The organism is Streptomyces sp. bgisy159 (genome assembly GCF_965341775.1).
Taxonomy (GTDB): Bacteria; Actinomycetota; Actinomycetes; order Streptomycetales; family Streptomycetaceae; genus Streptomyces.
This window is the reverse complement of the sequence record NZ_CBDQZH010000003.1, coordinates 1-114,632: the sequence shown is the minus strand read 5'-3', so window position 1 is coordinate 114,632 and position 114,632 is coordinate 1. Positions and strand designations below refer to the sequence as shown.

Genomic DNA, 114,632 nt, shown 5'->3' with positions numbered 1-114,632 from the left:
TGGAGTTCTGGGCGAACCAGGACCACTCGTTGACGCCGACGAACGAGTCGGACTGGATGTCGGCGGTGCCGAACCACCTGGTGTAGTCGTACACGTAGCCGGGCACGTGCTTCCAGCCGCCCGCCTTGAGGGACTGGCTGACGAAGTTGGTGCAGTCGCCACCGGCCCCGTGACCGTTGAAGTCCGGGTAGGCGGTGTTGTAGTTGCTCCAGTACTTCTCGGCGTACGCGGCCATCGCCTTGTAGTCGTAGGCGCCGGCGGCAAGGTCCTTCGGGTTCTTGGTCGCCGTCCACCGGTTGGTCGACGCCCGGGGGGCGTCCGGCATGGTGTTGCTCGTGGTGGTCGCCGTTTTGGTGCTGACCGACGGCTTCGCGGTGGGCTGGTTGACCGCGATCTCGCCGTCGTCGGTCTCGCGGATGGACGTCAGCCGCCAGTTGCCGCGCTTGTCGGCCTTGAACGTCAGCTCGTGGTGGGCCTGGAAGCCGGTGGTCCGCGGCTCGTCGCCGCGCACCTTGGCGTAGGTCAGGGTCGTGGTCTCGGTGACCGCGACCGTGGCCCGGCGGCCCTGCACGTTGGTGGCGTCCAGGGTGACCTTGGTGTCGGCGGCGGAGTACTTCTCGCCGACCGCGGCCAGGCGGTTCTTGCGCTGGCCGAGCGAGTCGCGGGCGGTGTCCTCCTGGTGCGACAGCCCGGAGGACAGGGCGACCCGGCCGGAGAAGCCGCCGGTCCGCGGCTTGTGCCCGTGCTTGGACCCCCCGGTGACCAGGGCCTCGGTGCGGTCGGTGAAGACCGCGTCCGCCAGCCGCTGGAAGGTGGCCTTGTCCTTGGCGTTCACGGTCGGGTCGTCGACGACGGCCGCGCCCGCGCTCCAGTTGGGCAGCAGCGCCACTCCGGCGACCACCGAGGCGGCGGCTGCCGTGAGTATGGTCGCGCGGCGCCGGGTACGGCTCAATTTCCTTGACTTCACTGATGTTTCCCCTCTTGCCCCGGCGGAGGGATGCCGGGGTAGCGGAATACTCGCATGCCATGTGTGACATCTGTGAAGGGGGATGCGCTGATAACTGCCGGGGAGTTATGTGACCGTCATCGCACGACCGTGGACCAGTCCGGGGACTGCGCCGGATCGAGGGTGCGCAACCGCTGCAGGGTGGCCGGGGTCTGAACGTCCATCCAGTCGGCGAGCTCCTTGAACGAGACGCACTTGACGTCCTTCTTGGTGCACACCGTCTCGACCATCTCGTCGACGGCCTTCATGTAGATGCCCCCGTTCCACTGCTCGAAGTGGTTGCCGATGAACAGCGGCGCCCGGCTGCCGTAGTACACGCGGTTGAAGCCGGCCGTGTAGGAGTCGATGGTCTGCTGCTGCCACTCGGGGTACTTGGCGGGGTCGCCCTCGGTCTTGCCGTCGGACTGGTTGTAGAGGAAGTTGAAGTCCATCGACAGGCCCTGGAAGTCGCCGCCGTCGTACGGGAGCATCTGCAGCGGGAAGTCCCACATGCCGTTCTTCTTCGTCGGCCAGATCTGGAAGTCGCCGGCGGAGGAGGCGTCGTAGCGCCAGCCGTAGCTCTTGGCCGCCTTGAGCAGGTTGGCCTGGCCCTCCAGGCAGGGCGCGCGGCCGCCGGTGACCTCCTTGCGGAAGTCGAACGGCAGCGGGTCCATGTCGGTGTAGCCGGTGTTCGTCTTCCACTTCTCGGCGAACTCGAAGAACTGGTCGATCTCGCTCTTCCACTCCTGCACGCTCCAGTCGCCGCCGCCCTTGGCGCCGCAGAAGTGGCCGTTGAAGTGGGTGCCGATCTCGTTGCCCTCCTCCCACGCCTTGCCGAGTTCGACCAGCGTGGTGCGGATATGCTCGTCGGTGGGGAAGCTGATCGCCGCGGAGCCGGGCGAGTGCTGCGGCGGCTCGTAGAGTTCCTTCTTGCTCCTGGGCAGCAGGTAGATGCCCGTGAGGAAGAAGGTCATGTGGGCGTTGTACTCCTTGGCGAGCTCCCGGTAGTGCGTGAACAGCTCGTCGTCGCCGGCCAGGGCGCCGTCCCAGGAGAAGACCACGAACTGGGGCGGCTTCTCACCGGGCTTGAGGCGTTCGGGCTTGAGCCTGCCCTGCTGGGGCCCGGTGTAGGAGGTCGAGCCGTCGCCGAGCACCTTGGTCCTGCCGTCCCACTCGGCTTCGGCCCCTCCGCTCTGCCCGGCCGACGGGCTGCCCGTGGTGCCGTCCTGCGCGGAGGCGGTCGGGGTGGTCTTGTCGGAGCGGGACAGCACCAGGTACCCGGCGATCAGGGAGGCGACGACGAGGAACGCCGCCAGGCCGAGGAACCCGGGGCGTACCGGGGGGCGCGGACGGGGGACGGGGGCCTTGCGGCGGCGACCCGACGGCTGTTTCATGGGCGGCTCATTCTGCTGGGGGACAGGGGTGGGGTGCCGGTCGCACGGGTCAGTCGAGCGGTCTCACGGCGCTCGACCAGATGTCGTAGGGGACGCTGTCGGTGATCGTGCCGGCGAGGCCTTCGAGCGGCAGCGGTTCCAGGCTCTCGGCGAGGTCGATGCGGTAGACGACCACCGCCGTGGAGACGGACTCGGCCGTGCCGACGTACCAGGCGGCGGTGTCCTTCTCCGTGGTGCCCCGCTTGCCGGCGACCTCCGCGGACGCGGACGCGGCGCCGGGGTGGGCGGTGCGGAAGGCGTCGCCGAGCGCCGAGGTGACCTCCTGGGCGACCTCGGCGCTCATCGCGCGGCGCTGGGCGGGGGCTTTGAGAGGGACGTTGCTGCCGTTGCGGGTGATCCGGCGCACCGAGTACGGCTCGGTGTGCTTGCCGTCGGCGGCGAAGGTGCTGTAGCCGCTGGCCATCCGGATGGCGCTCGGGGTGGAGCTGCCCGTCGACAGGGTGGGCACCTGGGCGCCGATACTGGACGGCAGCAGGCCGGACGCCACGGCGGTGGCGCGCACCTTGTCCAGGCCGGTGTCCATGCCGAGCTGCATGAAGGGCGTGTTCACCGACCGCGCGAGGGCGTCGTGCAGGGTGATCCGGCCGTAGGACCGGCCGCCGTCGTTCTTCGCGGCGACCTTCCTGCCGCTGCGGTCCCAGTACGGCCCCTCGGGCGTGGTCACCGGCACGCCGTCGTCGCCGTCGTAGACCGACTGCCCGCTGACGGGGGTGGGTTCCCCGTCGCGGGTCTTGCGCGCGCCGTGCTCCAGTCCCGCCGCGTACACGAACGGCATGAAGGCGGAACCGGCAGGGACGGTGGTGGCGTTGGACTCGTTGTAGCCCTGCTTGCGGTGGTCGGGGCCGCCGTAGACGGCGAGGATCCGTCCGTCGGCGGCCACCGAGGCCGCGCCGTAGTGCCCGTTCTCCGCGGCCTTCGGGTCGTCCTTGACCGCCTGCTCGCGGGCCTTGGTGACGGCGTCGGTGAGCTGTTTCTCGCGCTTCTCGTCGAAGGTCGTGTAGATCTGGTAGCCGCCGAGGTCGAAGTCCTTCTCGGAGATGCCGGCGGACTTCCTGGCGTACTGGGCGGCCAGTTCGACGAGGTAGTCGCTCTGCTCACCGGTGTTGTAGAGCGGGTTGCTGGCGAGCGGCTCGGGGAACTTCTTGTAGCCCGCGCGCTCCTCCTTGGTGAGCTTGCCGATCTCCACCATGCGGTCCAGCGTCCACGACCAGCGTTCCGTCGCGCGGGCCCGGTTGGCCTGGCTGATGGTGGGGTCGTAGAGGCTGGCGCCCTTGAGGAGGGAGGCGAGGAAGGCGGCCTCGCTGGCGTTGAGCTTGCTGACGTCCTTGCCGTAGTAGGCCTGGGCGGCGCGCTGGATGCCGTAGGTGCCGCGGCCGAACCAGCTGGTGTTGAGGTAGCCCTCCAGGATGTCGTCCTTGCTCATCTGGTTGTCGAGCTTGAGGGCGATCATCGCCTCGTGGAACTTGCGGCCGATCGAGCGGTCCTGGTTGAGGTAGACGTTCTTGACGTACTGCTGGGTGATCGTGGAGCCGCCCTGGGTCTCACCCTGGCCGACCGTGCGCCACAGGGCGCGGGTGACGCCGGAGAAGGAGATGCCGGGGTCGCTGTAGAAGCTGGCGTTCTCGGCGGCCAGGACGGCCCAGCGGACGTCCTCCGGGATGTCCTGAAGGGGCATGTCCTGCCGCTGCACCCAGCCGGTGCGGGCCATGGGCGTGCCGTCGGCCCAGAAGTACACGTTGTCCTGCTGGGTGGCGTACGTGTTGAGGTTGTCCGGTATGTCGGTGGCGGCGTAGGCGACGACCAGGAGCATGCCGGAGAGCCCTGTCGACGCCAGGAAGCCGCCGAGGACCTGCCGCCAGGACGGTATCCAGCGCCGCCACCCGGCGCGCCCGGGGCGGGGGTACCGGGGCCGCAGCCGCCGCAGGTAGGGCGTCAGGACGGCGAGGGCCGCTAGGACCGGGGCGAGCCTGGCCCGCAGGGAACCCGGGGCCGCCTCGGCACGACCGGGCGAATCGGCCGATTCGCCCGGATCAGCCGAGTCGGATGCACTCCGCCCGGGTATTCGCCCCCCAGGTATGCCCTGGTCCGGTATGCGCAGCTGCATGGTCTCGTCGGCCTTGGGGACGGCGGGGACCTTGAGTTGCATGGTCTCGTCCGGCCGAAGGGCCGGCGGGACCTTCAACTGCATGGTTTCGTCGGGCTTCTGGGGCTCCTCCCCCTGCCCCGGCTGAGTCACGACGCGTCTCCCTCCGCACTTTCTGTTGCTCGCGCAGGCAGACGTACAGACGTACGAGGGCCGCGGTTCGGTTGCCGAGTCACCTTGGCAACTGCCGACCCCCCTGAATCCCCCGACCACGCTGGTCCTTCGCGGCGCCCTCAAGTTACCAGCGCTCTTCGCAAAGTCTCCACATCGGATTCGGGCGGAACAGGTCACATCCGGGGCGGCTAGCCTGACCCCATGCCTCGCTACGAATACCGTTGCCGCCCCTGCGGCACCACCTTCGAACTCACCCGCCCCATGGCCGAGTCCTCCGCCCCCGCCGCCTGCCCCGAGGGCCACACGGACACGGTGAAGCTGCTGTCGACGGTGGCGGTCGGCGGCACGGCCGCCCAGGCCCCGGCCCCCGCCGCCGGAGGGGGCGGGGGCGGCTGCTGCGGCGGCGGCTGCTGCGGCTAGGTGTGCTGTCCCGACAGCACACCTAGGGCGGGACGAAGCCGCGGGGCCGGCACCGCCCCGCCCTACACGGCCGCGAGGAACTCCCTGAGGATGCGCTCGCCGGCCAGCACGCCCCGCTCGGGCAGCGCGACCACGCCGGGCGCCGACCACGCCGTGTCCGCCAGCTCGCCGTGCCCGGGCCGCCACCCCCGGTCCGCGGCGAGCAGCAGGTCGGCGTCCAGCAGGGAGTCGCCCGCCGCCAGTGTCAGCTCCGCGCCCGTGCGGCGCACCACCTCGCGCAGGGCCGCGCTCTTGGTGAGCGGCTTGGGCACGGCGTACAGCTTGCGGCCCTGGAGGGACACCGTCCACCCCAGCCCTTCCGCCCAGGCGGCCAGTTCCTTCACCCATTCCTCGGGCAGCAGCTCACGTTCCACCACGAGGTAGGCGAACAGGTCCTCCGCGACGCGGTGCTTGCGCAGCCACGCCGGGTCGGCGGCCTCGGCGAGATGCGCGCGGACCTCCGCCAGCGGCGCGCACTCGTCCGCGAGCCGGGCCGTCACCCTCGCGTGCCAGTCGGGGTCGGGCACCCCGTCCACCAGCAGATGGCCCCCGTTGGCGCAGATCGCGTACGTGGGCGCCGGGCCCGGCAGATTGATCCGCAGGTACTGCTTGCGGGTCCGGGTGGTCGTCGGCACGAACACCGCCGCGTCCCCGAGGGCGGTCAGCAGGCCCGCGGCCGTCTCCGTCAGGTAGGACAGCGGCCGGCTCTCGTGCACCTCGACGCAGAGCAGCCGGGGAGCGCGGGCGTCCGGCATGGTCAGCGCGAGGGCCGCCGCGGAGTAGATGAGCGTACGGTCGAGATCGCTCGCCACCAGGACCGGCATCAGACGGCCACCGCCTTTCCGTCGGCGCCCGTGGCGCCCCGTGTGTACTGGGGGTGAATCAGCCCGACACAGGTGTACGGCAGATCGCCGACCTCCTCCACCGGCACGCCGCGCTGTTCGGCCAGCAGGCGGACATGGTCGAGGTCGGCGCCCGCCCCGGCCTTGGCGAGGATCTTCCACGGCACCCGGCGCAGCAGCACCCGGGTGGTCTCGCCGACACCCGGCTTGACGAGGTTGACGTCGTGGATGCCGTACTCCTCGCTGATCCGCTCGACGGCCGCCCAGCCCTCCCAGGTCGGGGTCCGGTCGGCGGCCAGCAGTTCCTTCACCGCCGGGTCCACCGCGTCGGCGACGTCCGGGAAGCGGGCGGAGACGGCGTCGAGGAAGACGCCGGAGACGTCGGCCCCGGCCAGCTCGCGGTAGAACTTCGCGCCGTGGAAGTCGTCCGGCCCCACGAGGTCGGCCCGCAGGACGGTCCGGGACACCAGCCCCGAGACGGTGGAGTTCAGGCACGCCGACGGGATCAGGAAGTCCTCTCGGGTGCCGTACGTCCGCACGCAGGAGCCCGGGTCGGCGAGCACGGCGATCTCCGGGTCGAAGCCGGTGGCCCCGCCGTCCGCCTCGTACTCCCGGATCGCGGCGGCCAGTTCCCGGGTGATCGCGCCCTTGCCGGTCCAGCCGTCGACGAAGACGACGTCGGCGGGGTCGTGGTGCTCGGCCAGCCAGCGCAGCGCGTTGGCGTCGATGCCGCGGCCGCGCACGATGGAGACGGCGTAGTGGGGCAGGTCGAGGCCGTGCCGCCACCGGGCCCAGCGGCGCATGAGCACCCCGACGGGTGTGCCCGCGCGGGCCAGTGACGCCAGGACCGGGCGCGGCGCGGGGGTCCCCCCGCGCGGGCGGAGCCGGGCGTGGGGGCGCTCGGCGAGGACGGTCTCGGTGACCACGCCGACGGCGTGCGCGATCCGCTCGGCCGACGTCTCCAGGGCCGCGTGGAACAGTGCCTGGTACCGCTCGCTCGGCTGGTACTCCACCGGCAGCGACTCCGCGTAGTGGGCGCCGCCGCTCTGGATGGCCTCCTCGCGCTCCTCGGTGGGCGCCTCCAGGGTCACGTCCGAGAGGTCCCGCAGCAGCCAGCCCACCTCCTCGGGCGCGTACGAGGAGAAGGCGGGGCCGCGGAGGGGCTCGGGCAGCATCGGGGGCCTTTCGGACACGCCGGGGCCGGACGTGTCGGGTCTGTAGGAGGGGACGACCGCGAGCAGCACGTGCGGCACATGGGCGGCCAGCTGGTCCAGCAGGCCGCCGGGGGCATGCAGGGCGGGTGTGTCGCCGACGGAGTCGACGACGGCGGCGACGGTGTCGAAGCCGGCGCCCGCCACGTTGTAGGCGTAGCGGTCGCCGGGGCCGTCGGCGGGGTCGTCGTGGGCGGGGAAGACGAGGCGGCTGCGGATGGCGTAGCCGGGGTCGTCGACCGCCAGGACCGGCGAACGGGTGGTGGTGGAGTAGCGGACCTCGGCGTCCACGGCCCGCTCCAGCTCGCGGGCGAGTCTGAGCGGGGCGTACATCAGTTCCTCGGAGCCGAGGACGAGGATCCGGCGGGCGTCGCCGGGTATCGCGTCGGCGAGGCGCGCTCCCATGGCCGGCAGCGTGGTCTCCAGGCGTATTCGGTGGGCCGCGGTGAAGCCGTGGCGGGCGCCGTCGGGGAGGCCGGCCGGCCAGTTCAGTTCCACTCGGCGGTGGGTCCGGTGCGGGCGGGCGGGGGCCGGGCGGTCGTGCGCGGTCACGTCGCCCGGATCGCCGGCGCGCGCCCCCGGCTGGGCGGCCTCGTGCCCCGCCACCAGCTCCCGGCCCTTCTCCAGGACCCCCTCCGGGAGCCGTACGGTTCCCGAGGCGGCCGCGACCAGGTCGACCCGGGCGCCGATCCCACCGGCGAACTCCGTCAGCCGCCGCGCGTCGGCCGCGGAGCGCATGTCGACGAGGGCGACCACGACGTACCGCCGGCGGGGGTGGCGGGCGTGCAGGGCGCGGATGGTGTTCAGGACCGTGTTCCCGGTGGAGAACTCGTCGTCGACCAGGACGAGGGGCCCGCCACCCGCCAGCAGGGCCGGGTCCTCCGGGAGCAGCAGGTGTGAGGTGGCGTGGGAGTGGGACTCCTCGAAGCCGCCCGCCGGGGTCACGCCGGGCACCGGGCGGCGGGTGGAGTGCAGGCAGGGAGCGGTGCCGAGGCCGTCGGCGACGCTGTGGCCGAGTCCGGTGGCGGTCTCCGCGTAGCCGAGGACGACCGCGCGGGCCGCCTCGTCGGCGCCGAGCAGCTCACGCACCCGGCGGCCCAGGGCGACCCCGGCGCCGTGGACGACGGACGGGGACTGCGGGACGTGCTTGCCGAGCACGTGGGAGACGAGCAGGTGGGCCCGTTTGGGGTTGCGGCGCAGTGCCAGGCCCAGCATGCCCCGAAGGCTGTCGTCGCCCACCAGTTCGACCCCGAGCCGCTCGGCGACCCAGGTGCCGGACCAGATGCCGTTGTTCTCTGCGTTGTTCATACGTCCCTTGTGACGATTCTCCGTGCGGAAACGGTTCAGCGGGGTATCCCGGCGGCCAGCAGATCCACGAAGCTGACGTCCTCGTGGGCCACGCCGAAGACCTCCGCGCGCAGCATCGTCCGCTCGGCCCAGGCGCGGTGCGGCTTCACCTCGTTCATCTTGTTCGTGTACTGCGAGCGCAGCACTCCCCCGCCACCGCGCTCGGGGCGCAGGATGTCCGCCGCGTCGCTGTACTCCTCGTGGCTGACGACGGACAGCGCGTGCACCGCCGGCACGTGGGAGGGGTGGATGCAGGTCTTGCCCAGCAGGCCGTTGGCCTGGTCGAGGGTGATCTCCCGCAGCAGCCCGTCCATGGCGTGCTCGATCAGTCTCTCGCGCAGTTCCACGGCCTGGCCCTCCAGGAAGGGGCTCTGCCGCAGCATCGGCTTGAACATGCGCTCGGGCACCCGGAAGTACTCCCACACCGGACCGGTCACGGTGAAGCCGGTGCCGTCGGCCCGCCCCAGCATGTTCACCACGTCGGCGATCACGGAGGCGACGATCTGGACGTCGTACGCCGTCATGTCGGGTGCCCGGCGCAGGCCGTAGGAGGAGCAGAAGTCGGTCACGCCGAGGCGCAGGGCCAGCACCCGGTCGCGGTACTTGTCGACGGCCCGGAAGATGCCCTCCAGGGTCTCCACGCGTGACTCGCGGTAGAGCAGCTCGGGCGACTCCAGCACGGGCATGGCGAACAGCCGCCGCCCGCCGGCGGCCTCGGCGGCGGCCAGCGCCTCCAGGAACGGCACCCCGCGCTCCCCGGTGAACTTGGGGAACACGAACCCGGTCAGCAGCCGCACGGCCGGGCCGAGGCGTCCGACCAGGTCGGGGATCTGCTCGGGGGTGCGCACCCGGACGAACAGCAGCGGGGGCTCGGCGTCCGGGCGGGCGGCGAGCTCGGTGAACTGGCGGACCAGGTTCTCCTCTCCGGCCGGCACGTCCTCGTCGCCGATGGAGTCCTCCAGGCACAGCACCATGGACACCACGCCCCGCGCCGCCTGCTTGGTGACGTCCTCGGCGATCCGGGGGCGGGTGGCCGGGCTGTACAGGGTGGCGCCCAGGGCCGCGGAGAGCAGCCGGGCCGGGGAGTCCGCGGCGAACTCGCACGGCTCCTGGTGGAAGAGACGCCGCCGCTCCGCCGGGGCGACGTGCCCGAAATGACGCATGGAACTCCCCCGTGACACACGGAACGACTGTGGACTTTGAGAACAGGTGGCCGGTAATAGTACGTACCCACCCATGGCCGGGGTTCCCATCGGGCATGAATTTCCGGTAACTCCACTGTGTCGGTGGTGTCGGCAGCCCCCACACCCCGCGTTGTCGTGGCCAGGACCGAGAGGGCAGGATGACCGCATGACGCACGCGATGTTGAAGGGGTCGAACGTCCCTCTGGAAGCCACCACCGTACGGGCCGTGCTGCGCTGGACGCCCGGGCAGGGGGTACCGGACGTCGACGCCTCCGCGCTGCTCCTCGGTCCCGGCGGTCGGGTGCGCTCCGACGAGGACTTCGTCTTCTACAACCAGCCCCGGCACCCGTCCAGGACGGTGTGGCGGCTCGGCCAGAAGCGGGTCACCGAGGGCCTCACCGACACCATCCAGACGGATCTGGCGGGCGTCGAGTCCGATATCGGCCGGATTCTGCTGGTCGCCTCGGCGGACGGCGTCACCTTCGACCGCGTACCGGACCTGTGCATCACGCTGTACGACGCGTCGGCGGCGGCCGGGGAACCCCTGGCCCACTTCGACATCCGGCCGGAGACCGGCGAGGAGACGGCCCTCATCTGCGGTGAGCTGTACCGCCGGGGCGAGGGCTGGAAGTTCCGGGCGCTGGGCGAGGGTTATTCGAACGGACTGAAGGGCCTGGCCACGGACTTCGGCATCTCGGTGGACGAGGGCGAGGAGGGCGAGCAGCCCGCCGCGGACCCCGCCCCCGAGACGACCGCCCCCGGCGTGTCCCAGCCGCTGCCCCCGGAGCAGCCCACGCAGACGGTGCCCAGGCCGCCGGCCCAGTCCCAGCAGCCGGCGGCGTACGGCTATCCGTCCTCGCTGGCCACCCACGGCTACGGCTACCCGGAGAACTTCCAGCTCCCGCCGATGGGGCCGCAGTTCATCGGGCGGTGACCGCGGTTCTCCGGGCGGTGACCGCGGGTCACCGGTCGGCGGCCTTGTAGCCCCGGCCCCACTGCAGTCCCCACCCGTAGAGCCGGTCCAGCTCCGCCTGGAAGCCGTAGACGAACCGGACCTCGCGGCGAACCAGGATCTCGCCCTTCACGTTCTCCACCAGCACCACCGCGCAGGACCGGGCCTGAGGGTGCCGCTCGTCGAGGCCGATCTCGATCCGGGGCCCGTTGCTGGGGTAGAGGGTGACGGTGGCGTGCGTACGGTCGAACGCCGGTGTCTGGTCGTAGATGTAGACGAACACCAGCAGCCGCTTGATGTCGTCGCGGTGGTCCAGGTTGACGTACAGGGTCTCGCCGGAGCCCGAGCCGAACCGGTCGTCGCCGGTGATCTTCACGTACGGCGGTGCGTTGACGTCGCCGAGGTAGCCGCCGAGCGGCTGGACGACGCCCTTGGTGCCGTCGGCCAGCTCGTACAGGCACCCCAGGTCGAGGTCGACGTTCACCATGCTCTGGCTGTGGCCCATCACCTCCGGCGGTTTCAGGGCCCGCAGCGGATGCCGGAAGAGGCTCTCGCGCTGGGGCCCGCCGAAGTCGGACGTGCGCATCGACCAGGTCAGGTTGACGCGCAGGTGCCCGGTGGCCGCGTCCTGCTTGGTGAGGGAGACCTGGTGGTGCCGTTTGGTCAGCTCGATCGCGTTGCTGGCCGCGCTCCCCGAGTCGAACTCGGCGGCCCGGCCGCTCCAGAAACCGTCGAACAAGCCCATGCCCGCCCCCATGCTCGCTGACAAACCGGCGGGGCGGCCGGCAGGACCCGTCCTGCCGGCCGCCCCGCTCAGAGCGTTCCTCACACGGGAGGTGGTCACACCCCCGGTTCACACCCCGGACGAGACCTCAGCCTTCTCGTCCGAGCCCGCCGCTTTTCCCTCGGCCTGAGCGAGGGCGCGGTTGCGGCGGACCGAGGACCAGAAGGACCAGGCGATCAGGACGACGCCGACGAGGCCGGTGATGACCTCGTTGATCTGGTACTGGATGGTGACCATGAGGATCACGGCGAGCGCGCCGATCGCGTAGTGGGCGCCGTGCTCCAGGTAGACGTAGTCGTCGAGGGTGCCCTGGCGGACCAGGTACACGGTCAGCGACCGGACGTACATCGCGCCGATGCCGAGGCCGAGGGCCATCAGGACGATGTCGTTGGTGATGGCGAAGGCGCCGATCACGCCGTCGAAGGAGAAGGAGGCGTCCAGGACCTCCAGGTAGAGGAACATGAAGAACGCGGCCTGCCCGGCCAGGACGACGGCCGGTTTCTTCTTGCCGGTGCGCTCGGCCTCTTCCTCCTCCTCGTGCTCGCGCTCCTCCTCTTCCTCCAGCTTGTCCTCGAAGTAGCCGGAGAGGCCGCCGACGACCATGTAGGTGATCAGACCGGCGATGCCGGAGATCAGCACCGTCTGCGCCTTGTCGACGTGTGAGCCGCCGTGCTGGTGGGCGTGGGTGGCGAAGGTGAAGGCGGTGATCAGCAGGACGATCAGGGCGATGCAGACCGACAGCATGTCGACCTTGCCGAGCTTGGCGAGGGGGCGCTCGATCCAGCGCAGCCACTGGATGTCCCGGTCCTCGAAGATGAAGTCCAGGAAGATCATCAGCAGGAACATCCCGCCGAAGGCGGCGATCGCCGGGTGGGCGTCGGTGACGAGCTCCTGGTACCGGTCCTTGTTGTTCACGGCGAGGTCGACGGCCTCGATCGGGCCCATCTTGGCGCTGATCGCGACGATGACGACGGGAAAGACCAGCCGCATGCCGAAGACCGCGATGAGCACGCCGACCGTGAGGAAGATCTTCTGCCAGAAGGCGTTCATCTTCTTCAGGATTCCGGCGTTGACGACCGCGTTGTCGAAGGACAGCGAGATCTCCAGGATGGAGAGGATCGCCACGATACCGAAGGCCTCCCACCCCCCGAAGAAGGCCGCAGCGGCGAGGCCGATCGCGGTCACCGCGAACGACCAGCCGAAGGTTCTCAGAAGCACTGGCTACCCAATCCTGTATGGGGGTCCCCCCACCGGGGCCACGTCCGGAGGAGGGTCACCCCCGTCGCCGTACCCGGCTTTACGAAACGTTGACCCCGAAGTCTAGAGCGATGCCCCGCAGCCCCGACGCGTACCCCTGTCCCACGGCCCGGAACTTCCATTCGCCCTGGTAGCGGTAGAGCTCCCCGAAGATCATGGCGGTTTCGGTGGACGCGTCCTCGCTGAGGTCGTAGCGGGCCAGTTCCTGGCCGTCGGCCTGGTTGACGACACGGATGAAGGCGTTGCTGACCTGGCCGAAGGCCTGGCCCCGCTCGTCGGCCAGGTGGATCGAGACCGGGAAGACGATCTTGTCGCACTGGGGCGGCACCTTGGCGAGGTCGACCAGCAGCGACTCGTCGTCGCCCTCGCCCTCACCGGTGAGGTTGTCGCCGGTGTGCTCCACCGAGCCGTCCGGGCTCTTGAGCTGGTTGTAGAACACGAACCACTCGTCCCCCAGGACGCGGTTGCCGGCGTCGCACAGCAGCGCGCTGGCGTCGAGGTCGAAGGGGGCTCCGGTGGTGGAGCGCGCGTCCCAGCCGAGCCCGACCATCACCTGTGTGAGGTTCGGCGCGGCTTTGGACAGGGAGACGTTTCCTCCCTTGGCGAGCGTGACGCCCATGATGCTGGTCCTCCCCTTGGTGGTGCCATGGTGCTTCTTCGGTTGTCCTGCGCGTCCGGCGCCGCCCGTAAACGGTGCGGCGCCGGACGGTGCGGGCGGCAGAACGCCGCCCGGATCGGACGTTGACGTGTCGGACACGCCGCCCGGGTCGGACGGGGACGCGTCAGACGTTGACGCCGAAGTCCTGGGCGATGCCGCGCAGGCCCGAGGCGTAGCCCTGGCCGATGGCACGGAACTTCCACTCCGCGCCGTGGCGGTAGAGCTCACCGAAGACCATGGCGGTCTCGGTGGAGGCGTCCTCCGAGAGGTCGTAGCGGGCGATCTCGGCGCCGCCGGCCTGGTTGACGACGCGGATGAAGGCGTTGCGCACCTGGCCGAAGGACTGCTGACGGTTCTCGGCGTCGTAGATCGAGACCGGGAAGACGATCTTCTCGACGTCGGCCGGGACGTTCGCGAGGTCGACCTTGACCTGCTCGTCGTCGCCCTCGCCCTCACCGGTGAGGTTGTCACCGGTGTGCTCGACGGAGCCGTCCGGGCTCTTGAGGTTGTTGAAGAAGACGAAGTGCTGGTCGCTGGCGACCTTGCCGGTGTTGTTCAGCAGCAGCGCGCTGGCGTCCAGGTCGAAGTCGGTGCCGGTCGTGGTGCGCACGTCCCACCCCAGACCGACGATGACCGCGGTGAGGCCGGGGGCCTCCTTGGTCAGCGATACGTTGCCGCCCTTGCTGAGGCTGACTCCCACGAGTCCTCCATTGGTGTCCGGGGGCGGGAGCCCCGTCGTGCTTCGGATATCGGATCAACGATCCGATCCTAGTGACGGGTTCCCGCCCCACACAGGGCATGGCCCCGATGAATCACAGGGTGTCGAGCGCCTTGACGTAGTCGTTGAGGTCGCGGGCGTCCGGCAGGGCGTTGACGACGGTCCAGCGGACCACGCCCTCCTTGTCGATGACGAAGGTCCCGCGCACCGCGCAGCCCTTGTCCTCGGCGAAGACGCCGTAGGCCCGGGAGACCTCGCCGTGCGGCCAGAAATCGCTGAGCAGCGGGTAGTCGAGGCCCTCCTGCTCGGCGAAGACCCGCAGGGTGTGGATGGAGTCGTTGGAGACGGCGAGGACCTGGGTGTCGCGGTCGGAGAACTGCGGCAGGTTGTCGCGCACCTCGCACAGCTCGCCGGTGCACACACCGGTGAAGGCGAAGGGGTAGAAGAGCAGGACGACGTTCTTGCTGCCGCGGAAGTCGGACAGCTTCACGGTGGCGCCGTGGTTGTCCTTGAGCTCGAAGTCGGGGGCCTTCTCGCCGACCTGGATGGCCATCGTGGGTGAACCCTTTCGGTGGAGGCTGCTCGGGTGACGGTCGCGTCCACCCTACGCAGTGACCACCGCACGCCCTCGGACGGGCCGGTGGGTACCGGCCCGTCCGGCGCGGGTCACTTCTTGGACTTGGCCGCCTTCGGCGTGGCCAGCCGGCTGCCGCTCCAGTCCTTGCCCACACTGACGCTCTTGGACGCCGTCAGGCCGGCCGTGGTCGCGGCCTCCGAGATGTCGCTCGGCTCCACGTAGCCGGAACGGCCCGTCTTCGGTGTGAGGAGCAGGATCGCGCCGCCTTCTTCGATGTACGTGGTGGCATCCACCAGCGCATCCGTCAGGTCGCCGTCGTCGTCCCGGAACCACAGCACAACGGCGTCGGCCACGTCGTCGTAGTCCTCGTCCATCAGGTCTCCCTCGATGGCCCCCTCAATGGCCTCGCGGAGTTCCTGATCGACGTCGTCGTCGTAGCCGATCTCCTGGACCACCTGCCCGGGCTGGAACCCCAGCCTGGCGGCAGGGTTCGTCCGCTCCTCCGCGTGGTCCGCGGTCGCGCTCACGGGTTGCCTCCTGATCATGTCTTGGATGGGGGTGCCCCCGAACCCGTCCAGGGTTTGGGGGAATCTCAGCCACGCGCGTGCGCGAAGCATTGGCCGTAGTCCACACGGGCGGGGCGGATCGCGCAAGTACCCGGCGGTTCAGACCGCCGAAACGGTGACGATTCCGGCCGTCTCGCCCCAACCGTCAGGGTGATGCGAGTACCAGAGGTGACGCGCACCACACCTATCTGCCCCGTTTGCGTGTTTGGGAACCGCCCGCGGGTAGGAGGTCCTGGTTACCCCAGAGTAGAGATGCCGTTCGGCCTCGCCGGGGTACACGATGGGGGACGGTGCAGGCATACCGGAAAGTGGCCCCCGCGGGTGCCCTCTGACAGGTAAGGAACAGCGTGGCTTCCGGATCCGATCGCAATCCGATCATCATTGGCGGCCTTCCGAGTCAGGTACCTGACTTCGATCCCGAAGAGACCCAGGAGTGGCTCGACTCCCTCGACGCCGCCGTCGACGAACGCGGCCGGGAGCGGGCGCGCTACCTGATGCTGAGACTGATCGAGCGGGCCCGCGAGAAGCGCGTGGCCGTGCCCGAGATGCGCAGCACCGACTACGTCAACACGATCCCCACCAAGAGCGAGCCGTTCTTCCCCGGCAACGAGGAGATCGAGCGCCGGATCCTCAACGCGACCCGCTGGAACGCCGCCGTGATGGTCTCGCGCGCCCAGCGGCCCGGCATCGGCGTGGGCGGCCACATCGCCACCTTCGCCTCCTCGGCGTCCCTCTACGACGTGGGCTTCAACCACTTCTTCCGGGGCAAGGACGAGGGCGACGGCGGGGACCAGGTCTTCTTCCAGGGGCACGCCTCGCCGGGCATCTACGCGCGCGCGTACCTGCTCGACCGGCTGGACGGGAAGCAGCTCGACGGCTTCCGCCAGGAGCACTCCAAGGCGCCGGACGGGCTGTCGTCGTACCCCCACCCGCGCTCGATGCCCAACTTCTGGGAGTTCCCGACGGTGTCGATGGGGCTCGGCCCGATCGGCGCGATCTACCAGGCGCGGATGAACCGCTACATGCACGCGCGCGGGATCGCCGACACCAGCAGGTCGCACGTGTGGGCCTTCCTCGGCGACGGCGAGATGGACGAGCCGGAGTCGCTGGGCCAGCTGTCCATCGCCGCCCGCGAGGGCCTGGACAACCTGACCTTCGTCGTCAACTGCAACCTCCAGCGGCTCGACGGCCCGGTGCGCGGCAACGGAAAGATCATCCAGGAGCTGGAGTCGGTGTTCCGCGGCGCCGGCTGGAACGTGATCAAGCTGATCTGGGACCGCAGCTGGGACCCGCTGCTCGCCCAGGACCGCGACGGCGTGCTGGTCAACCGGATGAACACCACGCCGGACGGCCAGTTCCAGACGTACGCCACCGAGACCGGCGCCTACATCCGCGAGCACTTCTTCGGTGACGACCACCGGCTGCGGGCGATGGTCGAGAACATGTCCGACCACCAGATCCTGATGCTGGGCCGCGGCGGCCACGACCACCGCAAGATCTACGCGGCGTTCAAGGCGGCGGTCGAGCACAAGGGCCAGCCCACGGTGATCCTCGCCAAGACGGTCAAGGGCTGGACGCTGGGCCCGAACTTCGAGGGCCGCAACGCCACCCACCAGATGAAGAAGCTGACGGTCGACGACCTCAAGCGCTTCCGGGACCGGCTGCACCTGCCGATCGCCGACAAGGAGCTGGAGTCCGGCCTGCCGCCGTACTACCACCCGGGCCGGGACTCGGAGGAGATCCAGTACATGCACGACCGGCGCCGGTCGTGCGGCGGGTACGTCCCGACGCGCGTCGTCCGGTCGAAGCCGTTGGCCCTGCCGGACGACAAGACGTACGCGACTGTGAAGAAGGGCTCCGGTCAGCAGTCCATCGCCACCACCATGGCGTTCGTCCGGCTGCTCAAGGACCTCATGCGGGACAAGGAGCTGGGCAAGCGGTTCGTACTGATCGCGCCGGACGAGTACCGCACCTTCGGCATGGACTCGTTCTTCCCGAGTGCGAAGATCTACAACCCGCTGGGCCAGCAGTACGAGGCGGTGGACCGCGAGCTGCTGCTCGCCTACAAGGAGTCCCCGACCGGTCAGATGCTGCACGACGGCATCTCGGAGGCCGGCTGCACGGCCTCGCTGATCGCGGCCGGTTCGGCGTACGCCACCCACGGCGAGCCGCTCATCCCGGTCTACGTCTTCTACTCGATGTTCGGGTTCCAGCGCACCGGCGACCAGTTCTGGCAGATGGCCGACCAGCTGGCACGCGGTTTCGTCCTGGGCGCGACCGCGGGGCGGACGACCCTGACCGGTGAGGGTCTGCAGCACGCGGACGGCCACTCGCAGCTGCTGGCGTCGACGAACCCGGCCTGCGTCGCCTACGACCCGGCGTTCGGCTTCGAGATCGCGTACATCGTGCAGGACGGCCTGCGCCGGATGTACGGCGGCTCCCCCGAGCACCCGCACGGCGAGGACGTCTTCTACTACCTCACCGTCTACAACGAGCCGATCCAGCACCCGGCCGAGCCCGCGAACGTGGACGTCGAGGGCATCCTCAAGGGCGTCTACCGCTTCAGCGAGGGCACCGGCGGCGCGATCCCGGCGCAGATCATGGCCTCCGGTGTGGCACTGCCCTGGGCGATCGAGGCGCAGCGGATCCTCGCCGAGGAGTGGAACGTGCGGGCCGACGTCTGGTCGGCGACCTCGTGGAACGAGCTGCGGCGCGAGGCGGTGGAGGTCGAGCGGCACAACCTGCTGCACCCGGAGGAGGAGCAGCGGGTGCCGTACGTGACGCGGAAGCTGTCGGGTGCGCAGGGTCCGTTCGTGGCCGTGTCCGACTGGATGCGTTCGGTTCCGGACCAGATCGCGCGGTGGGTGCCCGGGCCGTACCAGTCGCTCGGCGCGGACGGTTTCGGCTTCGCGGACACCCGGGGTGCCGCCCGGCGGTTCTTCCACATCGACGCGCAGTCGGTCGTGGTGGCGGTGCTGACCGAGCTGGCCAAGGAGGGCAAGGTCGACCGGTCCGTACTGAAGCAGGCCATCGACCGCTACCAGCTGCTGGACGTGGCGGCCGCCGACCCGGGGGCGGCGGGCGGCGACGCCTAGAGCCCGACGGCGCGCGTGCGGGCGGCGGGGGCGGGCCACCGGTCCTCCCCCGCCGCCCGCACGCGTTCCTTACGATGCGGGGCATGAAGGAACAGTCACCGCAGGTCCGATGGGAACACTTCACCCAACGCCCCCTGTTCGTCCTGTCCGGTCTGTTCGCCGTCGCCTACGCCGTGCCCATCGTGGACACCTCGGCCGGTCACACGCTGACGCGCGTCTGCACGGCGGTCGAGTGGCTGGTGTGGGCGGCCTTCGCGCTCGACTACCTGATGCGCCTGGCGCTGAGCCGCCACCCGTGGACGTTCGTCCGCACCCACTGGCTGGACCTGTGCGCCGTGGCGCTGCCGCTGCTGCAGCCGCTGCGGCTGCTCCGGCTGGTCTCGACCCTGCTGCTGGTGGGACGGCGGGCGCGGATGGCGTCGCAGATACAGCTGACGACGTATGTCGCGGGGGCGGTCGTGGGTCTGATGATGTTCGGCTCGCTGGCCGTGCTGTCGGTGGAGCGGGACGCACCCCACGGGAACATCCACACGCTGGGTGACGCGCTGTGGTGGTCGTTCACGACGATGACGACGGTGGGGTACGGCGACCACTCGCCGACGACCGGGCTGGGACGGCTGCTGGCGGTCGGTCTGATGCTGTCCGGGATCGCGCTGCTCGGTGTGGTGACCGCGAACATCGCGGCCTGGTTCATCGCCCGCTTCGACAAGGACGACGTGGAGGAGCGGCTGCACCGGGAGGCGATCGAGGCGCTCACCGAGGAGGTGCGGGCGCTGCGCGCGGAGGTGGCGGCGCTGTCCGGCAGCCGTGTCGAGGCGGTCGAGTCGTGAGGGCGGTGGCGTCCCCGGGCCCGCGGCGCGCTGTCCCCCTCCGGCAGCGCGCCGCAGGCCGTGGCATGACCCACTGTGACCCGGGGCGTGTGCCGGAGGCGAGGGGCCTTTAGCCTTGTCACCCTGATAGGGGAATTCGCCGCGCGACGCCCGGGCCGAACCCGTTTCCGCGCGAACCGAAACGTGATCCCTGTCACTCGGTTCTCCCGAGACCCTCCCGTTCTCCTAGTGTGTCGTCCCAGTGATTTCCTTCGAGACCCCCCACCCCCGTGCCACACGAACGCTGCTGGCGCTGGCCGTGGTGTTCGTGATGCTCGCGACCACCGGCTGGACCGCGCTGCGTCACCACCGCGACCCCACCGCGCTGCAGGCGTCCCGCTCCGCCTGGGCGGACGGCCGGATCGACGGGCGTGACCTGCCCGACCCGGACGCGGCACCCGCCCTGATCGCCCGCTTCTTCGCCACGCTCACCAAGCAGCAGCGCGCCTCGCTCGCCGCCCGCTACCCGCTCGCCGTCGGCAACATGAACGGCGCCCCCGTCGAGCTGCGCTACCGCGCCAACCGCACCGCGCTCGTCCGGGCGGTACGGGCGGAGCGGGTCCGGACGCACGACGGCCGGCTCACACCCGCCGGGCAGCACGAGGCGGTCCGCCGGATGCACCGCTTCGAGGCGCTCGGCGACGCCGGGCGGCAGATCCTCGCCTTCGACCCGGAGGGCGCCGGCCGGGTCGCCGAGGTCTTCGGCAACCTCTCCGCGGCCCAGCGGATCTCCGTGGTCGTCCCCGGCGTCGACACCGACCTGCTCACCTTCCAGCGCACCGACCGCCGGTACTCCGCCCCCGTCGGCATGGCCCAGGCGCTGTACGCGGCCGAGCGCGAGGCGAGCCCCACGACCCGCACGGCCGTGATCGCGTGGGCCGACTACACCGCACCCGCCGGGCTGGGCATCGAATCGGCCACCGCGATGCGCGCCGAGAGCGGGGCCGTGCGGCTGAACGCACTGCTGCACGCCCTGCCCGGCAGCGCGCCCGTCTCGGTGTTCTGCCACAGCTACGGCTCGGTGGTGTGCGGTGTGGCCGCGCGCTCGATGCCGGGCCGGGTGGCCGACATAGCCGTCGCGGGCAGTCCCGGGATGCGGGCGGGCAAGGCCGCCGACCTCGGCACCTCCGCCCGGGTGTGGGCGATGCGGGACGCGGACGACTGGATCCAGGACGTGCCGTACATGGAGTTCGGCGGGCTCGGACACGGCGAGGACCCGGTGTCGGAGGTGTTCGGCGCGCGGGTGCTGTCGGCGCACGAGGCCAGGGGCCACGCGGGGTACTTCGTGCCGGGCACGGACAGTCTGCGCAACCTCGCCGACATCGGCACTGGCGCATACCGTTCGGTGCGGTGCGCGAGCGGAGCCGGCGCCTGCCGGGAGGGTTTGTCCGCCACCACTGCGGTCGGACGCGCGTAGAGACCGCAGGAACCGCGGCGTGCGCGAGGAGGGGACGAACGTGCCGGTCCCGCATACGATGAGCCGCATGGGTGACGTACTGGCCGGATTTCACGCAGCCTGGGAGTTCGAGTCCGACTCCGTCCTCATCCGTTACGAACGGGGCTTGCGCACGCCCAGGTTGTTCTCCGCGCTGGGGGAGCGGCGGATTCCGCTGAGCGCGCTGGAGTCGGTGGCGCTGGAGCCGGGCAAGCGGGGGACGGTCGTACTGCGGGCCCAGCCGCGGCCCGGGGCGGATCCGCTGATGGAGGCGGCGGCGGGTCAGCTGAAGGAGGCCGGCGATCCCTACCGGCTGGTGCTGCCCGCGGAGCGCGAGTTGCTCGCGGAGTACTACGCGGACGAGCTGAAGGGGCTGCTCACCGAGTCCGGTCCGGTGGACCGGTTCCTGGTGGCGGCGCCCGAGGTGCCGGTGTCGTTCAAGGCGTACGACGGGAAGGCGTCGTTCGACGGGCGGACCATACGGTTCCGGTGGTTCTGGACGGGAGCCTCGTCCGCCAAGTGGAAGGCGGGCGACCAGAGCTTCCCGGTGGCCGAGGTCGCGGACGTGGAATGGCGGTCGCCGGAGCTGCTGGAGGGGTATCTGCGGCTGCGGCTGCGCGGCGCGGACGTCGCGCAGCGGCCGGGTCCCGCCGATCAGGACCCGGCCGCCGTGGTGTTCGGGCTGGGGTACGGGGTGGTGCACGAGTCGCTGCCGTTCGCGGCGGCGGTGCTCGCCGCCGTCCGGGGACGGTGAACACCCCGGCGGGTCAGGTCACTCGCGGCCGGCCGAGGTGAACGCCATGTCCGCGTACCGGTCGCCGGCCACCTTCGAGGCGATCGGCTCCAGGAGGGCCAGCTCCTCGTCGGTCAGCCGCAGGGTCGCGGCCCGCGCGTTCTCCTCCACCCTGCTCGGCTTGCGGGTGCCCGGGATCGGGACGACGGGCAGGTCGTGGACGCCCGCCTGCTGCTGGACCCAGGCCAGGGCGATCTGGGCCGGCGTCGCGTCATGGGCCTCGGCGACGGCCTTCACCGGCTCCAGGAGCGCCGCGTTGGCCGCCGCGTTCTCGCCGGTGAAGCGGGGCTGCTGACGCCGGAAGTCGTCGGCGGTCAGCTCGGTCTCGGCGTTGGTGAAGGCGCCGGTGAGGAAGCCCCGGCCGAGCGGGGAGTAGGGCACGAGGGTCACGCCGAGTTCGCGGACCGCCGGCACCACCTTCGCCTCGATGTCACGGCTGAACAGGGACCACTCCGACTGGACGGCGGCGACGGGGTGCACGGCGTGCGCCGCGCGCAGCTCGTCGGCCGTGACCTCGCTCAGGCCCAGCTGCTTGACCTTGCCCTCGCGCACCAGCTCGGCCATGACGCCGACGGTCTCCTCGATCGGGACGTTCACGTCGCGCCGGTGCATGTAGTACAGGTCGATGACGTCGACGTCGAGGCGTCGCAGGCTGGCTTCGACGGCCTGGCGGATGTAGGGGGCGTCGTTGCGTATGACGCGCTTGGACGGGTCGTCCCGCGGGATGGAGAGCGCGAACTTGGTCGCGATGACGACCTCGTCGCGGTGGGCCCTGACGAAGGGGGCGAGGAAGCGCTCGTTCTCCCCGGCGCCGTAGGCGTCGGCGGTGTCGTACAGGGTGATCCCGAGTTCGAGGGCGCGCTCCAGGGTGGCCCGGGACGCGTCGGCGTCGGCGGGGCCGTAGGCGAAGCTCATGCCCATGCAGCCCAGGCCCTGGACCCCGACCTCGGGGCCGCCGGCGCCGAGGCGTGTGGTGGGGATCCTGGTGTCGGTCATCGGGCGGTCCTTTCCGTTTCGTACGCGCGCGTGGCGTCCGAATAGAACATGATCTTGCGGTCGAGGACGGCGAGCGTGTCCTGCAGTTCGGCGATCCGCGACCGGACGTCCCGCCGGGTCTGCTCCAGCAGGGCGCAGCGCTCGGCGTAGGTGCCGTCGCCCTCGCGGACGAGTTCGGCGTAGCGGACCATGTCGGCGACCGGCATACCGGTCAGCCGCAGCTTGCCGACCAGGTCCAGCCAGTCCAGGTCGCGGTTGCTGTAGCGGCGCTGGCCGGTGTGCGAGCGGTCGACGTGGGCCATGAGGCCGATGCGCTCGTACCAGCGCAGGGTGTGCGCCGTCAGGCCGGTGAAGGCGACGACCTCGCTGATGGTGTAGCTGTCCTGCCCGTCGGGGCGGGGGTGGCGGGGCGGTGGGCCGGAACAGATGTCGACGCGGCTGGGGCTGCTCTGCTCGGCTGTCACGGGGGTGCTCTGCATCACCGTCATGCCCTCCACGCTATTTCCTTGGAGTGCGCTCCAAGCAAGTGGATTGCCGTCGCCGTGCCCCCGTTAAGCTCGACCGCATGTCGCTCAAGAGCCTCGCGTTGATCGAGAACTGGCCGGTTCCCTCCGCTGCCGCGGGTGTCGTGCGGGCCGACGGGACCGTCCTCGGCACCCACGGGCCCGTCGGGCAGCGGTTCGCGCTGGCCTCGGTGACCAAACCGCTCGTCGCGTACGCCGTGCTGGTGGCGTACGAGGAGGGGGCGGTCGAGCTGGACGAGGCGGCCGGGCCGGCGGGGGCGACCGTGCGGCATCTGCTCGCGCACACCTCGGGGCTGGCGTTCGACGAGCACAGGGCGACCTCGGCGCCCGGAGAGCGGCGGCTGTACTCCAACGCCGGCTTCGAGCAGCTCGGGGACCATGTCGCGAAGGCGACCGACATCCCCTTCGCGGAGTACCTGCGGCAGGCGGTGCTGGAGCCGCTGGGGATGTCGTCGACGTCGCTGGAGGGATCGCCGGCCAAGGACGCGGTGTCGACGGTGGACGATCTGCTGCGGTTCGCGGCGGAGGTGCAGGCGCCCCGGCTGCTGGACCCGCGGACCGTGGCCGAGGCGATGACCGTTCAGTTCCCTGGCACCAAGGGCGTGTTGCCGGGCTACGGACACCAGAACCCCAACGACTGGGGGCTGGGGTTCGAGATCCGGGACTCCAAGTCGCCGCACTGGACGGGAAGTTCGTCCTCGCCGCGCACGTTCGGGCACTTCGGGCAGTCCGGCACGTTCCTGTGGGTCGACCCCGACGCCTCGCTGGCCTGTGTCGCCCTGACGGACCGGGCGTTCGGGCCGTGGGCGACCGAGGCGTGGCCGCCGTTCACGGACGCGGTGCTCACGGAGAGCGGGGCTGCCGCCACCGGCCGCTGACCGCCTCGGCTAACCTCCCTCTGCACAGCGGCACCCAGGGACTTCGGGGGAGCAATGGCAGGGGTAGAACCGGGCGGACAGTTCCGCCCGTTGGAGGCCGGCGACCCGGCCTCCGTGGCGGCGTACCGGCTCGCCGCGCGGCTCGGTTCCGGCGGCATGGGCACGGTGTACCTGTCGTACACGCCGGGCGGTCACCCGATCGCCCTCAAGACGATCCGGCCCGAGCTGAGCGAGGACCCGCAGTTCCGGCGCCGCTTCCGGCAGGAGGTCGAGGCCGCGCAGCGGGTGCAGGGGCTGTACACCGCCCCCGTCATCGACTACGACACCGAGGGCGACCTGCCCTGGCTCGCCACCGCCTATGTGGCCGGACCCTCGCTGGCGTCGGCCGTCGGCGAGCACGGCCCGCTGCCGGTCCCGTCCGTCCTGCTGCTGCTCGCCGGGATGGCGGAGGCGCTGTCGGTGATCCACGGCGCGGGCATCGTGCACCGCGACCTGAAGCCGTCCAACGTGCTGCTGGCCGGCGACGGCCCCCGCGTCATCGACTTCGGCATCGCCCGCGCCGCCGACGCGACCGCGCTGACCGGTACCGGCGTCTCCATCGGCACCCCGGCCTTCATGTCGCCGGAGCAGGCCGCCGGCGCGGAGATCAAGCCCGCCTCGGACCTCTTCGCCCTCGGCCAGGTCGCCGCCTTCGCGGCACGGGGGCAGGGGGCGTACGGCGACGGCCCCTCGCACGCCGTGCTGTACCGGATCGTCCACGAGGAGCCCGATCTCAGCGGGCTGCCCGGGCAGCTCGGCTTCATCGCGCGCTGCCTGGCGAAGAACCCCGCCGACCGGCCCTCCCCCGCCGAGATCATCTCCCTGTGCCAGGAGGCGTCGCCAACCCCGTTGCGCCAGTCCGGTTCCTGGCTGCCGGCGGCGATCACCGAGCAGATCACCCAGCGGGTGTCGGCGTCCGCCGCCCTCGCGGCGGCCCCCACGGTCGCCCCGCAGGCGTCCGCGCCCACCGCCCCCGTCACCCGGCCCGACACGCCCCCGGCGCCGGCGACGCCGCCCACGCCGACCGCGCCCCCGGTCCACGTGGTCCCGACGGCGCCCGCCGCGCACGTACCGCCCGGGCCCGCGTACCCGCCCCCGGCGGCTCAGCCGCAGTTCCGGCCCGCGTTCGGTCCGCCGACCGCGCCGCAGCCGCCGTTCGGTCCGCAGCCGGGGTGGCGGCCGCAGCCGCTGCCGCCGCCGAAGAAGAGGAGCAGGTGGATCGGCTACACCATCGCGGTGGTGGCGGGGCTGGTGTGGATCGGCGGCTGCGCGTCGTTCATCGGCACTCTCGACGACACCGCCGACTCCGCGAGTTCCTCGACGGACGGCAGCGGCGACAGCACCACGAACACCGGAACGGGAGCGGATCCCAAGCCCGTGCCGGATCCGAAGCCGGTAACGTTCAAGGCGATCAACATCCCCATGGACTACTACGTCCGCTTCGCGGACTCACCGCCGAAACCGCTCGAGGACGGGACTCCCTACAACAACGATGATGCCGACCTCTACTACGACTCGCTCTACGGCAAGGAGCTCGGCAGCCAGGGCGAGAAAGTGGTCCTGCTGAACAACGCTCAACCAGGCTCTCTGAAGACCTGCCGCGAGGAGACCCGGTACGCCGAGCGGATCTCGCTGTCACAGCTGTCCCAAGGCAGTCAGTTCTGCGTGCATACCGGCTCGGGACACATCGCCCTGGTCACCTACCAGGGCACGGCTCCCGCGAGCGACCCGAGCAACTACGTGACGGTGGACCTCACGATCTGGCGCAACGCCGAGGAACCCACCGACAGCTGACCGCGCTCAGCCCCGCATCTCCCACACCAGCACCTCGGCCGGGCCGCCGACGGCGGCGAGCTCCAACTCCTTCTCGTCGGCGGCCCGCGCCGCGTCCCCCGGCCCCAGCCGGTGCGGGCCGAGCCCGACGGTGCCGCGTACGACGTGGACGTAGACGCGGGGCGCGTCCGGCAGCGCGGTGCGCTCGCCGGTGCCCAGCCGCCGCACGTGCAGCAGCGCGCCGGCGGCGGGCAGGGCGTACGGCGTGGCGTCGGCGATGCCGGGCACCAGCTCGTACGACGGCTCGCCGCCGGGGCTGAGCGGGGCCAGCCACATCTGCACGAACGTCAGCGGCTCCGGTCCGGCGTTGCGCTCGGTGTGGCGTACTCCCGACGCGGCGCTCAGCCGCTGGACGTCGCCGGGGCGGACCCGGGTCTCGTGGCCGGTGGAGTCACGGTGCGTCAGCTCCCCCTCGACGACCCAGGTGACGATCTCGGTATGGCTGTGCGGGTGCTCCTCGAAGCCGGCGCCGGGGGCGAGCCGCTCCTCGTTGCAGGCGATCAGCGCGCCGAAGCGGAGGTTGTCCGGGTCGTAGTGGGGCCCGAAGGAGAAGGCGTGACGGGTGTCGATCCCGGCCGCCGGGTCCCCGCCCCTGTAGCGCTCGTCGGCGCGCCGTACGTCCATCACGTGCCCCACGGTAGCCGGGGCCCGGGTGTCGTGGAGCTCTCACCTGCGACCCGGCTCCACACAGGGTCGGCCCGATAAGGCAGTCTTGTCCCGTGCCCGAACCCGAAGCCAGCAAGACCGAACCCCCGATGCCCGGTGTGCATGCGCACGCCGCGACCCTGAAACGGCTGGAGAAGTCCTCCGGAGCGCTCGCCGCCCAGGCCATCGCGCGCATGGACGAGACCCTCCCGTGGTACCGGGCGATGCCCCCGGAGAACCGTTCCTGGATCGGTCTGGTGGCGCAGGCCGGCATCGCGGCGTTCACCGAGTGGTTCCGGCACCCCGACGCCCCGCAGGCCATCTCCACCGATGTGTTCGGCACCGCCCCGCGCGAGCTGACCCGGGCCATCACCCTGCGCCAGACCGTGGAGATGGTGCGCACCACCATCGAGGTCATGGAGAGCGCGATCGACGAGGTCGCGGCCCCGGGCGACGAGAGCGTGCTGCGCGAGGCGCTGCTGGTGTACGCCCGGGAGATCGCCTTCGCCACCGCGCAGGTGTACGCCCAGGCCGCCGAGGCACGCGGTGCCTGGGACGCGCGGCTGGAGTCGCTGGTGGTCAACGCGGTGCTCAGCGGGGAGGCGGACGAGGGGGCCGTGTCCCGGGCCGCGGCGCTCGGCTGGAACGCGCCGGAGCACGTGTGCGTGGTGCTGGGCAACGCCCCCGACGGTGACTCCGAACTGACCGTGGAGGCCATCCGGCGGGCCGCCCGGCACGCCAAGCTCCAGGTGCTCACGGGCGTGCTGGGTGCGCGGCTGGTGGTCATCGCGGGCGGCAGCGACAACCCGCTGGCCGTGGCGAAGTCCCTGATCGGGCCGTTCGCCGTGGGGCCGGTGGTGGCCGGGCCGGTGGTCCCCGACCTGCTGACCGCGACCCGGTCCGCGCAGGCCGCCGCGGCCGGTCTGAAGGCCTGTTCCGCCTGGCAGGACGCGCCCCGTCCGGTCCTGGCGGACGATCTGCTGCCGGAGCGCGCGATCGCCGGTGATCCCAGCGCGCGCGAGCAGTTGGTGGAGGAGATCTACAGACCGCTGGAGGAGGCGGGGTCGGCGCTGCTGGAGACCCTCTCCGTCTACCTCGAACAGGCGTCCAGTCTGGAGGGTGCGGCGCGGATGCTGTTCGTGCATCCCAACACCGTGCGCTACCGGCTCCGACGTGTGACTGACGTCACCGGCTGGTCGCCGTCCGATGTACGCTCGGCGTTCACGCTGCGGATCGCACTGATCCTGGGGCGTCTTGCCGACGGGGATCCCCAGGCGTAGGTATTTGTCGGGGCTCCACAAAACCCCCTGCTGTTCTTCGTCCCTGTCCCCACGGGCGGCCGTGGCCGTCCCCAAGAGAGAGTGTGAGAGTGCTCGTACTCGTCGCTCCCGGCCAGGGCGCCCAGACGCCCGGCTTCCTGACTCCCTGGCTCGAACTGCCCGGTGCCGCCGACCGCGTCGCCGCCTGGTCGGACGCCATCGGCCTCGACCTCGCCCACTACGGCACCAAGGCCGACGCGGACGAGATCCGGGACACGGCCGTCGCCCAGCCGCTGCTGGTCGCCGCCGGGCTCCTGTCCGCCTCGGCACTCGGCACCGCGACCTCAGCCGCTGACGCGGCGGGCGCGCCGGGCGCCGTGGCGGGACACAGCGTCGGTGAGATCACCGCGGCCGCCTTCGCGGGCGTCCTCGACGACACCGCCGCCCTGACGCTCGTGCGCAAGCGAGGTCTGGCGATGGCCGAGGCCGCCGCGATCACCGAGACCGGCATGTCGGCGCTGCTCGGCGGCGACCCCGAGACGTCGATCGCCCACCTGGAGAAGCTGGGCCTGACCCCGGCGAACATCAACGGGGCCGGGCAGATCGTCGCCGCGGGCACCCTGGAGCAGCTGGCCGCGCTGGAGGAGGACAAGCCCGAGGGCGTCCGCAAGGTCGTCGCGCTCAAGGTCGCCGGCGCCTTCCACACGCACCACATGGGCCCGGCCGTCGAGGCGCTGGCCGAGGCCGCCGGGGCCCTGACGCCCGCCGACCCGAACTTCACCTACGTCTCCAACAAGGACGGGCGGACCGTCGCCACCGGCGCCGAGGTGCTGGAGCGGCTGGTCGGCCAGGTCGCCAACCCGGTCCGCTGGGACCTGTGCATGGAGACCTTCAAGGAGCTCGGCGCGACCGCGATCGTCGAGGTCTGCCCCGGTGGCACCCTGGTCGGCCTGGCCAAGCGCGCCCTGCCCGGGGTGAAGACCCTGGCGCTGAAGACCCCCGACGATCTGGACGCCGCTCGCGAGCTCATCGCCGAGCACGCCTGACAAGGAGCCCCGATGGCGAAGATCACACCCAGCAAGGGCGCCCCGTACGCGCGCATCCTCGGCGTCGGCGGCTACCGGCCCACCCGGGTGGTGCCCAACGAGGTCATCCTGGAGAACATCGACTCCTCGGACGAGTGGATCCGCTCCCGCTCCGGCATCGAGACCCGGCACTGGGCGAACGACGAGGAGACCGTCGGCGCCATGTCCGTGGAGGCGGCCGGCAAGGCGATCGCGGACGCGGGGATCACCGCCGAGCAGATCGGCGCCGTGGTCGTCTCGACGGTCTCGCACTTCAAGCAGACCCCGGCCGTCGCCACCGAGATCGCCGACAAGCTGGGCACCGACAAGGCCGCCGCCTTCGACATCTCGGCCGGCTGCGCGGGCTTCGGCTACGGCCTGACCCTCGCCAAGGGCATGATCGTGGAGGGCTCCGCGGAGTACGTCCTGGTCATCGGCGTGGAACGGCTGTCCGACCTGACCGACCTGGAGGACCGCGCGACGGCCTTCCTGTTCGGCGACGGCGCGGGCGCCGTCGTGGTCGGCCCGGCCACCGAGCCGGCGATCGGCCCGACGGTGTGGGGTTCCGAGGGCGACAAGTCGGAGACCATCAAGCAGACCGTGCCGTGGACGGACTACCGCGACGGCGCGGTGGAGCGGTTCCCCGCCATCACCCAGGAGGGCCAGGCGGTGTTCCGCTGGGCCGTCTTCGAGATGGCGAAGGTCGCCCAGCAGGCCCTCGACGCGGCCGGCATCAGCCCCGCCGACCTGGACGTCTTCATCCCGCACCAGGCCAACGAGCGGATCATCGACTCGATGGTGAAGACTCTCAAGCTGCCGGAGCACGTCACGGTCGCCCGCGACGTGCGCACCACCGGCAACACCTCGGCCGCCTCGATCCCGCTCGCGATGGAGCGGCTCCTGGCGACCGGCGAGGCGAAGAGCGGCGACACGGCGCTCGTCATCGGATTCGGGGCGGGTCTCGTGTACGCCGCGACGGTCGTTACCCTCCCCTAGGCACTCCGTGCCGGATCATGCGGTCTGGCACGGTGTACACCGCCACACCCTCTGGAACATCTACGAAGGAGCGCCGACATGGCCGCCACTCAGGAAGAGATCGTCGCCGGTCTCGCCGAGATCGTGAACGAGATCGCCGGGATCCCGGTTGAGGACGTCCAGCTGGACAAGTCCTTCACCGACGACCTGGACGTCGACTCGCTGTCCATGGTCGAGGTCGTCGTCGCCGCCGAAGAGCGCTTCGACGTGAAGATCCCGGACGAGGACGTGAAGAACCTCAAGACGGTCGGCGACGCGACCGAATACATCCTCAAGCACCAGGGCTGATCCAGCCGCTGGCTGCCTGCCCCGCCACCCGGCGGTGGCGCCGCTGATCCTCGTAACGTTGGAGAAAGATTTCCCGTGAGCCCGACCAATCGCACCGTGGTCGTCACCGGTATCGGCGCAACCACACCGCTGGGTGGCGACGCAGCCTCTACCTGGGAGGGCCTCGTCGCCGGCAAGTCCGGCGTCAAGCCCCTGGAGCAGGACTGGGCGGCCGAACAGGCCGTCAAGATCGCGGCCCCGGTCGCCGTGGAGCCCACCGAGGTCATCCCGCGGCCGCAGGCCCGCAAGCTGGACCGCTCGGCGCAGTTCGCGCTGGTCGCGGCCCAGGAAGCCTGGAAGGACGCCGGGTTCACCGGCAAGGCGGGCGAGGACGGCTCCGTCGACCCCGACCGCCTGGGTGCGGTCATCGCCTCCGGCATCGGCGGCGTGACCACCCTCCTCGACCAGTACGACGTGCTGAAGGACAAGGGCGTCCGCCGCGTCTCCCCGCACACCGTGCCGATGCTGATGCCCAACAGCCCCTCCGCGAACGTGGGTCTGCTGGTGGGCGCCCGCGCGGGCGTGCACACGCCGGTCTCCGCCTGCGCGTCCGGCGCCGAGGCCATCGGCTACGCCATCGAGATGATCCGTACCGGCCGCGCCGACGTCGTCGTCGCCGGGGGTACGGAGGCCGCCATCCACCCGCTGCCGATCGCCGCGTTCGGCAACATGATGGCGATGTCCAAGAACAACGAGGACCCGCAGGGCGCCTCGCGCCCCTACGACGTCGACCGGGACGGCTTCGTCCTCGGCGAGGGCGCGGGTGTGATCGTCCTGGAGTCCGCCGAGCACGCGGCCCGGCGCGGCGCGCGGGTGTACGCGGAGGCGGTCGGCCAGGGCATCTCGGCCGACGCGCACGACATCGTGCAGCCGGAGCCGGAGGGGCGGGGCATCTCGCACGCCCTGCAGAACCTGCTGGACCGCACCGACCTGGACCCGGCGGAGATCGTGCACGTCAACGCGCACGCGACGTCGACGCCGGCCGGTGACGTGGCCGAGCTGAAGGCGCTGCGCAAGGTGTTCGGCGACGACACCGACCACATCGCGGTGTCGGCGACCAAGTCGATGACGGGTCATCTGCTCGGCGGTGCCGGTGGCGTCGAGTCGGTCGCGACCGTGCTCGCCCTGTACCACCGGGTGGCTCCGCCGACCATCAACGTCGACCGTCTCGACCCCGAGGCGGAGGCGAACGCGGACATCGTGCGCGGGGAGGCCCGGAAGCTGCCCGTTCAGGGCCGTATCGCCGCGCTCAACGACTCGTTCGGGTTCGGCGGGCACAACGTGGTGCTGGCGTTCCGTACGGTCTGACGGCGCCGCTCCGACGGTTTGTGGCCCGGCTCCTCGGTGAGGCCGGGCCACTCGTCGTTGTCTCGCCCGTCGGATGCCGGGTGCGGGTCCTGGTGGGTTGCTCGCGCGGTTCCCCGCGCCCCTGAGCCGCGCTGCCCCTCAGGGTCTTTCAGACCACCTGGTGAAGCCAGCGCACGGGCGCGCCCTCGCCCGCGTACCGGAACGGTTCCAGTTCGTCGTCCCAGGGCTTGCCGAGCAGCTTGGACAACTCGCCCTCAAGGTCGGTCTCGCCGCGTTGGCTGCGGAGCAGGGCCGCGCGCAGGCGGTCCTCGGGGATGAGGATGTCGCCGTGGATGCCGGTGACGGCGTGGAAGATGCCGAGGTCGGGGGTGCAGCTGTAGCGCTCGCCCTCGGCGGCGGCGCAGGGCTCGGCGGTGACCTCGAAGCGGAGCAGCTGCCAACCGCGCAGCGCGGAGGCCAGCTTGGAGGCGGTGCCCGCCTCGCCCAGCCAGGAGAACTCCGAGCGCCAGGTGCCGGGGGCGGCGGGCTGGCGGATCCAGTCGAGGCTGACGCGGGTGCCGAGCACCCCGGCGACGGCCCACTCGACGTGCGGGCACAGCGCGCGCGGCGCGGAGTGCACGTACAGAACTCCACGTGTCGTCACCGGGACCTCCGGGCAGGCGGGTCGTCTTGCGGGCCGGGGTGGCTGCGGTCATGGCAGCAGCCGCGTTGATGGCGAGGCTACCCTGCGGCGGCTCAAGGAGTGTGACGTACCGTCGGTCCCGGTGCCGCGAAACGCCCGCCATTCACCCGGGGGGACGCGTGTACGGGTGTGCCGCGTTGCATCTTGTGGGCTCTGGGGCCGGGGCGGGAACCCTCGGACGTTGTCATGGGTGGGGCCGGTCGACCGCCCGGCCCGGTGGTGCGGAGAGGCGAGGCGAGGGAGAGGCGAGGGATGCTCAAGCGGAACCCGCGGGTGCGGGCGGTGGCCGTCGTCACGGCGGCGGTGGTCGGGCTGGCCGGCTGCGACGCGGTGGGCGGGGACTCCCCCGGCCCCACGGGCACCCCGGCCCGGCAGGCGAAGCCGTCCGCGTCGCCGTCCTCGCTGTGGGACGCCAGCCCCGCCTCCGTGGCGGCCGTCGGGGACTCCATCACCCGCGGATTCGACGCCTGCGGCATTCTCACGGACTGCCCGGAGGTGTCCTGGGCGACGGGCGCCAGCAGCGAGGTGAACAGTCTCGCGGTGCGGCTGCTGGGCAAGGCGCGGGCGGCCACGCACAGCTGGAACTACGCGGCGACCGGCGCCCGGATGGCGGACCTGCCGGGCCAGATGGCGCGGGCGGCGGCGCGCAGGCCGGGGCTGGTCACGGTGATGGCGGGGGCCAACGACGCGTGTCGCGCCTCGCCGGAGGCGATGACCCCGGTGGCGGACTTCCGGGCGGACTTCGAGCGCGCGATGAGCACGCTGCGGCGCACGGCGCCCAGCGCACAGGTGTACGTGGCCAGCGTGCCGAACCTGAAGCGGCTGTGGTCCCAGGGGCGCACCAATCCGCTGGGCAAACAGGTGTGGAAGCTGGGTGTGTGTCCCTCGATGCTGGGCGACGCGGACGCGCTGGACTCGGCGGCGACGCTGCGGCGGGCGACCGTGCAGCGGCGGGTGGAGGACTACAACCGGGTGCTGTCGCAGGTGTGCGCGAAGGACCGCCGGTGCCGGTTCGACGACGGCGCCGTGTACGAGTACCGGTTCGGCACCGACCAGCTGAGCCACTGGGACTGGTTCCACCCCAGCAAGAACGGCCAGGCGCGGCTGGCGGAGATCGCTTACCGTCATGTCACGGCCAAGGCGGACTGACCTAGAGTTCCGCCCATGAGCGAACACTTCGGAACACTTTCCGACGGCACGCCGGTGCACCGCTGGACGCTGGAGCGGGCGGGCACCCGGGTGCGGATCCTGTCGTACGGCGGAATCGTGCAGTCCGTGGAGGTCCCGGACCGCGACGGGCGGACGGCGGACGTGGTGCTGGGGTTCGCGGACCTGGACGGCTACCTCGCCACCCCCGAACCCTTCCTGGGCGCCCTGATCGGCCGGTACGCCAACCGGATCGCGCACGCCCGGTTCCGGCTGGACGGCGTGGCGTACGCCCTGGAGCCCGTCGACGGTCCCCACTCGCTGCACGGCGGCGCGCGGGGTTTCGACAAGCGGGTGTGGGACGTGGAGCCGGTCGAGCACGGGGTGCGGCTGAGCCGGGTCGCCGAGGACGGTGAGGAGGGCTTCCCCGGGCGGCTGGAGGTGGCGGTGACCTGCACACTGGACGCGGCGGGCGCGCTGCGGTTCGCGTACGAGGCGGTCACGGACGCGCCGACCGTGGTGAACCTCACCCACCACGGCTACTTCGACCTGTCCGGCTCGGGGAACGCCGCCGGGCACGAGCTGCGGCTGGCGGCCTCCCGTCACACGCCGGTCGACGCGGACCTGATCCCGACGGGTGCGCTCGCGGAGGTGACCGGGACCCGCTTCGACTTCCGCACGGCCCGCAAGCTCGGCACCGGCTACGACCACAACTTCGTGCTGGACAAAGGCGTCACGGCCGCGGCGGTGGAGGTCGCGGAGCTGTGCGACCCGGCGTCCGGGCGGGTGCTGACGGTGGCGACGACCGAGCCGGGCCTGCAGGTCTACACCGGGGACCATCTGCCGGAGCCGCTGGTTCCCGGGGCGGGTGTGGCGCTGGAGGCCCAGCACTTCCCGGACTCCCCCAACCGCCCGGAGTTCCCGAGCACCGTGCTGCGGCCGGGTCAGGTCTACCGCTCGGAGACGGTGTACGGCTTCGGGGTGCGCTGACTCACGGCCGTGGACGCCACGAGCCCCGGCCAGGGGTCAGGTCCCCGGCCGGGGCTGCCCTCGACGGTAGCCGCCGCCGGACGGCTGCATGGCCGTTCCGGCCGAGTTTCGTACGACTCCCTCACACATGAGGAGGGTTGCCGCCGGGGTCGGTCACTGCCCCCAGCGGACGGCCAGCGCCTTGCTCGCCCCGCACGTGAGCGCGAGGGCCAGGGCCCAGCCGGGAGCGCCGGCGGCCACCAGGGCGGCCACTCCCGCCCCGAACCACAGCACCTCGAAGCCGGCCCGGCCCGCGCCACTGGTCCGGTACCGGGCGCGCGGCGAGCCGAACAGCGCCCACAGCGCGGCGAGGACCACCGGGGCGGCGACGGCGAGCGGCCACGCGACGGTGGCCCCCCAGTAGGCGGCGGCCCCCAGGGCGCCGAGCTCGACGAGGAACAGGACACCCAGGTTGGCCGTCTTCATGGGGGCAGTATCACTCGGCGGGCGGTACGGCGGCCACGGCCTCGATCTCGATCACCGCCTCGGGGCGGAACAGCCGGGGCACCTCGAAGGTCATGCTCGTGGGCGGGGTGCCGGTGAGGAACTCGCGGCGGACGGCACCGTGTTCGGGTAGGCCGTCGATGTCCGTGAGGTAGGTGCGGATGCTGATGATGTCGCCGAGGGCGCCCCCGCACGGGCGGTGTACGCGGCGACGCTCCGCGGCCGGGCGCGGGACGCGACGGCGGAGGAGTTCGTGGCGGCGGAGGGGTTCGTGGCGGAGCTGCGGGAGACGGCGGCGCGGGTCCGGCGTCCGGGCGACGGGCCGGCCGCACAGGCCGTTCCTCGCTCGTCGCGGTCGCCGGGTGCGACGGGGCCGGGACGAGGCTGACGCCGGGGCCGGGACGGAGCCGGGCGGACGCTCATCGCGGAGCCGGCGCCGGGGCGGTGACGGCCGGCCCGGTGACGACGGCTACGCGGGCACCCCGGTCACCAGGGCGAGTGATCCTTCGTGAGCGTGGGCGGGCTGTCGCGGTCGTCGCCGTCCGTGCCGTCGCCGGCGTCCTCGGGCTCCCCGGTCTCCTCGCCGAGCAGGTCGCGGGCCATGAGCGTGGCGCCCGCGACGGCGCCCGGCATCAGGAACACGGCGACGAACGGGACGAGGAAGGCGAGCGCCAGGGGCGTGCCGAAGCCCCAGACCAGGGTCTTGCGGGCGCGCAGCAGGGCGAGCCGGTCGCGCAGGTCGACGCGTCGGCGCTGCAGGGCCACCGCGGTCAGCTCCTCGGTGAGGAAGAACCCGGTGACGAAGAGCCCGACGACCGGTACGACGCTCTGCCCGGCGAAGGGGATGAACCCCGCGGCGAACAGCAGCAGCGCCCACAGCCCGGCCCGCGCCAGGATCCGCAGGCTGTCCCGGGCGGAGATCCACAGTTCGCGCCAGAGCGGCCGCCCGGACTGGGGCGCGGTGCCGTCGGGCGAGACGTCGCGGTCGACGGCCTGGGACAGGGCGTCGTAGAAGGGCTGGCCGACGAGCAGGGTCACGGCGGTGAAGGTGAGGACGGCGAGCAGCAGGCCGAGGACGAACAGCGCCGCGGTGAGCAGGCCGCGGAAGAGGCCCTGCCAGGGGCTGGCCCAGTCGTCGGCGAAGGGCGTCGCCCAGGCGACGAGGTCGTCGCCCCAGACGGCGAGCGCGACCAGTGCCGCACAGTAGAGCACCAGTGTGATGAGGGCGGGCAGCAGCCCGAACCCGTAAGCCCTGCCGTGCCGGGTCACCCACCGCTGGCCGGCCACCAGATGGCGGAAGCCCACCCCGAGATCGCGCATGGACGGAACTCTAGCGGCGCGCTGTTCGAGACGCCGCCGGCGGCGCCGGGTGACCTGACGCTGCTGTACCGGGCCCGTACGGCGCGGCAGCCGGGCGGGCCTGTAGGGCCGACGCGGCGCCGCTCAGGCGTCCAGCATCCGCCGCAGCAGCCCGCGCAGCACCTCGCGTTCGCCGTCGTCGAGGCCGGCCAGCGGTTCGCGGGCGAAGCGCAGGGACTCGCGCAGTTCCCGTGCCACGCGGCAGCCGTCCGCCGTCGCCGCGGCCAGCTTCACACGGCGGTCGGCCGGGTCCGGGCGGCGCTCGACCAGGCCGCGGGCCTCCAGGCGGTCGACGATGCCGGTGACGTTGGACGGCTCGCACTTGAGCCGCCGGGCCAGCTTGCGCATGGGCAGCGGCTCCAGGCAGAGCAGGCCGAGGAGCCTGGCCTGGGCGCCGGTCAGGGAGTGACCGGCGGCGGCCTCCTCGTAGTCGGCGTGGTAGCGGGCCACGACCTCGCCGATGAGCTCGACGACCTCCAGGGTCAGGGGGTCGGGGCGACGGGTCTGCTGGGGTGGGGCCATGGCTTCAGGATAACCGTTTACTTGACAACCTGAAATATTCACCTCCATGGTTGTTTCAGGTACTGAAGCAAACCGGAAGGCGCTCCCCCCATGAAGAACCGCGAGTGGCACCTGCTCAGCCGTCCCGTCGGCTGGCCCACCCCCGACGACTTCGCCCTCGTCGAGACCGAGGTCCCGGCGCCCGGCGCGGGCCAGGTACTGGTGCGCAACAGGTACCTGTCCGTCGACCCGTACATGCGCGGCCGCATGAGCGCCGCCAAGTCCTACGTCGCCCCGTTCGAGCTGGGCAAGGTGATGCAGGGCGGCGCGGTCGGCGAGGTCGTCGCCTCCGAGGCGGAGGGCATCGCGGCCGGCGACCACGTCCTGCACTTCTCCGGCTGGCGCGAGTACGCGGTGATGGACGCCCAGCACGCCGTCAAGGTCGACCCGCAGGCCGCGCCGCTGTCGACGTACCTCGGCGTGCTCGGCATGACCGGCCTGACCGCCTACGCCGGGCTGCTGCGCACCGCCGCCTTCAAGGAGGGCGACTCGGTCTTCGTCTCCGGTGCCGCCGGGGCCGTGGGCAGCCAGGTCGGCCAGATCGCCCGGCTCAAGGGCGCCTCCCGGGTCATCGGGTCCGCGGGCTCCGCCGAGAAGGTGAAGCTGCTGGTCGAGGAGTACGGCTTCGACGCCGCCTTCAACTACAAGGACGGTCCGGTGAGCGAGCAGCTGCGGGCCGCCGCCCCCGACGGCGTCGACGTGTACTTCGACAACGTCGGCGGCGACCACCTGGAGGCGGCCATCGGCTCCCTCAACGAGGGCGGACGGATCGCGGTCTGCGGCATGATCTCGGTCTACAACAACACCGAGCCGGCGCCCGGCCCGCGCAACCTCGCGCGGCTGATCCAGACCCGCGGCCGCATCGAGGGCTTCCTGGTCGGCGACCACTACGACCTGCAGCCGCAGTTCGTGCGGGAGGTCGGCCCCTGGGTCGCCTCGGGTGCGCTGAAGTACCGCGAGACGGTGGTCGAGGGCATCGACAACACCCTGGAGGCGTTCCTCGGCGTCCTGCGCGGCGACAACACCGGGAAGATGATCGTCAAGCTCTGACTCTGGCCCCATCTTTCCGTCATGCGGTAAGTTCTTTCCGAAATCCGCCGTCGATCGTGGGCGCGAGTCGGCGGCGGGCCGAGGAGGAGACCACCGCATGCCCCTTCAGCAGTCCGACGTCCTGTACACCGCCGTAGCCACCGCCGAGAACGGCCGCGACGGCCGCGTCGCCACTGACGACGGCAGGCTCGACATCGTCGTGAACCCGCCCGCCGAGATGGGCGGCAGCGGCGCCGGCACCAACCCGGAGCAGCTGTTCGCCGCCGGCTACAGCGCCTGCTTCCAGGGTGCCCTGGGCGTCGTGGCCCGGCAGGACGGCGCCGACGTCACCGGCTCGACCGTCACCGCCAAGGTCGGCATCGGGAGGAACGACGACGGCTTCGGCCTGGTCGTCGAGATCTCGGCGCACATCCCGAACGTCGACGCCGAGACGGCCCGGACCCTGGTCAAGAAGGCCCACCAGGTCTGCCCGTACTCCAAGGCGACGCGGGGCGACATCAGCGTGACGCTCGCCTGACCGCGTTCGTTGCGTACGACGGAGGCCGCACCTTGGACGTGGGGTGCGGCCTTCCACCGTGCGCGGTCAGCGGACCTGCGCCGCCCGGTGCACCGCCGCCACGAACCGTTCGTTCTCCGGTGCCGCCCCGCCGGGAAACACCGTCCGGCGACGGGTGTACCCGTAGGCCAGCCCGCTGCGCGGGTCCGCGAACGCCTGCGAGCCGCCGGCCCCGCTGTGCCCGAACGCGCCGGCACCGAGGAAGGGGTACCAGGTCTCGGCGGTCGCCTGGAAGCCGACGCCGTACGCCTTGTGGGCCCGCAGGACCAGGTCGTACCCGACCGAGTGGATCTGCCCGACCTCCGCGACCGTGTCCGGCTTCAGCAGCGGGGGCCGCCCGTCCACCTCGTCGATCGCCGCCGCGTACATCCCGGCGAGGCCGCGCGCGGAGGCGACGCCGCCCGCCGAGGCCGGTCCCTTGGCGCGCACCGTGCGGGAGTTGGCGTGGTCCGTCAGGTCCGCCGGGTCCGGCACCTGGGTGTTGAACGCGATCGAGCCCAGGGTGTGCGGGCCGCTCGGCACCGCGTCCAGTTCCGCCCGCTGCCGGGGCGTCGGCGCCATCGGCTGCACGGAGCGGAAGCGCGGCTCGTGCGCGGCCGGCAGTCCCAGGAAGAAGTCCAGGCCGTACGGCGCCCGCACCCTGTCCTCGTACAGCTCCTGCAGCGTGCGGCCGGTCGCCCGGCGCACCACCTCTCCGGACAGCGCGCCGATGACCAGCGCGTGGTAGCCGAACGCGGTGCCCGGACGCCAGAACGGCCGCTGGTCGGCGAGCCGTTCGGCCAGCGCCCGGTCGTCGGCCAGTTCCTCCCGGCTGAATCCGGCGTCCACGCCCACCACCCCCGCGCGGTGGGCGAGCAGGTCGCGCAGGGTCAGCTGGCCCTTGCCCTCGGCGGCGAACTCGGGCCAGTAGTACGTCACCCTGCGGTCCAGCTCCAGCGTGCCGTCCTGGACCAGCAGCGCGACGACCAGATGGGCGGCGCCCTTGGTGGACGAGAAGACGCCGTACAGGGAGTCGGGTCCCACCCCTTGCCCCGCCCAGAGGTCGACGACCCGCCTGCCGTGTACGTAGGCGCACAACTGGCCCTCGTAGTCGGGCCGTTCCCTCGCCACGAACGCGGCGAACTCCTCTCGCACCGCCTCGAAACCCTCGACCACGGTGCCGTGGATCTGCTCTGCCATCCGCTCTCCTCACCCAGACCGCTGCTTGCGCGTCCCATCATGATCAAACCCTGTGCGACCCGCCGACACGTCCCTGGGGCTCGCCCCCACCTGGGTGGTGCCCGGCATGCCGAGGTCGTGAGCCGTCTGAGATCGGTACGGCGAGGTGTACCCGTTCGACTCAACTGCGGCGAGGAGGCGTTGGTGTCACCGATAGCCCGGATGGCGTAGGCCGGCGGGCGGGGACGCCCGGGTTCAGGTGCACCACCACAGGAACCGGTCGCAGGTCTGCGACGGGGACGGCTTCGGTGACGGGGACGAGGCGGGCGGGTCGCCGGCGGTGGGGGTGGGGTCCGGGGCGGGGCCCGCGGTGGCACCGGGAGCCGTCGGGGTGGTGCCGGGTGCCGTCGCACCGGTGTCCGCGCCGGAGTCGTCGGACGGCGACGCGGAGGCGCTGCGCGAGGCGGAGGCGGAGGCGGAGGGGGACGCGGAGTCGGAGGCGGACGGTCCGGCGGAGACCGGGGTTCCGGAGGCGGCGTCCCGGGGGCTGTCCTGCGGACCGGGCGAGGTGCCCGGGGCCGTCGCGTCGTCGCCGTCGATCTCGGCGGACTCGCCGCCGTTCGTGGACGGGTTCGGGGAGGAGAACCCCGGTGCGTCGATGCCGAGTTCGGCCAGGCTGAGGCCGCCCGCCGCGAGCACGAAGCCGGCGGCGACCAGCGCGGCCCGGCGGCGGCGCCTTCGGTGTGCTGCGGCCTTGCGGTCGCGCCGGGCGGCGCGGGGGCCGGGCGGCTCGTCACAGTCCTGCTCCGCGTCGCCTCCGGCTGCCGGTGACGGGTCCGGCCGGCCTTCCGGGTCCGGACCGGCGGACGTGGCCGGGCGGGGGGACACGGCCGGATCGGCGGGGGCCGCCGGGGCGGCGGCTGCGGTCGGGGCGGTGAAAGCGGTGGGACCGGTGGATGCGGTGGGGTCGGTGGGTGCGGTCGCGTGGGCGGGGGCCGCCGGGTCGACGGGGGCGGGCACGGTACCGGACCGGTCGCCCGGGTACTCCGCGGCCGGCTCCCGCACCGCCTGCGCGGGCACCCTCGGCGCGTCCGCCGGGTGGGCCTCCTGCGCGTGGGACACCTGCGCGTACCCCGCCCCCCGCGATTCTCCGTACGCGTACGCGTACTCGGGCGCGTACGCGTGCAGCGCTTCGGAGGGGGTGCCGCACCCCGGGCAGGCGAGGGCGCCGTTGAGGTGCCTGCGGCACGGGTGGCAGTAGTCCATGACGCGGGAAGACTAAGTTCCGGACCGGCGGGGTTCCTAGCGCCGCCTGTGAAGGTTGTGTGGGAAACGATCGGCTCCGCCGGGGTAATGCCGCCGAAACTGTCGAAACCGTTATGTGTTCGACCCATTGACACCCCCCACCCGCCATCCTTACTGTCACGCCAGCATTTCGAACGTGTGACGAAATCTCGAACAGCGTCGACGAAGCAGCGAGGGACAACTGCCGTGCGCATCACCGGAATCAGCACTCATGTGGTCGGGACCCCCTGGCGGAACCTGACCTATGTCCAGGTGCACACCGACGAGGGCATCACGGGCGTCGGTGAGACCCGGATGCTGGGTCACACCGACGCGCTGATCGGCTACCTCAGGGAGGCCGAGACGAACCACATTCTGGGCTCCGACCCGTTCGCCCTGGAAGACCTGGTCCGCCGGATGAAGTACGGCGACTACGGCCGTGCGGGTGAGATCGTGATGTCGGGCATCGCCGTCATCGAGATGGCCTGCTGGGACATCAAGGGCAAGGCGCTGGGCGTGCCGGTGTGGCAGCTGCTCGGCGGCAAGGTGACCGACAAGGTCAAGGCGTACGCCAACGGCTGGTACACCACCGAGCGGACCCCGGAGGCCTACCACAAGGCCGCCCAGGGGGTCATGGAGCGCGGTTACCGGGCGCTCAAGATCGACCCCTTCGGCACCGGGCACTTCGAGCTGGACCACGAGCAGACCCTGTACGCCGTCTCGCTGATCGAGGCCGTGCGCGACGCCATCGGGCCGGACGCCGAGCTGATGCTGGAGATGCACGGCCGGTTCTCGCCCGCCACCGCCGTCCGGCTGGCCAAGGAGCTGGCACCGTTCAAGCCGGCCTGGCTGGAGGAGCCCTGCCCGCCGGAGAACCTCAAGGCGCTGGAGAAGGTCGCCGCGAAGGTGGACGTCCCGGTCGCCACCGGCGAGCGCATCCACGACCGCATCGAGTTCCGCGAGCTCTTCGAGAGCCAGGCCGTGGACATCATCCAGCCCGACGTCGGCCACATCGGCGGCATCTGGGAGACCCGCAAGCTGGCCGCCACCGCCGAGACCCACTACATGCTGGTCGCCCCGCACAACGTGGGCGGATCGGTGCTCACCGCCGCCTCCCTCCAGGTCGGTTTCACCTCGCCCAACTTCAAGGTCCTCGAACACTTCAACGACTTCGCCGACGCGGAGATCAAGAAGGTCGTCAAGGGCGCCCCGCAGGTGGACCCCGAGGACGGCTGCTTCCACCTCTCCGACGCGCCGGGCCTCGGCGTCGAGCTGGACGTCGACGCGGCGGCCGAGTTCCCGCAGCAGCAGGCCCGGTTCGACCTGTGGGCCGAGGGCTGGGAGCAGCGCAAGCCGAAGGGCACCAAGTGAGCTCCGAGGTCCTGGTCGAGGCGCCCGGCGAGCACCGGCTCGTCGAACACACCCCGCGCGAGCCCGGCCCCGGCGAGGCGCTGGTCGGCGTCCACGCGGTGGGGATCTGCGGCAGCGACCGCGAGGTGTACCAGGGCAACCGGCCCGAGGGGTACGTCCGTTACCCGCTGACGCCCGGCCACGAGTGGTCCGGGACGGTACGGGCGGTGGGCGCCGGGGTGCCGGCCTCGCTGGTGGGCCGCAAGGTGGTCGGCGAGGGCTTCCGCAACTGCCAGGTGTGCGACCGCTGCCACGCCGGCGAGACCACGCTGTGCACGGACGGCTACGAGGAGACCGGGTTCACCCAGCCGGGGGCCATGGCCGCCACGCTGACCCTGCCGGCCCGGCTGCTGCACGTGCTGCCGGACGACGCCGACCTGACCGCCGCCGCGCTGCTGGAACCGGCCGCCTGCATCGCGGCCGCCGCGCTCAGGGCGGGCGCCCGGCCCGGCGAGCGGGTCGCGGTCGTGGGCACCGGCACGCTGGGCATGTTCGCCGTGCAGTTCCTGCGGGCGGGCTCGCCCGCCGAGCTGCTGGTGGTGGGCACCCGGCGGGACCGGGAGGCGCTGTCCCGGCGGTTCGGCGCGACGGACTTCCGGACCAGGGACCAGGAACTGCCGGGCGACTTCGACGTCGTCGTCGAGACCGCCGGGTCGGCCTCCGCGGCGCGGACCGCCGCCGGTCTGCTGCGGCGCGGCGGGCGGCTGGTGCTGACCGGCATCCCGGCGCCGGGCGCGGAGGGTCTGGACCCGACCGATCTCGTCGTACGGCAGCTGGAGGTGCACACCGTCTTCGGGGCGCCGCCGGATGCCTGGTCGCACACGGTACGGGTGTTCGCCGCCGGGTTGCTCGATCCGCTGCCGCTGGTCACCCACGAGCTGCCGCTGGCCGAGTTCTCGGAGGCCATCGAGCTGGTGGGGTCCGGCGATCCGAAGGTGGGCAAGGTACTGCTGCGTCCCTAGCCGCACGCCCGCGCGGGGCCGCCCGCCCGACAGCCCGGCGCCCGCGCCGGCCCCCTCCGTAGCCCCCCGCACCCTGAGCCGCGAACCTCGTCCGATATATCGAACACTAAGGACACCCTGTGACCGACGCTCCCGTTACGGCAGCCCGCAGGCCCGGCGAGCAGGCGCTCGCCGCGCTCGGCCTGGGCGGGCCCGCCCTCGACCCCGCCGACGCCTCGCCCCACTCCTTCCCGGGCGGCGGCCGCTGGCGCACCGAGATCCCCTCGTGCGAGGGCCCCGAGGCGCTGGCCGTCGTCCTCAAGGAAGCCTCGCGGCTCGACGTGCCGATCCACCGGATCAGCCAGGGCAGCGGCGTCTGGATGCTCACCGATGCCGAGATCACCGAGATGGTGGAGGCCACCGGCGAGCGGGACATCGAGCTCTGCCTGTTCACCGGGCCGCGCGGCACCTGGGACACCGGCGCATCGGTGCGCACCGACTCACGCGGGGCCGGGCTGCGCGCCCGGGGCCACGACGCCGTGGCCGGCTGCGTGGAGGACGCGGTCCGGGCGACCGAGCTGGGCGTCCAGTGCCTCCTGGTCGCCGACGAGGGCGTGCTGTGGACGCTGCACCGGGCGCGGGCGGCCGGGATCCTGCCGGCGGACACCACGCTCAAGGTGTCCGCGCTCATCGGGCCGGTCAACCCGGCGTCCTTCGCCGTCTACGAACGACTCGGCGGTGACTCGATCAACGTGCCCAGCGATCTGACGCTGGACCACCTCACGGAGATCCGCAGGGTGTCCGCGGCGCCCATGGACATGTACATCGAGGCACCCGACGATCTGGGCGGATATGTCCGGATGTACGAGGTCGCCGAGCTGATCCGGCGGGGTTCCCCGCTCTACCTGAAGTTCGGCCTGTCCAAGGCCCCGGGGATCTATCCGTACGGCCACCACATGCGCGAGCTGACGCTGTCCACCGCGAAGGAGCGGGTGCGGCGCGGCCGGCTGGCGCTGGACCTGCTGGCCAGGCACGGAGCCGACGGCGACATGGCGCCGCTCGGGTCCCGCAGGCCGGGCGAGCTGAGGCGTTTCGAAACGTCCGCATAACGTTTCGAACACCACGGCTTCACAAAAGCAGACGCAGCCCAACACAATCCCACACACGCCACCTCGGTCCTCCCGCCCGGCCCTCCGACAGCCCCCGAACCACCCGGACCGAACCCCGCCCCACCCACATCAAGGATGATGATCATGCGTACTCGCAGAGCCGCCCTCGCCGCCATAGCCGGAGCCGCCTCCCTCGCGCTCACCCTGACCGCCTGCGGCCAGAACAGCGAGGGCGGCAGCAAGGAGGACAAGGGGTCCGCCAAGGGCGGCACCATCGGCATCGCGATGCCGACCAAGTCCTCCGAGCGCTGGATCGCCGACGGCAACAACGTCAAGAAGGACCTGGAGTCCAAGGGCTACGAGACCAAGCTGGTCTACGGCGAGGACGACCCCGACCAGCAGGTCTCCCAGATCGAGAACCTGATCACGCAGAACGTCAAGGCGCTGATCGTCGCCGCGATCGACAACAAGTCGCTCAACAACGTCCTCAAGCAGGCGAAGGACGCCGGCATCCCGGTCATCGCGTACGACCGCCTCATCCTCGGCACGCCGAACGTCGACTACTACGCCTCCTTCGACAACAGCAAGGTCGGCGAGCTCCAGGCGAACTACATCGTCGACAAGCTGGGCCTGAAGGACGGCAAGGGCCCGTTCAACATCGAGCTGTTCGCCGGCTCGAACGACGACAACAACACCAAGTACTTCTTCAACGGCGCGATGAGCGTCCTGAAGCCGTACATCGACAGCAAGAAGCTCGTCGTCAAGTCCGGCCAGACCGAGATCAACCAGGTCACCACGCTGCGCTGGGACGGCGCCACCGCCCAGCGGCGCATGGACGACATCCTCACCAAGTCGTACCAGAGCGCCCGCGTCGACGCGGTGCTGTCGCCGTACGACGGCATCTCCATCGGCATCCTGTCGGCGCTGAAGTCGGACGGCTACGGCTCCGGCTCCAAGCCGCTGCCGGTCGTCACCGGTCAGGACGCCGAGCTGGCCTCCGTGAAGTCCATCATCGCGGGCGAGCAGACGATGACCGTCTACAAGGACACCCGCGAGCTGGCCAAGGTCGCCTCGAACATGGTCGACGCGGCGCTCAACGGCAAGACGCCGGAGACCAACGACACCAAGACCTACGACAACGGCGCCAAGGTCGTCCCCGCCTACCTGCTGAAGCCGGTCAGCGTCGACAAGACCAACTACACCCAGGTCCTGGTCGACGGCGGCTACTACACGGCGGACCAGCTCAAGTAAGCGTCGGCCCTTACGGATTGGAAGGCACGACCATGGCGGGACCCGTCCTGGAAATGCGCTCGATCGTCAAGACCTTTCCCGGTGTCAAAGCGCTGTCGGACGTCACCCTGACCGTCCGGCAGGGCGAGGTCCACGCCATCTGCGGGGAGAACGGCGCCGGCAAGTCCACCTTGATGAAGGTGCTCTCCGGCGTCCATCCGCACGGCAGTTACGAGGGAGACATCCTCTTCGAGGGGGAGGTCGTCCGCTTCCGGGACATCCGGGCGAGCGAGCAGCACGGCATCGTCATCATCCACCAGGAGCTGGCGCTGTCGCCCTACCTCTCCCTCGCGGAGAACATCTTCCTCGGCAACGAGCACGCCAAGGGCGGCTTCATCAACTGGCGCGAGACCCTGCGGCACGCCACCGAACTGCTGCGCCGGGTCGGCCTGGACGACCACCCGGAGACCCGCGTCGCCGACATCGGCGTGGGCAAGCAGCAGCTGGTGGAGATCGCCAAGGCGCTGTCGAAGAAGGTGAAGCTGCTCATCCTCGACGAGCCGACGGCGGCGCTCAACGACGAGGACAGCGGCAAGCTCCTCGACCTGATCCTGGAACTGAAGACCCAGGGCATCACCTCGATCATCATCTCCCACAAGCTCAACGAGATCCGCCGGGTCGCCGACTCGGTGACGATCCTCCGCGACGGACAGACCATCGAGACGCTGGACGTCAAGGCGCCGGAGACGACCGAGGACCGGATCATCAGCGGCATGGTCGGCCGCGACCTGGAACACCGCTTCCCCGAGCGCACGCCGCACCACCCCGAGGAGGGCGCGGCCCCGGCGCTGGAGATCCGCAACTGGACCGTGCACCACCCGATCGACCAGCACCGCAAGGTCGTCGACGACGTGTCGCTCCAGGTGCGGCGCGGCGAGATCGTCGGCATCGCCGGGCTCATGGGCGCCGGCCGCACCGAGCTGGCGATGAGCGTCTTCGGCCGCAGCTACGGCCGGTACGCCGGCGGCACGGTCCTCAAGGACGGCCGGGAGATCCGCATCCGGAGCGTCGCGGAGGCGGTCGGGCACGGCATCGCCTACGCCACCGAGGACCGCAAGCACTACGGCCTCAACCTCATCGACACCATCAACCGCAACATCTCGCTGACGGCCCTCGGCAAGGTGGCCAGGCGGGGGATCGTCGACGAGCACGCGGAGCGGCAGGTCGCCGAGGAGTACCGCAAGTCCATGAACATCAAGGCGCCGACCGTCTTCGAGCCGGTGGGCAAGCTGTCCGGCGGCAACCAGCAGAAGGTCGTCCTCAGCAAGTGGATCCACGCCGGTCCCGACGTGCTGATCCTCGACGAGCCGACCCGCGGCATCGACGTCGGCGCCAAGTACGAGATCTACACGGTCATCGACCAACTGGCCGCGCAAGGCAAGGCGGTCGTCTTCATCTCCTCCGAACTGCCCGAACTGCTCGGCATGTGCGACCGCATCTACACCATGTCCGCCGGGCGGCTGACGGGCGAGGTGCCCCGGGCCGAGGCCACGCAGGAAGTGCTGATGCGCCAGATGACGAAGGACAAAGAGGTAACGCGATGAGCACCGAACTGACCAAGATGCCGGCGTCGGCCCCGCCGGGCAGGGACGACGGTCCGGCGGGCACCGGCCTGCTGCAGCTGGTCGTGGCCAACCTGCGCGGCAACATGCGCCAGTACGGCATGCTGATCGCGCTCGGTCTGATCGTCGCCCTGTTCGCGGTCTGGACCGACGGCCAGCTGCTGCTGCCGCGCAACGTCTCCAACCTGGTCCTGCAGAACGGCTATGTGCTGATCCTCGCGATCGGCATGATGCTGGTGATCATCGCGGGTCACATCGACCTGTCGGTGGGTTCGGTCACCGCGTTCATCGGCGCGTTCGCCGCCGTGCTGACCGTCGAGCACAGCGTGCCCTGGCCGGTCGCCGTCGTGCTCTGCCTCGCCATGGGCGCGGTGGCGGGCGCCACCCAGGGCTTCTTCGTCGCCTATCTCGGCATACCGTCCTTCATCGTCACCCTCGCGGGCATGCTGATCTTCCGCGGCTTCACGGAGATCCTGCTGGAGGGCCAGACCCTCGGCCCGTTCCCCGGCGGCCTGCAGAAGATCGGCAACGGCTTCCTGCCCGAGGCCGGCCCGAACACGAACTACCACAACATCACCCTGCTGCTCGGCCTCGCCGTGATCGTCTTCGTGGTGCTGCAGGAGGTCCGGGACCGCCGGCGCCAGCAGGAGTTCACGCTGGACGTCACCCCGCTCAACCTCTTCCTGCTCAAGCTGACGATCATCATCGCCTCGGTCCTGACGATCACCCTGCTGCTCGCCAGCTACAAGGGCGCCCCGATCCTGCTGCTGATCCTCGGCGTGCTGGTGGTCGGCTACGGCTACGTCATGCGCAACTCCGTCTTCGGCCGCCACATCTACGCCATCGGCGGCAACCTGCCGGCGGCCAAGCTGTCCGGTGTGAAGGACAAGAAGGTCACCTTCCTCGTCTTCATGAACATGGGCGCGCTCGCGGCCCTGGCCGGTCTGGCGATCGCCGCCCGGCTGAACGCGGCCTCCCCGAAGGCCGGCCTGAACTACGAACTGGAGGCCATCGCCTCCTCGTTCATCGGCGGCGCGTCCATGAGCGGCGGTGTCGGCACCGTCCTCGGCGCGATCATCGGCGGTCTGGTCCTCGGTGTGCTGAACAACGGCATGAACCTCCTCAGCGTCGGCTCCGACTGGCAGCAGGTCATCAAGGGCCTGGCCCTGTTGGCGGCGGTCGGCTTCGACGTGTGGAACAAGCGCAAGTCCGGTTCGTAAGTCAGCTCGGGCCCCGCCGGAGACGGCGGGGCCCTTCCTCCTCAGGAGCCGCTACATGGAACTGAACAGACGCACGGTCATCGCGGGCGCGGCGGCGGCGGGGCTCGCCGCGACCACACTCGGCGGCACGGCCCACGCCCACGGCGGCCGGACCCCGGTGAAGACCCTCTTCGGCACCCTCGCCGACGGCACCAAGGTGTACAGCTGGTCGCTGGCCAACGGCGGCACCCGGATGCGGGTGCTGTCCTACGGCGGCATCGTGCAGTCCCTGGAGATCCCGGACCGGCGCGGCTGCCACGCCAACGTCTCCCTCGGCTTCGACACCATCGAGGACTACGTCGCCTCCAGCCCGTACTTCGGCGCGCTGATCGGCCGCTACGGCAACCGGATCGGCAAGGGCCGGTTCACCCTCGACGGCACCGCGTACCAGCTGTCCGTCAACGACGGCGACAACAGCCTGCACGGCGGCGCCAAGGGCTTCGACAAGCGGGTGTGGGACGTCGAGCCGTTCACCAAGGGCTCCGACGTCGGCCTGCACCTGCACTACACCTCGGTCGACGGCGAGATGGGCTACCCGGGCACGCTGAGGACGAAGGTGACGTACACCCTCACCCGGCACGGCGACTGGCGGATCGACTACGAGGCCACCACCGACAAGGCCACCGTCGTCAACCTCACCAACCACGTCTACTGGAACCTGGCCGGCGAGGGCAGCGGCACCGTCGAGGACCACCAGCTGAAGATCGCCGGCTCCCGCTACACGCCGGTCGACTCGGGCCTGATCCCCACCGGCGAACTGGCGCCGGTCGCGGGCACCCCGTTCGACTTCCGCCGCGCCAAGCGCATCGGCGAGGACCTGCGCGAGGCCCACCAGCAGCTGCTGTACGGCAAGGGCATCGACCACAACTGGGTCCTCGACAAGGGCCTCTCGCCGCGCCCGGAGTGGGTCGCCACCCTCCGCGACCCGTCCTCCGGCCGCACCCTGCGCATCGCCACCACCGAGCCGGGCCTGCAGTTCTACTCGGGCAACTTCCTCGACGGCACGCTGGTCGGCTCCGGCGGTCGGATCTACCGGCAGGGCGACGCGCTGTGCCTGGAGACCCAGCACTTCCCGGACTCGCCGAACCAGCCGCACTTCCCGACCACCGTGCTGCGGCCTGGGCAGACCTACCGCTCGACGACGGTCCATTCGTTCAGCCGCTGAGCCAGAAGTCAGCGATTCGTCATATGAGTCGACCGGTGAGTTGAACGGCGTCACACCGGCCTCCGTATAGACCGGTGGCCCGCGCTCCCCCGCGCGGGCCACCCAGAACCGGAGGTTCCATGGCCGACAACGTCACCTCGCTGTTCCGCGGCACCGCGGCGCACAGCCCGTCCATGGCGGCGCTGACGCGGGCGGCGGGCGACGGCTCCGGCCCGATCGACTTCTGCATCCCGGTCAACCCCTACTTCCCCACCCCGCAGATGTGGGACGCCATGGCGGCCCGCCTGCGCGACATCGTCACGTACTACCCGAGCGGCGCCGACACCATCACGGCCGAGCTGTGCAACCTCCTTCAGCTGCCGCCGCAGGCCGTGGCGATGGGCAACGGGTCCACCGAACTGATCACCTGGATCGACCATCTGCTGGTCCGGGAGTCCGTCGCCGTCCCCGTGCCGACGTTCGGCCGGTGGACGGACCAGCCGATGGAGACCGGCAAGCGGGTCGACATGTTCCCCTTGCAGGAGTCCAGCGGCTTCGCCCTGGACCTCGCCCAGTACGCCGAGTTCATCCGCAGCCGGGGGACCCGGGCGGCGGTCATCTGCAACCCGAACAACCCCGACGGCGGCTTCCTGCCCAAGCGGTCGGTCGTGCAGTTCATGGACGCGATGACCGACCTGGACCTGGTGGTCGTCGACGAGTCGTTCCTGGAGTTCGCCGACGCGGAGGCCGAGCCCAGCGTCGTCCAGGAGGCGATGATCCGGCCCAACGTGATCGTGCTGCGCAGCCTCGGCAAGAACTTCGGGCTGCACGGCGTGCGCTTCGGCTACCTCGTCGCCAATCCGGCCCTCGCCGGGCGGATCCGCTCGATGCTGCCGAAGTGGAACCTGAACTCCTTCGCCGAGCACGTGGTGTTCATGCTGCGCGAGCACGGACCCGAGTACGCGCAGAGCCTCCAGCAGATCCGCCGCGACCGGCTGGACATGACCGCCCAGCTGTCGGCACTGCCCGGTCTGACGGTCTACCCCTCCCAGGGCAACTTCCTCTTCGTGCGCCTGCCCGTCGGCGCCGAGGGCACCGTGGTGCGGGACCGGCTGCTCACCGAGCACCGGATCCTGGTCCGCGAGTGCGGCAACAAGATCGGTTCGTCCAGTCGCTTCCTGCGGCTCGTGGTGCGCCCCCAGGTGGACGTGCGTCGCCTGGTGTCCGGCCTGGAGCAGGTGCTCTACGAGACCAGGAGGGGAGCCGCCGTGCCCGAGCTGGGCACCGGGACCAGCTACAGCTCGGGCACGGCGGCGGTGGACCGCCTGGTCGGCGCCACGAACGGCGCGGGCCTGCGCGGCCTCGCCGCGCCGGACGCCGGCGCCACGGCCCCGGGTTCCGGCCCCGGCCTGCCCCTGCCGGCGGCCGCGGCGGCGCCCGCACCGGCCGGAGCCTCCCCCTACCCCACGCCCACCCCTGCCCCGTCCCCGGCTCCTGCTCCTGCTCCTGCTCCTGCTCCTGCTCCTGCTCCTGCCCCGATTCCAGCTCCCGTCCCGGCCGCCGCGGCCCCGCCTCCGGCCCCGGCGCCCGCCTCGCCCCCGTCCATCGGTGCCGGGGTGCCCATGCCGGCGGCGGCACAGACGTTCCCGCCCCCGGCGCCGGCCCCTGCTCCCGCCCCGCTCGCCGCCCCGGCGGCCGCCATGGCGCCGGGGGCCTCCCCGGCGGCCGGTCTGGCCCCGGCCGCGCAGATGACCCCCGTACCGGCCATGACCGCCGCCCAGGTGCCGCTGTCCGGGCCCACCCCGCCGGGCGTGCCGGCCCGGGGCGGGCTCACCGCCGCGCAGGTGCGCGGCACCGACGGGCTGACTCCGGCCCCGGCGACCGGCTGGCCCAACGCGGGCAGCTGGCCGAACGCGGCGGGCGCCTGAGCGAGGGCCGAGGACGGCGGGTACGCCGTCCTGCCCGCCGTCCCCGGATCGCCGTCCCCGGACCGCCTCGCTCAGACCGCCTCGTCGCCGCCCGGAAGGAGTTCCCGGCGGCGGGAGCGGGCGGGCGGACCGGCCCGTGGGACCGCGCCCTGCCCAACACCCGCCTTCTTTCGAAACTCTCGAAACTCCGGTGGTCCCCGGACCCCCGAAATGCCGTTGTGCGCACGGCGGGCGGTGTGGGAGAGTCCAGCGACCTCGATCTCCCGGAAGGCGCCGCCCGGCGCCCCTACCTCCCCGAAGGACTGAAGCCGATGGTCCCGGCGTCCCGCAGCGGCCGCCGTCGGCGCTGAGGTGCCCTGGCTCTGTTCCGCCTCCTCACGGCGGCCGCATCACTCGATCGCTCGCGCATCCTTCCTTTCGCGTCACGTGAGGACATCACCACCGTGGACATCGACGTCCAGACCTTCGCCGTCGCCAACCTGCGCCGCCGCCCCGAGGTGGCCGAAGTCGGCGGTTTCGTCGTGGGGTTCGACCCCGCGACCACCAGCCCCCACATCAACTACGCCTCGCCGCTGCCCGGCGCCGACCCCACCGACCGGGACGTCACCGCGCTGATCGGGGCGTTCCGCGAGCGCGGCCTCACCCCCCGGCTGGAGTTCGCCCCGAACGCCGCCCCGTGTGTCGAACCCGCCCTGCGCCGGGCCGGGTTCACGACCGAGGCCGTGCACGAGTACCTGATCTGCACCCCGGACACGCTGACCGCGCCCGACGACGGCCCGGAGGTGATCGCCCCGCGCAGCGACGCCGACTACCTGGCGATCGACGCCGCCCTCGCCGAGGCGTTCGGCGGCGAGTTCCCCGCCTCCGCGGAGGGCGCGGCCCGGTTGCGCCGCACCGAGCAGGGCGGCGGGGCGGTCCGCTACGTCCGCTCCCCCGGCGGCGGCTGCGCGGGCGCGGCGATGTGCTCGGCGCCGGCCGTCGGCACGTCCGAACTGGCCGGGGTGGGCACGCGCCCCGCGTTCCGGGGCCGCGGCACGGCCGCCGCGGTCACGGCGACGCTCGCCCGGACCATGTTCGACCGGGGCAACCGCTCGGTCTGGCTGGAGTACTCGGGCGAGGGCTCGCGCCGGGTCTACGAACGGGTCGGGTTCCGGCCGCGCGGGAAGCGGCTGTACGTGATCCTGCGGGCGGCGGTGTCCGGTTCCGTTCCCGACTGACCGTCGGCTCGGGAGCCCGGGAGCCGGATCCCCTGCCGTGGGCGCCACGAAGGCCGCTGAGGGCGAGCCGAGCGGGTCCGCTCGGCTCGCCGGGGCCGGTGTCAGCCCGTCTTGCCCGGGCACTCCTTCCAGGCCATGTGGTAGACGGTGCTGATGTCGCCGTCCGTGGAGTCCATGGTCATGAAGCTGACCTTGTCCGCGGCGGTCGTGCCCGCGTTGACCCGCAGCTCTGTGTTGATGTTGAAGTTGCGCAGCACTCCGCAGGGGGCCCAGACGAGCTGGGCCCAGTCGGTGGTGTCGGTGGCCTGCCAGTTGTCGTTGTAGGGGCCGTTGAAGACGTGGCTGCGGAACGCCGTCTGGGACGAGCCCTGGAAGTAGTACGAGGCCCGCTGGGTTCCGCTGGCGCCCTGCTGGAGCGCGGCGAAGCCGCGGTAGTCGGCGCTGGCGATGGCGTAGGTGAAGCCCTGCGGGACGTGGACGACCAGGTTGAGCTGGCAGTTCCGGCGGAAGGCGGTCGGGGAGGAGTTGCCGCCCGCCTGGGCGAGGTAGTCGCTGTAGGTGACCGTGAACGCCGTGTTGTCCTCGGAGACGGCGACGGCGGCCGTCCCGGCGGGACAGCCGGAGCCGTTCACCGTGGCGATGTCGATGACGATGCGGTCCGGGGGCGGGTCGTCGAACACGGGTGAGGAGGCGGGCGCGGAGGTCACCGCCGTGGTGAGCAGAGCGGCGAGGGTGCCGCTCAGCAGGAGTCCACCGGTCATGGGCTCTCCCAGGGTGTGAGTGGGGGGTGGCTGGTTGCGCTCCCGGCCGCACGGGACCCGTGGAGATCCACCGGGATCCGTGGGGATCCTGTGAAGGCAGGGAGCGTTGGGCATCGTAGAGAGCCCCGGCCGGTGGGGGTCAGGGGCAACTCCAGCCATTCACACCGTGTGTTTCACAGCATCTGCCCCAGCCGGATCACGTTCCAGGACAGCGGCTCCAGCGTCGCCTTGAGGGTGCCGTCCGTCAGGGTGGTGCCGGGGACCGGGTGCGGGGTGACGCGCTCCGGGTCGGCGAGGGTGTTGCGGGCGTCCGGGTCGGCGTCGGCGAGGGCGGTGTGCTCGACGACCCGGGTGAGGCGCGGATCGCCGAGCACCACTTCCAGCGGGAGCGGTTCGCCGCGGCCGCGGTTGACCGCGAACACGGTGACCGTGCCGTCCTCGGCGCGGACCGCCGTGGCGTGCAGCAGGTCCGTCTCGCCGTACTTCGCCGTCCGGTACGTCGGTGAGTCGACGCGGACGTCGAGCACCTCGCCCCGGCCGTGCCTCGACGCCTGCGCGAAGGGGAAGAAGGTGGTCTGACGCCAGGCCGGGCCGCCCGGCTCGGTCATGATGGGCGCGATGACGTTGACCAGCTGGGCGAGGCAGGCGACCGTCACGCGGTCGGCGTGCCGGAGCAGGGCGATGAGCAGGGAGCCGAAGACCACCGCGTCCGTGACGCTGTAGTTGTCCTCCAGGAGGCGGGGGGCCTCCGGCCAGTCGTCGGGGTCGTGGGCCTCGGCGTGGTCCTCCCACCGCGACTGGTACCAGACGTTCCACTCGTCGAAGGAGAGGTTGATCCGCTTCTTGGACTTCAGGCGGGCGCCGACGTGGTCGCAGGTCGCCACGACGTTCTCGATGAAGGACTCCATGTCGACGGCCGAGGCGAGGAAGGAGTCGACGTCGCCGTCGTGCGGCTCGTAGTAGGCGTGCAGGGAGATGTGGTCGACGAGGTCGTACGTCTCCTGCAGGACCGTCGCCTCCCACGCGGCGAAGGTGGGCATGGACTGGCCGGAGCTGCCGCAGGCGACGAGCTCGACGCGCGGGTCGATCTGGCGCATCGCGCGGGCGGTCTCGGCGGCCAGCCGGCCGTATTCCTCGGCCGTCTTGTGCCCGGTCTGCCACGGGCCGTCCATCTCGTTGCCGAGGCACCACAGCCGGATCCCGAAGGGATCCTTGTCGCCGTGCGTGACGCGCAGGTCGGACAGGGCCGTGCCGGCCGGGTGGTTGGCGTACTCCAGGAGCTCCAGGGCCTCGGCGACGCCCCGCGTACCGAGGTTGACGGCCATCATCGGCTCGGCCTGCGGGCCGGCCTTGCGCAGGAAGTCCATGAACTCCGACAGGCCGAACCGGTTGGTCTCCGTGGAGTGCCAGGCGAGGTCCAGCCGGCGGGGGCGGGCCTCGGCGGGGCCGACGGAGTCCTCCCACTTGTAGCCGGAGACGAAGTTGCCGCCCGGGTAGCGGATCGCGGTCACGCCGAGTTCCCGGACCAGGTCGAGGACGTCGGTGCGCAGGCCGTTGTCGTCGGCGGCCGGGTGGTCCGGCTCGTAGATGCCGGTGTAGACGCAGCGGCCGAGGTGCTCGACGAAGGAGCCGAAGAGGCGGGGGTCGACCTCGCCGACCTTGAAGGCGGGGTCGAGGGTGAAGCGGGCGGTTCGCATGGTGTCCTTCCGGGTGGTGGGTCTGCGACGAAGGGTCACGCACGTTGGTTCGAGATATCGGATCTCGCCCGTAACTTCGAACGGGACCGTAGATTCGATCCGGCCGGACGTCAATGCTCACCGCAGGACTTCCGGCAGCGCTTCCCACCACGGCCTCCACGGTCGTCGGGTTTTCACACACCCGTGACGCGGCCCCGGCTTGCCGCGTAACCTCGAACAGGCCGGCGCCGGACGGCGAGAAGGGGGACTTGATGGACATCGCGGGCGCACTGCGGCGGGCCCGTACCGGCCCGGCCATGCGCGCGCTGACCCGCGAACTCACCGCCGGGCTGCGGGACCTGCCCCGGCCGCCGGGCGACATGGGTGAGCTGTGCCGGGCGCTGTGCGCGGCGATGGGCGCCCTGCGCGGCGGGCGGCCCGTAGAGCTGCGCTTCGAGCGCTTCCCCGACGAACTCGACGTGACGGGGCTGTGGGTGGAGTTCCAGGACTTCGACCTGGTGATCGTCGAGGAGCGGGCGGAAGAGGTGCAGCGCCTGGTCATCCTCGGCCATGAGCTGTGGCACCTGCACGCCGGGCACCGCCACCACCACGCGGCCGCCGCCGACGCGCTGGCCACCCGGCCCGGCTGGCCGGACGTCGCCCTCACGGTGGCCGCCCGCAACGGCTCCCGGGCGGCCGACGAGGCCGAGGCCGACACCTTCGGACACCTGCTGGCGGCCTCCGTACGGACGTATCCGCGCGGGCCGGGCGACGCCGGGCCGGACGCCGCGCACCGGGTCCAGCGGTCGCTGGGCTACCGCGGGCGCGGGGGCGCGGCCCGGTGACCCACACCCTCCTCCCGTCGGCGCTGGCGTCCGCCGGCGCCGCCGCACCGCTCGGCCGGTTCGCCATCTCCTTCTGGATCCCGACCGCCGTGCTGTGCGTGGCGCTCGCCATCAAGCTGCCGACCATCATCCGCCTGTGGCGGGACCCGCTGCTGCGCGCCGTGGGCGGACTGCTGCTGCTGGCCTGCGCGGTCTTCGTGTTCGTGGCGCCCACGACCATCGCCTGGACCAACCGGGTCACCGGCGTGCCCAACATCTCGGCGCCCTGGTGCTATTCGCTGCTCACGGCGTTCTGCGGGTCCTGTCTGCTGCTCATCATCGCCTGGCGCAACGGCCTGTCCGAGCGCTCCCCCGACACCCGCCGCGCGATGCGCTGGGTGATCAGCAGCTACTCGGCGGTGATCGTCGCGCTGTGGGTGCTGTTCTTCCTCGCGGACGCGCCCGAGGAACGGCTGCGGGACCTCGACACCTACTACGCGACCACCCCGTTCATGCGCGAGGAGATCCTGCTCTACCTCCTCGCCCACTGCGTGGCCGTCCTCATCACCTCGCGGCTGATCTGGAACTGGGTGCGCACCGACGGGCTCGACGCCTGGCTGCGCTCCGGGCTGGTCTTCCTGGTCATCGGCTACGGCCTCAACCTGGTCTTCGACGGGCTCAAGCTGACCGCCGTGGCGGCCCGGTGGGCCGGGCGCGACCTCGACTGGCTGAGCACCGACCTGGCCCCGCTCGCCGCCTGCCTGTCCGCGATCCTCGTCGCGGCCGGCTTCATCCTGCCGCACGCCGGCCAGTTCCTGCACGACCGGTGGCGGGTGCGGGCGGCCCACCGCGCGCTGCGCCCGCTGTACGTGCTGACGCGGACGGTCAACGGCACGGGCATCCCGTTCGCCCTGCGCGCCACGCCCGAACTGCGGCTGATCCGCCGTGAGACCTACATCCGGGACGTGCTGCTGGCGCTGGCCCGGCACATCGACGAGGACCAGCTGCGGCGCGCCTACGCCGCCGCCCTGCGGCTCGGCTTCCCGGAGCCCCGGGCGAAGGCGCTGGCCGCCGCCGTGGCCGTCCAGGACGCCGCCGCCCGCAAGATCCGCACACCGGACGGCGGGGGGTCCGTCCGGCCCGACACCACGGATCTGCTCCAGGAGATCGGGGCGGTCTCCCGGGCTCTGCGCGCCCCCGACGACCTGGCTGCCGTCCGCGCCCACGCAGCCGCCCCAGCAGCGCCTGATGAGCAGGCCCCGGCAGCAGAGAGCAGCGTTTGGCGTTCATGAGTCCCACGTCCGAGAGTCCCACGCCCGAGCGTTCCACAGCCGAAAGTGCCACGGCCGAAAGTGCCAACCCCGAGCGTCCCACGCCCGAAAATCCCGCTCCCGGGCGTCTGACGTCCGAGCGTCTGACGTCCGAGAGTCCCATGCACGGGCGGTCCGCGACCGGCCGCCCCACCACCGCCGTCGTCCTCGGCGGTTCCCTCGCCGGCCTGCTCGTCGCCCGCGCCCTCGCGGACGTCGTCGGCCGGGTGACCGTGGTGGAGCGCGACACGCTGCCCGACGGGGCCGAGCCGCGCCGGGGACTGCCCCAGGCCCGCCACGCCCACCAGCTGTGGTCCGGCGGGGCACTGGCCCTCGCCGAGCTGGTGCCGGGGATCACCGACCGGCTGCGCGAGGCCGGGGTGCGGCGCCTGGCCGTCACCACCGACATGGTCGCGCTGTCGCCTTACGGCTGGTACCGGCGGTGGGCCGAGTCCCACCACGTGCTGCTGGCCGGCCGCGATCTGCTCGACGCGACGGTCCGGGCCGCCGTGCTCGCCGACGGCCGCGTCGAGGTCCTGGAGCGCACGGAGGCACGCGCGCTCACGGGTACGGCCGCTGCGGTGACCGGCGTGCGGATCGGGCCGGCGGGCGGGGACGGCGCCGGCGGCCGGGAGCGGGTGCTGGACGCCGACCTCGTCGTCGACGCCACCGGACGCGGCTCACGCGCCGCGCGGTGGCTGACCGGGCTGGGGCTGCCCGAACCGCGCCGCCGCGAGGTGGACTCCGGCATCGCCTACGCGAGCCGGCTGTTCCGGGCGCCGGAGGCGGCGCGCGAGGCGTTCCCCGTGGTCAACGTCCAGCCCGACCCGAGGACCGGTGAGCCGGGGCGCGGCGGGGTGCTGCTGCCGGTGGAGGACGGGCGGTGGCTGGTCACGCTGTTCGGGACCCGGGGCGGCGAACCCAGCGCCGACACCGGGGACTTCGCGCGGTTCGCCCGTGCGGAGCTGCGCCATCCCGTGATCGCCGACCTGATCGGGCGGGCCGAGCCGCTGACCGAGGTGGCGTTCACCCGGACGACCGCCAACCGGCGGCTGTTCTACGAGCGGATGCGGACCTGGCCGGAGAACTTCGCCGTGGTCGGGGACGCGGCGTGCGCCCTCAACCCGGTCTACGGGCACGGGATGTCGGTCGCCGCGCAGGGCGCGCTGGCACTGCGCGAGGTGGTGCGGCGCCACGGGCTGGGGTCACCCGGCCTGGCCCGGCGCGTCCAGAAGGCGGTGGCCCGGCCGGCCTCCGCCGCCTGGGACCTCGCCATCGGCATGGACGTGTTCTACCCCGGCGCCACGGAGAACGGCCCCACCCTCCGGGAACGGGCACTCGCCGCCTACGTGGGGCGCCTGCTGTACACGGCGACCGGCAACGGCCGTATCGCCCGCCGGGTGACGGACGTGACGTCCCTGGAACGGCCGGCACCGACCCTGGCGGCCCCGGGCATGCTGCTGGCCGCGGCCGTCGGCCCCCTGAAGCCCCCACTCACCGAACCGCCGCTGACGGCGGAGGAGCTGAAGCGGGCGGGACTCCAATAGCGTGACCCGCCCGCGGCCCGACCGCCCCCGGCCCGACCGCCCGCGGGCCGGCGGAACCCGCCCGGGGTGCGGGAGTCCCGCGACCGGTCACCCTCGACCGCTCACCCACACCGGCGGCCGCATCCGTACGCCCGGTCAGCCGAAGGCCGGCTGGGCGACGCCCCGCCCCGCACCCGGGACCACCAGCAGCGACCCGGCCACGGGGTGCGGGGCGTCCAGGCCCACCCGGGCCGTGGTCACGTACAGGTCCGTGAGGCCGGGACCGCCGAAGGCGCAGGCGGTCACGCGCGGGGTGGGCAGCTCGATCACCCGGTCCAGCGCGCCGCCCGGCGTGTAGCGGCGTACCGCCCCGCCGTCCCACAGCGCCACCCACACGCAGCCGTCCGCGTCGACCGTGAGTCCGTCGGGGAAGCCCTCGCCCGTCTCGACCTCCACGAAGGGCCGGCGGTTCGCCACGCGGCCCCCGTCGTGGTCGAAGACGTCCACCCGGCGGGTCGGGGAGTCGATGTAGTACATGAGGCGGCCGTCGGGGCTCCAGCCGATGCCGTTGCTGACGGCGACGTCGTCGAGGACCGTCTCGACGGTGCCGTCGGCGGTGAGCCGGGACAGCGTCCCCCCGCCCGGCGCCTCGTCGTACCGCATGGTGCCGGCCCACAGCGCACCGTCCGGGGCGACCGCCGCGTCGTTGGCGCGACGGCCGGGCACCGGCTCGTGGTGCAGCCAGCGCAGGGAGTCGTCGGGGCCGAGCAGCGCCACTCCGTCGCGCAGGTTGAGGACCAGGCCGCCGTCCGCGCCGGGCTTGACGGCGCCGACGTGCTGGTCCGTCGTGCGGACGGTGCGCCGCCCCGTCACGGGGTCGTACGTGTGGACGCGCGCGCCCAGGATGTCCAGCCACAGCAGGCGCCCGCGGACCGGGTCCCAGGTCGGCCCCTCCCCCAGCTCCGCCTCGGCGCGTACCGCGACCTCGTACACCGGCCCGCTCACACCGGGCTCCGGTGGCCGAGGTGCTCGGACAGCTCGGCGGCGCCCTTGGCGGCCAGCTGCTCCAGCTCGCCGCGCCGTTCCTCGCTCCAGCGGATCATCGGCACCGAGATGGACAGCGCGGCGACCACCTGACCGGTGCGGTCGCGCACCGGCGCGGCCACACAGCTGACGTCCGGGTTGGACTCGCGGTTCTCCACCGCGAGCCCGCGCCTGCGGATCTCGGCAAGGGTCTCGCGCAGCGCGCCGACGTCGGTGATGCTGTTGGGGGTCATGGCGACCAGCTCGGCGCCGTCCGGGATGCGTGCCGCGAGTTCCGCCTCGGGAAGGGAGGCCAGCAGCATCTTGCCGACGGACGTGCAGTGCGCGGGCAGGCGACGGCCCGCCGCCGACACCATGCGCACCGCGTGCGTGGAGTCGACCTTGGCGATGTAGATGACGTCGGTGCCTTCGAGGATGGCCACGTGGACCGTCTCGTCGCAGGTCTCGGCGACGGACCGGGCGACCTGCTGGCCCTCGGCGGCGAGGTCCAGCTGTTCGGCGTAGCGACTGCCCAGCTGGTAGGGACGGACACCGAGCCGGTAGCGCCCCGGCTGGCCGGGGACGGGCACCAGGTAGGACCGGGCGGCGAGCGTGGTGACCAGTTCGTGCACGGTGGTGCGGGGCAGCTGGAGCCGACGCACTATGTCGGGGGCGGAGAGCGTCCCGTCCCCGTCGAGGAACAGCTCCAGGATGTCCAGAGCCCGGGTAACGGCAGGTACGAGGCGTCCCACGGCCGGCCCCCTCCCTTGAAGATCGCGTATCGGTCGCAGATCGCGTGCAGGTCAGAGATCGTTCGAAATCTCAACTGGCGATCGGAATGACGAACACAGGCTAGTCATAGAGCGTCGGAGCGGGCAATGGCCGGGGAACCGTAGGCTCGGCGGTGTGTTCACCGAGGCCGACTTCCAGCTCGTCCTGCTGCGCCGCATGGCCGACCACAACCCGGAGCTGGTGGCGGACGCCCGCCGCCGCCTGGGGGTGTCGATCGCCGAGATGCGGGACGCCAACAAGCGGTGGCAGGCCATGGTCCGCTCCCCGCGCGCCCGCGCCGCCGCCTCCCGCTACCGCTCCGTGCTCGGCGCCCCCGAGTCCACGGCGCCCCGCCGGATCGGCGACCTCGACTGCGAGGCCTGGCAGTGGCCCGTGCCGCTCTGGCCGGACCTGCGGTTCGAGGTGCTCCGCGGGCCCGGCGGAGCCGTCTGGAACGAGTGGCTGGTCCGCGCCCCGGGCGCACCCGGCCCCGTGCTGCGCACCCTCGCCGACCTGACCCCCTGGTCGTGCACGGTCGACGAGGCCGCCCGCGCCTTCGCACCGGCCCGCCCCCTGGAGGGCACCGCCCCCACCCGGTGGGGGCTGGCGTTCGCCGCGCCGGACGCGGACGGTGTGCCGCGGGAGGTGGTCGCCGAGTTCACCTGGGGGCTGCTGCAGCGCACGGCGGTCAGCGGCGCCGCGGGCCCGCCGTAGCCTCGGCCGCGGCGAGGATCGCCGCGACGACCGCCGGCACCGACCCCGGGTGCAGCCCGAGGAACAGGTTGGGCTCGATCAGTTCCAGTTCCATCAGCCGGGGCTGCCCGTCCGGGCCGTCGACCAGGTCGACGCGTGCGTACAGCAGCTCCGGGCCACCGGGCACGGCCGCCAGCGCCCTCTCGGCAACGGCGAGTTCGGCCGGGGTCGGCTGCCAGACCCGCAGATCGGGGTGCGGCACCTTGTCGGCGTCGTACGGCGTGTCCGGCGCGAGGACGGCGCCCTTGCGGCTGGCGTGCAGCAGGCTCCCGCCGAAGAACTGCAGCGCCCGCTCACCGCTGACGTCGATGTCCCGGACGTAGGGCTGCACCATCGCCGTGAACCCCTCGGCGTGCAGGCGCGCCAGGTGCCGGACGGCGCTGTCGTGCCGCTCGGGCGGGTACCGGGCGGCGAACCGGGCTCCGGCACCCGACGTCGGCTTGATCACGAACTCGTGGTCGGCGGGGAGGTCTGCGGGGTCGCCGGGCGCGAGGTAGCGGGTGGGCACGGTCGGCACGCCGGCGTCGGCCAGCTCCCCGAGGTAGCGCTTGTCGGCGTTCCAGCGCACCGCCCCGACCGGGTTGGCGAGCCGGGTGAGCTTCCCGGCCCGCTCCAGCCACCGCCCGAACTCGGCCGCCCGCCAGCTGTAGTCCCAGGTGGACCGGAGCACGGCGAGGTCGTAGGCGGCCCAGTCGGTACCGGCGTCGTCCCAGGCCACGGTGTCCACCGCGGCCCCGGCCGCCGTGAGTTCCCGCGTCAGCAGCGGCAGGTCGGTGTCGCGGTGGGGCCGCGGCCCGGGGTCATAGGTGACGAGCGCTATCCGGGGCACGACGGGGGCCTCCTCGAAGGTGTGGGCAGACTCCCGGCAGGTTAAGGCCCTTCCCGCGTAGACCGGTCGGAAGGGCCCCGGCCGCCGCACCGGCCCGGTGGCCGGGGTAGGAAGGGTGGTGTCCGTCGTCGTCCCGCCCCAAGGAGTGTCCGGCGTGTCCTCTCTCTTCCCGGCCCTGACCGACCGACCCGGCGACCGCGTCGCCCTGCGGTTCGGTGAGCGGTCCTTGACGTACGCGGAACTGGCGGCGGCGGCCGGAGCCGTCGGGCAGCAGGTGCGCGGGGCCGGACGGGTGGCCGTGTGGGCGACTCCGTCGCCGGAGACCGCCGTCGCGGTGGTGGGTGTGCTCCTCGCCGGGGCCGCCGCCGTGCCGCTCAATCCGCGGTCGGGCGAGCGGGAGCTGGGACACATCCTCGCCGACAGCGCCCCCGGGGCGGTCCTCGCGGCGCCCGGGGAACGGCTGCCGGACGCGCTCACCGGCGTACCGCGGATCGACGTGGCGGTGGACGGACGCGGCCCGGCACCCGGGCCCGGCACGGCGGGCGACGACGACCCCGCACTCGTCGTCTACACCTCGGGCACCACCGGGCCCCCCAAGGGCGCGGTCATCCCGCGCCGGGCGGTCGCCCACACCCTGGACGCGCTCGCCGACGCCTGGCGGTGGACGGACGCCGACGTGCTGGTGCACGGGCTGCCGCTGTTCCACGTGCACGGGCTGGTGCTCGGGATCCTGGGCCCGCTGCGGCGCGGCGGGTCGGTGCGGCACCTGGGGCGGTTCACCACCGGGGGCGTGGCGCGGGAGCTTACCGGCGGGGCGACCATGCTGTTCGGCGTGCCGACGATGTACCACCGGATCGCGCTGGCGCTGTCCGACGACCCCGAGCTGGTCGAGGGGCTCACCGGGGCCCGGCTGCTGGTGTCCGGTTCGGCGGCGCTGCCGGTGCCCGACCACGAGCGGATCGCCGCGGTGACGGGGCGGCGGGTCATCGAGCGGTACGGCATGACCGAGACGCTGATGAACACCAGCGTGCGGGCCGACGGCGAGGCCCGTCCGGGCACCGTGGGCCTGCCGCTGCCGGGGGTCGGGCTGCGGCTCGTCGACGACGACGGCAGGCCCCTGGCCGCCCACGACGGGGAGACGGTCGGGGAGATCCAGGTGCAGGGGCCGAACCTGTTCACCGGGTATCTGAACCGCCCGGACGCCACGGCCGCCGCGTTCACCGCGGACGGCTGGTTCCGCACCGGGGACATGGCGGTGCGCGATCCCGACGGGTACGTGCGGATCGTGGGCCGCCGGGCCACCGACCTGATCAAGAGCGGCGGTCACAAGATCGGCGCCGGGGAGATCGAGAACGCCCTGCTCGACCATCCGGGAGTGGCCGAGGCCGCCGTCACCGGCGAGCCGGACGACGACCTGGGCGAGCGGATCGTCGCCTGGATCGTGCCGGCCGACCCCCAGTCCCCGCCCGGCGCCGAGGAGCTGGCCGGGCACGTGGCCGCCCGGCTGGCCCCGCACAAGAGGCCCCGCGCGGTCCGCTACCTCGACGCGCTGCCCCGCAACGACATGGGCAAGATCATGAAGCGGGCGCTGACCCATGGCTGACCGGCTCTCCGCGCGCGCCGCCCTCGCCCTGGTCACCGGCGACTTCGCCGAACTCCCCCACCCGCGGCGGCGGTCCGCCCCGGACGGACCGCTCGGCTGGCACGGCTACGACGACGCCCGCGCCCGCGCCGCCGACCGCACCGGCGAGTCGGAGTCCGTGGTGTGCGGGACGGGGACCGTCGGCGGTACCCGGGCCGTGCTGATCGCGTTCGAGTTCGGCTTCCTCGGCGGCTCGCTCGGCGAGGGCACCGGCGACCGGCTGGAGTCGGCCCACCGGCACGCCCGCGCCCACCGGCTGCCGGTGGTGTCGCTGGTCGCGACGGGCGGCAGCCGGATGCAGGAGGGCATGCTCGCGCTGAGCCAGCTCCAGCGGGTGGCGCGGGAGTCGGCGCTCACCCGGGAGGCGGGGCTGGCGCAGCTCGCCGTGGTGCGCGACCCGACGACCGGCGGCGGCTGGGCCACCCTGGGCGCGGGCGCCGACGTCACGCTGGCCCTGCCCGGCGCCCAGGTCGGCTTCGCGGGCTCGCGGGTGCGCCCGGCGGACGCCGATCCGGCCGCCTACACCGCCGAGGCGCAGGTCGCGGCGGGGTCGGCGGACGCGGTCGTACGGCCCGCCGAGCTGCCGGAGACGCTGGGGCTGTGGCTGCGGCTGCTGACAGGTGGGTCAGGGGAGCCGGCCGAGGTGCCGGAGCCGCTCGGCGGGAGCGGGGACCCGCCCGCCACGGGCTGGGAGGCGGTACGGCGCGCCCGCTCGCCCGAGCGGCCGCGCGCACGGGCCTACCTGGACGCGTACTTCAGCCGGCGCACCGCTGTCGTGGGCGACCGCTGCGGGGGCGCCGACCCGGACGGGGTGCTGTGCGGCTTCGGCACCGCCCGCCGCGACGGCCGTACGGTCGCCTTCGCCGCGCAGACCGGGACCGCCACCCGCCCGGCCGGCTACCGCACGGCGACCCGGCTGATCCGGCTCGCGGACCGGCTCGGTATCCCGGTGCTGACGCTGGTGGACACCCCGGGCGCGGCCAACGACGCCGAGGCGGAGCGGCAGGGTGTGGGGCCGGCGATCGCGGAGCTTTTCGGTACGGTCGCCACGGCCCGGATCCCGGTGACCACGCTGGTCGTCGGGGAGGGCGGTTCCGGGGGCGCGCTCGCGCTGGCCGCGCCCGGCCGGACCTGGGCGACGCCGGACAGCTACTTCTCCGTCATCGCGCCGGAGTCGGCCGCCGCGATCCTCAAGCGGCCGGCTGCGCAGGTGCCGGCGACCGCCGATGAACTCCTTTTGCGGCCACAGGACTTGGCCGAGCTGGGGGTGATCCGAACAGGGGATCAGATGTTCCCCGGAACAGGTGATCGTCGCTCTTGAGAGCGAACAACTCCCGTGTGACAAGTGATACTTACGGTGTGCGAGCGACGGGCTGCAGACCGTGGCCGACGCACAGGTCCCACACCGCAGTCAACGCGAGGAGCAGCAAGATCATGAACGTTCTCACCGACGCCCTGGCCTGCCTCGTCCACTTCATCGGCTGGCTGGTCTGACGTCGACGAACGCGCGGCGCCGTCTCCCCGTCCCCGGGAGGCGGCGCCGTCCGCGTTCCCCCGCACCTCCAACCGCCCTGCCGCCGACAGTGGTTGACGAGGCCGACGAGACAGCATCCGGCACCGTCCGTAACAATGGGCGGACACAGAGACGCGGGAGAACGGGGGCGGCGTGGAAGGGCTGACGGAGTTCGAGACGGAGGACGGTGCGGTGGTCGCCGTGGAGACCCGCGACGACCGCCCCGGTTCCCGGCTCGCCTCCCGGGGCGACGGCGTGGTCCGGGCCGCCCGCACCTTCGAGCAGGCCCTGGACGGGGTGCGCGCGGCGGCCGAGTCGGCGCTGCGGGTGTTCCGCGACGGCTCGCTGCGGCCGGACGGCGTGGAGATCGAGTTCGGGGTGAAGCTGTCGGCGGAGACCGGCGCGGTCATCGCCAAGGGCTCCGCTGAGGGCCATCTGGTGGTCAAGCTGACCTGGTCGCCGGGCAGCGATCAGGGCGAGGACGAGGAGGCCCTGTGGGCGGGCGCCGCTCAGGCCGCCGGGAGCGGTCGGGCAGGTCAGGAGCCGTCCGCGTCCTCATGAAGAGCACCGAATGAAGAGCACCGTATGAAGAGCGCCGAGTGGCACGCCCGGATCGAGTGCGTCGGCACGGTGGCCGGCGCCGGCTTCCTGGTCACCCCGCGCACGGTGCTGACCTGCGCGCACGTGGTGGCCGACGGCCCGGCGGAACTGACCGTGACCTTCACCGAGCGCCCCGACGTCCCCCCGCCGCAGGCCCGCGTGGTCGCGCACGGCGGCTGGACGGCACATGCCTCCAGCGACCTGGGCGACCTCGCCGTCCTGGAACTGGAGGACGAGGTTCCGATCGAACCGGCCGCGCTGGCCCCGGTGGACGCCGCGGACGCCGCGCACGGGATGCCGCCGCGCAAGTTGCTGGTGTACGGCTTCCCGGTCGGCTTCGACGAGGGCACCCTCGCCGAGTGCCGGATCACCGGGCCGCAGCTGATCAGCCGGGAGTGGATCCAGCTGGAGGCGTGGCAGCCCGACGGGCACCAGCTCGCCAAGGGGTTCAGCGGCGCCGCGGTCACCCTGGCGGACACCGGAGAGGTGGTCGGCATGGTCACCGCGGCCACCGGGGCCGCGCGCACCGGACGGATGATGCCCACCGAGGTGATGGCCCGCCACTGGCCCGGCCTCGAGGGCCTGGTGCCCGCCCCCGGCCACCGCACCGCCGACCGCGCCCGGCTGCGGGAACTGGTGGAACGGGCGGTGCGGGTGGGCCTGGCCTGCGAGCCGCTACGGCTGTACCGGGCCGCGATGGGGCCCTGGGACCCGGAGCCGCCGCCGGAGGGGTTCGACTCGCTGCGCTCGGCCGCGCTGTTCGTGCTGTCCGAACTGGACGGGCCGGACGCGGCCGGGACCGTGGCTCGGTTCACCGAACGGCTGGCCGGCCTGCTGGACGACATGGTGCGGGCCCCGGCGGAGCCGCCCGCCGTGCCCGACTGGTCGCCGATCCTCGTCGACCTGCAGCACAGCGGCGGGGGCGAGGACCTGGTGCGGGTGGAGGTGTCCGCGTACAGCGGGGGCCGCCGGCACCCGGTCGACTCGGGCACCGTGCCCCGGGCCCGGCTGGAGGAGTACGTCCAGGACCGCGTCGAGGCCGCTTTCCCGTATCTGACGCCCGGCTCCGACGAGTTGCTCGCCTTCGCGCTGCCCGGCGACTGGCTCGACCTGCCGGTGGACCGCTGGGCGCTCGGCTCCGACGACCCGACGCCGCTCGGCTGCCGCTACCCGCTGGTGGTCACCGCGCAGTCCCGGCGCAAGGCCAGCACCCGGCATCTGCTGACCCGCGTCTGGAACAGCCTGGACGCGCTCCCGGGCACCCGGATGCACCGGGTGGAGTGCGGCTCCACCGAGGCGGCCGGCCGGCTGCGGGTACGGCTGCTGCGGTCCGACGCCTGTCTGGTGGGGTTCGCCGCCTCGCCCGCCGCCGCGCACACCCGGGACCGCTTCACCACCTCGCTCACCACGCCGGCCCCGCTGGTCGCCTGGTCCCGGGACGGCTGCGCCGACGGGGAGCGGCAGACGCCGTGCGCGGGCGGCGACGGCTGCGCGGGCCAACGGTTCCTGGACGAGCTGGACACCTGTGTCTCGGGCCGCCTGCCCGCCGAACTACCCCGAAGAATCTGGGAGTTACGGCTGGAGGCGGAGGCGGAGGACGGGCACTGGGCGCGCGGCGTCCAGCTCCTGTGGGACGACCCGCGCGTCTTCGCCGACCCGCACGGCGGGGCCGCGGCGCCCGCCCGGTCACCGGTGGCGTGAGCGGGTACGACATGCGAGACCTGACGGGAACGGAGACCGGAGAAACCCCCATGCAGCACTGGTCCGTCTACACCGGCGACAGCGAGCCCCACGACGGCATCGACCGGCTGCCCGCGCCGCCGCCCTGGCGGGCGTTCGACGGGGAGCCCGTCCTGCCGCCGCCCCGGGACGCCGACGACGGGGCCGCGGTCTCCCCCGACCGGGTCCACCGCGCCCGCACCTACGTCGCCACCCCGGACAGCGTGCAGCTCGTCAACGCCGCGCTGGTCCTGCGCCGGCCCCTGCTGGTCACCGGCCCGCCCGGCACCGGCAAGTCGTCCCTGGCCTACGCGGTGGCGCGCGAGCTGCGGCTCGGCCCGGTGCTGCGCTGGAACATCACCAGCCGCACCACCCTCGCCGACGGGCTCTACCAGTACGACCCGCTGTCCCGGCTGTACGCGGCCCGGCAGGAGGCGCTGCGGGCGGCGACCGGGCCGGCACCGGGCAGCGAGGTCGAGGACCACCTGCGCCTCGGCCCCCTCGGCACCGCGCTGCTGCCCTACCGGCGGCCCCGGGTGCTGCTGGTCGACGAGATCGACAAGAGCGACCTCGATCTGCCGAACGACCTGCTGAACGTCCTGGAGGAGGGCCAGTACGAGATCCCCGAGCTGCTGCGCGCCGCCCGCCGCTCCCCGGCCGGCGCCACCGCCGAGGTCCTCGCCGACGGCAGCGACACCCCGGTGACCGTGACCCGGGGCCGGGTACGCTGCCGCGCCTTCCCGTTCGTAGTGCTGACCAGCAACGGCGAGCGCGAGTTCCCGCCGGCGTTCCTGCGCCGCTGCGTCCGGCTCCAGCTGCTGCGGCCCGACCGCGACCGGCTCACCGAGATCGTCCGCGCCCACCTGGGCACCCCGGCCGCCGAGGCCGAGCCCCTCATCGACCGCTTCCTGGACCGCGCCAAGGACGGCGAACTCGCCACCGACCAGCTCCTCAACGCCATCTACCTCACCGGCGTCGCCGGCCTGGACGCGGACTCCCGCGACGCCATGGCCCGACAGCTCATGCCCTACCTGAGCGCCACGGCCGACCACGATGGCCTCTGACGACAGCGAGAGCTCCGAGCGGCTCTCCGGGCCCGAGGGGGCCGAGTCCGGGGAGACCTGGGGCGCGGTGGGGACCGGGAGGGCCGACCGCACCGCACCCCGGCACCCCCCGGACACAGGGGAAGCCGAGACGCCCGACAAGGCCGAACCCCGGCACACCCCGGAAGCAGAGGGAACCGAGAAGCCCCACGGGGGCGAGTCCCAGGCGTGGGCTTCGGGGGCGGTGGGGGGCGCAGGCACCGGGACGGCCGGGCCGTCCGGAGGCCCCGGTGGGGTGTCCCCCGTGGCGCGGCTGGCCGCCGTACTGGGGGCGGCCGCGCGGGACCGCGCGGGCGAGGGGGGCGGCCCGGCCGACGGGCCCACCCCGCGGGAGCTGGCCGAAGTGCTGTGGCTGGGGATGCGCCTGGCGGAAGGGGATCAGCCGGCCGGCCTGGACGATGAGCCGTCCGGGGCGGCGCCCGGGCCCCCGCCCGGGCACGGCCGTGAACAGGCGCCGTCGCCGGTGCGGCAGGCACCCGAGCCCGATCCGCTGCCGCGGCCCGCTCCCCCGCCCCGGGTTCCGCTGCGGCTGCCGGCCGCGGAGCGCGCGGCGGCCCCGCCCGGCACCGCGCGCGGGCCCGTGCTCGCGCCCGCACCGCCGATGCTGGCCCGCCCCCTGGCCCTGCAGCGCGCCCTGCGCCCACTGAAGCGCAGGGTGCCCGCGCCGCGCGCCCGGGTACTGGACGAGCGGGCCACCGCCGACCGCATCGCCCGCCTCGGCGCCCACCCGGACATCTGGCTGCCCGTGCTGCGCCCGGCGCACGACCGCTGGCTGCGCCTGGCCCTGGTGCACGACACCGGCCCGACGATGCCGGTCTGGCGGCCCCTCGTGCGGGAACTGCACACCGTGCTGTCCCAGTCCGGCGTCTTCCGCACGGTCACCCTGCACCCGGCCGGCCCCGACGGCCGCGCCGGGCAGGTGCCCGTCCCGGCCGACGGACGCACGGCCGCGCTGGTCGTCAGCGACTGCATGGGCCCGCAGTGGCGGCCGGGCGCGGCGGGCAGCCGCTGGTACGCGACCCTGCGGCACTGGGCGGCGCGGATGCCGCTGGCGGTCGTACAGCCGCTCCCGGAGCATCTGTGGGAGACGACGGCACTCCCCGCCCGGCCCGGGCTGCTGTCGCCGCCGGCCGCCGCGGCCCCCGCCGCCGCGCTCGCCTTCACCCCCTACGACCGGGACGGCACGCCCCCGCCCCCGGCCGCCGTCCCCCTGCCGGTGCTGGAGCCCGGCGCGCCGTGGCTGGCCAACTGGGCGGCGCTGCTGGCCGATCCGGGCGGCGGCCGGCTGCCGGGAGCGGCGGCCTGGCTGCCGCCGCTCCCTCAGGCCCCGCAGGAGTGGTCGCCCGACCTCACGGCCGCCTCCGCCGAGGAACTGGTGCTGCGGTTCCGCGCGACCGCGTCCCCGGAGGCGTTCCGGCTGGCCGGTCATCTGGCGCTGGCGGTGCCGTCGGTGCCGGTGATGCGGCTGGTGCAGCGGGCGGTGGACCGTGATCCGCGCCCGCAGCACCTGGCCGAGGTCATCCTCAGCGGCATGCTCACCGCCGTCGGCGGGCCGCCGGGGTCGTACGCGTTCCGGCCGGGCGTACGGGAGTTGCTGCTGCGCACCCTGCCGCGCACGGCCCGCGGCCGCACCCGGGAGTTCCTGGCCCGGGTGGGCGGGCTCATCGACGAACGGGCCGGAGCCGCGGCGGGTGAGTTCCGCGCCCGCCCCGGCGAGGCGGACGCGTTCGCGACGGTGCGGGAGGAGACGGTACGGCGGCTGGGCGGGGAGCCGGAGGCCCGGGTACCGGGGCCGGACGGCCCCACGGCGCGCCAACTGGTCGGTGGGCGCTACCGGTTGGTGACCCGGCGCGGGGCGAGCCGCCGGGTGTGGCAGGCGGTCGACACCCGCACCCGCGAGCCGGTCGTCGTCCATCTGTACCCGCGGCAGGAGGAGTCACCGCGGCGGTTCCTGCGGGAGGCCGAGGCCCTGCGGCGGGTCGACAGCCCGCACGTTCCCCGGGTGCTCGACCACGGCCTGCACGGCGAGACCCCCTATCTCGTCGTCGGTTTCACCGAGGGCGTGACCGTGAACGAGCTGATGAGCGGCAGCGGACCGGACGTGTCCACGGCCGTCTTCGTCCGGTTGCTGCGCGACGGCACGGCGGGACTGACGGCGCTGCACGCCCACGGCCTGGTGCGGGGGCAGCGCGGTGCCGGGTGCCTGCTGCTGCGCCCCGACGGCACGGTGACGCTCAGCCGGGTGGCGCTGGGCGAGGAGTCGCTGAACAGGACCGCCACGACGGATCTGCGCGGCTTCCACCGGACGCTGCGCGAGCTGGCACGGCACATCTCCGCCTCGCCGGAGTTCCGGGACGCGCTGGAGGCGATCCGCGAGGGGCGCCCACCGGACTTCCTGCTGGCGGAGCTGGAGGAACGGGCAGAACTGGAGGCATTGGCTCGCGACTTCGAACCGTTGGCCCTGCGCATGCTCGGCCCGCTGGCCCTCAGCCGGAACAACGAACCCCTGACGGTGCCGTCCCCCGAGGCCCAGGCCCTGTTGTGCATGCTCGTACGCCGGCGCGGCCACCGGGTGCCGTACGGCGATCTGGCCGGAGGCCTGTGGGAACGGCCGCCCGGGGAGCGGGAGTCGGCCCGTCGCATCGACGTCCTGGCGCGGGAGCTGGCCCGGATCCTGGGCCCCGGCACGCTGGCCGCGCTGCCGGACGGCTGGGCCCTGCACGCACCGGGGATCCAGGTCGACGCCTTCTTCCTCCAGGAGTTCGTCGGCCGGCTGCCCGAGCAGGCGCCCGAGAGCCGCCGTGATCTGGCGTATGCCACCCTCAACCTCTTCTGCGGCACGCCCCTCGACGGCGTCCCGGGCCCTGCCGCCGAGGCCGCCCGGGCCCACTTCGCCGCCCTCCGCGAGAGCCTGCGGACGACCGTCGCGGACACCGCGCCGCCGACCGCGCTCAGCGTCGAGACCGACACCGACCTCGCCGGCCGCCCCGAGACCCGGATCACCCTCGAACACGCACTCCACGAGATCCTTGCGCGGGGCTCCCTCACCGGTCAGCAGCACGAGATCCAGGTCCGCCCCAACGGCTATCTCGTCCGCATCGCCGCCGGCACCGACCTGCTCCCGGTCCTCGTCGCGGCCCTGCGCTGGCTCCCGGGGCACTGGGCCGCGCTGTCGGCGGCACCGCGCCTGCGGGTGGCGTTCGCGTCCGAACGGCACGCCGGGGAGGCCACCGCCCCGGTGACGGTCGTCGTCGCACCGGCCCTCTACGACGCCTTCTCCCGCAGCTCGGCGGCCACCGGCCCGCACCGCTTCCACCCACTGCACGGGGACGACCCGGACTCCCCCGCGGCCTGGTACTGGCCGGGCCCCGAGAACGACGGGCTGCTCAACGGACCCACCGTCGTCCAGGACCTCCGTCGACTCGGCATCCCGGCCCCGGGGCGGACGGCGATCGTGCACACCCGCGCCGAGGGCCCGCTCACGCTGTTCAACCCGACCGAGCCGCCCGTCGGCCCGGTGACGTACTGGGAGGTCGACCTCACCCTCCACCGGACCACCCGCCGCATCCTGCTGCCCAGCTCCGGGAAGGAGAACTTCACGGCGACCGTGGAGCTGCAGTGGCGTGTCACCGACCCGGTCGCGTTCGTGCGCGGGGGGCCGGCCGACGTCGCACGCCGGCTGGTCGAACACCTCACCCGCGGCGCCTCCAGGATCACCCGCCGGCACTCCCGGCGCCGCGCGACCGGCGCCGAGCGCGCGATCGCCGCGGGACTGGGCCGGTGGCCGGTGCCGGGGCTGGCCGTGACCTGCTCGGTCGCGCTCGCCCCGGAGAGCGCCGCGCCGCCGGAGACCCGCCCGTCGGGAACGGCGCCGCCCGGGCCCGGCGAGCTGCTGGGGCGGGCCGAGACCGTGCTGTTCGGCTTCGACGGCCCGCTGGTCCGGCTGTTCACGGCGGCGGCCGCGCGGGAGGCCGCGCTGGAGCTGCTGGCGCTGGCGGCCGAGGACCGGGACCCGCGGGACGCGCTGACGGGCCGCCCCCTGGTGGCCGGGGCGGCGCGGGAGTCACTGGTGCACCCCCTCGACGTGCTGCGGGTCTTCGCCCGCGAGCCGGTCGGACCGGTGCTGCGGCGCCGCCTCGACCAGCTGGAGCTGCGGGCCGTCCCGGACGCTCCCGCCACGCACAACGCCGTCGCGCTGATCCGCGCCCTGCACGGATCGGGGCGCCGGGTGAGCGTGGCCGCGGACGTGTGCGAACAGGCCGTCCACCGCTATCTGGAGTCCGCCCGGCTGCCGCTGTCCGGGGTGCAGGGCCGGGCCGACGACCTCGACCTGCTGATGCCGAACCCCGACTGCCTGCGGCGAGCCCTGCGGCCTGGTGGCACCCCGGCGAGCGGCGGCCTGCTGATCGGTACGACGGTCGCGGAGCTGGGCGCGGCCCAGCGGCTCGGGCTGGGCTTCGTGGGACTGGCCCGGAACCCGACCGTGGAGCAGGGGCTGCGGGCGGCGGGCTGCGAGGTGACGGTCCGTTCGCTGGCGCCGCTGCTGGAGGCGGCTCGGAGCCACTGACCGGGCGCAACGACCCTTATCTACGACTCATATGGGAAATAAGGGACAAAACCCCCATTCAGCGGCCCCCCGCCCGGCCCATCCGGAGAGGCGCCCGCCTCCCGCCCCTCGCACGATGCGAAGGAGGCCGACCGCCCGGCGGCCCCACGGTCTGCTTCTCGGGAGGACCCGCCCATGACCGCCAGCCTGGAGCAGCTGCGCCGCTGCCACTTCGCCGTCGACCTGGGCGCGGCGAGGACGCGGGTGTACGTGAAGGGCGCCGGGCTGGTCGTCGACCAGCCGTCCGCCGCCGCCGTCAACACCCGCACCGGCGCGCTGATCGCGGTCGGTGAGTTCGCCGAGAAGATGACGGGGCGCACCCCGCACTACATCCGCGTCGTGCGCCCGGTCTCCGGCGGCACCGTCGTCGACATCGAGATGGCCCAGCGCATGCTGCGCCACCTCCTCGGCGACAAGATGCGCCGCCAGCTGCGCCGCAAGCCACGGCTGCGGGCGGCGGCCTGCACCCCGCACGACGCCGACCCGCTGGCGCAGCGCGCCGCGATCGAGACCCTGGTCGGGCTCGGCGCCCGGCGCGTCGAGCTCGTCGACACGCTGATCGCCGCCGCCGTCGGCTGCGGACTGCCCGTGGAGCGCCCCGAGGCGACGATGATCATGGTGTGCGGGGCGGCCGCCACCCAGGTCGCCGTGCTCTCCCTCGGCTCGATCGTCACCGCCGAGCGCATCCCGGTGGGCGGCGAGGCGGTGGACCACGCGATCGTGCAGCACCTGCGCCACGAGCACGAGCTGATGCTGCCGAGCCAGTCCGTGCGGCCGCTGCAGCTCGCCCTGTCCGGCAACGGCCTCACCCCGCACGGCCCGGCCTCCACCGAGATCCACGGCCGGGACGTCGCCACCGGTCTGGCCCGCTCGGTGCGGATCGACACCGCCGCCGTGCGGGACGCCATCCAGACCCCGCTGACGGCCGTGCTCGACGGCATCGGCAAGGTCCTGCGAGACTGCCCGCCGGACCTGGTCGCCGACCTCGCCGACCGGGGGATCATGATGGTCGGCGGTTCGGCCCTGCTCCCCGGGTTCGACCAGATGCTGCGCCAGGCCACCGGCATGCCCGTGCACATCGCCGAACGCCCCGACATCTGCGCCGCCCAGGGCCTCGGCGCCATGCTGGAGGGCCGCATCCAACCGCTGGAACTGGACCCGCTGGGCGCCTGAGCCGACCGTACGACAGCTACCCACGTACCCGCGCGCCGGGCGCCCGGATCACCGGGCGCCCGGATCACCGGGCGCCCGGATCACCGGGCGCCCGGATCACCGGGCGCCCGGTCACCGCATGCCCGGACAACCGCTCCTCGGCCCCGCCACGCCAAGCCCGCGCCCCCGCTCATGCCACTGTCATGCCCCGGGCATACGCATCCTCCGTCCGGGTGTATCCCGGCGTGCCCGGGGCAGGGGCATCGAGAGGAGCGATGTCGGCAGCAGTGTCGTCCACGGCAGAGGCGGTGACATGACCCGGGTGATGGAAGGACAGCTCACGAGAGACGAGGACCCCCTGGTCATCGACGGGCGGGTGAAAGCCGGTCGAGCGGTTCTCACGGCGCGGGGCGAGCTGGTGCACGGCTGTACGAGAGTGCTCACCCAGCGGCTGGCCGCCCTGCCGGCGAGCACGAGCCACGTCGAACTGGACATGGCGGGCGTGGTGTTCATGGACACCGCGGGGCTCCAGTTCCTGGAGGCGCTGGTCGCCTACGGGCTCCGCTGCGAGGTGCCGGTCGCGGCCACCCACTGGACCGGCCAGCCGCGCCGCATCCTGGAACTCGCCGGCCTGGACACCGACGACCCGCTGCACAGCGCCCACACCCGCGCCGATTCCCGGGGGCCGGGCCCGGTCCCGTCGGCGGTGTCGCTGGAACGCGCGGAGCAACTGCTCGGCCTGCGCGAGGAGGTCGAACAACTGCGCCACGCGCTCGACTCCCGCCCGGTGATCGACCAGGCGCGCGGCGTCCTGATGGCCGTCCACTCCTGCACGCCCGAGCAGGCCTGGCACATCCTGCGCGAGGCCTCCCAGCTGTCCAACACCAAGCTGCGGACCGTCGCCGCCGCCGTCACCGACAGCGCGACCGGCCCCGCACCGCCCCACGAGGTGCGCTCCGCCCTGCGCGCGGCCATCGACCGGCACCGCTGAACGCCGCCCGGCCCCGCCGGTGCACGGCCGAGGGCAGCGGCGCCCGGAACGCCGGGTACCGGGGCGGACCGGACGCCGTACGCCGCCCCGTGCTTCCGCATGTCGCCCGCGTGCGGTCACAGGCGGTCGGAATGCGGCCGGTTGACGTCTTCCGGTGTTCGGCGGCGGGTCCCGCCGGGCATCGTGACAACAAGGCGGTACGGCAACGGGGCCGACCGCACGACCGTTCGGGCCGGGTGGGGCCGATGAGACGTCAACTCTCGTAGAACCGGCCGGTGTCCGGCTTTCGGCACGGCGTGCGCGGCCCCTACGATTCACCTGCCCCGGGCGACGACCCGCGGCGCCCGCGCGGGCTCGCGTGCGCACGGGCGTCTCCGGCCGTGCCGGACACCGCGCGGACCGCAACGGAGGGGGACCAGGCCATGGCGACACCAGGACGCGCCCGCTTACGGCGGCCGCTGCGGGCGGTGCCCCCGCTGGTGCTGGCCGGCGCGGCCGCACTGGCCGCCGGCACGCTGTGCGGTCTGGCGCTGGGCGCCGCGGGACTCGCGGACACGTCGGCCCTGGTGGACTCCCGCACCTACGTGTTCGGCGCCGGGCTGCTGCTCGCCGTCGGCCTGTACGGCAGCACGTACGGGATCGACGTCAAGGCCCTGCGCAGCGACCTGACCGGCGTGGTGGCCGCCGTCACCGTCGGCGTGGTGCTGAAGGCCGCGCTGATCACCGGGGCGATGCTGCTGGTCGTCCGCGGGCCGCAGGCCCTGGTGCTGGGCATCGCCGTGGCGCAGATCGACCCCTTGTCCGTGGCCGCCCTCGGCCGCAACGGCCGGATGTCCGCCCGGGCCCAGTCGCTGCTGACGGCGTGGGCCTCCTTCGACGACCCGATGACCGTCCTGCTCACCCTGTATCTGGCGGGCGCCGCCTACAGCGCCTCCGGCGGCGAGGGCACACCCGAGGTCGCGGCCGGGGGCACGGGCGGCTACCTGACCGGGCTCGGCTTCAACGCGGCCCTGCTCGCCGGTGTGCTGCTGCTGTGGTTCGTGGGCCGGCGGATCACCTCCCGGCTGCCCGACACCCCGGCGGGACGGCGGACGACGGGCACGGCCGCGGTGCTGCTGACCGTGGGGATGCTGGTGCTGGCGGCGGCACAGCAGCTGATGCTCGCGGTGGCGCTGGCCGGGCTGGTGCTGCGCTCGGTGTTCCTCGGCAAGGCGCTCGAACGCGCGGTCGGCGTCGCCTACCTCGCCGCGTTCTCCGCGCTCGGCCTGCTGCTGGCGCACGGGGTGGCGTGGTGGCCGGGGTTCGTGCTGGGCGTCGCGGCGTTCGGCGCGCAGGCCGTGGTGGCCCTCGGGGTGATGCCGCTGTTCGTACGGGGCCTCGGGCGCACCGACCGGATCGAACTGAGCCTGGGTCAGCAGAACGGCATCACGGCCGTGCTGATCGCCCTCACCCTGGAGCGTGATTTTCCCGGTACCGCCGCCACGGTGGGCCCGGCCGTCATCACCGTGAACGTGCTGTACGGCGTCTCGCAGGCGCTGCGCGCCCGTCAGGCGCGCCGCCGGCGCCCCGCTGACGGCAGGGAACTCACCGCGGGCACCGGACGTCTCCCGGAGTGCGAGCCGGGGGCCGGCAGCGAGCAGGTCGTGGACCGGCAGTCGGTCGCGTAGCCGCGGCCGGGCGGCATGCGGCGGGGACGGGAGAAGGGGGCGGCACGGCCGGTGCGGTGAGTCCGGCGAGGCGCGTCCGGCGGCACCGGGCACACCGGCGAGGTGCCCCCGAGGCCCCGGCAGGCGAACGGCGTACGAGGCGAGACACCGGTTCACGGTGGCCGAACGGGGAGAGGCGTATGAGGCAGCGGAGGGGACACGGTCGGCAGCGACCCGGGCACGGCGCCCGTTCGCCGGGGACCCGGCGCGGAACACGCGCCGGGTCCCCGGCCGCGCGCGGGCCGCGCCGGTCCGCCGCCGCGCTGACGACGGCCTGCGGGGCGGCGCTGCTGCTGGCCGCGGCCGCCCCGGTGGCGGCCGCGCCGGGCGCCGCCGACGAGCGGGACGTCCAGCTGGTGTACTGCCTGGGCCCCGCCCACCGCGCGGACCTGGTGGCCGCGGGGGTCCGGCTGGGTCTGCTGCGGCCGGGCAGCGGCGCGGCCGGGCCCGGGGTGCGGCGCGCGGCCTCCGACGGGCGGCTGACGGTGGAGGACTGGGCGGATCGGCACGGCAAGGAGTTCGCCCGCGCCTGTTCCGCACTGATGGCCGCCGACTCCGAGGCCCCGGCGCCCGCGGCCGACAAGGGCGGCGACGGCTGGCTGGCGACGTTCGGCACCGCCCTGCTGCTGTCGGCCGCCGGTGCGCTGATCACCCTCGGCGGCCAGTTGTCGGAGCGGATCGCCTCCGAGCGGCGGGAGCTGCGGCGTCGGCTGGTCGCGGAAGAGGCCGCGTTCCGGTCGGCGGCGCGCGCCTACCTGACCGGGTACGAGAACAACCCGCGGACCGACCACACGGCGGTCCGCGAGGCCCGCGAGGCGCTGGCCGCCGGCCTGTTCCGGGTGCCCGGTCCGGCGGCCCGGCGGCGCGCCGCGCGACAGGTCGCCGAGGGGCTGCCGCTGGCCCGCCCGCTGCCCGCCGCCCGGGATGGCGCGGTGCTCGGCACGGACGCCCGCGCCGAGGAGGCGCGCACCGCCGGCCGGGCGGTCGACGTCGTGCCCGGTTCCGTGGCGGAGCTGGACCGCGCGCCGGGGTACTGGGCGCTGCGCACGGTACGAGAAGGGTCCGCCCCGGCCGCGACCCGGGAGGCGGCCGGATGACGCAGTCCGTGCAGACGAACCCCTACGGCGTGCACGTGCCGGGCATCACGTCCCAGCTGGCGTGGCTGGCCCCCGCGCCGTCGGCCCTGGACGACCATCCGCTGGTCCCCTGGGAGGAGCCGAGCCACGCCCGGCAGTGGGTGGGGGTGGACCACGCCGAGGAACAGGTCGCCAAGTTCGAACAGTGCCTGGACCGGCTGCTGCAGGAGGCGATCCTGCCCCAGGCCGACCGGGGGCACGTCGTGGTGGTGACCGGCCCGGTGGGCATGGGGAAGACCACCCTGATCCACCGGTGCGTCCATCTGGTGCGGGAGAGGCTGCGGGCAGCGCGGCAGGGGGAGCACGCGGCGGCGCCGGGCGCCATCCGGCCACCCGATCCGGTGGTGGTGATGACCGGCGGGTACCGCAATCACGCGGACTCCGTCAGCGTGGACGAGCGGGGCCGGTTCGCCACCACCGACGGCATCAACAGCGCCATACGGAGGAAGATCGTGACCGAGCTGGAGCGGCGGTTCGTCGATGCCGTCAAGGGCCGGGTGCCGACCGACGGGGACGTCTTCGAGTCGTTCGCGGAGATCAGCACGGTCCTCGCCGAACAGGACGCGGTGCTGCTGGCCCTCGTCCCGCACATGGGCTGGCGGGACGACATGGGATCGGTGCGCACCGAGTTTCTGCGGAGTTGTGTGAGACACGCGCGCAGCCGGATCGTACTGTTCGTCGAGGTGGGTCACCACGATCCGCAGTCGGCGCACGACGAGGTGATCGCGGTGCTGGGGGACCAGCCCGCGCTCACCCATCTCTCGCTCGGCAGCCTCACCCCGGAGGACACCGTGAAGTTCAGCCAGGCGGCCCGCGGCGGCCACCCCGACCCCGACGCCCCGGTGCCCGAGGCGGACGCGCCCCGCGATCCGGAGGCCTGGCGCCGGTCGGACGTACGGCAGTTACGCAAGATCTGCTTCAGCGTCGCCGAGGAACAGCGCAGCAGACACGGGCGGGTGCGGGTCACCGCCTCCGACCTGCCGGCGCCCACGCCCGACCTGGCGTCGATGGCGCGCGGGCCGTCCGCCCCGATCCCCGTGCCCGCGCAACCCACGCCCCCGCCGGGCTCCTGACCGGCCGCGCGTCACGGTCCCCGCATGCCCTGGACCCGCGTCCCCGCACCGCCCGCCGCTCGGAACGCCGAAACCGGACACACGAGGAGTGCCGTCGTGGCCCCAGACAGTGGAGAGATCTGGCACAGGAACCCGTTCCCGCGCAGCCCCGTCGTGCGTCTGGGGCCGTCGTCCGATCTCGGGGACGCGGCGGTCCGGGGGGCCGACTCGGGCAACGCGCACGTACCGACCCCGCTGGTCACCGAGTTGGAGGGGCTGGTCGACGACTACTTCGCGCCGCCCAGCACGGGTGGCCGGCGCGGCCTGGCCGTCGCCCTGGTGGGCGAGTTCGGCCTGGGCAAGAGCCACGCGCTGCGCAAGGCGTACCAGAGCGTGCGCGCGGGGCATCCGGAAGCGGCGATGTGGATCGTGGACGAGCCCGCGCAGAACATGGGGCGGCTCTACCGCCACCGGCTGCGCGGCCCGGCCGCCAGCCCGCAGGGCCGCCAGGCGTTCGAGGAACTGGTGCGGGACTACTACGCGTACGTCACGGCCGGCTGGGTGGGAGCCCAGGAGGACGATCCCCGCCAGGAGACGCTGCGGGAGATCGCGGCGGGACTGCGCGACCGCACGCTCGACCCGGACAAGGTGGTCTCGGCGCTGCGCTACGACCCCGAGGTGATCCACGCCGATCTGCGCGGCACCCTGAACGAGGTGACCGAGCACCGCGGCTTCGCGACCGCGCTGGCGCTGCTGCTGGAGCCGCCGTTCAAGCGGATGGTGTGGCAGTGGCTGGGTGGGGACGAGCCCGCGGAGCCGCTGCGCGAACGCGGCGTCACCGAGCCCATCGGGCCGTCCCCGGACCGGGGGGACACCGCCGCCGGCATCGACCGGGTGTTCGACGCGCTGGCCGTGCAGGGCTTTCTGCACGGCCGGGTCGACGCACCGTACGTACTGCTCCTGGACTCCCTGGAGAAGGTGCTGGGCTGGCCGGAGGAGACCCGGCGCACCTTCATGGACGCATTCGAACGGCTCGTCAACGTCTACACGAGCCACGGCGGGCTGCTGGTGTTCTGCACCTCGGCGGACGGGCTGCGGGCCCTGCGGTCGAGCGTGCACGAGCGGGTGCTGGAGCTGTGGGCGGGCGGGCTGGACGCGGAACGCACCCGCGAGCTGGTGGCCGGCTACCTCGGCGCCGACGCCGCGGCGGCCGACGGGGCGCGGCCCGCCACCGGGCCGTTCGACGAGGAGGCTCTGGGGCTGCTGCACGAGCTGGCCGAGGGGGTGCCCCGCCAGGTGCTCAAGACCTGCCGGGAAGCCTGGCGGCTCAGCGAGGACGGGCACGGCGCGGTGCGCGAGGTGTCCGGGGCCACGGTGCTGTCGGCGGTGCGGCAGTTGCACGAGCGGGTGACGTACCGTCAGGTGGTCAACGAGGTCCACGAGGCGCTGGACCTCGGGCAGTGGCGGATCGCCTCCCGCGATCCGGTGCCGTCCCGGCTGTCGCGCTCGCCCGGCAACCGCGAGGAGGTCGTGTACTGGCTGTCGCCCGCGCCCAACACCTATCTGGCGGTGGTCTACGCCCGGTCGGTGCTGCTGGCCGACGACGCCGAGCGGATCACCGCCCTGCTGCACGGACTGCGCAGCGCGGTGCGCCCGGGGCGGTTCGAGGCGCTGCTGGTGGTCAACGGCCTGGTCTCGCACACCATGCAGGACCGGCTCGGCCGGTCCATCGGCTCCCGGCCGCTGGTCTACCGCAAGAGCGGCTTCCCGCAGGCGGTGCACGAGGCGCTGCTGCAGCTGGAGCGGCGGCTGGTGGAGGACCGGCGCGAGAGCGACCTGGTCGAGCTGGGCGAGCGGATGCGCCGTGATCTGGAGCAGCAGACGGCCCACCTCGACGAGGTGCGCCGCACCCTGGCCGGGCTGGTCCTGGACACCCGGTCGGGGGCGACCCCGCCCGTCCCGGCGCCGAGATCGTCCTCGCCCACCGCGTGGGAGCCGCCCGAGGAGGAGCTGCCGGGCCCGGTGGGGCGCCGGTTCCACGACGCGCTGGCCATGCTGGAGGCGGTGACCCGGCGGGTGGCCGGCCGGAGCGTGGCCCGCAGCTCGGCCACGTCCGCGGCGGAGCTGAGCGTCCTCGGCTGCGCCACGCTGGTGCGGGTGCTGACGGAGCAGTTCCGGGGGGCCGTCGCGACGTGGACGGCCGCGACGGCGGACGGCGGGCCGACCGAGGGCCAGCTCGGCGAACTGCGCCGGATCTGCCGGGAGTACGAGTGCGCCGTCGAGGTGCTGCCGGTGCATCTGCTGGGCGGTGCCGGACAGGCCCGTCCGCTGACGCCAGCCGGCACCGTCGAGGGGCTGGCCGAGGAGGTGTGGGGGACGCTCAGCGCGGCGGCGGCGGTGTGATGCCCCGCACCACCTCGGCGAGGGCGGTCAGGCGCCGCTCGGCGTGGTCGACCTGCCGCTGGTCGAGGGTGACGCCGAGGACGAAGGAGCGGGGCGAGGTCCACAGCACGTACACGGCGCCCTCCTGGACGTCGAGGACCAGCCGGTCGAGGGAGGCGCGGCCAGTGACGGGCGGGGCGACGAGACCGATCGCGTCGGTGAGGCGCGCCAGGTGTCCGCGCAGCCCGCGGGACAGGTCTCGGTAGGCGGTGCGCCGGGTGCGCACGCTGACGTCGATGAAGCGCGGGCCGAGGAGGTCGTCCTCGAAGACGTCGCCGACGCAGACCAGGGACCAGTCGTGGTAGTAGGCCGCGTAGTGCAGGTCGGTGGTGTTCAGGCACTGCCGCCACAGGTCGCGCAGCCGCTGTTCGTAGGCGGTGTCGGTGGCGGCGGCGATGCCCAGGTCGATGCGCGGGCCGGTGGGGCGGGCCTCCCGTGCCGGGGGGCCGGACGGGTGGGGCCGGGCCCCGACGTCACCGCCGAGGAGTTCGTCCGGCAGCGAGTGCACCTCGGTGCGGATGCGGCCGACGAGGCGGTTCATCGCGGCGTCCATCTCGGGCACGCCGTCGGGGCCGTCGACCGCCGCCGCGAGGAACTCGTTGGGCCGGGCCCGGCCGCCCCACAGTCCGCCGCGCGGGTTGGCCAGCACGGTGCGCATCAGCTCACCGGTGCCCAGCGGGCGCAGCACGCCGCCCAGGTCCGTGGCGCACAGCAGCAGCCGGCTGCCGGGCAGCGCCTCGTTGAGGGTGTCGTCGCCGGCCTCGGTGAGCAGGGCGCTGAGCGGGGCCCGGGGCCGGCGCAGGACGGCGAAGTCGAGGATGCCGTTGCTGTAGTGGCACAGGGAGCGTACGGACGGTGCCGAGGCCACCGTCTCCTCGCACAGCGCGGTGATCCGGCCGTGCCGTTTGACGGTCCAGTGGGACTCCTTCAGCGTCTCGGTGCGCTGGTCCGCGGGTGCTGCCACAGGTGCTCGCCTCTCGGTGGGGTCGCTGCGGCGCCGGCCGGGCGGGCCGGCCGGCGCCGCGGTGGTCACGACGGCAGTTCCAGGTCGATGTCGTAGCCCGAGGGCGGCAGCCCTCGGCCGGCGGCGGTGTCGGCGGCGCCCGCGAGCCGGTCGAGGTGGGCGCGCACCCGGCGTCCGTCGGGCCGGTCGGCGATCCCGAGGTCGCGCAGCCGGGCCAGCGCGGCCCGCCCGAACGCCGCGGCCTCCTCGGTGTGGCCGGCCTCGGCGAGGGTGACGGACAGGGAGTGCTCCGCCGCCGCGACCCAGGGGTGGGCCCGGCCCACCTTGTGGGTGAGGAGGTTGACGGCGCTGCGGCCGACCTCCTCGGCCAGCCGCAGCCGGCCCGTGGCGCGCAGGTAGACCCCGTGCCGCACCTGGCACACCCCGGTGTACGGATGGCCCGCGCCGAACAGCCGGGCGAGGGTGTCCCCGCACCGGCGGGCGTGCTGCTCGGCCTCCTCGGACTTGCCGAGGGCGTGCAGGTCGGCGGCGTAGCTGAACTGGCAGCGGAGGGTGTCGTAGCGGTCGGCGCCGAACCGGCCGACGTAGGTGTTCAGCGCCCGCAGGTCCCGTTCGTGGGCGAGTTCGAAGCCGTAGCGGGGGTCTCTGACGGCGGGGAAGCCGTCGGCGAGGCGGCGTTCGCTGACCGCGAGGCCCACCTCGGTCCACAGGCGCACGCCGGTGAAGGCGTCGCCCAGCCTGCGCAGCCGCCGGCGCAGCAGGTCGCGGGCTTCGCCGTCGCGCCCGACGCAGCGGTAGAGGTAGGCGAGCAGGTCCGCGGAGCTCCAGGCGACCGGGTCGTCGGGGCCGCCGACGGACTGCCGGTAGCGGAAGCGCCGCTGCAGCCGGGTCAGGGCCGAGGAGACGCGGCCGGTGAGCGCCTCGGTGAAGGCGAGGTTGTGCTCCACCTGGAGAGTGGCCGGGTGTTTCGGGCCCAGCAGCAGCGTCAGTCCCTCCAGGGCGGGGCGCAGTTCGAGCAGCGCGTCCTCGAACCGGCCCAGGGCGAGGAGGGTCGCGGCGTAGGAGTCGGCGGACAGCAGGGTGCGCGGGTGGGTGATGCCGAGGAGCCGGCGGTGGCCGCGCAGGGCCTCCTGGGCGAGTTCGCGGGAGAGGTCGTAGGCGCCGCGCAGCCGGTGGGCGCGGGCGGTGAAGTTGAGCAGGCGCAGGTACTCGGGCGACTGCTCGTCGTCGTCGGCCCGCCACCGCTCGCGGGCCCGGGCGGCGATGTCCAGGAGGCGGTCGAGGTCGGCGGGCTCGGCGCGGGCGCCGAGGGCGCTCAGGTGCCGCAGCAGCGAGCGGCGCACCCGGGGCCGGGGGTCCTCCCACAGGCGCAGCGAGTACACCTCGCGAGCCCAGTCGGCGGGCAGGTCCGCCTTCTCCTGCGGGGTGTACTCGGCGAGGACGCCCCGCAGGACGGTCTCGACGTAGGTCCGGTCGTCCGGGTCCATGCGGGCGCGGATCACGTCGCGCAGTCCGTGGTGCTGGGCGAGCGGCTGCTGCACGCGGTCGAAGTCGACGTCGAGCAGGCCGACCTGGCCGAGGCTCCACAGGGCGACGCTGACCATGTGCTCGTCGGGCAGCTGGACGTCGTCGGGCGGACGGACGGTGGCCGGGCGCCGGTCGGCGTCGTCGTCGCGGGCCAGCTCGGACAGGATGCGCCGGGAGCGCAGCAGTTCCAGGCCCATGCCGCGGCCGGTGAGCAGGGAGGCGGCGTCCAGCAGCCAGCCGAGGGCGTCGCCGTCGGGGCTCTCGGCGCGCCAGGCGGCGGCGCCCGCGGTTCCCTGGGCGAACCGCCGGGCGACCTGGACCATCACCTCGACCGCGGACGCCGACTCGCTGGTGCGCAGCAGTTCGGTCTTGCCGGCGCGGTGTTCGGCGAGCACGTCCCGCACGGCGGCGCGGACGGCGGCCTCCGGGGTGAGGTGGTCCTCGCGGCGGTGTGAGGCGGTGCGCTCGGCGAGGCAGCAGGCGGCGAGGTGCAGCGCGTGGGGGACGAAGTCGACGACGGCTGCGATCTGGCCGGCCTGCCGGGCGGTGATCTCCGGGACCCGGTCGGCGAGCAGCGCACGGCTCTCGTCGGCGGTCATGGGGGGCATCGCGAGCGGTGCCAGATACGGCGGTCTTCCGTCGGCCGCGACGTGTGCGCCGGGTGCGCCGCTCTGAGACGGCGGTCTGCCGTCGGCCGCGGCGACCGCGCCGGGTGCGTTCTCCGGCTCCGGCGCCGCCCGGCTGGTGATCAGGACGTGGCCGTGCTCGTGCGGGACGGGCAGCAGGCCGCGCAGGTCGGCGGGGTCGCCGGCGCCGTCGTAGACGAGGAGCCAGCGGGCGGGTTCGCCGTCGGGGCGGGACAGGCGGGTCAGCAGCCGGGAGACGGTCTGAGCGGGCGGGGTGTCGAGCCGGCCCTCGGTGGAGCCGAGCTGCCCGGCCAGCCGGACCAGGCCGCGTTCGACCCGCTCGCGGTCCCAGGACCGCACCCACCACACCACGTCGTAGCCGGGGCCGGACCGGTGGCACAGCTCGTGGGCGGTCTCGCTCTTGCCCCAGCCGCTGGGGCCGTGCAGGACCAGGCAGGCACCGTCCCGGCCGGCCGCGGCCAGCCGCTCGTCGAGGGTGGCGAGGAGGTCGTCGCGGCCGGTGAAGGAGCTGCTCCGCGCGCCGATGTTGGAGGTCTCCGGGAGGCGCGGGAAGGGGGCGCCCTCGGGTTCGCCGCCGAACGTGGCGGTGGTCAGGCCGAGGCCGGTGAGGAGCAGCCGCAGCGCCTCCTCCTCGCCGGTGTCGCGCAGGTCGATGCGCTCGTGGTGGGCGGCCTCGGTGTTCGGGAAGTCCTCGTCGACGAGGACGATGCGCACGTCGGTGTGGGAGAGGGCGCCGATCTGGGCCAGCAGGGCGTCGTCGGCGTCGTCCGGCGAGAGGAAGAGCAGGGCCGCACCCCGGTCGGGACGTTCCCCGGCATAGGTGTCGGCTCTGCGCAGCTCGGTGCGCACGCCCGCGGCGGCGAGCCGGTCGCGCAGCCAGGCGGCCCAGTGGGCGTGGCGCACGGAGTGGACGACTGTGACGTCGGTGAGCTGCGCGCCGCGGCGGGCGCGCAGCCAGTCCGCGAGCCGCTCGTAGTAGGGGCGCAGGCCGGCCACCGTGCCCGCCTCCTCGGCCTCGACGGCGAGGCTGCGGCTGTCCTGGTACATCGGGTTGTACGGGATCTCCAGCAGCGGGACCTCGCGTGTCCCGGCGGGCCGGCGGAACCGGCGGCGGGCCCGCTCGCGCGCCTCGCGCAGCCGGTCGTGGACGCCGACGTCGCTCTTCAGGCCCAGGGTGAGCAGCCGTGCGGGCGGCTCGGCGCGGTGGGCGGCCAGGTCCTCGGCGAGGGCGGCGGCGCCGTCGATGGACCAGGCGGTCATCGCGAAGCAGAAGACCAGCGAGTCGGCGAGGGCGGCCACCCGCACCGGTTCGGCGGGGTCGGTGGTGTCCGGCACCGGGGCCTCGATCAGGACGTGGTCGTACGCCCGGACGGCCGGGTCGCCGGCGAGCGCGGCGAGGGCGGGGCCGCCGGCGGCGGCGGTACGCACCCGCCCGGGCTCCGGCGGGGGCAGCGGCCGCGGGTCGGCAGCGCGGTCGCGGGTGCGGCCGTCGACGAGGAGAACGCTGCGGCCGGCCTCGGCGAGGATGTCGGCCGTGTTGCGCAGGGTGGTGCTCAGGCCGAGGTTCCCGGAGGTCGCGAGGAAGACCGCGAACGGGCCGGGGCGGTCGGGTGAGTTGGCGTCTGACATAGCCTCTCCGCTCAGCGCGGCGCGACGGGGGACGGTGACACGAGGGGTGCCGGCCGGACGCGAGGAGCCCGCACAACACCCCCACCAAGCCGGACAATCCGGGCGCTCGGCGCCGTCAGTATAGAGAGAGCGCCGGGCCGCGTCCCGCGCTTCCCCGCGATGCGCCCTCTCCCGCGCCGCACGGCGGCGCGCTCAGCCGTACGCCCGCTTTCGCGCCGCACGACGGCACGCTCCGCGAGGCACTGCGCCCCGCGGCTCACGGCGGGGTGCTCTCCTTGTGCCCCGCGACGAACGGATCGCCCTCGGCGCAGCTGTCGTACACCCGGCGCAGGGTCTCCCCCAGCACCGTGCCCGGCAGGGCGGCGATGTCCTCGGGCGTCAGGGCGGAGATGTCGAGGACCGCCGACTCCACGTCGGGCGCCACGTGCCGGCCCGTTCCCGTGCGCGTGCCGTCCAGGACCGCGCCCTCGTCAACTGTCATCGTGCTCCGCTCCACGGGTCCGGGGACGACATGACAGGTCTGCGGTTTCAGCGTAACGCCGCGGGGCAGCCGTACGGCAGCCGTGGGAGTCCGCCAATGGCCGCCAACTGCGCTTCGGGGCACTCCCGTTGGCTCATTAGCGATGTTGACGCTGAACGGACGGCGACCGAATACTGGTCGAACAGAGTGCGCCACCGACCGCGCCCGCCGAGGTCCGCGGCGTACGCCCTCGGGGGGAAGCGGATGAGTCGACCGCCACTGCGTCACGCCGAGCCGCCCTGGCCGCGGACCCTCGACCTGACGGAACGCCAGGCGGCGGGCTGGGCCCCCGCCCCCTTCCACTCCTTCGTACTGAAGGTGCACAGCCGCTGCGACCTGGCCTGCGACTACTGTTACATGTACCGCTCACACGACCGAGGTTGGCGCGACCAGCCGCGCACGATGGCCCCCGGCACCGTCCGGCGGGTCGCCGAACGCGTCGCCGAGCACCTGTCGGCCCACCGGGTGACCGAGGCCGGGGTGGTTCTGCACGGGGGCGAGCCCCTGCTCATGGGCGACGAGGCGCTCACGCACACGGTCCGGACGCTGCGCGAGGCGATGGGCGACCGGGTGCGGCTACGGCTGACGCTGCAGACGAACGGCATGCGCCTCACGGAGGAACGGCTGGCGCTGTGCGCCGAGTTGGGCCTGCGCGTCGGGGTGAGCACCGACGGCGGCCGCGCCGCCCACGACCGGCACCGGCGGCGCGCCGACGGGCGCGGCAGCCACGCCCGGGTGAACGCGGCCCTGGAACTGCTGGCGAGCGACCGCCACCGCCACCTGTACGGCGGCCTGCTGTGCACGGTCGACCTGCGCAACGACCCGGTGCGCACCTACGAGGACCTGCTCGCCCACCGCCCCCCGGTCGTCGACTTCCTGCTGCCGCTGGGCACCTGGCACACCCCGCCGCCCGGCCTGGACCCCACCGGCCGGCGGACCCCGTACGCGGACTGGCTGTGGGCGGTCTTCGAGCGCTGGTACACGGCACCGGTCAAGGAGACCGGGATACGGCTCCTGGACGACCTGATGGCCCTGCTGCTCGGCGCCGCGCCGGTCACGGAGTCGCTGGGCCTGTCCCCCGTGCGCTACGCGGTGGTGGACACGGACGGCTCCCTCACCCAGGACGACGCGCTGCGCACGGCCTACGACGGTGCCGCCACCACCGGCCTCGACGTGTGGCGCCACTCCTTCGACGCGCTGCTGCTGCACCCCGGCGTCGCCGCCCGCCAGTGGGGGGCCGACGCACTGTGCGACCGCTGCCGGGCGTGCCCCGAGCACCGGGTGTGCGGTGCCGGACACTACGCCACCCGCTACCGCCCCGCCACCGGCTTCGCCAACCCCAGCGTGTACTGCGCCGACCTGGCGGAACTGATCCGCCGGGTCCGGGGACGGCTGCGCTCGGACCTGACGCGGGCGACGGGACGCGACGGCGAGCCGAGCACGGCGTCTGCGGCTGGAGCCGGGTCCGGGGCCTGGTCCGAGCCGGGGTCTGGGGCTGGGCCTGGGTCTGGGTCTGAATCTGTCTGCGGGTCTGGGTGCGGGTCGGTGCTGCCTGTGCCCGGGTCGGGCGCTCCGTCCGGGTCTGCGTCTGGGTCTGCGTCTGCGTCTGTGTCCGGCTGCGGGTCTGCGTCCGGCTCCGGGTCTGCGGGCTCCGGGTCTGCGTCTGTGGAGGTGGGATGACGCCTGTGCCGCACCGTATGCCGGGCGAGATGTTCGACGCGGTCGCCGCGGGCGGTGGCGGGGCCGGAGCCCTTCGGCTCCTGGCCCGAGCGGAGCACAGCAGGCGCCTGGCCTGCGCCTACGCGGTGACACTCACCGCCCGCGCCGCCGGTGGCGTGGTGGCCGAGCGCACCGCCCGCGCGTGGGAGCTGCTGACCGCCGCCAACCGTGAGGCCCCCTCCGCGACGGCGGCCACGCTGACCCATCCGTCCACGGGCCCCGCCCTGTTCGGCCTGCTGGCCCGGCTGATGCGCGAGGACGGACCGGACGAGCCGCCGGTGCGCTGGTTCACCGCGCTGGCCGCCTCGGCGGCGGTCCGCGCGGGACTGCCGGGAGAGGTCGAGTGGCCGGTGGACGGCCCCTGGGTCGCGCTGCCGTCACTGGGCCGGGCCCACTTCCCCGGCGCCGCCCCCGATGACCTGGCACGGGTACGGATCGACACCGACGGCCGCGCCCTGATCACCCTGACCGACCGCCCCGACGGCATCCGCGGCTTCCGTGCGGACGGCCCGGTGCGGATACCGCCGCCCGGGGAGGCGTACGGCACCACCGGCCCCTGGCAGGGCGCCCACCTGCTGACCGACCTGGGCGAAGGCACACCGCTCCTCCTCGACGTCATGGACCGGCCGTACTTCCCGAACGCCGCCCCCCACCCGGAGAGCCTCGGCCCCGATGAGGTGCGGTACTGGACGGCGGTGGCCCGCGAAGCGTGCGCGCTGCTGCGCACCGACCATCCGGAGGTGTACGAGGAGCTGGCGGCCGGCCCCCGGCTGCTGGTGCCGCTGGTGAACCGCGGCAGGGGGCAGGCCAGCGGCAGCAGCGCGGAGGCGTTCGGCTGTGTCGCCCTGTCCCGCCCGGAGAACGCGACCCAGTTCGCGGCGACCCTGGCCCACGAGATGCAGCACAACAAACTGGCGGCGCTGCTGCACCTGTTCGACCTGCTCGAACCCGACGGCTCCGAGCGCTTCTACGCCCCCTGGCGCCCGGACCCCCGGCCCCTGCTCGGACTCTTGCACGGCGCCTACGCGCACCTCGGCGTGGCCAGGTTCTGGAACCGCCGCCGGGAGACCGAGCCGGCCCCGGGGCCGCGCGCCGCCGCGCACGTCCAGTTCGCTCGCTGGAGTCTGGCCGCGCACGAGGCGACCCTCGTCATCCTGGCCTCGGACCGCCTGACCGGCCTCGGCCGCCGCTTCGCCGAGCAGATGCTCACCACGCTGGACGGCCTGTGCCGCCTGCCGGTTCCGGCCCCGGCCCTGCACCGCGCCCGCTCGGCGGCCCTCGCCCACCGCACGGCCTGGCACGACCGGAACGGCGGCGTCGGGCGAGTGCTGCCGGTGTGAGACACCGGGGCACACCCGCCCTCGCGGAGCACGCTCTCACGATCAACGCAGGGCTCGCCGCCCCGCGCCGGATCACCCGTGGAGCCTCACCGTCCGGCCCCACCCGGCGAGTGCGCTCAGGGCGAAGCAGAGGTGAGGGCGTCCCGACCCGCCGGCCTGTGCGCGTGCCAACTCGCCCACCAGGGCGGGGTCCAGCAGCGGGGCCAGCGCCGAGGCGTCGGCGGCGGCCAGACCCTCCAGCAGCGCGCTCGGGGTGCGCAGCGGCGTCTGGTCGGCGTAGAACGGCGTGTCCGGCAGGGCGGGCCCCCGCAGCCAGTAGCGGAGCGGCGGGCGGGGGGAGGTCACGGCGCCGTAGCGCTCCTCCGGATAGCGCAGCAGCGCCGGGAACAGCCGGCCGATGGCCCAGCGGTGCCAGCGGTCGCCCAGCTTCCAGCTCCGGGGCAGGCTCTGCACGGCGTCGCTCCAGCCGGGGGCGAGCAGGGGCGCCCGCCAGCTGACGAAGGTGGTGACGGCCGCCAGGTTGGCGGCGATCTTGCGGTGTCCGTACTGGGTGCGGAAGAACGTGTCCGACGCCGCGAGCAGGGTGCCGCGCCCGGTTTCCCGCGGCAGCGCCGCCCGGATCCGCCCGGCCATCGCCTCCGGCCGCAGGGCTTCCCGGAGTTCGGCCGAGAGCCGGTGCCGCTCGTCCGGCGAGAACGGATCTCCGCCCGCGCGTTCGAGCAGGTAGGTGGCGGCCTCGGCGGCGGGACGCGCGGCCCGGGGCCAGGCGTGGCTCCCCGGGGTGGGCAGGTGGTGGGCCCTGGCCAGCTCACCGTGGTAGCCGAAGAGCACCGGCTCGGTGCGGGCGGCTTCGGCGACGTGGGCCATGCCCGCCCAGTTGCTGATCGGCAGGAGTCCGTCCGTCGCCGCCGTGATCCGGTCGGCGCCGGTCACGAGCGCGGACTCGGACACCGTGCAGGCGTCGTGGCGCAGCCCGAAGTCCCTGGCGATCGCCAGGGCGACCGTACGGTCGAACGAGCCGGCGACGCCCGAGATCAGCAGACACGGCCTGATCCCGTCGGCGAGCAGGGCGGCGAGCAGCAGCCGGGCGTCGAGGCCACCGGACATCGACAGGGTGCAGGGCGTCCGTGCCGCGTCCCGTACCGCCGTGCGCAGTGCGGTGAGGGCGGTACGTGCAGCCGCTCTCGGGGGCTCCGGCTCGCGGGGCCGCGGCGGCACGACCAGCAGGCAGGGGCGCGGCGGGGCCAGGGTCAGTACGGCCCCCGCCGGAACCCGGCGGACGTCGCGGTCCAGCGTGGCGTCGCCCAGCGGATGACCGTGCACCAGGTGGTCGGCCAGGGCCGCGGCGTTCCAGCGTGGTGCGCGGCGCGCGAGGCCGAGCACGTCCGTCACGCTCGCCCCGTGGGCCGCGCTCCCGGCGGCGGTGTCGTAATAGTGGGCCACGGCCCCCGACCGGGAGGTCACGACCACCTCCCGGTCCGGGAACGCGGCGGTGGCGGCGAAGTGTCCCGGCAGGTCCACGAGGGAGGCGGCGGCGCGGGAGGCGTCGGCCGGTCCGGCGGCGAAGGCGCGGCGGACGGCGGCCTCGGTGCCCGGCGGGCAGTCGCCGCGGACGGTGATCCGAGGAACCGGCTCGCTCACCGGCTCGCCGTTTCGAGGCCGTCCAGTTCGAGGCCGTCCAGCACGACGTCGGCGACGGCCATGACACCGAGTGAGCAGAACGCCGTGCTGGTGGCGGCCATGTCCGCCCGCTCCGCCCACTTGTTCGCCGGAGCGCCCCCGCCGCACACCGCGTAGTAGGCGCAGGTGCGTTCACAGGCGGCCCGGCCCCGCTCGATGTCCGAGGCGAGCAGCCGGAAGGTGTCCGGCCAGCGGTCGAAGCGGAACCCCGGGTCGGTCACCCGGCCCGCCGTGAAGTCCCCGTACCGTGCGCTCGTCCAGCCGTACAGCTCCGGGGAGAACGACGACACACGGCCGTCGGCTCCCACCGTGACGATCGACAGCGGTTCGTTCTGCGTGTTGCGCACGGGCAGGGCGTGGTGCAGGACGTGCCGCCGCATCGCCGCGAACTCGCGCACCTCGACGCCCGTCCGCTCCGACCAGCGCGCGACGCGGCGCAGGAAGGCCCGGTACTCCCGCTCGAAGCCGTCGGCCCGGTGCAGGGCGGAGTCGTTGCCCCCTTCGGTCTCCTCGGGGTTCAGTCCCAGCGATCGGGGGGCGAGCTCCGCCATGAAGTCCAGGTAGGCCCCGGTGTGGGCGAGCGTGACCGGGGTGATGACGGAGATGACGTCGTAGGGCAGCCCCGCCTGCACCAGGTGGCGGGTGCCCTTGAGGGCGCGTGCCAGGGTGCCCGCCCCGCCGCGGGTGCGCCGGTAGGCGTCGTGCACCTGCGCGGGGCCGTCCAGGCTGACGCCCACCCGCACCTCCTCCCGCCGCAGGAAGTCCGCCCACCCGCCGTCGAGCAGCAAGCCGTTGGTCTGGAGCGAGAACGACAGGCGGGTCCGGTCCCCGAGGGCTCGCCGCAGCAGGGCGTGGGCCTGCGCGTAGAACGGCCTGGCCACGGTGAGCGGTTCGCCCGCGTGCCAGCGAACCTCCAGCTCCGGTGCGAGCAGACCGCTGTCGGAGAGCGCCTGGGCCGTCGCGCGCACGGTGTCCAGGGGCATCACGGTCCTCGTACGCCGGTCGGGCAGGTAGCAGTACGCGCAGTCGATGTTGCAGAAGCCGGTGGACTGCAGCACCACCTGCCGTATCGGTCCGAGGGCGGGTGGGGTCGCGTGCCGCGGCGGGGTCATCGCGCCTCCCGTACCAGTGGGGCGGCGGTCAGCCGGTTGGCCGTCAGGAACGACACGTCCGGCAGGCCGACGGTGTTGGTGGCGCCGTCGTGCAGGACGTCCTGGGTGTTGACGAGATACGCCTGGCCGGGACGGAGCCGCAGCCGCAGCACCGGGTGGGCGGGGAACGCCGTGAAGAAGGCGTTCTTCAGGGCGTGGCCGGTCTCCGGAACCGCATGGCCTCCCGCGGCGAGCATCAGCATCAGATCCGTCGTGCGGAGATTGACGAAGTGGACGTAGCGGTCGGTGAAGCCCAGGTTGGCCACCGTGAGGAGGAGGGAGCGGTGCCGCTCGGTCAGCGGGAAGTCCTCGTGGTTGTCGAGGTGCAGCCCCATGAACGTGCGCCGCTCGTAGTTGTACGCGGTCGAGACGAGGCCGGGACGGTGGACCACGCTGTCGGCGGCCCCCTGACGCGTACTGCGTGCGCCGACACGACGTCCGACGGCGTCCAGCACGCGTTCCCGCACCCGTTCGAGGACCGAGCCGCGCCGCGCCGCATGCTCGTCGACGTCGCCTTCGCCGGCGTCGCCTTCGCCGGCGGCTGCGAGCACGGGCAGCAGTGCGTCGCGGCACGCCTCCAGCGCGTCGGCGTCCAGGCCGAGCACGGTCAGCATCCGGTTCAGCGGGGTGGCCGGGGCGGGGGCGAGCAACTCCCGCTCGGCCGGGGTGAGGTGACGCCAGTCGTCCCGGGGGACGACGGCCGTCGGGTCCGCCGCGGCCCCGATGACGTCGGTCAGCCGCCGGATACCCGAACAGATCATGACGTCCGACGGATCGAAGGCATCACTGCGAACGGAGAGGGTGACACCGGTTTTCAGCATGCGGACTCCGGCTCTGCGAGGCCCGGGGCCGCGCCGGGCGCGGCCCCGGGAGACGGATCGATGGGAGGTCAGTCGCCCCAGGTCGAGTACCCGGAGAGACAGGAGCCGCGGCTCGCGGCCGGGTGCGTGGCACGGAGACTCTCGACGCGGTCCGTCACACTCCTGACCTCGCCGGTGGACACGGAGACCGACAGGGGGACTTCCGCCGTGTCGGCGACGGCCGCCATCCGCGCGGCCAGGTCGGTGTTGCGTTCGGTCGTGGTCATCTTCAACTCCTCGTGTCGACTTGCCGGTTCGAGGCGAAGTCAACGCGTGCGGCGGCTTCCGCCGAAAGCACCGGACCGGTTCCCATCGGCTTCCGTTCCGCTTCCGTACGGCCGTGTGACTCAGCGGGCCGTGAGGCGTTCCCAGTTGCGGTGCGCGATGTCGGCCTTCTGGTCGTCGGTGAAGGGGGCGTCCTCCAGGAACGACCGGGCGACACCGGCACTGGTGTCGACGAAGGGGAAGCCGGCCGGGCGGAACCCGTAGGTGAAGGGGTAGTCGGTGGAGTACAGCATCCGTTCGGTCCCCACGACCTCCGCCGTCCAGCGGAGGTAGCGGGGGCTGACGGTGCCGCTGCCGGCGACCCAGAAGTTCTGCGTGAAGTAGTCGGCGAGCGGGCGGGCCAGACCGCCGGCGTCGGCGAAGAACCCGGTGTGGTCCAGATAGAAGAGCACGACCTCGCCCCAGTGGCCGGCGATCACCTGGAGCTCGGGGAACCGGTCGAAGACCCCGGAGAAGATCATGCGCAGGTACTGCACGCCCAGGTCGTAGTACCAGCCGATCGCGGGCCCCGCCAGTGCGGTCCCGATGGGACCGATGTCCGAGTAGTAGGCGTCCACCACGGCCTGCACGGGCATCTGCGGGTGGAAGTGCAGCGGGACCCGCAGCCGCTCCGCAGCGGCGTACAACTCGTCGTACCCGGGGTCGTCGGCGAGCTTGGACCCGGTGCGCCCGTAGAGCATGGCGCCGGGGAAGCCCAGTTCGGTCACGGCCCGCTCCAGCTCCGCGGCCGCGGCCGACGGCGACTGCGTGGGGATCGCCGCGAACGCCCGGAACCGGTCGGGCCTGCCGGCGACGATCTCCGCGAGCTGGTCGTTGGTGTCCCGGGCCACGGCGACCGCGTCCGGGCCGGGCAGGTTCTGCACACCCGGTGACGAGACCGACAGCACCGCCACGTCGATCCCCTGGTCGTCCATGTGCGCGAGCCTCGTCTCCGCGGTGTCGCGAAGCCGCCGGGCGACGGGGCTGTCGCCGAACCCCAGGTTCGGCAGCTCCGGCACCCCGGCCCTGGACCACGCTTCCGTGATCGCGGGCACGACGACGTGCTCTTCCAGTGCGGTGATCCGCAGTCGATCGGACATGCCACGCTCCCAAGCTTCTGGTATCAATGGAACCAGATAGAGCGTATCAGTGATATTAACAACGGAAACATTGAAGTACTATCGTCGATATCGCAGATCCGAGCAGAGGCAGGCGCGTCGACAGGGAGGGACGTCGGCAAGAGGAGTGCTGACAAGAGGAGGGGCGAGGGCAGCCGCCGCTACCCGGAGTCCGTCGAGCGTGCGGCTCGCTGCCGCGATCAGCGCCTGCCGGTCGGCCGGGTCGGCCCAGCACTCGAAGGAGTCGCAGAAGGCGCGGATGCCGAGGTGGGCGGCGAGAGTCGCGCGGCCGGGCGGCTCATGCCGCCGGCCGGCGCGGCGGCCCAGGGCGGTCCTTCACAGCCCGTACCGGTCGAGCATGCCCAGCAGCTTCCGCCGGCGTTTCAACTCCGTCCGCAGGTCGGCGAGATACCTGGCGAACACCGGTTCGCTCCCCAAGGCGCGATGGCAATCACGTGCGCCCAGCAGCAGTCGCGTCAGGCGCTCGTAGGCGCGGTCCCCGGTCGGCCCCTTCGACCGCTCGACCAGCCGCAGGTACACGCCGAGCGCCTCGCCCGGACGCGCCTCACGCGACAGGTCGGCGAGCCGCTCCCACTGCCGGTCGTCGGCCCGGTCGGCCGCCTCCCGCCAGGCGGCATCCACATCGCCGTCGTCGAGCAACACGTCGATCAGCACCGGCCCGCCGTACCGGCCACCGCGCTCCTGCCGGGCCTCCTCCCTCAGGACGGTCAGCGCCGCCACCCGCTCGGCGTCCCAACTGCCCGCCGCCCGGGCGGCGGAGCGCACCTGCCGGTAGGCGGCCAGAGACCGCTCGGCACGGAACCGGTCGCGGCGCACCGTGACCGCGTCGGCCGCCCGCCCCGCCGTCGCATACCGGGCGCATACGTAGTCGACCAGACGGCCGTCGATGTACGTCTCGGCGGCGCAGTCCCGCAGCCCCCGCTCCGCCCAGGCGAGTGCCTCGTCCGAGCGGCCCGCCGCTTCCAGTTCCTCTGCGATGTGCAGATGGGTGGCACCGGACGGGTCGAGGTCCCGCGCGTGCAGGGCGACCAGCGCGTCGACGTCGCCCTCAGCCTTGACCAGCCGTTCCATCAGATACCGCGCCGCCCAGCCGGACGGCCTGTGCTGCAGTGCCTCTGTCGCCAGCTGCCGCATACGGGCCAGCCCGCTCTGCCCCAGCACGTCGGCGTAGTCGAGCGGATCCAGGTCGGCCACGTCGTTGCTTCCGTCGAGTACCGTGCCGGCCAGCCACTCGGCCAGCCGCTCCGGATCAGGGTGGGCGACTCGGCAGGCCTCCAGATGGGCCCCGGCCACCGCGGCGGCGGCCTGCCCGACCACACCGTCGGAGTCGTCGATCTCCCCGTACGCCTCCCCCAGCACCCGGATCGCCTCCTCGGCCAGACCGACCGCCTGCGCCGCCTGCCCGTCGGCGGTCACGGCACGCAGCGCGGCAGCCGCCTCGGCCACTTGTCGCGCGTACCCCGCGGCATCGCCGTACTCGACGTACCCGTACCGGGCGAACGGCCGCGGATCGATCAGCGCGATGATCCGGTCCCGGACCACACCGATGTCGGAGCGAGCGGCGGCGGCCCGCAGCTCCCAGCGCCGACGCAGTCCCCGGTCCTCGGCGATCTGCTCCCGCACCAGCGCCAGGAGTTGCTCGCGTGACAGCCCTGAAAGCCACGATTCCAAGCCGGAAGACCGTGCCCGCGCCACGGCCCGCTGCCGCGGAATCGTCTTCGCCCGCCGCAGCACGGTCAACCCGACCGCCACACAGTGCTTGCAGAAGTTGCCCTCCTGCCCGTACGGGCAGTCGCACCATCCTGAGATGCCGTCATCCCCGCCGAGGGTGAGTTCCACCTCGTAGACATCCGTACCGTGCACCACGGCGCTGACCGAGCCCTCCCCCACCTCCAGCCCGCTCACCGCGTCCAGATACCCCAGCCCCCGCTCGAAGGACCGAGCCCCGGCCACCGCCCTCAGATCGTCCTCGCCGAATCCGACCACTTTCCGTGCCACACCGGCATTCAACCGCGGATCGGCAGCTCTTGGAGCGGGTAGGGACTCGATCTCTTGAGGGGGCCGAGTGATGGCCGGTCCGTCTTCCCGGCCATGCGCGGCTGTGGGCGTGATGTCCTCAGGCGCGGACGTCCCGCTGCTGCACTTCCTTGAGGACCGCCGCCACTGTGGCGAAGTCGTGGTCCACGTGGAGCACCGTGTGACCGTGGTGAACCGCTGTCGCGCACACCAGGAGGTCGATGACTCCCGCGGCCCGGTGCTGCCCGCGTTGCGTGAGCTTGTACTGAGCGGTCTCGACCCAGCGCCAGGCGTTCTTCGGGACCGGCGAGAGCTGACACAGAGCATCCAGCTCCCCTGCCAACTCGTCGCGATGAGACGGGCTGGTGGCCGAGTACAGAAACTCGGTGCGCGTGGGCTCGCAGATGCGCAACACCCCGGCGGCGATATGCCCCTCCCACGGATTCAGCGCCCCAGGGGTACGGAACAGGTGCCACAACGCAGAGGTGTCGACGAGATACGTGATCACTCAAACGCCGCCCGCCGCGCGCGCCTGGCAGCCTCGTACGCCGCTGCGGCCTCCTCGAACTCGCCGCGCTCGCCCCGCTGGACCAGCTTCTCCGCGGCCTCAAGCCTCCTGATGCGGGCCACATAATCCCGCAGAGCCGTGTTGACGGTCTCCTTTTTCGTCGTCACGCCCATCAGGCGCATCGCCTCGGCCAGCGCCTCGTCATCAAGGTCGATCTGGGTAACGGACATCCTCACCACCCCACCGAGAGTCCACAATGTACATATGCAATATACGTCACCAACATTCCTGGCGCTGTCCCCGCCGACCGGCCCTAAGCCGCTGCCGCGGAACAGGCGGGTCGCCCCCCAACGCGTGCTCAACGAGCCCCCACGGGGACGGCTGACCGCCAAGGGTGAGCACCGCAGCGCAGGCCCCGTCGACCTCCTGGTGGCTGCCGCCGCCAAGGAAGCGGGGCTCACGCTGCTCCACTGCGACCACGACTTCGACACCATCGCCCGCACCACGGGACAGCCGGTCCGCACGATGGACCTCAGGCAGTAGAGCCTCCACAGCCGCACAGTCGGCGATGAGGCACGAGGTGGCCCTCTGACAACGGCGTGTCGAGAACTCAGCCAGAGCCCGGGCGCCCGAGCCGCAGGATTGACTCGCCGACCGGCAACTCACCCGCGGCCCGTACCGTTCGTCAACCTTGCTCGTGGCCTCTTGCTCTCGGTAGCAGCGGGATCAGCGCGATGAGCCCGAGTTGACCTTCCAACACCTCAGAAGAGACGTTTCCGCAGGTTACGACCCTGCACTGGTGGGGCGGGTGGGACTCGAACCCACGGCCGACGGATTATGAGTCCTTTTCGGATCTTCCGCTTGCGGCCGGATCCTGCCCTGATCTTCCTATTTCAGCACGTCAGCGGCGTGCAGCCCTGCGGACACGCGCGTGACCTTCCTAGTCCTTCAGGATCCTTCCGTCCACTGCGTGTCCACTACGGGTGCACGACAAGCCACCCACGACGGCCACTGGGACCTCACCGAGAGCAGGTGCGCAGGCAGAAGCCTCGTGACTCGTGACTCGAAGAGCCGAGCAGCAGGGATGCCTTACCGGCGAAGCAAGGGCTCGCCCTCTTGACCCGAGGGCGGGGCTCCGCGCGTCTTGGCAGTCAGTGCGCCCGCACCGGATCACACGCCGGATGCGGGGACATCATGGTCGGCAGCGGGCAGGTGGCCCCAGAGGCACCGGGCGCGAGGCAGGTCGCCGCCCTCGCTGTGCGCGAGCACCTGCTCTCGGACCTCGTCCGGTCTCGCCTTCCGGCTGTGAAGCCCGCCGATCAGGCCAGGCTGGAGCCGGCCCCTCGATATACAGTGGAGTAGGTATACTGATATACATCGCCGTATACACAGGGAGTCGCAGTGAGCCGAACCGTCATCGATCTCGACGACGAGGCACTGGAGGCAGCCGCCAGGGAACTCGGCACCACCACCAAGCGCGACACGATCAACACCGCCCTGCGCGAGGTCACCGCTCGCTACCGGCGCCTGCGCGCGCTCGAGGATTCCCGGCAACTGGTGGCCGACGGAGCCCTGGACATCAACATCCTCCTGGACAAGAGCCAGTACCGGCCGTGACCGTCGCCGACTACCTCATCGACACCTCCGCCCTCGCCCGCGTCCTTCTCGCCCAGAACACGGCCGAGTGGGACGACAGGATCGCCGTCGGCCTCGTCGCGATCTGCGACCTCACGGAACTTGAGGTCCTCTACTCTGCCCACTCTTCCGCGGGCCGCGCTCGGCTGAAGGCGGCACTCGACGCCCACTACGTCTGGTGTCCGATGCCGGACGGCATCTACCGCCGCTCCCGCGTGGTCCAGGAGCAGCTCACCGCGAAAGGGGAACACCGCAGCGCGGGCCCGGTCGACCTCCTCATCGCAGCCGCCGCCGAAGAAGCGGGCCTCACCCTGCTCCACTACGACCGCGACTTCGAAACCATCGCCCGGACCACGGGACAGCAAGTACGCACGATCGACCTCAGACATTGATCCTTTTCCAACCTGACATGGAAACGTGGTGAAGGAGGAGGACCGGTCCCGACAGTGGCTGTGGCGCGGTTGGTACTGCGGCAGACCTTCAGCAGGCGCCGGCCCTCGAGGGTGACGCCTGCGCCCGGCTCAGTGGATCCTGGCGCGAGCCCCGACACACAGGCCGTCGCCCGCGGAAGGGGGCGCGGTCGGACAGCCCGCTCCTTGGGGCGCCTTGCCCCCCGGCTCGGTCGCGCGCGCTGTCCCGCCTCCCGCTGCCCGCCCTGCAGCAGCCGAAGCACTGGCCGCGCTGAGTGCGCTGGTCTCTCGGGACGTCCTGGCGGATTCGCTGGACGCGACGGCGGACGAGGCCGCGCGCGACCTGGACCCTCCGCATCTGTACGCCTGGTGTCATCTGCGCGATGCGAAGCGGGTGTTCACCCTGTCGCGGATCCACGGGTCGATGCCCCCGGCATAACGCCCGGGCGATGAGCCCGGGCGTGCCGAGCGGCCGTACCCATCCCGGAGGGACATCGGCACTCGCGTTCCGGCCGTTCCGCTGGGATACCGAATGAGCGGCACCGTCCGTCGCCGACAGCCTAGGGTAGTAACATGTACTACATGGAGACCACTGCCCGCGAGTTCAACCAGAAGTCCTCGCAGATCCTTGCCGCCGCGGCCCGTGGCGAGACCGTCACAGTCACCAAGAACGGAACCCCGGTGGCTCGGGTCGTACCGATAAGCGACACCGACATCCCCCCGTACCCGACCGACCCCATGGGGGACCTCGACCTGCCCGACCTCGGTCTGCCCGATCTCACCGACGACGAGATCGAGGACACGCTCAAGGGGATGGGCGCGTGACGATGATCGCCATCGCCGACACCAACGGCCTGTACCGCCTGCTCGATCCGAACCTCACCGGACACCAGGAGCACAGGAAGGCACTGGCAGCGACCAGCCACCTGGTCATCTCCCCCCTGGTACTGGCCGAGCTGGACTACCTGATCGCGACACGCGCCGGAGCCCGCAAAGCTCTGGCGGCGGCCCGGTTCATCGAACGCAACGTGGCGACGCGCCGATTCGAGGTACCGCCCGTCAACACGCACCTGAGCGCGGCGATCGCGGTCGCAGAAGGGTACGCCGACGCGGACGGCGGCAAAGGCATCGGACTGACCGACGCCATGAACGTCGCTCTGGCCGCCGCCTACCGCACCGACGCCCTGCTCACCACCGACCATCACTTCCGCATGGTCCGCCCCCTGACCGGCCATCCCGCCTTCAGGCTCCTACCCGACGACCTGTAGCCCGCACCGCCTGGCGCGACACCCAGCACCAGCCGATCACGTCGGTGCGGCGTGCTCCTGGCACGGTCGCTTCTGCAAGAGCGCAGCGAAGATCGCGCCCGCGCCGCATGCGCGCCACCCTCCACGTCGCCCGCCGCTGTGCCGCCCCGCGACAACAATCCATCGCCGCCTCCCGGTTGAGGTCGGGTACGCAGGGCGGCAGGCAACAGACGGTCAGCCACCTACGGGCTGCCACCCACCACCGCACATCGACTGCGTCCAGCGTCGGCACGAGGCACCGGCGTTACGGTTTCAGCTGCTGCGTTCGGTTCCGCGACCCTGGCCAAGTGACGGGCCACTTGCCCGGATCGTAGGGACGGACGCCTTGAGCTCTGACGACTTTCCCGACGACCTCTTCCTCCTCGAACCGGCGGCACCACACTGCGGCCGGCTCCAGGCCCTCCCGTCCACTGTGCGTCCACTGGATCTTGGACACAGAGCTCGCCAGGTGACCCCCAGCGTATCCGGACATCCGTGTCACTGCAGGTCAGAGCCCTGCCAGGAGCAGCCGGGCGAGCCGGGCGATCCTCTGCGACTTCCGACGGTGCCCCTGAGCAGCGGATTCTCTCCGTTGGGCCGGAGTTCATGATCTCCCTGCCGAGAAAAGACGTTTCCGCAGGTCACAGCCCTGCAAGGGTGGGGCGGGTGGGACTCGAACCCACGGCCGACGGATTATGAGTCCGCTGCTCTAACCGGCTGAGCTACCGCCCCATAGCGGCGTGTCGCGTACACGTGTGCGCGCCGTGTGCCGCAGCATAGCCGCTCATACGATCTCCTGCTTCGTACGGTCGACTACGCATGTCCTGAAGGACTCCGCCGTGACCTGCGCGGTTCCCCCGGACAAGGGGTGAGACATGAAAAAGGACCCCGGAGGGTCCTCGTTCATCACCTGCTCCCCCGACTGGACTCGAACCAGTAACCTGCCGGTTAACAGCCGGCTGCTCTGCCAATTGAGCTACGGAGGACCGAGCTCCCCCGACTGGACTCGAACCAGTAACCTGCCGGTTAACAGCCGGCTGCTCTGCCAATTGAGCTACGGAGGAATGCCTCGTTGCATCGAACGTACCTACCTGGGTAGCCCCCAGAGGGCGTGCGCTCGCTGCGACACATACATTAGCGCAAGCAGGGGGGTGCTTTGCCAATCGGTATCCCCGTACCGCAACGCCGCACCGCAGACCGACGCAAGGGAAGGGTGGCCGCCATGCGCTACCGGCTCACGTTCGTGGTTGGACTCGGCCTGGGGTACGTCCTGGGCACGAGGGCCGGGCGCGAGCGCTACGAGCAGCTGAAGAAGTCCGCCCAGCGGATCGCGCAGAACCCCGCTGTGCGCAACACCGCCGAGACGGCCGCCCACCAGGGCCGCCACTTCGCGGGCAGGGCGTACCACGTGGTCAGCGACAGGGTCGGTGACCGCATGCCGGAGTCGGTGGCCCACCGGGTCCGCTCCCTGCGGGAGCGTTCCTCGCACAACGGCGCCGAGGACGATTGGGGCACCAGCAACACGTAGGGGTCATCCGCTGAGCTCTCCCGGCCCGAGCAGAGCGACACGTGCGGCAGAATTTTCCGTATGGGGATAGTCGCCGGGTTGGACAGTTCGCCCGATTTCACTCGCATCGTCGTCTGCGACACGGACACGGGGGCCGTGCTCAGGCAGGGGTATGCCCCCCATCCGGTCGAGAGCCCGGAAGGGGCCGGCGGCCGGCCCTCCGACGTCGACCCGCAGACCTGGCTGCTCTCTCTCGGTGAGGCCGCCGGTGGCGGCCTGCTGGAGGGAGTGCAGGCCATCGGCGTGTCCGCGCAGGCGAACGCCGTCGTGCCGCTCGACGCGCAGGGCGCCACCGTGCGCCCCGCCATGGTCGGCGGCGACAAGCGCGCGCAGGTCGCCGCCGCCGATCTCGTCGACGCGCTCGGCGGCCGGGAGGCGTGGGCGCAAGCCGTGGGGAGTGTGCCGCAGGCCGCCCAGCCGGTGACCAAGCTGCGTTGGCTGGCCCGGAGCGAGCCGGAGGCCGCCGCCCGTACGGCGGTGCTGCTGCAGGCCCACGACTGGCTGGTCTGGCAGCTGCTCGGGCGGCCGGTGCGGCGCACCACCGACCGCGGCGGGGCCTCGGGGACCGGCTACTGGTCCGCGGCGACCGGCGCCTACCGGCCGGACCTGGTCGAACTGGCGCTGGGCCACCAGGCGATGCTGCCCGACGTGATCGGGCCCGCCGAGGCGGCCGGTACGACGCCCGAGGGGCTGCTGATCTCGGCCGGCACCGGCGAGACCATGGCTGCAGCGCTGGGCCTGGGCATCGGGCTCGGCGACGCGGTGGTGTCGCTGGGCGCCTCCGGGTCGGTGATGGCCGTTCACCCCGAGGCGCTGGTCGACAGCACCGGGATGATCACCTCGCTGGCGGACGCGACCGGCATGCACCTGCCCGTCGTCACCACCCTCAACGCCGTACGGGCCCTGCGGGGCACCGCCGAGCTGCTCGGGCTGTCCGACCTGGAGAGCCTGTCGGAGCTGGCGATGAAGTCCACGCCGGGCTCGCACGGGCTGGTGCTGCTGCCGTACCTGGAGGGCGAGCGCACTCCCCATCTGCCGCACACCGCGGGGACGCTGGCGGGACTGCGGCGCGAGTCGATGAAGCCGGAGCATCTCGCCCGGGCCGCCTTCGAGGGCATGCTGTGCGGGCTCGCGGACGCGCTGGACGTGCTGCGCGGGCGGGGTGTGGCGGTGCGGCGGGTCTTCCTGCTGGGTGCCGCCGCCGAGCTGCCCGCGGTTCAGGCGGCGGCGCCGTCGCTGTTCGGGGCACAGGTCGTCGTACCGCAGCCCGCGGACTACGCGGCGATCGGCGCCGCCCGGCAGGCCGCCTGGGCGCTCGGGGTGTCGCAGGGCACGCTCGATCCGCGCACCCCGCCGGCCTGGCAGGGCGCTGCCGCGCAGGTCCTGGAGCCGGGCGAGGAGCTGGCCGTGGGGCAGGCGGTGCGCCAGCAGTTCGTGTCGGTGCGTGAGCAGACCCACCCGGGGGCGTTCCGCTGACCGGTCACGGGGCTGAACTGATCATCACGGGGCTCCGCCGGCCATCACGGGGCCCGTCGGCCATCGAGGGGCTCCGCTGAGCGCCCCGGGGGCGCATTGCGTTCACCGTCCCCGGGCACCTCACGGGCCGGCCTCCCAGGGGTGCATTGCGCTCGCCGTCCCGAGGCGGTCGGCTGATCGTTCCGGAGTCACCGGGCGTCCGGGCGGTCCGCTGACCGCTCCGGGCTTCGCCGGCCGCCCGGCAGGTTCCGCCCACGGCTCAAGCGGGCAGCCTGTTGGGTTAATCGGTTGAGGTAACACGGGGGAAGTGTCCGACGATAGGGGCCAAGGGCAACCAACCGCCCCTACCGCCGACTCCGAGAGACCCAGTGTGCTCATACGACTGCTTAGGGCTTACCTCAGTCCTTACAAGAAACCCATCGCCCTGGTCCTGGCGCTGCAGTTCCTGCAGACCTGCGCCACCCTCTACCTGCCCACGCTGAACGCGGACATCATCGACCGCGGCGTCGTACGCGGGGACACCGGCTACATCCTGAGCCACGGCGGCCTGATGATCGGCATCTCGCTGGCGCAGGTCGTGTGCAACATCGGCGCCGTGTACTACGGCGCACGCACCGCCTCGGCGCTCGGCCGGGACGTCCGGGCGGCCGTCTTCGACCGGGTGCAGTCCTTCTCCGCGCGTGAGGTCGGTCACTTCGGCGCGCCGTCGTTGATCACCCGGACGACCAACGACGTCCAGCAGGTCCAGATGCTGGCCCTGATGTCGTTCACGCTGATGGCGTCGGCGCCCATCATGTGCGTGGGCGGCATCGTCATGGCGCTGGGCCTGGACGTGCCGCTGTCCGGGGTGCTGGTCGCCGTGGTGCCCGTGCTCGGTGTCTGCGTGACGCTGATCGTGCGGCGGCTGCGGCCGCTGTTCCGGGCCATGCAGAAGCGGCTGGACACGGTGAACCGGGTGCTGCGCGAGCAGATCACCGGCAACCGGGTGATCCGCGCGTTCGTCCGCGACGGCTACGAGCAGGACCGCTTCCGGAAGGCGAACGCCGACCTGACCGAGATGTCGCTCGGCACCGGCAACCTGCTGGCGCTGATGTTCCCGGTGGTCATGACGACGGTGAACCTGTCGTCGATCGCGGTGGTCTGGTTCGGCGCCCACCGCATCAACAGCGGCGAAATGCAGATCGGCGACCTGACCGCGTTCCTCGCCTACCTGATGCAGATCGTCATGGCCGTGATGATGGCCACCTTCATGTTCATGATGGTGCCGCGCGCCGAGGTGTGCGCCGAGCGCATCCAGGAGGTCCTGGACACGTCGTCGAGCGTGGTGCCGCCGACGGCGCCGGTCACCGAGCTGCGCCGGCACGGCCACCTGGAGCTCCGGGGCGCGGGCTTCCGCTACCCGGGTGCCGAGGAACCGGTGCTCAAGGCCGTCGACCTGGTCGCCCGGCCCGGCGAGACCACCGCGGTGATCGGCTCCACCGGCAGCGGCAAGTCGACGCTGCTGGGCCTGGTCCCCCGGCTGTTCGACGCCACCGACGGGCAGGTCCTGGTCGACGGCGTCCCGGTCGGCGAGCTCGACCCGGGGCTGCTCGCCCGGACCGTCGGGCTGGTCCCGCAGAAGCCGTACCTGTTCGCGGGGACGGTCGCGACCAACCTGCGCTACGGCAACCCGGACGCCACCGACGAGGAGCTGTGGCAGGCGCTGGAGGTGGCGCAGGCCGCGGACTTCGTGCGCAAGCTGGAGGGCGGGCTGAACGCGCCCGTCGCACAGGGCGGCACCAACGTCTCCGGCGGTCAGCGGCAGCGCCTGTCCATCGCCCGCACGCTGGTGCAGCGCCCGGAGATCTACCTGTTCGACGACTCCTTCTCCGCCCTCGACTACGCCACCGACGCGGCCCTGCGCGCGGCCCTGGGCCGGGAGACCGCGGAGGCGACCGTGGTGATCGTCGCGCAGCGGGTGGCGACCATCCGGGACGCCGACCGGATCGTCGTCCTCGACGAGGGCACGGTCGTCGGCACCGGCACCCACCACGAGCTGATGGCGGACAACGAGACCTACCGGGAGATCGTGCTCTCCCAGCTGACGGAAGCGGAGGCTGCCTGATGACCGGGCCGATGGCACGGATGATGGGCCAGGGCGGCGGTCCCGACAGCCGTTCGCTGGACTTCAAGGTGTCGGGCCGGCGGCTGCTGGGCCGGTTCCGCCCGGAGCGGGCCACGCTGTACGCGCTGCTGCTGTGCGTGGTGATCAGCGTCGGCCTGAACGTGGTCGGGCCGAAGATCCTCGGCCGGGCGACCGACCTGGTGTTCGGGGGCATCGTCGGACGGCAGATGGAGGCCGGCCCCAGCAAGGAGCAGGCCCTGGAGGCGATGCGGCAACGCGGTGACGGCGATGTCGCCGACATGCTGCGCGGCACCGACTTCACCCCCGGCGAGGGCATCGACTTCGGTGCGGTCGGCGAGGTGCTGCTGCTGGCTCTCGGCGTGTTCCTGGTGGCGGGGCTGCTGATGGCGGTGGCGACCCGGCTGGTGAACCGGGCCGTGAACCGCACGATGTTCCGGATGCGCGAGGACGTGCAGAGGAAGCTGTCGCGGCTGCCGCTGTCGTACTTCGACAAGCGTCAGCGCGGCGAGGTGCTGTCCCGGGCGACCAACGACATCGACAACATCGGGCAGACGCTGCAGCAGTCGATGGGCCAGCTCATCAACTCGGTGCTGACCGTCATCGGCGTGCTGGCGATGATGTTCTACGTCTCCTGGATCCTGGCGCTGGTGGCGCTGGTGACCGTTCCGCTGTCGTTCGTCGTCGCCACCCGCGTCGGCAAGCGGTCGCAGCCGCACTTCGTGCAGCAGTGGCGGTCGACGGGCACCCTGAACGCCCACATCGAGGAGATGTACACCGGGCACACCCTGGTGAAGGTGTTCGGGCGGCAGGAGGAGTCGGCGCGGCAGTTCGCCGAGCAGAACGCGGCGCTGTACGAGGCCGGGTTCAAGGCGCAGTTCAACAGCGGTGTCATGCAGCCGCTGATGATGTTCGTCTCGAACCTCAACTATGTGCTGGTGGCGGTCGTCGGCGGGCTGCGGGTCGCGTCGGGCTCGCTGTCGATCGGCGACGTGCAGGCGTTCATCCAGTACTCGCGCCAGTTCTCGATGCCGCTGACGCAGATCGCGTCGATGGCGAACCTGGTGCAGTCGGGCGTGGCGTCGGCCGAGCGGGTCTTCGAGCTCCTCGACGCCGAGGAGCAGGAGGCGGACCCGGTGCCGGGCACCCGGCCCGAGCGGCTGAGCGGGCGGGTGGCGCTGGAGCACGTGTCGTTCCGCTACGAGCCGGACAAGCCGCTGATCGAGGACCTGTCGCTGACCGTCGAACCGGGGCACACGGTCGCCATCGTGGGGCCGACCGGCGCCGGCAAGACGACGCTCGTGAACCTCCTGATGCGGTTCTACGAGGTCTCGTCCGGGCGGATCACCCTGGACGGGGTGGACATCGCGACGATGTCCCGGGACGAACTGCGCTCCGGGATCGGCATGGTGCTGCAGGACACCTGGCTGTTCGGCGGCACCATCGCGGAGAACATCGCGTACGGCGCCTCGCGGGACGTCACCCGGGGTGAGATCGAGGAGGCGGCGCGGGCGGCCCACGCGGACCGGTTCGTCCGGACGCTGCCCGACGGCTACGACACGGTGATCGACGACGAGGGCACCGGGGTGAGCGCCGGTGAGAAGCAGCTCATCACCATCGCCCGGGCGTTCCTGTCCGACCCGGTGATCCTGGTGCTCGACGAGGCGACGTCGTCGGTCGACACCCGGACCGAGGTGCTGATCCAGAAGGCGATGGCGAAGCTGGCGCACGGGCGGACGTCGTTCGTCATCGCGCACCGGCTCTCCACGATCCGGGACGCCGACACCATCCTGGTGATGGAGAACGGCTCGATCGTCGAGCAGGGCACGCATCTGGCGCTGCTGGCGGCCGACGGGGCCTACGCGCGGCTGTACAAGGCGCAGTTCGCGGAGGCGGTGGCCCAGGTCGACTGAGTGCGCGGGGCCGCTCACGGCGGTGGGCGGCCCCCGTTCAGTCGAGGTAGCCGCGCAGTTGGTCGGCGAAGGCGTGGTCGCGGAGCTTGTTGAGGGTCTTCGACTCGATCTGCCGTATCCGTTCGCGGGTCACGCCGAAGAGGCGGCCGATCTCCTCCAGGGTGCGGGGGCGGCCGTCGGCCAGGCCGTAGCGGAGCTGGACGACCTTGCGTTCCCGTTCACCGAGGGTGGACAGGACGGCCTCCAGGTGTTCGCGCAGCAGCAGGAACGCGGCCGACTCCACGGGGCTCGCCGCGTCGCCGTCCTCGATCAGGTCGCCGAGGGCGACGTCGTCCTCCTCGCCGACCGGCGCGTGCAGGGAGACCGGCTCCTGGGCGAGGCGGAGCACCTCGCTGACCCGCTCGGGCGGCAGGTCGAGCTGGGCGGCGACTTCCTCGGGGGTCGGTTCGTAGCCGCGTTCCTGCAGCATGCGGCGCTGGACCCGGACCACGCGGTTGATGAGTTCGACGACGTGGACGGGGACGCGGATGGTGCGCGCCTGGTCGGCGAGCGCGCGGGACATGGCCTGGCGGATCCACCAGGTGGCGTAGGTGGAGAACTTGTAGCCGCGGGCGTAGTCGAACTTCTCGACGGCGCGGATCAGGCCGAGGTTGCCCTCCTGGACGAGGTCCAGCATGGTCAGGCCGCGTCCGACGTACCGTTTGGCGACCGAGACGACCAGGCGCAGGTTGGCCTCGATGAGCCGTCGTTTGGCCATCCGGCCGAGCACGACCAGCCGGTCCAGGTCGACGGCGAGCCGGCTGTCCAGGTCGGGGGTGCTGCTCAGCTTCTCCTCGGCGAACAGCCCGGCCTCGACCCGGCGGGCGAGTTCGACCTCCTCGGCGGCGGTGAGCAGCGGGATGCGGCCGATCTCGCGCAGGTACTGGCGGAACAGGTCGGCGGAGGGGCCGCCGCTCTCGGTGCGGGTGCGGACCGGTTCGATCGCGGCCACCGCTTCGACCACGTCGACCGCTTCCGGCGCTTCGGCCGGTCCGGCGGGCGGGGCCGGTTCGGCGGGCTCGGTGGTCCCGGGGGTTTCGGCCAGGGCCGCCGGCGGCGGGCCGTCCGGTTCGCCGTCCGGGTGGTGCGGGGCACGGCTCTGCGCGGGCACCGCGACCAGGACGCCGCTCTCGGCGTCGGCCTCGCTGTGCTCCGTGTGCTCCGCGCCGCCGGTGGTGCTGTCGGTGTGGGTGAGGGTCCGGGTCTGCACGGGGGCGACCTCCAGGATGATCGCTGCCGAGGGGGGCGGCAGCGGTACTTGGGGAGCGGAGTCGACGGCCTCGCCGCTGTCCGTCCCGTACGCGTTGAGCGCGCCCGCGGCGATCGGGAACCCGTGGGGGACGGTTCGGCCGCGCTCCGAGGACTCAGGCACCGGAACCAGTGTGGGGTACGACACATCACCGCCACGAGGGGCGTGCGGTGACTTTTTGAGTCCGGTCCGTCACCGCGAGGTGACCGCCCGCCCGAAATCCGGGTGCCCTCGGCACGCCCCGTCTGCGAGGATCCCGCAGTGTCCGGATCCCTGTACGAAACCCATGTGACCGTCGACTGCGCGAGCCCGGCGGAAGCGGAACGGCTGTGTAGCTGGGCGGACACGGCCGGCCTCAAGCTCACCCACATCGTGCTGGCGCGCGGCCGGATGCGAGTGCAGCCCATGCTGACGCTCGCCGGTTCCCGCACGTACGCCGAGGAGTCGGCGCGGGCCGAGCGGGTGGTGGCGGCGCTCGGCGCGGACGGTTTCACGCCGGTCCGGGTGAAGACGGAGTCGTCGCCCTGGGCGCCGGAGGTGCCGGACGGGCCGTGCGGGGGCGGACGGTCCGGCGGGGAGTATTACGAGCACCATGTGAAGCTGCTGCTCGACGCCGGCGCCGGCCTCGGCGCGCTGACCACGCGGGTCGTACCGCACGGCGCCCACCTGTCGTGGAACGCGCGGCGGGTGCTCGGCGGCGGGCGGCACGAGCGGTTCGTGACGCAACGGTGCCACCAGGTGACGGCGGCGGGGGCGGGGCGGGCGCTGGACCGGCTGCTCGAAGAGCTGACCGAGTATCAGGTGCTGTCCGTGGAGCGGGAGTTCGTGCTGTACGACAGCGATCTTTCGGTGGACGACGGATGGATCGAGGACATGACGACCGAGGGGGCGCGGGGATGAGCTGGAGCTGGCGGAACTGGCGCTGGTCGAGCAAGGAGACGCCCCGGGACGAGCTGGACGACCGGATCCGGCTCGACCACCAGCTGCCCCGGACGGTGCGGACCGTCGCGGGCGAGGGCATCACCCAGCGGCTGGTCTTCGACCCGTCGACGAAGCAGTACCCGAACGCCTACCGTGCCTCCGACCCCGCCTTCGCCGACCCGGCACGCGGCGAGGCGTGGCGGGCCGCCCGGCGCCGGGCACTGGATCTCGTCCTGGCCGCGATCGCCGGCTCTCAGTGGTGCGACTCGCTGGTGCTGCGCGGCAGTGTGCTGATGTCGGCATGGTTCGGGGACGCCGCCCGCGAGCCCGGTGACCTGGACTTCGTCGTCGTACCGGACACCTGGGGCCTGCGCGACGAACGGACCGGCCGCATGCTCGACGGGATCGCACGGGCCGCGCGGGCCGCCTCCGCGGACGGCATCGGCTTCCCCGCCGAGGGCGTCGGCGTGGAGGACATCTGGACCTACGAGCGCGTACCAGGCCGGCGCATGGTCCTGCCCTGGTCCGCGCCCGGACTCCCCGGCGGCCACGTCCAGCTGGACTTCGTGTTCAACGAGCGGCTGCCCGAGCCGCCGGAGCCGGTCGAGCTGCCCGGCGGGGCGGTCCTGCTCGGGGCGACGCCCGCGCTGTCCCTCGCCTGGAAACTGATGTGGATCATCAACGACGCGTACGCGCAGGGCAAGGACCTCTACGACGCGGTGCTGCTCGCCGAGCGGCATCCGCTCCCCCACGAGCTGTTGCAGGAGGTGTTCCGGCTGTCGGGCGAATGGCCCCGCCCCTCCCGCGACGCCGTACTGTTCGAGGACCTCGTCGAGGGCGTCGGCTGTGTGGAGTGGCACCACTTCGTCGCCGAGTACCCGCGGTTCGCCGAGCGGGAGCGGGAGTTCGCGGACCGGTTGCTGCGGGCCGTGGCGCCGGCCTTCGAAGGGCGCTCAGAGGGCTCCGGCGCCGTGCTCCCGTAGTGCCTGGTCGTACTGCTGGAGGACCCACAGCTCGTTCTGCACGGTGGCGAGTTGGGCCGGGTCGCCGCCCGCGGAGAGGCGGGTGAGCTGGGACTGGACGTCGCGGACCCGGCGTTCGACGGCGCGGCGGCGGACCTGGACCAGGACGGTGCCGGCGTAGATCTCGTCGACGGCGCGGCGCATGATCGGCTCGACGGCGAGTTCCGTGACCATCGCGCGGACCGTGTCGTCGGGGGCCGCCTCCCGGACCCGCACCAGGTACTCCTGGGGGTCCTGCACGCCCCACTCGGCGCCGCCCGCGTCGAGGACGGCCTGGCGTACGGCGGCGTAGGGCGGGGCGGTGAACTCGTCGACGCCGTACGCGTCGAAGGCCGGGGAGACCAGTTCGGGGCGTTGCAGGGCGAGCTTGAGCAGTTCGCGTTCCGTCGCGTAGACCGGGTTGCGCAGGGTGAGCGCGGGGCCGGAGACGGCGGGGCGGGGCGGGGCGTCGTACTGCTGCGGACCGCGGGGGGCGGGTGCCGGGCCCTTGCCGCCGCGGTCGCGGGCCCAGCGGGCCAGCTGGGCGACCCGGCGGACGACGAACTGGGTGTCGAGGATGCCCAGCAGGCCGGCGAGCTGGACGGCGACCTCGTGCTGCGCCCCGCTGTTCTTGATGCGGGCGACGACGGGCGCGGCCTCGTCGAGGGCGGCGGCGCGGCCGGCCGGGGTGTCGAGGTCGTAGCGGCCGACGATCTGGCGGAGGGCGAACTCGAAGAGCGGGGTGCGCGGTTCGACCAGGTCGGCGACCGCGTCGTCGCCCTTGGCCAGGCGCAGGTCGCAGGGGTCCATGCCGTCGGGGGCGACGGCGATGTAGGTCTCGGCGGCGAACTTCTGGTCGTCCTCGAAGGCGCGCAGGGCGGCCTTCTGGCCGGCCGCGTCGCCGTCGAAGGTGAAGATCACCCGGGCCGAGCCGTTGTCCATCAGCAGCCGGCGCAGGATCTTGATGTGGTCGCCGCCGAAGGCGGTGCCGCAGGTGGCGATGGCGGTGGTGACGCCGGCGAGGTGGCAGGCCATGACGTCGGTGTAGCCCTCGACGACGACGGCGCGGGAGGACTTGGCGATCTCCTTCTTCGCCAGGTCGATGCCGTACAGCACCTGCGACTTCCGGTAGATCGCCGTGTCGGGGGTGTTGAGGTACTTGGGGCCGTTGTCCGCCTCGTAGAGCTTGCGCGCGCCGAAGCCGACGACGTCGCCGCCGATGTCGCGGATGGGCCACATCAGGCGGCCCCGGAAGCGGTCGATGGGGCCGCGGCGGCCCTCCTGGGACAGCCCGGAGAGGACCAGTTCCTTGTCGGTGAAGCCCTTGCCGCGCAGGTGGCGGGTGAGGTGGTCCCAGCCCTGGGGGCTGTAGCCGACGCCGAAGTGCTGGGCGGCGGCCTGGTCGAAGCCGCGCTCGGCGAGGAAGATCCGGCCGGCGTCGGCCTCGGGGCCGGTGGCGAGCTGTTCGGCGTAGAAATCCGCGGCGATCTTGTGGGCCTCGACCAGGCGGATGCGTTCGCCGCGCTGGTGGGCGGGGTTGTACCCGCCCTCCTCGTAGCGCAGGGTGAGGCCGGCCTGGGCGGCCAGCCGTTCGACCGCCTCGGAGAAGGTGAGGTGGTCGATCTTCATCACGAACGTGATGGTGTCGCCGCCCTCCTGGCAGCCGAAGCAGTGGAAGAGTCCCTTGCTCGGGCTGACCTGGAAGGACGGCGACTTCTCGTCGTGGAACGGGCACAGCCCCTTGAGGTTGCCGCCGCCCGCGCCTCGCAGCTGGAGGTACTCGGACACCACGGCGTCGATCGGGACCGCGTCCCGAACCGCCTTCACGTCCTCGTCATTGATCCGTCCTGCCACGCGTGAATTCTACGGGGGCGCAGTGACAGAACCGGTGGCCGTGGCGTCAGGAGGCGAGGCTGTCGAGGGGTACGTGGGGGTCGGCGAGGGCCTCGGTGTCGACCCGGGCCCGGGAGCGGATGAGGTTCTGGACGGGTTCTGTGACGTCCCACACGTTCACGTTCATCCCCGCGAGCACCCTGCCCTCCTTCACCCAGAAGGCGATGAACTCGCGCTTGCCCGCGTCCCCGCGGAGCACCACCTGGTCGTAGGAGCCGGGCGGTGCCCAGCCGCTGTACTCCATGCCGAGGTCGTACTGGTCGGAGAAGAAGTACGGCACGCGGTCGTACACGACGTCCTTGCCGAGCATGGCGCGGGCGGCGGCCGGCCCGCCGTTGAGCGCGTTGGCCCAGTGCTCGACACGCAGCCGGGTGTCGAACAGGGCGTGCGGGAAGGACGCCACGTCACCGGCCGCGTGGATGTCGGGGTCGGAGGTGCGCAGCCGTTCGTCCACCAGGACGCCGCCGCCGTGCGCCCGGTCGGCGATCTCCAGTCCGGCCGCCTCCGCGAGCGCCGTGCGGGGCGCCGCGCCGATCGCGGCGAGGACGTCGTGCGCCGGGTGCTCCTCGCCGTCGTCGGTGCGGGCGGCGAGGACCACGCCGTCCTGGCCGACGATCTCCGTCAGCCGTACCCCGAACCGGAAGCGGACCCCGTGTTCGCGGTGCAGTTCGGCGAAGATCTCGCCCAGCTCGGGGCCGAGGACGCCGTGCAGCGGGGTCGCCTCGGGTTCGACGACGGTGACCTCCGCGCCGTACTCGCGGGCCGCGGCCGCGACCTCCAGGCCGATCCAGCCCGCGCCGGCGATCACCAGGTGGCCGTTGTCGCGGCCGAGGGCGGTCAGGACGCCCTTGAGGCGGTCGGCGTGCGCGAGGCGGCGCAGGTGGTGCACGCCGGCCAGGTCGGTGCCGGGGACGGGGAGGCGGCGGGGCTCCGCGCCCGTGGCGAGCAGCAGCTTGTCGTAGTGGACGTAGGTGCCGTCGTCACCGAAGTGGACGGTGCGGGCGGCGCGGTCGATCGCGTCGACCGTCTGGCCGAGGTGCAGCTCGATGTCGTGCCGGGCGTACCAGGCGGGCTCGTGCACCGGGACGCTGTCGCGGGCCTCCTTGCCGAGCAGGTAGCCCTTAGACAGCGGCGGGCGCTCGTAGGGGTGGTCGCGTTCGTCGCCGATCAGTATCACGCGGCCGGTGAAGCCCTCCGCCCGGAGCGTCTCGGCCGCCTTGGCGCCGGCCAGGCCGCCCCCGACGATGACGAATGTCTGATCCGCGTCGACCACGTGATGCCTCCTCGTAAGCGTGCCGCCACATGCGAGCGTCCCGCACGGAGCGTGATGGGGGAAGAGGGAGTGGCCCGATCAGGCCACGCAGGGTCACCTACGGGTCACTCCTGTCCCGTCAGTCTCGCGTGCAACGAGCGCGCGGAGGCGTCGGTGAGGGAGGCGATCTGGTCGACGATCACCCGTTTGCGGGCGTGGTCGTCCCGCGCGCGGTCGAACATCGCCCGGAACTGCGGGTCGAGTCCGTCGGGGGCGTGGGGGGGGGGGG

At 72.7% G+C, this 114,632-nt stretch carries 95 protein-coding genes, 3 tRNA genes and 3 pseudogenes (1 of these 101 running past the window's edge); 56 read left to right on the top strand and 45 right to left on the bottom strand.

Going from position 1 to position 114,632, the window contains the following annotated elements:
- The 3 genes from ACSLTV_RS04430 to ACSLTV_RS04420 all read right to left on the bottom strand — a co-directional run.
- A protein-coding gene (locus ACSLTV_RS04430; protein WP_432139723.1) for an amidase domain-containing protein crosses the window boundary here: on the bottom strand, window positions 1-952 show its 5' portion. 224 nt of this gene lie to the left of the window's left edge; the window shows 952 of its 1,176 coding nt (coding positions 1-952); the start codon lies at window positions 950-952; its stop codon lies off the left edge, out of view.
- Window positions 953-1,083: 131 nt separating this feature from the next.
- On the bottom strand, window positions 1,084-2,379 hold the full coding sequence (locus ACSLTV_RS04425) for a hypothetical protein (RefSeq protein ID WP_432139722.1): 1,296 nt from the start codon (window positions 2,377-2,379) through the stop codon (window positions 1,084-1,086).
- A gap of 49 nt (window positions 2,380-2,428) precedes the next feature.
- Complete coding sequence (locus ACSLTV_RS04420) at window positions 2,429-4,627, bottom strand: transglycosylase domain-containing protein (RefSeq protein WP_435611715.1); 2,199 nt, start codon at window positions 4,625-4,627, stop codon at window positions 2,429-2,431.
- 270 nt (window positions 4,628-4,897) lie between these two features.
- On the opposite strand from ACSLTV_RS04420, the gene ACSLTV_RS04415 reads away from it, so the two are divergent.
- Window positions 4,898-5,116 (top strand): FmdB family zinc ribbon protein, encoded by a 219-nt coding sequence (locus ACSLTV_RS04415; protein WP_432139721.1) that lies wholly within the window; start codon window positions 4,898-4,900, stop codon window positions 5,114-5,116.
- Window positions 5,117-5,178: 62 nt separating this feature from the next.
- On the opposite strand, the gene ACSLTV_RS04410 is transcribed toward ACSLTV_RS04415, so the two are convergent.
- The 3 genes from ACSLTV_RS04410 to ACSLTV_RS04400 are packed head-to-tail and all read right to left on the bottom strand — an operon-like array spanning window position 5,179 to window position 9,718.
- On the bottom strand, window positions 5,179-5,979 hold the full coding sequence (locus tag ACSLTV_RS04410; RefSeq protein ID WP_435611656.1) for an HAD family hydrolase: 801 nt from the start codon (window positions 5,977-5,979) through the stop codon (window positions 5,179-5,181).
- Window positions 5,979-8,516 carry a phosphoribosyltransferase gene (locus ACSLTV_RS04405; RefSeq protein WP_435611655.1) on the bottom strand — a complete coding sequence of 846 codons (2,538 nt, stop codon included), beginning with the start codon at window positions 8,514-8,516 and terminating at the stop codon, window positions 5,979-5,981. Before ACSLTV_RS04405 ends, ACSLTV_RS04410 begins: the two co-directional genes overlap by 1 nt.
- A gap of 35 nt (window positions 8,517-8,551) precedes the next feature.
- Entirely contained in the window at window positions 8,552-9,718 is a 1,167-nt protein-coding gene (locus ACSLTV_RS04400; RefSeq protein WP_432139718.1) for an HpcH/HpaI aldolase/citrate lyase family protein, read from the bottom strand.
- A gap of 187 nt (window positions 9,719-9,905) precedes the next feature.
- On the opposite strand from ACSLTV_RS04400, the gene ACSLTV_RS04395 reads away from it, so the two are divergent.
- Window positions 9,906-10,673 carry a TerD family protein gene (locus ACSLTV_RS04395; RefSeq protein WP_432139717.1) on the top strand — a complete coding sequence of 256 codons (768 nt, stop codon included), beginning with the start codon at window positions 9,906-9,908 and terminating at the stop codon, window positions 10,671-10,673.
- A gap of 28 nt (window positions 10,674-10,701) precedes the next feature.
- On the opposite strand, the gene ACSLTV_RS04390 is transcribed toward ACSLTV_RS04395, so the two are convergent.
- The 6 genes from ACSLTV_RS04390 to ACSLTV_RS04365 all read right to left on the bottom strand — a co-directional run bounded on the left by ACSLTV_RS04390 (window position 10,702) and on the right by ACSLTV_RS04365 (window position 15,212).
- Window positions 10,702-11,436 carry a TerD family protein gene (locus tag ACSLTV_RS04390; protein WP_432139716.1) on the bottom strand — a complete coding sequence of 245 codons (735 nt, stop codon included), beginning with the start codon at window positions 11,434-11,436 and terminating at the stop codon, window positions 10,702-10,704.
- Between the two features lie 108 nt (window positions 11,437-11,544).
- Window positions 11,545-12,693, bottom strand: coding sequence for a DUF475 domain-containing protein (locus ACSLTV_RS04385; RefSeq protein WP_432139715.1), 1,149 nt, complete (start codon window positions 12,691-12,693; stop codon window positions 11,545-11,547).
- Window positions 12,694-12,772: 79 nt separating this feature from the next.
- Window positions 12,773-13,351, bottom strand: a complete 579-nt coding sequence (locus ACSLTV_RS04380) for a TerD family protein (protein ID WP_432139714.1) — start codon at window positions 13,349-13,351, stop codon at window positions 12,773-12,775.
- A gap of 163 nt (window positions 13,352-13,514) precedes the next feature.
- Entirely contained in the window at window positions 13,515-14,090 is a 576-nt protein-coding gene (locus tag ACSLTV_RS04375) for a TerD family protein (protein ID WP_432139713.1), read from the bottom strand.
- Window positions 14,091-14,202: 112 nt separating this feature from the next.
- The gene (locus ACSLTV_RS04370) at window positions 14,203-14,661 is read right to left on the bottom strand and encodes a peroxiredoxin (RefSeq protein ID WP_432139712.1); all 459 of its coding nucleotides are present in this window, start codon (window positions 14,659-14,661) and stop codon (window positions 14,203-14,205) included.
- Window positions 14,662-14,774: 113 nt separating this feature from the next.
- Window positions 14,775-15,212, bottom strand: coding sequence for a DUF3052 domain-containing protein (locus tag ACSLTV_RS04365; protein ID WP_432139711.1), 438 nt, complete (start codon window positions 15,210-15,212; stop codon window positions 14,775-14,777).
- 386 nt (window positions 15,213-15,598) lie between these two features.
- Here ACSLTV_RS04365 and aceE point away from each other — a divergent pair, with 386 nt between their 5' ends.
- The 4 genes and pseudogenes from aceE to ACSLTV_RS04345 form a co-directional block, all read left to right on the top strand.
- A complete protein-coding gene (gene aceE, locus ACSLTV_RS04360; RefSeq protein ID WP_432139710.1) occupies window positions 15,599-18,346 on the top strand; it encodes a pyruvate dehydrogenase (acetyl-transferring), homodimeric type in 2,748 nt (915 codons plus the stop codon).
- 83 nt (window positions 18,347-18,429) lie between these two features.
- Window positions 18,430-19,176 (top strand): potassium channel family protein, encoded by a 747-nt coding sequence (locus ACSLTV_RS04355; protein WP_432157983.1) that lies wholly within the window; start codon window positions 18,430-18,432, stop codon window positions 19,174-19,176.
- A gap of 241 nt (window positions 19,177-19,417) precedes the next feature.
- Window positions 19,418-20,632 carry an alpha/beta hydrolase gene (locus ACSLTV_RS04350; RefSeq protein ID WP_432139248.1) on the top strand — a complete coding sequence of 405 codons (1,215 nt, stop codon included), beginning with the start codon at window positions 19,418-19,420 and terminating at the stop codon, window positions 20,630-20,632.
- Between the two features lie 58 nt (window positions 20,633-20,690).
- Window positions 20,691-21,395, top strand: a pseudogene (locus ACSLTV_RS04345) (DUF4429 domain-containing protein); the annotation flags it as partial.
- A 27-nt stretch (window positions 21,396-21,422) separates the two neighbouring features.
- Here the strand turns inward: ACSLTV_RS04345 and ACSLTV_RS04340 are convergent.
- Together ACSLTV_RS04340 and ACSLTV_RS04335 are read right to left on the bottom strand one after the other, a co-directional pair.
- Entirely contained in the window at window positions 21,423-22,439 is a 1,017-nt protein-coding gene (locus tag ACSLTV_RS04340) for an aldo/keto reductase (RefSeq protein WP_435611654.1), read from the bottom strand.
- Window positions 22,436-22,927, bottom strand: coding sequence for a MerR family transcriptional regulator (locus ACSLTV_RS04335; protein WP_432139250.1), 492 nt, complete (start codon window positions 22,925-22,927; stop codon window positions 22,436-22,438). The genes ACSLTV_RS04340 and ACSLTV_RS04335 overlap by 4 nt, the downstream gene beginning before the upstream one ends.
- 77 nt (window positions 22,928-23,004) lie before the next feature.
- Here ACSLTV_RS04335 and ACSLTV_RS04330 point away from each other — a divergent pair, with 77 nt between their 5' ends.
- Both ACSLTV_RS04330 and ACSLTV_RS04325 read left to right on the top strand, forming a co-directional pair.
- Window positions 23,005-23,841: a serine hydrolase domain-containing protein gene (locus ACSLTV_RS04330; RefSeq protein WP_432139251.1), complete on the top strand. Its 837-nt coding sequence runs from the start codon at window positions 23,005-23,007 to the stop codon at window positions 23,839-23,841.
- A gap of 54 nt (window positions 23,842-23,895) precedes the next feature.
- The gene (locus ACSLTV_RS04325) at window positions 23,896-25,674 is read left to right on the top strand and encodes a serine/threonine-protein kinase (RefSeq protein ID WP_432139252.1); all 1,779 of its coding nucleotides are present in this window, start codon (window positions 23,896-23,898) and stop codon (window positions 25,672-25,674) included.
- A gap of 6 nt (window positions 25,675-25,680) precedes the next feature.
- Here the strand turns inward: ACSLTV_RS04325 and ACSLTV_RS04320 are convergent, their stop codons facing one another.
- Complete coding sequence (locus ACSLTV_RS04320; RefSeq protein WP_432139298.1) at window positions 25,681-26,337, bottom strand: pirin family protein; 657 nt, start codon at window positions 26,335-26,337, stop codon at window positions 25,681-25,683.
- Window positions 26,338-26,432: 95 nt separating this feature from the next.
- Here ACSLTV_RS04320 and ACSLTV_RS04315 point away from each other — a divergent pair, with 95 nt between their 5' ends.
- The 5 genes from ACSLTV_RS04315 to fabF all read left to right on the top strand — a co-directional run bounded on the left by ACSLTV_RS04315 (window position 26,433) and on the right by fabF (window position 31,351).
- Complete coding sequence (locus ACSLTV_RS04315; protein ID WP_432139253.1) at window positions 26,433-27,638, top strand: PucR family transcriptional regulator; 1,206 nt, start codon at window positions 26,433-26,435, stop codon at window positions 27,636-27,638.
- A gap of 89 nt (window positions 27,639-27,727) precedes the next feature.
- Complete coding sequence (locus tag ACSLTV_RS04310; RefSeq protein WP_432139254.1) at window positions 27,728-28,663, top strand: ACP S-malonyltransferase; 936 nt, start codon at window positions 27,728-27,730, stop codon at window positions 28,661-28,663.
- Window positions 28,664-28,675: 12 nt separating this feature from the next.
- Window positions 28,676-29,677: a ketoacyl-ACP synthase III gene (locus tag ACSLTV_RS04305; RefSeq protein WP_432139255.1), complete on the top strand. Its 1,002-nt coding sequence runs from the start codon at window positions 28,676-28,678 to the stop codon at window positions 29,675-29,677.
- Between the two features lie 78 nt (window positions 29,678-29,755).
- On the top strand, window positions 29,756-30,004 hold the full coding sequence (locus ACSLTV_RS04300; RefSeq protein WP_073951948.1) for an acyl carrier protein: 249 nt from the start codon (window positions 29,756-29,758) through the stop codon (window positions 30,002-30,004).
- A 75-nt stretch (window positions 30,005-30,079) separates the two neighbouring features.
- The gene (gene fabF, locus ACSLTV_RS04295) at window positions 30,080-31,351 is read left to right on the top strand and encodes a beta-ketoacyl-ACP synthase II (RefSeq protein ID WP_432139256.1); all 1,272 of its coding nucleotides are present in this window, start codon (window positions 30,080-30,082) and stop codon (window positions 31,349-31,351) included.
- 148 nt (window positions 31,352-31,499) lie between these two features.
- Here the strand turns inward: fabF and ACSLTV_RS04290 are convergent, their stop codons facing one another.
- On the bottom strand, window positions 31,500-31,994 hold the full coding sequence (locus ACSLTV_RS04290) for a DUF3145 domain-containing protein (protein WP_432139257.1): 495 nt from the start codon (window positions 31,992-31,994) through the stop codon (window positions 31,500-31,502).
- A gap of 291 nt (window positions 31,995-32,285) precedes the next feature.
- Between ACSLTV_RS04290 and ACSLTV_RS04285 the strand changes: the two genes are divergently transcribed.
- Complete coding sequence (locus tag ACSLTV_RS04285) at window positions 32,286-33,182, top strand: SGNH/GDSL hydrolase family protein (RefSeq protein ID WP_435611653.1); 897 nt, start codon at window positions 32,286-32,288, stop codon at window positions 33,180-33,182.
- A gap of 15 nt (window positions 33,183-33,197) precedes the next feature.
- A complete protein-coding gene (locus ACSLTV_RS04280; protein WP_435611652.1) occupies window positions 33,198-34,169 on the top strand; it encodes an aldose epimerase family protein in 972 nt (323 codons plus the stop codon).
- 153 nt (window positions 34,170-34,322) lie between these two features.
- Here the strand turns inward: ACSLTV_RS04280 and ACSLTV_RS04275 are convergent, their stop codons facing one another.
- The 4 genes from ACSLTV_RS04275 to ACSLTV_RS04260 form a co-directional block, all read right to left on the bottom strand.
- Window positions 34,323-34,634: a DUF2568 domain-containing protein gene (locus ACSLTV_RS04275; RefSeq protein WP_432139260.1), complete on the bottom strand. Its 312-nt coding sequence runs from the start codon at window positions 34,632-34,634 to the stop codon at window positions 34,323-34,325.
- Between the two features lie 10 nt (window positions 34,635-34,644).
- Window positions 34,645-34,794, bottom strand: coding sequence for a hypothetical protein (locus tag ACSLTV_RS04270; protein ID WP_432157985.1), 150 nt, complete (start codon window positions 34,792-34,794; stop codon window positions 34,645-34,647).
- A gap of 344 nt (window positions 34,795-35,138) precedes the next feature.
- Window positions 35,139-35,972: an EI24 domain-containing protein gene (locus ACSLTV_RS04265; protein WP_435611651.1), complete on the bottom strand. Its 834-nt coding sequence runs from the start codon at window positions 35,970-35,972 to the stop codon at window positions 35,139-35,141.
- Window positions 35,973-36,095: 123 nt separating this feature from the next.
- The gene (locus tag ACSLTV_RS04260) at window positions 36,096-36,533 is read right to left on the bottom strand and encodes a MarR family winged helix-turn-helix transcriptional regulator (protein WP_432139262.1); all 438 of its coding nucleotides are present in this window, start codon (window positions 36,531-36,533) and stop codon (window positions 36,096-36,098) included.
- A gap of 90 nt (window positions 36,534-36,623) precedes the next feature.
- On the opposite strand from ACSLTV_RS04260, the gene ACSLTV_RS04255 reads away from it, so the two are divergent.
- Together ACSLTV_RS04255 and ACSLTV_RS04250 are read left to right on the top strand one after the other, a co-directional pair.
- Window positions 36,624-37,622 (top strand): NADP-dependent oxidoreductase, encoded by a 999-nt coding sequence (locus ACSLTV_RS04255; protein ID WP_432139263.1) that lies wholly within the window; start codon window positions 36,624-36,626, stop codon window positions 37,620-37,622.
- A gap of 97 nt (window positions 37,623-37,719) precedes the next feature.
- Complete coding sequence (locus ACSLTV_RS04250; protein WP_432157978.1) at window positions 37,720-38,139, top strand: organic hydroperoxide resistance protein; 420 nt, start codon at window positions 37,720-37,722, stop codon at window positions 38,137-38,139.
- A 66-nt stretch (window positions 38,140-38,205) separates the two neighbouring features.
- Here the strand turns inward: ACSLTV_RS04250 and ACSLTV_RS04245 are convergent, their stop codons facing one another.
- Window positions 38,206-39,357 carry a serine hydrolase domain-containing protein gene (locus tag ACSLTV_RS04245; protein ID WP_432139265.1) on the bottom strand — a complete coding sequence of 384 codons (1,152 nt, stop codon included), beginning with the start codon at window positions 39,355-39,357 and terminating at the stop codon, window positions 38,206-38,208.
- A 234-nt stretch (window positions 39,358-39,591) separates the two neighbouring features.
- Window positions 39,592-40,602 carry an SCO2400 family protein gene (locus ACSLTV_RS04240; protein ID WP_435611650.1) on the bottom strand — a complete coding sequence of 337 codons (1,011 nt, stop codon included), beginning with the start codon at window positions 40,600-40,602 and terminating at the stop codon, window positions 39,592-39,594.
- Window positions 40,603-40,827: 225 nt separating this feature from the next.
- Between ACSLTV_RS04240 and ACSLTV_RS04235 the strand changes: the two genes are divergently transcribed.
- The 9 genes from ACSLTV_RS04235 (at window position 40,828) to ACSLTV_RS04195 (ending at window position 52,480) form a co-directional block, all read left to right on the top strand.
- Window positions 40,828-41,991: a mandelate racemase/muconate lactonizing enzyme family protein gene (locus ACSLTV_RS04235; RefSeq protein ID WP_432139267.1), complete on the top strand. Its 1,164-nt coding sequence runs from the start codon at window positions 40,828-40,830 to the stop codon at window positions 41,989-41,991.
- The gene (locus ACSLTV_RS04230) at window positions 41,988-42,992 is read left to right on the top strand and encodes a zinc-dependent alcohol dehydrogenase (RefSeq protein WP_435611649.1); all 1,005 of its coding nucleotides are present in this window, start codon (window positions 41,988-41,990) and stop codon (window positions 42,990-42,992) included. Before ACSLTV_RS04235 ends, ACSLTV_RS04230 begins: the two co-directional genes overlap by 4 nt.
- Window positions 42,993-43,111: 119 nt before the next feature.
- Window positions 43,112-44,080, top strand: coding sequence for a hypothetical protein (locus ACSLTV_RS04225; protein ID WP_432139269.1), 969 nt, complete (start codon window positions 43,112-43,114; stop codon window positions 44,078-44,080).
- Between the two features lie 144 nt (window positions 44,081-44,224).
- Complete coding sequence (gene chvE / locus ACSLTV_RS04220; RefSeq protein WP_432139270.1) at window positions 44,225-45,331, top strand: multiple monosaccharide ABC transporter substrate-binding protein; 1,107 nt, start codon at window positions 44,225-44,227, stop codon at window positions 45,329-45,331.
- Window positions 45,332-45,363: 32 nt separating this feature from the next.
- Window positions 45,364-46,914 (top strand): multiple monosaccharide ABC transporter ATP-binding protein, encoded by a 1,551-nt coding sequence (gene mmsA / locus ACSLTV_RS04215; protein WP_432139271.1) that lies wholly within the window; start codon window positions 45,364-45,366, stop codon window positions 46,912-46,914.
- Window positions 46,911-48,152 carry a multiple monosaccharide ABC transporter permease gene (gene mmsB, locus ACSLTV_RS04210; RefSeq protein ID WP_432139272.1) on the top strand — a complete coding sequence of 414 codons (1,242 nt, stop codon included), beginning with the start codon at window positions 46,911-46,913 and terminating at the stop codon, window positions 48,150-48,152. The genes mmsA and mmsB overlap by 4 nt, the downstream gene beginning before the upstream one ends.
- A gap of 55 nt (window positions 48,153-48,207) precedes the next feature.
- The gene (locus tag ACSLTV_RS04205; protein ID WP_432139273.1) at window positions 48,208-49,356 is read left to right on the top strand and encodes an aldose epimerase family protein; all 1,149 of its coding nucleotides are present in this window, start codon (window positions 48,208-48,210) and stop codon (window positions 49,354-49,356) included.
- Between the two features lie 119 nt (window positions 49,357-49,475).
- Complete coding sequence (locus ACSLTV_RS04200) at window positions 49,476-51,263, top strand: pyridoxal phosphate-dependent aminotransferase (protein ID WP_435611648.1); 1,788 nt, start codon at window positions 49,476-49,478, stop codon at window positions 51,261-51,263.
- A 443-nt stretch (window positions 51,264-51,706) separates the two neighbouring features.
- Window positions 51,707-52,480, top strand: coding sequence for a GNAT family N-acetyltransferase (locus tag ACSLTV_RS04195; RefSeq protein WP_432157975.1), 774 nt, complete (start codon window positions 51,707-51,709; stop codon window positions 52,478-52,480).
- 101 nt (window positions 52,481-52,581) lie between these two features.
- On the opposite strand, the gene ACSLTV_RS04190 is transcribed toward ACSLTV_RS04195, so the two are convergent.
- Complete coding sequence (locus ACSLTV_RS04190) at window positions 52,582-53,241, bottom strand: DUF4360 domain-containing protein (protein WP_432139276.1); 660 nt, start codon at window positions 53,239-53,241, stop codon at window positions 52,582-52,584.
- A 173-nt stretch (window positions 53,242-53,414) separates the two neighbouring features.
- Window positions 53,415-54,938: an alpha-N-arabinofuranosidase gene (locus ACSLTV_RS04185; RefSeq protein ID WP_435611647.1), complete on the bottom strand. Its 1,524-nt coding sequence runs from the start codon at window positions 54,936-54,938 to the stop codon at window positions 53,415-53,417.
- 251 nt (window positions 54,939-55,189) lie between these two features.
- On the opposite strand from ACSLTV_RS04185, the gene ACSLTV_RS04180 reads away from it, so the two are divergent.
- The 3 genes from ACSLTV_RS04180 (at window position 55,190) to ACSLTV_RS04170 (ending at window position 58,598) form a co-directional block, all read left to right on the top strand.
- Window positions 55,190-55,762 (top strand): toxin-antitoxin system, toxin component family protein, encoded by a 573-nt coding sequence (locus ACSLTV_RS04180; RefSeq protein ID WP_432139278.1) that lies wholly within the window; start codon window positions 55,190-55,192, stop codon window positions 55,760-55,762.
- Complete coding sequence (locus ACSLTV_RS04175) at window positions 55,759-57,033, top strand: DUF6545 domain-containing protein (protein ID WP_432139279.1); 1,275 nt, start codon at window positions 55,759-55,761, stop codon at window positions 57,031-57,033. Before ACSLTV_RS04180 ends, ACSLTV_RS04175 begins: the two co-directional genes overlap by 4 nt.
- A 140-nt stretch (window positions 57,034-57,173) precedes the next feature.
- Window positions 57,174-58,598: an NAD(P)/FAD-dependent oxidoreductase gene (locus tag ACSLTV_RS04170; protein ID WP_432139280.1), complete on the top strand. Its 1,425-nt coding sequence runs from the start codon at window positions 57,174-57,176 to the stop codon at window positions 58,596-58,598.
- Window positions 58,599-58,733: 135 nt separating this feature from the next.
- Here the strand turns inward: ACSLTV_RS04170 and ACSLTV_RS04165 are convergent, their stop codons facing one another.
- Together ACSLTV_RS04165 and ACSLTV_RS04160 are read right to left on the bottom strand one after the other, a co-directional pair.
- Window positions 58,734-59,582 carry an SMP-30/gluconolactonase/LRE family protein gene (locus ACSLTV_RS04165; RefSeq protein WP_432139281.1) on the bottom strand — a complete coding sequence of 283 codons (849 nt, stop codon included), beginning with the start codon at window positions 59,580-59,582 and terminating at the stop codon, window positions 58,734-58,736.
- Window positions 59,579-60,352 carry an IclR family transcriptional regulator gene (locus tag ACSLTV_RS04160; protein ID WP_432139282.1) on the bottom strand — a complete coding sequence of 258 codons (774 nt, stop codon included), beginning with the start codon at window positions 60,350-60,352 and terminating at the stop codon, window positions 59,579-59,581. Before ACSLTV_RS04160 ends, ACSLTV_RS04165 begins: the two co-directional genes overlap by 4 nt.
- 196 nt (window positions 60,353-60,548) lie before the next feature.
- Here ACSLTV_RS04160 and ACSLTV_RS04155 point away from each other — a divergent pair, with 196 nt between their 5' ends.
- Window positions 60,549-61,085 carry a hypothetical protein gene (locus ACSLTV_RS04155; RefSeq protein ID WP_432157984.1) on the top strand — a complete coding sequence of 179 codons (537 nt, stop codon included), beginning with the start codon at window positions 60,549-60,551 and terminating at the stop codon, window positions 61,083-61,085.
- On the opposite strand, the gene ACSLTV_RS04150 is transcribed toward ACSLTV_RS04155, so the two are convergent.
- The gene (locus tag ACSLTV_RS04150) at window positions 61,060-61,953 is read right to left on the bottom strand and encodes an ATP-grasp domain-containing protein (protein WP_432139283.1); all 894 of its coding nucleotides are present in this window, start codon (window positions 61,951-61,953) and stop codon (window positions 61,060-61,062) included. The two genes, ACSLTV_RS04155 and ACSLTV_RS04150, sit on opposite strands and share 26 nt — an antisense overlap.
- A gap of 154 nt (window positions 61,954-62,107) precedes the next feature.
- Here ACSLTV_RS04150 and ACSLTV_RS04145 point away from each other — a divergent pair, with 154 nt between their 5' ends.
- The 13 genes from ACSLTV_RS04145 to ACSLTV_RS04085 all read left to right on the top strand — a co-directional run bounded on the left by ACSLTV_RS04145 (window position 62,108) and on the right by ACSLTV_RS04085 (window position 81,576).
- Complete coding sequence (locus ACSLTV_RS04145) at window positions 62,108-63,556, top strand: acyl-CoA synthetase (RefSeq protein ID WP_432139284.1); 1,449 nt, start codon at window positions 62,108-62,110, stop codon at window positions 63,554-63,556.
- A complete protein-coding gene (locus tag ACSLTV_RS04140; protein ID WP_435611646.1) occupies window positions 63,549-64,916 on the top strand; it encodes a carboxyl transferase domain-containing protein in 1,368 nt (455 codons plus the stop codon). The genes ACSLTV_RS04145 and ACSLTV_RS04140 overlap by 8 nt, the downstream gene beginning before the upstream one ends.
- A 38-nt stretch (window positions 64,917-64,954) precedes the next feature.
- Entirely contained in the window at window positions 64,955-65,089 is a 135-nt protein-coding gene (locus ACSLTV_RS04135) for a hypothetical protein (RefSeq protein WP_432139286.1), read from the top strand.
- Window positions 65,090-65,261: 172 nt separating this feature from the next.
- The gene (locus ACSLTV_RS04130; protein ID WP_435611645.1) at window positions 65,262-65,669 is read left to right on the top strand and encodes a CU044_2847 family protein; all 408 of its coding nucleotides are present in this window, start codon (window positions 65,262-65,264) and stop codon (window positions 65,667-65,669) included.
- A gap of 24 nt (window positions 65,670-65,693) precedes the next feature.
- Window positions 65,694-67,409 (top strand): trypsin-like peptidase domain-containing protein, encoded by a 1,716-nt coding sequence (locus ACSLTV_RS04125; protein WP_435611644.1) that lies wholly within the window; start codon window positions 65,694-65,696, stop codon window positions 67,407-67,409.
- Between the two features lie 50 nt (window positions 67,410-67,459).
- Window positions 67,460-68,491: an AAA family ATPase gene (locus ACSLTV_RS04120; RefSeq protein ID WP_432157969.1), complete on the top strand. Its 1,032-nt coding sequence runs from the start codon at window positions 67,460-67,462 to the stop codon at window positions 68,489-68,491.
- A 283-nt stretch (window positions 68,492-68,774) separates the two neighbouring features.
- A complete protein-coding gene (locus ACSLTV_RS04115) occupies window positions 68,775-73,097 on the top strand; it encodes an SAV_2336 N-terminal domain-related protein (RefSeq protein WP_435611643.1) in 4,323 nt (1,440 codons plus the stop codon).
- A gap of 174 nt (window positions 73,098-73,271) precedes the next feature.
- The gene (locus ACSLTV_RS04110; protein ID WP_432139291.1) at window positions 73,272-74,309 is read left to right on the top strand and encodes a rod shape-determining protein; all 1,038 of its coding nucleotides are present in this window, start codon (window positions 73,272-73,274) and stop codon (window positions 74,307-74,309) included.
- A gap of 292 nt (window positions 74,310-74,601) precedes the next feature.
- The gene (locus ACSLTV_RS04105) at window positions 74,602-75,279 is read left to right on the top strand and encodes an ANTAR domain-containing protein (protein WP_432139292.1); all 678 of its coding nucleotides are present in this window, start codon (window positions 74,602-74,604) and stop codon (window positions 75,277-75,279) included.
- Between the two features lie 422 nt (window positions 75,280-75,701).
- A complete protein-coding gene (locus tag ACSLTV_RS04100) occupies window positions 75,702-76,946 on the top strand; it encodes a hypothetical protein (protein WP_432139293.1) in 1,245 nt (414 codons plus the stop codon).
- 179 nt (window positions 76,947-77,125) lie between these two features.
- The gene (locus tag ACSLTV_RS04095; RefSeq protein WP_435611642.1) at window positions 77,126-78,082 is read left to right on the top strand and encodes a hypothetical protein; all 957 of its coding nucleotides are present in this window, start codon (window positions 77,126-77,128) and stop codon (window positions 78,080-78,082) included.
- On the top strand, window positions 78,079-79,194 hold the full coding sequence (locus ACSLTV_RS04090) for a hypothetical protein (RefSeq protein WP_435611641.1): 1,116 nt from the start codon (window positions 78,079-78,081) through the stop codon (window positions 79,192-79,194). The genes ACSLTV_RS04095 and ACSLTV_RS04090 overlap by 4 nt, the downstream gene beginning before the upstream one ends.
- A 96-nt stretch (window positions 79,195-79,290) precedes the next feature.
- A complete protein-coding gene (locus tag ACSLTV_RS04085) occupies window positions 79,291-81,576 on the top strand; it encodes a hypothetical protein (protein WP_432139296.1) in 2,286 nt (761 codons plus the stop codon).
- Here the strand turns inward: ACSLTV_RS04085 and ACSLTV_RS04080 are convergent.
- The 3 genes from ACSLTV_RS04080 to fxsA all read right to left on the bottom strand — a co-directional run bounded on the left by ACSLTV_RS04080 (window position 81,554) and on the right by fxsA (window position 86,863).
- Window positions 81,554-82,579 carry a hypothetical protein gene (locus ACSLTV_RS04080; RefSeq protein WP_432139297.1) on the bottom strand — a complete coding sequence of 342 codons (1,026 nt, stop codon included), beginning with the start codon at window positions 82,577-82,579 and terminating at the stop codon, window positions 81,554-81,556. The genes ACSLTV_RS04085 and ACSLTV_RS04080 overlap by 23 nt on opposite strands.
- A 65-nt stretch (window positions 82,580-82,644) precedes the next feature.
- Complete coding sequence (fxsT, locus tag ACSLTV_RS04075; RefSeq protein WP_435611640.1) at window positions 82,645-86,382, bottom strand: FxSxx-COOH system tetratricopeptide repeat protein; 3,738 nt, start codon at window positions 86,380-86,382, stop codon at window positions 82,645-82,647.
- 256 nt (window positions 86,383-86,638) lie between these two features.
- Window positions 86,639-86,863, bottom strand: a complete 225-nt coding sequence (gene fxsA, locus ACSLTV_RS04070) for an FxSxx-COOH cyclophane-containing RiPP peptide (protein ID WP_432139203.1) — start codon at window positions 86,861-86,863, stop codon at window positions 86,639-86,641.
- Between the two features lie 243 nt (window positions 86,864-87,106).
- Between fxsA and ACSLTV_RS04065 the strand changes: the two genes are divergently transcribed.
- On the top strand, window positions 87,107-88,582 hold the full coding sequence (locus ACSLTV_RS04065; RefSeq protein ID WP_432157913.1) for an FxsB family cyclophane-forming radical SAM/SPASM peptide maturase: 1,476 nt from the start codon (window positions 87,107-87,109) through the stop codon (window positions 88,580-88,582).
- A complete protein-coding gene (locus tag ACSLTV_RS04060; RefSeq protein ID WP_432139205.1) occupies window positions 88,579-89,961 on the top strand; it encodes an HEXXH motif domain-containing protein in 1,383 nt (460 codons plus the stop codon). Before ACSLTV_RS04065 ends, ACSLTV_RS04060 begins: the two co-directional genes overlap by 4 nt.
- A gap of 72 nt (window positions 89,962-90,033) precedes the next feature.
- Here the strand turns inward: ACSLTV_RS04060 and ACSLTV_RS04055 are convergent, their stop codons facing one another.
- The 8 genes from ACSLTV_RS04055 to ACSLTV_RS04020 all read right to left on the bottom strand — a co-directional run bounded on the left by ACSLTV_RS04055 (window position 90,034) and on the right by ACSLTV_RS04020 (window position 97,809).
- On the bottom strand, window positions 90,034-91,602 hold the full coding sequence (locus ACSLTV_RS04055) for a hypothetical protein (RefSeq protein ID WP_435611638.1): 1,569 nt from the start codon (window positions 91,600-91,602) through the stop codon (window positions 90,034-90,036).
- On the bottom strand, window positions 91,599-92,753 hold the full coding sequence (gene grrM, locus ACSLTV_RS04050; protein WP_435611637.1) for a cyclophane-forming radical SAM/SPASM peptide maturase GrrM/OscB: 1,155 nt from the start codon (window positions 92,751-92,753) through the stop codon (window positions 91,599-91,601). The genes ACSLTV_RS04055 and grrM overlap by 4 nt, the downstream gene beginning before the upstream one ends.
- A complete protein-coding gene (locus ACSLTV_RS04045) occupies window positions 92,750-93,613 on the bottom strand; it encodes a hypothetical protein (RefSeq protein ID WP_435611636.1) in 864 nt (287 codons plus the stop codon). Before ACSLTV_RS04045 ends, grrM begins: the two co-directional genes overlap by 4 nt.
- A gap of 68 nt (window positions 93,614-93,681) precedes the next feature.
- The gene (locus ACSLTV_RS04040; RefSeq protein WP_432139209.1) at window positions 93,682-93,879 is read right to left on the bottom strand and encodes a hypothetical protein; all 198 of its coding nucleotides are present in this window, start codon (window positions 93,877-93,879) and stop codon (window positions 93,682-93,684) included.
- 120 nt (window positions 93,880-93,999) lie between these two features.
- The gene (locus tag ACSLTV_RS04035; protein ID WP_432139210.1) at window positions 94,000-95,016 is read right to left on the bottom strand and encodes an amidohydrolase family protein; all 1,017 of its coding nucleotides are present in this window, start codon (window positions 95,014-95,016) and stop codon (window positions 94,000-94,002) included.
- A gap of 354 nt (window positions 95,017-95,370) precedes the next feature.
- Complete coding sequence (locus tag ACSLTV_RS04030) at window positions 95,371-97,053, bottom strand: SWIM zinc finger family protein (RefSeq protein WP_435611634.1); 1,683 nt, start codon at window positions 97,051-97,053, stop codon at window positions 95,371-95,373.
- A gap of 118 nt (window positions 97,054-97,171) precedes the next feature.
- The gene (locus ACSLTV_RS04025) at window positions 97,172-97,579 is read right to left on the bottom strand and encodes a PIN domain nuclease (protein ID WP_432139212.1); all 408 of its coding nucleotides are present in this window, start codon (window positions 97,577-97,579) and stop codon (window positions 97,172-97,174) included.
- Window positions 97,576-97,809: a type II toxin-antitoxin system VapB family antitoxin gene (locus ACSLTV_RS04020; RefSeq protein WP_432139213.1), complete on the bottom strand. Its 234-nt coding sequence runs from the start codon at window positions 97,807-97,809 to the stop codon at window positions 97,576-97,578. The genes ACSLTV_RS04025 and ACSLTV_RS04020 overlap by 4 nt, the downstream gene beginning before the upstream one ends.
- A 148-nt stretch (window positions 97,810-97,957) precedes the next feature.
- Here ACSLTV_RS04020 and ACSLTV_RS04015 point away from each other — a divergent pair.
- From ACSLTV_RS04015 to ACSLTV_RS03995, 5 genes and pseudogenes are all read left to right on the top strand, one after another.
- Window positions 97,958-98,122: pseudogene (locus tag ACSLTV_RS04015) on the top strand (PIN domain-containing protein); the annotation flags it as partial.
- 858 nt (window positions 98,123-98,980) lie between these two features.
- Window positions 98,981-99,196, top strand: coding sequence for a type II toxin-antitoxin system VapB family antitoxin (locus ACSLTV_RS04010; RefSeq protein ID WP_018889935.1), 216 nt, complete (start codon window positions 98,981-98,983; stop codon window positions 99,194-99,196).
- Complete coding sequence (locus ACSLTV_RS04005) at window positions 99,193-99,606, top strand: PIN domain nuclease (protein WP_435611633.1); 414 nt, start codon at window positions 99,193-99,195, stop codon at window positions 99,604-99,606. Before ACSLTV_RS04010 ends, ACSLTV_RS04005 begins: the two co-directional genes overlap by 4 nt.
- Window positions 99,607-100,206: 600 nt before the next feature.
- Window positions 100,207-100,449, top strand: coding sequence for a type II toxin-antitoxin system Phd/YefM family antitoxin (locus ACSLTV_RS04000; RefSeq protein ID WP_097222963.1), 243 nt, complete (start codon window positions 100,207-100,209; stop codon window positions 100,447-100,449).
- On the top strand, window positions 100,446-100,892 hold the full coding sequence (locus ACSLTV_RS03995) for a PIN domain-containing protein (RefSeq protein WP_432139215.1): 447 nt from the start codon (window positions 100,446-100,448) through the stop codon (window positions 100,890-100,892). The genes ACSLTV_RS04000 and ACSLTV_RS03995 overlap by 4 nt, the downstream gene beginning before the upstream one ends.
- Before the next feature lie 676 nt (window positions 100,893-101,568).
- On the opposite strand, the gene ACSLTV_RS03990 is transcribed toward ACSLTV_RS03995, so the two are convergent.
- The 3 genes from ACSLTV_RS03990 to ACSLTV_RS03980 form a co-directional block, all read right to left on the bottom strand.
- Window positions 101,569-101,642, bottom strand: a tRNA-Ile gene (locus ACSLTV_RS03990).
- 181 nt (window positions 101,643-101,823) lie between these two features.
- A tRNA-Asn gene (locus tag ACSLTV_RS03985) sits at window positions 101,824-101,896 on the bottom strand.
- A 5-nt stretch (window positions 101,897-101,901) separates the two neighbouring features.
- A tRNA-Asn gene (locus ACSLTV_RS03980) sits at window positions 101,902-101,974 on the bottom strand.
- 158 nt (window positions 101,975-102,132) lie between these two features.
- On the opposite strand from ACSLTV_RS03980, the gene ACSLTV_RS03975 reads away from it, so the two are divergent.
- From ACSLTV_RS03975 to ACSLTV_RS03960, 4 genes are all read left to right on the top strand, one after another.
- Window positions 102,133-102,438 (top strand): YtxH domain-containing protein, encoded by a 306-nt coding sequence (locus ACSLTV_RS03975; RefSeq protein ID WP_432139216.1) that lies wholly within the window; start codon window positions 102,133-102,135, stop codon window positions 102,436-102,438.
- Window positions 102,439-102,498: 60 nt separating this feature from the next.
- Window positions 102,499-103,953, top strand: coding sequence for a xylulokinase (locus tag ACSLTV_RS03970; RefSeq protein WP_432139217.1), 1,455 nt, complete (start codon window positions 102,499-102,501; stop codon window positions 103,951-103,953).
- 370 nt (window positions 103,954-104,323) lie between these two features.
- Window positions 104,324-106,057 carry an ABC transporter ATP-binding protein gene (locus tag ACSLTV_RS03965; protein ID WP_432139218.1) on the top strand — a complete coding sequence of 578 codons (1,734 nt, stop codon included), beginning with the start codon at window positions 104,324-104,326 and terminating at the stop codon, window positions 106,055-106,057.
- On the top strand, window positions 106,057-107,988 hold the full coding sequence (locus tag ACSLTV_RS03960; protein WP_435611632.1) for an ABC transporter ATP-binding protein: 1,932 nt from the start codon (window positions 106,057-106,059) through the stop codon (window positions 107,986-107,988). The genes ACSLTV_RS03965 and ACSLTV_RS03960 overlap by 1 nt, the downstream gene beginning before the upstream one ends.
- Before the next feature lie 37 nt (window positions 107,989-108,025).
- Here ACSLTV_RS03960 and ACSLTV_RS03955 read toward each other — a convergent pair whose 3' ends face one another.
- Window positions 108,026-109,399 carry an RNA polymerase sigma factor gene (locus tag ACSLTV_RS03955; RefSeq protein ID WP_432139220.1) on the bottom strand — a complete coding sequence of 458 codons (1,374 nt, stop codon included), beginning with the start codon at window positions 109,397-109,399 and terminating at the stop codon, window positions 108,026-108,028.
- A 138-nt stretch (window positions 109,400-109,537) separates the two neighbouring features.
- Between ACSLTV_RS03955 and ACSLTV_RS03950 the strand changes: the two genes are divergently transcribed.
- Both ACSLTV_RS03950 and ACSLTV_RS03945 read left to right on the top strand, forming a co-directional pair.
- The gene (locus ACSLTV_RS03950; RefSeq protein WP_432139221.1) at window positions 109,538-110,176 is read left to right on the top strand and encodes a hypothetical protein; all 639 of its coding nucleotides are present in this window, start codon (window positions 109,538-109,540) and stop codon (window positions 110,174-110,176) included.
- Window positions 110,173-111,180, top strand: coding sequence for a nucleotidyl transferase AbiEii/AbiGii toxin family protein (locus tag ACSLTV_RS03945; RefSeq protein WP_432139222.1), 1,008 nt, complete (start codon window positions 110,173-110,175; stop codon window positions 111,178-111,180). Before ACSLTV_RS03950 ends, ACSLTV_RS03945 begins: the two co-directional genes overlap by 4 nt.
- On the opposite strand, the gene dnaG is transcribed toward ACSLTV_RS03945, so the two are convergent.
- From dnaG to ACSLTV_RS03930, 3 genes and pseudogenes are all read right to left on the bottom strand, one after another.
- Window positions 111,151-113,052 carry a DNA primase gene (gene dnaG / locus ACSLTV_RS03940; RefSeq protein ID WP_432139223.1) on the bottom strand — a complete coding sequence of 634 codons (1,902 nt, stop codon included), beginning with the start codon at window positions 113,050-113,052 and terminating at the stop codon, window positions 111,151-111,153. The genes ACSLTV_RS03945 and dnaG overlap by 30 nt on opposite strands.
- A 46-nt stretch (window positions 113,053-113,098) precedes the next feature.
- Entirely contained in the window at window positions 113,099-114,364 is a 1,266-nt protein-coding gene (locus tag ACSLTV_RS03935; protein ID WP_432139224.1) for an NAD(P)/FAD-dependent oxidoreductase, read from the bottom strand.
- Window positions 114,365-114,468: 104 nt separating this feature from the next.
- Window positions 114,469-114,632 (bottom strand): annotated as a pseudogene (locus tag ACSLTV_RS03930) (deoxyguanosinetriphosphate triphosphohydrolase); the annotation flags it as partial.

Bases quoted from the DNA above. Each gene is read 5' to 3' on its own strand.
- ACSLTV_RS04185 (WP_435611647.1), bottom strand. From the start codon at position 54,938: ATGCGAACCGCCCGCTTCACCCTCGACCCCGCCTTCAAGGTCGGCGAG.
- ACSLTV_RS04205 (WP_432139273.1), top strand. From the start codon at position 48,208: ATGGAACTGAACAGACGCACGGTCATCGCGGGCGCGGCGGCGGCGGGG.
- ACSLTV_RS04190 (WP_432139276.1), bottom strand. From the start codon at position 53,241: ATGACCGGTGGACTCCTGCTGAGCGGCACCCTCGCCGCTCTGCTCACC.
- ACSLTV_RS04285 (WP_435611653.1), top strand. From the start codon at position 32,286: ATGCTCAAGCGGAACCCGCGGGTGCGGGCGGTGGCCGTCGTCACGGCG.
- ACSLTV_RS04390 (WP_432139716.1), bottom strand. From the start codon at position 11,436: ATGGGCTTGTTCGACGGTTTCTGGAGCGGCCGGGCCGCCGAGTTCGAC.
- ACSLTV_RS04170 (WP_432139280.1), top strand. From the start codon at position 57,174: ATGCACGGGCGGTCCGCGACCGGCCGCCCCACCACCGCCGTCGTCCTC.
- ACSLTV_RS04045 (WP_435611636.1), bottom strand. From the start codon at position 93,613: ATGCTGAAAACCGGTGTCACCCTCTCCGTTCGCAGTGATGCCTTCGAT.
- ACSLTV_RS04275 (WP_432139260.1), bottom strand. From the start codon at position 34,634: ATGAAGACGGCCAACCTGGGTGTCCTGTTCCTCGTCGAGCTCGGCGCC.
- ACSLTV_RS04355 (WP_432157983.1), top strand. From the start codon at position 18,430: ATGAAGGAACAGTCACCGCAGGTCCGATGGGAACACTTCACCCAACGC.
- ACSLTV_RS04330 (WP_432139251.1), top strand. From the start codon at position 23,005: ATGTCGCTCAAGAGCCTCGCGTTGATCGAGAACTGGCCGGTTCCCTCC.
- ACSLTV_RS04260 (WP_432139262.1), bottom strand. From the start codon at position 36,533: ATGGCCCCACCCCAGCAGACCCGTCGCCCCGACCCCCTGACCCTGGAG.
- ACSLTV_RS04100 (WP_432139293.1), top strand. From the start codon at position 75,702: ATGGCGACACCAGGACGCGCCCGCTTACGGCGGCCGCTGCGGGCGGTG.
- ACSLTV_RS03945 (WP_432139222.1), top strand. From the start codon at position 110,173: ATGAGCTGGAGCTGGCGGAACTGGCGCTGGTCGAGCAAGGAGACGCCC.
- ACSLTV_RS04340 (WP_435611654.1), bottom strand. From the start codon at position 22,439: ATGACCGACACCAGGATCCCCACCACACGCCTCGGCGCCGGCGGCCCC.
- ACSLTV_RS04395 (WP_432139717.1), top strand. From the start codon at position 9,906: ATGACGCACGCGATGTTGAAGGGGTCGAACGTCCCTCTGGAAGCCACC.
- ACSLTV_RS04120 (WP_432157969.1), top strand. From the start codon at position 67,460: ATGCAGCACTGGTCCGTCTACACCGGCGACAGCGAGCCCCACGACGGC.
- fxsT (WP_435611640.1), bottom strand. From the start codon at position 86,382: ATGTCAGACGCCAACTCACCCGACCGCCCCGGCCCGTTCGCGGTCTTC.
- ACSLTV_RS04125 (WP_435611644.1), top strand. From the start codon at position 65,694: ATGAAGAGCGCCGAGTGGCACGCCCGGATCGAGTGCGTCGGCACGGTG.
- ACSLTV_RS03970 (WP_432139217.1), top strand. From the start codon at position 102,499: ATGGGGATAGTCGCCGGGTTGGACAGTTCGCCCGATTTCACTCGCATC.
- ACSLTV_RS04325 (WP_432139252.1), top strand. From the start codon at position 23,896: ATGGCAGGGGTAGAACCGGGCGGACAGTTCCGCCCGTTGGAGGCCGGC.
- ACSLTV_RS04255 (WP_432139263.1), top strand. From the start codon at position 36,624: ATGAAGAACCGCGAGTGGCACCTGCTCAGCCGTCCCGTCGGCTGGCCC.
- ACSLTV_RS04265 (WP_435611651.1), bottom strand. From the start codon at position 35,972: ATGCGCGATCTCGGGGTGGGCTTCCGCCATCTGGTGGCCGGCCAGCGG.
- ACSLTV_RS04035 (WP_432139210.1), bottom strand. From the start codon at position 95,016: ATGTCCGATCGACTGCGGATCACCGCACTGGAAGAGCACGTCGTCGTG.
- ACSLTV_RS04280 (WP_435611652.1), top strand. From the start codon at position 33,198: ATGAGCGAACACTTCGGAACACTTTCCGACGGCACGCCGGTGCACCGC.
- ACSLTV_RS04240 (WP_435611650.1), bottom strand. From the start codon at position 40,602: ATGGACTACTGCCACCCGTGCCGCAGGCACCTCAACGGCGCCCTCGCC.
- mmsB (WP_432139272.1), top strand. From the start codon at position 46,911: ATGAGCACCGAACTGACCAAGATGCCGGCGTCGGCCCCGCCGGGCAGG.
- ACSLTV_RS04420 (WP_435611715.1), bottom strand. From the start codon at position 4,627: ATGCAGTTGAAGGTCCCGCCGGCCCTTCGGCCGGACGAGACCATGCAA.
- ACSLTV_RS04180 (WP_432139278.1), top strand. From the start codon at position 55,190: ATGGACATCGCGGGCGCACTGCGGCGGGCCCGTACCGGCCCGGCCATG.
- ACSLTV_RS04245 (WP_432139265.1), bottom strand. From the start codon at position 39,357: ATGGCAGAGCAGATCCACGGCACCGTGGTCGAGGGTTTCGAGGCGGTG.
- ACSLTV_RS04320 (WP_432139298.1), bottom strand. From the start codon at position 26,337: ATGGACGTACGGCGCGCCGACGAGCGCTACAGGGGCGGGGACCCGGCG.
- ACSLTV_RS04300 (WP_073951948.1), top strand. From the start codon at position 29,756: ATGGCCGCCACTCAGGAAGAGATCGTCGCCGGTCTCGCCGAGATCGTG.
- mmsA (WP_432139271.1), top strand. From the start codon at position 45,364: ATGGCGGGACCCGTCCTGGAAATGCGCTCGATCGTCAAGACCTTTCCC.
- ACSLTV_RS04060 (WP_432139205.1), top strand. From the start codon at position 88,579: ATGACGCCTGTGCCGCACCGTATGCCGGGCGAGATGTTCGACGCGGTC.
- ACSLTV_RS04425 (WP_432139722.1), bottom strand. From the start codon at position 2,379: ATGAAACAGCCGTCGGGTCGCCGCCGCAAGGCCCCCGTCCCCCGTCCG.
- ACSLTV_RS04065 (WP_432157913.1), top strand. From the start codon at position 87,107: ATGAGTCGACCGCCACTGCGTCACGCCGAGCCGCCCTGGCCGCGGACC.
- chvE (WP_432139270.1), top strand. From the start codon at position 44,225: ATGCGTACTCGCAGAGCCGCCCTCGCCGCCATAGCCGGAGCCGCCTCC.
- ACSLTV_RS04250 (WP_432157978.1), top strand. From the start codon at position 37,720: ATGCCCCTTCAGCAGTCCGACGTCCTGTACACCGCCGTAGCCACCGCC.
- ACSLTV_RS04105 (WP_432139292.1), top strand. From the start codon at position 74,602: ATGACCCGGGTGATGGAAGGACAGCTCACGAGAGACGAGGACCCCCTG.
- ACSLTV_RS04335 (WP_432139250.1), bottom strand. From the start codon at position 22,927: ATGACGGTGATGCAGAGCACCCCCGTGACAGCCGAGCAGAGCAGCCCC.
- ACSLTV_RS04370 (WP_432139712.1), bottom strand. From the start codon at position 14,661: ATGGCCATCCAGGTCGGCGAGAAGGCCCCCGACTTCGAGCTCAAGGAC.
- ACSLTV_RS03960 (WP_435611632.1), top strand. From the start codon at position 106,057: ATGACCGGGCCGATGGCACGGATGATGGGCCAGGGCGGCGGTCCCGAC.
- ACSLTV_RS03975 (WP_432139216.1), top strand. From the start codon at position 102,133: ATGCGCTACCGGCTCACGTTCGTGGTTGGACTCGGCCTGGGGTACGTC.
- ACSLTV_RS04410 (WP_435611656.1), bottom strand. From the start codon at position 5,979: ATGCCGGTCCTGGTGGCGAGCGATCTCGACCGTACGCTCATCTACTCC.
- ACSLTV_RS04415 (WP_432139721.1), top strand. From the start codon at position 4,898: ATGCCTCGCTACGAATACCGTTGCCGCCCCTGCGGCACCACCTTCGAA.
- ACSLTV_RS04095 (WP_435611642.1), top strand. From the start codon at position 77,126: ATGAGGCAGCGGAGGGGACACGGTCGGCAGCGACCCGGGCACGGCGCC.
- ACSLTV_RS04000 (WP_097222963.1), top strand. From the start codon at position 100,207: ATGGAGACCACTGCCCGCGAGTTCAACCAGAAGTCCTCGCAGATCCTT.
- ACSLTV_RS04400 (WP_432139718.1), bottom strand. From the start codon at position 9,718: ATGCGTCATTTCGGGCACGTCGCCCCGGCGGAGCGGCGGCGTCTCTTC.
- ACSLTV_RS04305 (WP_432139255.1), top strand. From the start codon at position 28,676: ATGGCGAAGATCACACCCAGCAAGGGCGCCCCGTACGCGCGCATCCTC.
- ACSLTV_RS04405 (WP_435611655.1), bottom strand. From the start codon at position 8,516: ATGAACAACGCAGAGAACAACGGCATCTGGTCCGGCACCTGGGTCGCC.
- ACSLTV_RS04020 (WP_432139213.1), bottom strand. From the start codon at position 97,809: ATGTCCGTTACCCAGATCGACCTTGATGACGAGGCGCTGGCCGAGGCG.
- ACSLTV_RS04040 (WP_432139209.1), bottom strand. From the start codon at position 93,879: ATGACCACGACCGAACGCAACACCGACCTGGCCGCGCGGATGGCGGCC.
- ACSLTV_RS04140 (WP_435611646.1), top strand. From the start codon at position 63,549: ATGGCTGACCGGCTCTCCGCGCGCGCCGCCCTCGCCCTGGTCACCGGC.
- grrM (WP_435611637.1), bottom strand. From the start codon at position 92,753: ATGACCCCGCCGCGGCACGCGACCCCACCCGCCCTCGGACCGATACGG.
- ACSLTV_RS04090 (WP_435611641.1), top strand. From the start codon at position 78,079: ATGACGCAGTCCGTGCAGACGAACCCCTACGGCGTGCACGTGCCGGGC.
- ACSLTV_RS04155 (WP_432157984.1), top strand. From the start codon at position 60,549: ATGGCCGACCACAACCCGGAGCTGGTGGCGGACGCCCGCCGCCGCCTG.
- ACSLTV_RS04200 (WP_435611648.1), top strand. From the start codon at position 49,476: ATGGCCGACAACGTCACCTCGCTGTTCCGCGGCACCGCGGCGCACAGC.
- ACSLTV_RS04110 (WP_432139291.1), top strand. From the start codon at position 73,272: ATGACCGCCAGCCTGGAGCAGCTGCGCCGCTGCCACTTCGCCGTCGAC.
- ACSLTV_RS04380 (WP_432139714.1), bottom strand. From the start codon at position 13,351: ATGGGCGTCACGCTCGCCAAGGGAGGAAACGTCTCCCTGTCCAAAGCC.
- fxsA (WP_432139203.1), bottom strand. From the start codon at position 86,863: ATGACAGTTGACGAGGGCGCGGTCCTGGACGGCACGCGCACGGGAACG.